Source organism: Flavobacterium sp. XS2P24 (assembly GCF_030010285.1).
Taxonomy (GTDB): Bacteria; Bacteroidota; Bacteroidia; order Flavobacteriales; family Flavobacteriaceae; genus Flavobacterium; species Flavobacterium algoritolerans.
Genome location: NZ_JASCRU010000011.1, coordinates 1 through 95693, shown reverse-complemented (window position 1 = coordinate 95693; position 95693 = coordinate 1). Strand labels below are relative to the sequence as shown.

Genomic DNA, 95693 nt, shown 5'->3' with positions numbered 1-95693 from the left:
CAGCAGAAGCGAATCAGGATGTAAATCTTGACGCCAATTGTGGCATCACCGTTCCAAATTTGGTTGACGGATCAAGTGCTACCGATAATTGTACCAACACCATTACACAACTTCCAGTTGCTGGAACAGTGTTAAGTTCAGCTCATAACGGAACAGTTGCTGTAGTTGTAACGGCAACCGATGCAGCAGGAAACACAGATTCAGAAACAGTTACCTTAACTGCCAAGGACATAACAAATCCAGTAGCAAAAACTCAATCAGTAACAATCTATCTGAATGCAAGTGGTGCTGCTTCTATAACAGCAGTCCAGGTGAATAATGCATCAACAGACAACTGTGCGGTGGTAAAATGGACACTCGATAAAACAGATTTTGTCTGTGCTGATACTGGATCAAACACTGTTGTTCTAACTGTTGAAGACGTCGCAGGCAACAGCAATACAGCAACCGCCACTGTAACGGTAAAAGACGAAGTTAAACCGGTAATAACTTGCAAACCATCAGCATCTAAATTTGTTGACCCTTATGCAACTTACTACACTGTTTCTGGAAATGAGTTCGACGCAACTGCAACAGATGCTTGTGGAGTGGCTTCACTGACTTACAAAATCAATGGTGGGTCTGCAAGTGCGAATGGTGCATCGCTTAATGGAGTTACATTAAATGTTGGTACACATACCATTGTTTGGACAGCAATTGATGTAAATAACAACAGTTCAACCTGCACAACAACAATCACTATTACAAAACGCACTACTACATTAACTTATAATGGTGATCTTTCAGAACAATACTCTGATGTTACAAATTTGAGTGCTATATTAACAGATAATGTTTCCGGAGCTCCAATTCAAGGTAAAACAATTACCTTTACTATTGGTTCGCAATCAGTAACAGGTGTTACTAATGGTAGTGGTGTAGCTACAGCAACCTTAAAAATAACTCAATCACCAATAAATACCTACAATGTAGTTTCAACCTTTGCAGGAGATGGTTCTTATGTGACTAGTAGTGATACTGATGGATTTGATATCCAACAAGAAAATGCTTTGGTTGAATATACTGGACCTGAATTCGTAGGAGAGCAAAATACATCTGCAAGCACAACACCTGTTTTATTAAGTGCTTCTATTAATGATATTGTAGATGGTCTTGGTCTTGAAGGAGATATTCGAAATGCAATAGTACAATTCTACGATATTAATGGTGGTGCAGCTATATCTGGTTGGTTAACTCCTGGGTTGGTTACTCCTGGAGATTTAACTAAAGGAATTGTTACCTATAATTGGAGTGCTTCAGTACCAACTTCCGGCTATAATTCAACAACTGTTGGAATAAGAGTAGGAACACAATCACCCGAAGATAATGGATACTATGTTGGTTATGGTCAAACAGTAATCAATGTGTATAGAATATCTTTAAACGAGTTTATTACTGGAGGTGGACATATTATTCCTGTAGATTCTAAAGGGCAATATGCTTCAGATTCAGGTAAAAAAGTTAATTTTGGATTTAATGTAAAATGGAACAAATCTGTTAAAAACCTTCAAGGTAACCTTAACCTCATTTTTAGAAAAGAAGGTAAGGTGTATCAAATTAAATCTACAGCAATGAACAGTTTGTCAATTATTTCCACAAATCCATGTTCGCAAAAAGCTACTTTTGTCAGCAAAGCTAATTTAACAGATGTAACCAATTCGGCTTTACCTATCAGTATCTATGGTGGTATAAGTTTGCAGGTAACGATGACAGATAATGGAGAGCCAGGAAAATCAGATATGATTGGATTTACGCTTATGGATGGTAATAACCTAGTTTATTCTTCAAGTTGGCCAGTGAATAAAACTCTGGAATCATTCTTAAACGGAGGAAATTTGGTAGTTCATAATGGAGTAACTTGTACAGCAGGAACATCTACAACATCTATAACATCTACTAAAAATCCATCTGTGGTAGGTGATTTGATTACCTTTAAAGCCACGGTTACTGGTGCTGTATATGTACCTAGTGGTACGGTTACATTTAATAATGGCACTACAGTTTTGGCAACTATAGCAATGAGTGGAGGTACAGCTTCCTATTCAACAAGTGCTTTGGTGGTAGCAGATCACGTAATTACAGCTTTGTATAATGGAGACGCAAAATTCAGTTCAAGTTCTAGTTCACTAACTCAAAAAGTTAATGCTGCTCCAACAGTCCGAACAAGCGCTCCAGTAATTGCAAAACAAGTGAAAGAAATACCAGTGGAAACCGTTCCTTTCAACGTAATTGCTTATCCAAACCCATCGACCCAATATTTTATTATTGACATAAAAGGCGGTACCAGTGAAAAAACAGAAGTGATTGTATATGATATATTAGGAAGAATGGTGAAACATATTCAAAATAGTGATAGCAAAGAAATCAAGTTTGGTGAAGAGCTTTCATCAGGTTCGTATATTGCGATTATCAATCAGGGCACTCAACAAAAAACAGTGAGACTGATAAAACAGTAAAGCTCATTTTAATTATAGGGTTTAAATTAACTCCATTTCAATATTAATTGGGATGGAGTTTTTTTATATACTGATTTATTGTTTTTGAATTTTAGTTTTTTTTTGAAAAAGGGAATTTATAAATATTTAATGGTTATGTGTAAGTTTCCAATGAAATGATTTCTATTCAATTTCTATTCAAGTAATTAGAACATTAAAAACCTAAATGACACTAGTTTGTAATGGAGTTTATGCTTTGAATACAGAGATTTTATTAATGCAAAATAAGAGAGTTGTTCCGTTTTATTAGGAAACCATTCATGTCTTACTAAATGGTAAAATAAAGTTTGAATATGGAAAAGAAATTCAATATGTTTCTTTGATTTTAAGCAAAAAAAAACACTCTGAATGCTCAGAGTGTTTTTTAGTTTATTGTATAAAAATCGATTTATAGAAACTCACCGTGTTGAGAAATATCTAAACCTAATTCTTCTTTTTCTTCACTTACTCTTAGTGGAGTTATTTTGTTTACAATAAAGAAAAGGAAATAAGATGCTGAAAATGCAAATACTGAAACTATAACTAAAGCAGTTAATTGATTTAAAAATAATGTGGCATCACCAAATATAAGCCCTTGGTTGTCTCCTACTACTGAGTTAACAGTTTTAGAAGCGAATACACCTGTTAATAGCATACCAACCATACCACCAACACCGTGACAAGCAAATACATCTAAAGCATCATCAATTTTACCTTTAGGGAATTTACTAACCACTAGATTACTAACAATACTGGCAAATATACCGATGAACATTGCATGAGGAATAGTTACAAAACCTGCAGCAGGCGTAATAGCTACTAAACCTACAACAGCTCCAATACAAGCTCCCATTGCAGAAAGTTTGTGTCCAAGAATTTTATCAAGAAATACCCAAGCCATTCCAGCAGCAGCAGCAGCTACAGTTGTTGTACCTAATGCTTGTACAGCTAAACCATTAGATCCTAATGCTGAACCTGCATTGAAACCAAACCATCCAAACCATAATAAACCAGTACCTAACAATACGTAAGTAATACGTGCAGGGTTAACTTTTTGTATTTTTCTTTTTCCTAAGAAAATTGCTCCAGCTAGTGCAGCCCATCCAGCGCTCATGTGAACTACAGTTCCTCCAGCGAAATCTAATACTCCCATTTTAAAGAAAACACCATCTGGATGCCAAGTCATGTGTGCTAATGGAGCATAAACAAGTAATATGAATAATACCATAAATAATAGGTAAGCCCAGAAACGAATTCTTTCTGCAAAAGCTCCTGTTATTAAGGCAGGTGTAATGATTGCAAATTTTGCTTGAAATAAAGCAAACAACATAAAAGGTATTGTTGGAGCAAGACTCCATGCGGTATTTGTATTAACACCTTGAAAAAACAAATTGGGTAACGGATTACCAATTACTCCTCCTATACTAGGTCCAAATGATAAACCAAAGGCGACAACTACCCATAAAACAGTAACAATTATCATAGCCATAAAACTTTGAAGCATAGTACTGATTACATTCTTTTTTCCTACCATTCCCCCGTAGAAAAAACCCAGACCTGGTGTCATTATCAATACAAGTGCTGTTGCAACAATCATCCAAGCTGTGTCGCCAGTATCAAATTTTACAGCTTCTGTTGGAGCTGGGCTGTCAATTATGAAATAATTTGAACAAAGGGTTAATACCAAAATCGTGATTAATATCACACTTAAAATAATTTTTCGCATTGTTTTTTAGTTTTAAATTTCGATAAAAATATAAAAATCATTAATAAGCCCCTTTAAAAATATGACTTAATGTTTTATTTTTGTCATTTTTTTAATCTAGACCCTATTTCATTATGGGTATATTATAATTTAAAGTTAAAATTTGCAATTTGTTAAAGTAAGGTTAAGAGAAATTATCTTTTTAGGAGATAATATAACAATTATTTTAAGAATTAGTAAGTCTATATCCTAACGCTTCTGTTTTTTATACTAAAAGTTGAATATCATTAAAAAAAATGCACCAATCGAAATGAATACAATTGATGCAATTTTTTAAAGTTAAAGTTAATGAATTATGTCTTTATTTTAAAAGATGTTGGCTTAGAATTTTATACACTTCATTGATGTTGTTTCCTCCTTTACCAAATTGTTTGACAATTGGTGTATTATCGTTGTTTAACCAAATTTTTAATTCCGCATCCAAATCCATTATACCGGCACTTTCTTTAGAGAATTTCTTGATGCTGGAATAGGGGATTGATACATAATCAGCTTTGGTTCCAACCAATTGTTTTTCGACTAAAATCAGCCTTTTATTAGTAAAAACAAACATGTCACGGATGAGTTTGAATGCTTTCTCAATTATTTCTCCATCAATTAAGATTGGCTCAAATTCTTTTGAAACATTTTCAATGTTTACTTCAGATGCATTGCCTAAGATGGCATTAAATAGTCCCATTATTTTAATTTATTTTTGATTGTATTTTGTTTTATATCTTTCGTTCAGCTTAGTTTGATGCGTTTCCAGACTAATCGTTCTTCCTTGAATAAAAGCATTGGTCAATTTATTGGTTCTCATGTCTAAAGCATCACCTTCGGAAATAAATAAAGTAGCATCTTTTCCTTGTTCTAAGGTTCCACATTGAGCATCAATTCCCAATATTTTGGCAGTATTAGATGTTATTAATTGTAAAGCTTGCTCTTTGTCTAGACCATATGCAGCACATGTTCCAGCTAAAAACGGTAAGTTTCTAGTGTTCATTCTTTCATGTGCACCACTATTTTCTAAGCCTACCACAACACCTTTGTCTGTCAGTAATTTAGCTGATTTGTATGGTAAGTCAATATCATCATCATCATTTTCTGGCATTTCATGAACTCGTTTAAGTAATACGCCAATATTATTTTTTTGCAATAATTCGGCTGTTTTGTAGGCTTCGTATCCACCAACAATCACCATTTTCTTAACTCCATTTTCTTTTGCAAATTGTACTGCATCGATAATTTGTTTTTCTTCATCGGCATGAATAAACAATGTTTGGCTTCCATCAAACAATCCTTTAGTAGATTCTAAAACCAAATTTCGATCTTTTGAACTATCACCTAAATAGGCTTTGGCATTAGCTAAAAAAGCAGACAGTTCTAAAACTTGTTTTGCATAATCCTTATTGGTTTCAATGCCTCCTGGTTCAAATCGGGAACCTGATCTTCTAAAAGTAGTAGGGAAGTTAACATGAATTCCATCATTTTCTTTTATAAGTGCATCTTTCCAGTTCCAAGCATCCAGTTGAACAATTGATGAAGAACCAGATATTGTTCCGCCACGTGGTGTGATTTGAGCCATCAAAATACCATTTGGTCTAACAGTTTCTATTACTTTAGAATCAGCTGTATAGGCAATAATACTTCTAACATTAGGATTCATAGTTCCAATCTCATCTTCATCATCAGAAGATTTTACGGCGTCAATTTCTACTAAGCCCAGGGTTGAATTTGGGGCAATAAAGCCCGGATAAACATGTTTTCCAGCTGCGTCAATAGTGAGATCATACGCGCCTTCTGCAAGCCGAATCACTCTGGCATCTGCTACTAAATTAATTTTTCCGTCAACGAATCCTATTGCGCTGTTCTCGATTATTTCTCCATTTCCTAAATGTGCCGTAGCATTAAGAATCAAAATAGATTTTGATTGCTTAACGGCTGGTGTTTGTTGTGCTCTTGCAAGCATTGAGATGCTACAGACTAACACTAAAAGATATATTTTTTTACTAATCATATTTATATATTTTTAAAAATTGCTTTGCTTTTTTGTAAAAGCTCGGTTTTTTGAAATCCAAATTATTCCGCTATTCTTCCATAGTATCACAGTGGTATTCTTTTTTCTCTGTTTTTTTAGGTTCTTGAGTGATCATCCCTTTATTTTTCTCTTGCAATAATTGACCAATCAACTCATTTCGTTCTTTAGCAATAGCTACTCTTTGTTCTGCATCTTTTTGAGCATCATAATACACTACACCTTCGATTAACGTTTTTTCAGCTTTTGCATAAATAGATAACGGATTGGCATTCCACAACACAATATCGGCATCTTTACCTACTTTTATACTTCCTACTTTATCATCGATATGTAATAATTTAGCAGGATTCAGGGTTACAAATTTCCATGCGTCTTCTTCTGAAATATTACCATATTTTACTGCTTTTGCTGCTTCTTGATTCAATCTTCTGGACATTTCAGCATCATCAGAGTTGTAGGCTACCACAAGTCCTGCATTGTGCATAATAGGTCCATTGAAAGGAATGGCATCATTTACCTCAAATTTATAAGCCCACCAATCTGAGAAAGTTGAGGCTCCTACACCGTGCTCTTTCATTTTATCAGCAACTTTATATCCTTCAAGAATATGGGTATACGTATTTACTTTAAAATTAAATTTATCAGCTACATTCATTAACATCAAAATTTCCGATTGTACATAAGAGTGACAAGTAATGAAACGCTCTTTATTTAATATTTCAGCTAATGTTTGTAGTTCTAAATCCACTCTTGGAGCTTTCGCTTTTGCTTTTTTACCAGTTGCATTGTAATTTTTCCAAGCGGTATCGTATTCTTTAGCACGTTGAAAGTAATCTGTAAAAACTTGTTCCACACCCATTCTGGTTTGAGGAAAACGGGTAGGATTAGTGATTCCCCAGTTTGCTTGTTTTACATTTTCTCCCAAAGCAAACTTGATAAAACCAGGTTGATCTTTGTAAAGCATCTCTTCTGCAGAAGCGCCCCATTTCCATTTTACAATTGCAGAACGTCCACCTATTGGATTTGCTGAACCGTGTAATAGTTGAGAAATGGTAACTCCACCGGCTAAATCTCTGTATATATTAATGTCTTCAGAATTTACTACATCTTGAATGGTTACTTCGGCACTGGAATTGTGCCCCCCTTCATTTACACCATTAGAAATTGCAATATGAGAATGCTCATCAATAATTCCGCTGGTTAAATGTTTGCCTTTTGCATCAATAATTGTTGCTGAAGCATCAGCAATATTTTTTCCAATAGAGGCAATTTTTCCGTTTTTGACCAATACGTCAGTTTCTACTAAAATACCGTCTTTTTCATTGGTCCAAACGGTAGCATTTTTAAATAAAAGTGTTTGTGTAGTTGGTTTTTTCAAATTACCATATGCAACATTAGGGAATGTTGTAGGCATAATTGCATTGTTCTTTTCAATTTTTGAGGAATCGATAGCTTTTACAAAAGGCGCTGTTTTTATTGCTGACCATTTCACTTCATTTCCATTGAATAAAACCGCTTTTCCCGAAAGAGTCTGATTGTCTTCAACATATCCGATTAATCTTGTGAAGCTGGTTTTAGTAGAATCGATAGGTTTGATTACCGTTGAAATCCAGTTATTGGTAAAAGTAAGTTTCGATTTTATTTTTTTGTTGTCAAAGGTTGTTATTTCAGATTTTGGTGCTGAAACTTCGCCATCAATCTTCCATTTGTATTTTTCAGTGTTAATGGTTAAATCATAATTTCCACGAATATCTTTAATTGTTATATCGTTAATTACAAATTTGTTCCCTTGAACCCAGTTTTCATATAATATTGTTTTCTCATTGAAAATCTCACCGGATGCAATTATAAAATTGGCTAAACTTCCTGTTTTCAGACTTCCTATTTCATTGCTTTTTCCTAAAATTGAAGCAGGAATAGTTGTCAAAGCTTCTAATGCTTTCGTTTTATCAAATCCGTATTTAATGGCTCTTAATAGGTTCGGTCTAAAATCTTCCAGCTTTTTTAATTTGTCGGTAGTCAAAGCGAAAACAATTCCATTATCAGATAAAACTTTAAGATTGGTTGGCGCTTGATTCCAAAAACGCAAGTCTTTCAATTCCATTTGATTGGCTTGGTTTGGGTCAGAAACATCATAAGCTTCCGGGAAATTGATTGGAATAATAAATTTCGAATTTGTTTTTTTGATTTCTTCAATTCGTTCAAATTCATTTCCGTTTCCTTTCAAGATGTAATTTAAACCAAATTCTTTCGCTATTTTGGAAGCTCTCAAACTGTTTAATTTGTCTTCAGAAGCAAATATTTGAACTAGTTTTTCATTATTGGATAAGGCTTCCAAGGATAAATCTTTGGTTGTGGCGTTTCCTTTTTTGTACCAATCCAAATCTAAATACATTTGACGAAGTAATGCCATCATTCCCATCAAAGAACTTGGATAGGCTTGATTTGTTGTGGCACTTTTAGTAAATGCAAAATGATTGGTTACTTTATCAGATAATAATTGGTTGCTTTTGTCAAAATTATTCAAGGCAATCAGTGTTCCTGATCCGCGAGCAATTCCGTCCTGAACGTGAGTTCCTACGATACCAAATCCAGCTTTTAATAATTCTTCGGCTTTCGTTTGGTCGTATTTAAAGCTTTCATATCCATTTACTTCTGAACGAATACTTTCGTTCCAGTAATGTCCTGTTTTTTTGGTGTCATACAAAGGATTTCTTTCAGTACTGCTGATTCCTTTTGGTTTTTCGATTCCAAAACTGGTATACATATCAATAAAGGAAGGGTAAATTGATTTTCCTTCTAAGTTAATTGTCATGCAGTTTTTAGGAATAGCGATGTTATTCCCTGCGCCAATAACTTTTCCGTTTTGGATTAATAAAGTCCCTTTTTCAATAATTTGTGTTGGTGTAACATAAATTTTTGCATTTGTAAAAGCGGTAAAATTGGTGTTTTTGTTTTGAACACTTTCATTATTGGGAAAGTATTCTTGTGCGTAGGTTTTTGGTAATAAAACACTGAAATACAGTAGAAGTAAGATTTTTTTCATAGTATAGTTTCTAATTATTCTCTAAAAGTAAAAAAAGGAATATGTTAAGCATTATTTTTTTTGATTTTAACATTTGTTTTTTTGAAGAAAAAAAACAAATCGAGCGACTCCGTAATATTATTCTAATTATTTTGACATAATTTTCTACTATTCTGTATCATTTTTAAATTTTGTAGGAATAATTATAATAATTAAAAAATGTTTAGCTAATTTTAGAATCAAATAAGTAAATATGCTAGTTAAAGTTTTTGGTAGTGCTGTTTTTGGAGTGGAAGCCACTACAATTACCGTAGAAGTAAATATTGATAAAGGTATTGGATATCATTTAGTTGGATTGCCAGACAATGCTATCAAAGAAAGCAGTTATCGTATTGCGGCGGCACTCAAAAATAATGGATACGCCATGCCGGGAAAAAAAATCACCATCAATATGGCGCCTGCTGATTTGCGCAAGGAAGGTTCTGCGTATGATTTGACTTTGACAATTGGAATTTTGGTTGCATCCGGTCAAATCAAAGCTGAGGATGTTGATAAATACATCATTATGGGAGAACTTTCCCTTGATGGCAGCCTTCAGCCGATACGTGGTGCTTTGCCAATTGCCATAAAAGCCAAAGAAGAAGGTTTTAAAGGTTTTTTTCTTCCAAAGCAAAATGCAAAAGAAGCCGCAATTGTTGCCGGATTAGATGTGTATGGAATCGAAAATGTTCAAGAAGTGATTGATTTCCTCGAAGGAAAAGGAACGCTGGAACCAACAACAATTGACACCAGAGCCGAATTTTATAAAACCTTAGACTTTCCAGAATTCGATTTTAGTGATGTCAAAGGACAAGAAAGTATCAAGCGTTGCATGGAAATTGCAGCAGCCGGTGGACATAATATTATTTTGATTGGCCCGCCGGGTGCAGGAAAAACGATGTTAGCCAAACGATTACCTAGTATTTTACCGCCCATGACGTTGCGTGAAGCGTTAGAAACAACTAAAATCCATAGTGTTGCAGGAAAACTTAAGGAAGTTGGTTTGATGAATCAACGTCCGTTTCGTAGTCCGCACCATACTATTTCGAATGTGGCGCTTGTCGGAGGAGGAAGTTATCCACAGCCCGGAGAAATTTCTATGGCGCACAACGGCGTTTTGTTTCTGGATGAATTACCAGAATTTAAACGTGATGTTTTGGAAGTAATGCGTCAACCTTTGGAAGATAGAGAAGTGACAATTTCCAGAGCTAAGTTTACGGTTACGTATCCTTCCTCGTTTATGTTGGTGGCGAGTATGAATCCGAGTCCAAGTGGTTTCTTCAATGATCCGGATTCTCCACAAACTTCATCGCCTCACGAAATGCAACGGTATCTGAGTAAGATTTCAGGACCTTTATTGGATAGAATTGATATTCATATCGAAGTAACTCCAGTTCCTTTTGAAAAATTATCTGATGACCAAAAAGCAGAGAGCAGTGTTGATATCAGGAAAAGGGTGACTTCAGCTCGTGAAATTCAAACCGAACGCTTTGAGCAAATGGAAAACATCCATTACAATGCGCAAATGAATACGAAACACATTCGCGAATATTGTGCCTTGGACGATGTTTCCAAGCAATTATTGAAAACGGCGATGGAACGATTGAATCTTTCCGCTAGGGCCTACGACAGGATTTTGAAAGTAGCGAGAACAATCGCCGACTTGGAAGCAGCTCCAACAGTAATTTCGAGCCATATTGCTGAGGCAATTCAATATCGCAGCTTGGATAGAGATGGTTGGTTGGGCTAAAATAGATTTCAGATTTTTGATTAACGATTTTTGATTTTAGATGTTTCACGGCTGTAAAATTGAGAATACGATTGCGCTAGCTGGGAAAAAAAGAAAAGTATAGAAATAAATAAGTCAAAAAAGAGATTTCAATAGAAATCTCTTTTATTTTTGCCAAATGTTAGAAATTCTTTACCAAGACGAATATATTATAGCAATTAATAAACCAAGTGGATTGTTGGTTCACAAATCATTTTACGCGCGCGATGCAAAAGTGTTTGCTATTCAAGAATTGAGAAATCAAATAGGAGGGCGACACGTTTATCCTATTCATCGGTTAGATCGCAAAACATCTGGTGTCTTGTTATTTGCGTTGGATGCAGCCGTTTTAAAAATTATGAATGATCGTTTTGCCACACGCGAAGTCGAAAAAAAGTATTTAACAATTTTACGTGGCTGGTCACCCGAAGAACTAACGATTGATTATGATTTAACCAATGATGATGGCATTATACAAAATGCAATAACCTACTTTCATCGATTGCAAACTACCGAAATTGAGTTAGAATTTAACAATAAGCCTACGTCACGATATTGTTTGGTAGAAGCGATTCCTGAAACGGGACGCATGCATCAATTACGAAAACATTTCAAACATATTTTTCATCCCATTTTAGGAAGTCGGCCACATGGTTGTAACAAACAAAATAAATTATGGTTGGAGAATTTTGAACTGAAAGGAATGATGCTTCATGCACATCAGTTAATTTTTAATCATCCAATAACAAATGAGCAACTAATCTTGAATGCAAAGATTAATGAAGAGTTTAGCAGAGTAGGTACTATTCTTAATCTGGATTTGAATACGTATGAATAGAATACTAACTTGTAAATTAATGCTTTACATTATTGTTGTATTTGGAAACAACAGTTTTCAGTGTAAAGAGGAACAGATTTCTGATTTTTGATCAACGATTTTTGATTGCAGATATTTAACCTCTGTAAAATCGATGATGCGATTGCTAGCGCAATCATTCCGCTCGTGCCTATTACAAATTTATAATGATTTACTTTTGCTAGCGTTCACGAGCGGGACGCTCGCGTTAGTAATCGGGTGACGTTTTTTTTCGGATGTTATTTTTTCAATTATATTCTGAATATATTTTTTCTTTTTGAAAAAAGAGGCGTAAAATTGAGGATTACAGATAATACGCTCAATTGCTTTGTTTTCTTTCCCGTTTAGATAATAATATATTTCTATTAAACGCATTTTTTGATAGTGACCTAAGTCGTTATTCTTGATTGAAATTTCTACAAAGTTTTGAAATTCTGTTTTCTCTAATACTTCAATACTTTTTAACAAATCTAATCGGTATAAAATTTTGACAACTTTTATCACATAACTTTTAGAAGGTAATTCATAATTAATTTTTTCTCTGTAATTTCTTTTTACAACTCTTAACTCGCTTAGAATTTCTATTTCGTTATCGGTAATTAAATTATCATTTTTAAGTTCTTCTAAAAGTGTCAAATATGAGAAATTAAAGCTTTCTTTTTCGGCACTTTTTAATATTAAATAGTTTCTAAAACCAATATATAAGCAATCACAAAACCAACCGAATCCTTTTTTAGAGTTTGGAACAAATTCTAAAATTTTAAAATAATTTTTGTTGTCTTGAAAATCTTTAAAACTTGGTTTTTTTGAAATATGATTCTTAAGAATTAAATTTAATTTTTGGTTGTAATCAATTAATATTTGTGATTCCTTAACCAAATGGTCTAAAAATAAACTGCCGTTTTCAGACATAAATTTTAGCTTTGAATAAGTATAGACAGAAACTGAAAAGCCTTTTTTTTCATATTCTGTTTTTAAGTTTTTTAACTCATTATAATAATCCGCAACAATAAGAATATCTTTATCGCTGTATTTATCGAAATTTTCTCTTGTTGATGAGCCGTAAATTGCTACACTATAATTTTTCATTTTACAAATCGATTTATTAAAACTGTTATCAGAAAACTAAATAAAACAAAACCCGTTATCCCTTGTAAAGTTAACATTGTCATACCATAATCAGAGCTTGGTTGAAACTGTGAATCTACTAATTGTGTCATTACATCCAAAGTATAATATAGGTTGGCTTTAAAATCAAATGTAATAGGGCAGAAGGAGTCTATTGCAAAGTCCTTTTGATGCATTCCATAATCTTTCCAATTAATCCAATTTGTTATGAAACTTATGCAGAAAAAGACAGCAAATGTGTAAGTGAAATTTCTTAACCTTAATCCATAACCAAAAACTTTTCGATTTAAGTAATTAGGGAGAAATTCCATATAAAACTCTGTTCGAGTTATTGGGTAGGGTTTTTTGTGATGGAATTTACTGCGAGATAGTCTTCCTTGCCAAGTTTTAAAATAATAATTTGAAATTCTTGCAAAATCCGATTGTTCTTCATCTCTAGAATTATTTAACAGTTGTTGAAATAGATGTACAGCAATATTTGACTTTTTTATATCTGATTTTTCAAAATTATTTATAAAACTTTCGGGGTTAATGTAAGTATTTTTGATATTGATTTCGTGTGTATTTACATTTTGAAAAGTACATTGTCTAAATTTACAATTATCAAATTTTGTTCCGATAAATAGACAATCTTCAAAATGACAGGAAGTGAAATCAATATTTTTTAAAATTGTTTTAGAGAAACTTACATTGGTAAATGACTTTCTCTCTATCTTAATCCGTGGATGGTCTTTTTTAGGTTTTAATATGTCAGGACGATATATAATATTTATAATTTCATCTTCAGCCATAACAATATTAATAAAATCAGTTTTATTACTGACCTCACTTGGTATTCCGTTTAAGCTAAAAAAATTAGTGAGCATATTTTATAAATATTTGTTATTCTTATCCTTGCGCTAAAATGTCACACAACTAGTATCTGTCTGACAAAATCATACAAAGCCATCCAATTTAGGATAGATATGTATCATAACGGTCATATTATTTTATTCCAAATATATTGTTTTTTTTCTTACAAGTCGTCTGGCTATTTTAGATTTGTGAGATGAATTTGCAAAATGGTATTTTGAAAGTAAAAACGCTCTAAATAGCCCCGATAGAAACGAAAAACCTTGTGAGGGCTGGCGTTTAGCCCTCACAAGGTTGTAGTGTATAGCGGGAGGTGACTTCCTTAAAAAACGAAATCATGCTGCTCCTAAAAAAAGAAAATGTATTTTCTTAGTTGTTATCTATTAGAACGTCGGTCATTATTTTGACTTGGACGTCTTGGGCCAAAACTATTGTTGCTGCTTCGGTTTGAGGTGTCTGTTTTTGGTTTTCGCGGAGTTGAATCGCGCTGTTGTCTTCCTTGCCCTTGTTTAATTGGTTCTTTGGAAGCGTTAGGGTCTGGCTCAAAACCTTTGATATTTTCTACTGGCAATTTCAAGCCTACTAATTTTTCTATATCACGTAAAAAAACCGTTTCGTCTGGACTGAATAACGAAATAGCTTCTCCGCTTGCTCCAGCTCTACCTGTTCTACCAATTCGGTGAACGTAATCTTCAGGAATATTAGGCAATTCAAAATTAACCACATGCGGTAACAATGGAATATCCAGACCTCTGGCAGCAATATCGGTAGCGACTAAAGCGGTCAGGCTTCCGTCTTTGAAACCCGCCAAGGCTTTGGTTCGTGCTCCCTGACCTTTATTTCCGTGAATGGCTGCTGCTTTGATTCCTGCACTAATCATGCTTTCTGTCAGTTTATTGGCGCCTTGTTTGGTACGGGTAAAAACCAAAATCTGTTTCCAGTTTCCTTCCGTAATCAATTTAATGATCAGTTCTGTTTTTTTCTCTTTGGCAACAGGATATACTTTTTGAATAATAGCATCCACGGTTGTATTTTCCGGAGTTGCTTCAACATGAACTGGGTTGTGCAAAATGCCCATTGCCAATTTCTTGATGTCTTTTGAAAAGGTTGCCGAAAACAGTAAGTTTTGTCTTTTAGCAGGCAATACTTTCAAGATTCGTTCTATATCTCGTAAGAAACCCATGTCCAGCATACGGTCTGCTTCATCTAAAACTAAGATTTCCACTTTGGCAAGTGATATTAATCCTTGGTTTTGCAAATCGATTAATCGACCTGGAGTGGCAACTAAAATATCGACACCCTGACGCAGTTGTGTTACTTGTGGATTTTGGTTAACGCCTCCAAAAATAACGGTGCTGCGTAAATCTAAAAATTCACTGTATTCTTTTATATTGGCCAATATTTGTGCGGCTAATTCTCTGGTTGGTGTCAATATTAAGGCACGAATAGGTCTGCGACTTAAGTGTTGCCCTTGTGATAATATTTGTAAAATAGGTAGTGTAAAACCGGCAGTTTTTCCAGTTCCTGTTTGTGCAGATGCTAATACATCTTTACCTTCTAAAATGGGTGGAATTGCTTTTTGTTGTATTGGAGAAAGAGTTGTATATCCTTTTTTGCTGATGGCTTTTAGTAAAGCATCAGATAAACCTAATGAGTTAAATGACATAAATGGTGTTTATAAAGTAAACACTATTATTTAGGTTACTTTTTTAATTGGGGGCAAAGGTACTGCTAATTTTTTGATGTGCTTTTGATTGCTTGATTTTGTTTAGATAAAATCAAAGTTCTTCGTTTTAATCTCTTACAAACAAAAAAAATAGGACTATTTGTCCTATTTTTTATCTGAATATTTTTTGAAATAAATTTTTATTCTAAATCTGCAAAAGTATTTCCTTGATTGATGTCACCGGATTTATAACCTTTCATAAACCAAGCTTTACGTTGTGCTGAAGTTCCATGAGTAAAGGATTCCGGAACAATATGTCCTTGAATTTTTGATTGAATGGCATCATCCCCAACCGCATGTGCCGCACTTAATGCTTCGTCAATATCGCCTTCCTCCAAGAAATTGTTCATTTTTTGATTGTAATGCGTCCAAACTCCCGCATAAAAATCAGCTTGCAATTCCAGAGCAACTGATAATTTATTGGCTTCGGCTTCACTTTTTCCTTCTTGCATTTGTCTCATTTTTGCAGATGTTCCTAACAAGGTTTGTACATGATGGCCTATTTCGTGTGCAATTACATAAGCGGTCGCAAAATCACCTCCTTGGGCTCCAAATCTTGTTTTCAGTTCTTCAAAGAAAGCCAAGTCAATATACACTTTTTGATCACCGGGACAATAAAAAGGTCCCGAAGCTGAGGTCGCATTACCACAAGCGGTTTCTACACCACCAGTAAATAGCACTAATTTAGGATTTTTATATTGCATATTGTTTTCCTCAAATATTTTTGACCACACATCTTCTGTATCTACTAATATGGATTCTATAAATTTGCCTTCTTCAATTTCCTGTGCAGTTAATGCTCTTTGTTCAGTAGGAGTACCATTTCCTTGATTCATTTGTTCAAGAATTGGAGTCAGCATTTGGGCATTTTCTCCACCAAAAACATTCAATAACAAAATAATAATACCAATAATTCCACCTCCTAAATTGTTTTTCCTCCAGAAGACATTCCTCTTCGGTCTTCAAAATTTTCACTTGAACGTCTACCACTCCATTTCATATTGTGTTATTTTAGTTGTTGTTAAAAAATGAATATACATAAAAGTATAAAATTTTAAACGATAAACATTCTTTTTTAGAAGATGTTAACTAGTCCATTTAGAAATTGTTTCTTCAATGATACCTTTTATAATTGGTTTTGGGATGTAATCATTCATTCCCGCTTTGAGGCATTTTTCTTTTTCTTCTTTTTCGGTACCCGCAGTTATAGCAATAATAGGCACATTTTGTCCTGATTTTAAAGTTCTGATTAATTGGGTAGCTTCATATCCATTCATGATGGGCATTTGGATATCCATAAAAATAATATCTGGATTTAATGCTTCAAATTGATCTACAGCATCTTTGCCATTTGTAATTTCAGAAATGACAGGATTTACATATAAGTTTTTAATAATTGTTTTTAGTAATAACATATTTACTTTGTTATCTTCAACAATCATGATTTTGATTTTTTTGATACTAATGTTTCTTTTAACGACTATATCTTTAATAGAATTAAAATCAGTTTCAAATAAGCTGCCTTTTTCTATTGGTTCGTTGCTGGTTTTTAAATCCAAATCAAAATAAAACGTACTGCCTAAATCAATTTCGCTTTTCAGTTGTAAACGGCTGTTCATTAAACCCAATAATTGGTTCGAAATGGTCAATCCTAGTCCGGTACCGCCAAATTTTCTGGTCGTTGAGCTGTCTTCTTGGGAAAATGCCTGAAATATTTTCTTTTTATTTTGTTCTAAAATCCCGATTCCGGTATCAATTACTGCAAAGCGAATTTTAGCATTGGAATCGTCTATTTTTTCAATAACGGTTACATCTAGTTGTATCGAACCTTTTTCAGTAAATTTTACTGCATTGGCAAGCAAATTAATCAATATTTGTTTTAAACGTACGCTGTCTACCCAAAAATATTTAGGAATATCTGAGGCTATATTGAGTTTTAATTTTAATTTTTTTTGATTGGATTCATATAATATTAAATCAATAATTTGACCTAACATTTCTCCAATATCATATTTCTCTATAAATAAATCCAGTTTTCCAGCTTCAATTTTTGAGAAATCAAGAATGTCATTTATGATATCTAATAAGGAATGTGCCGATTGATTTACCGTGGTGATATATTTTCCTTGGGTTACTCCCAGATTGGTATTCATCAATAAATCAGTAAAACCAATAATTCCGTTCAAAGGCGTTCTAATTTCGTGGCTCATATTTGCCAAAAATTCTGATTTTGCCCTGTTAGCAGCTTCAGCTAATTCTTTTTGCTGTACAACGGTTTCTGTTTGTTTTCTCTCCGTAATATCAATGAAAATACCTTCAATAAATGCGATTTTTCCATCTTTGTAAATTGCATCTCCAAACTCTTCCACCCAAACAATATGCTTGTCTTTATGTATAATTCGGTACGTTAGGTGAATGGCTCTTTTGTTTTCTATGGCATTTTTTTGTGCGGCAATTGTAATTGCTTTATCCTCTGGATGAATTAAGTCAATGAAGGATAATTGATCATTCAGGAAATTTGATTTTGCATATCCTGTTAGTTTTTCAATTTCATCATTAATGTAAATTTTAGTGTTATTTTCATCATAATTAGATAAATAAACGGTTCCGGGAATATTATTGGCTAATAATCGGAACTTTTCTTCACTTTCATTTATAGCGGTCTCATTAGCAAGACGCTCAATAGAAGAGGCTATGTTACTGGCCAATGTTTGTAAAATATTAACTTCATCCTCTGACCATATTCGTTCATTTTGAGTGTCATCAAATCCTAAAAACCCATGGAATTTGTTTCTCACAAAAATTGGAAAAAGTATCAATGAAACCACATCTACATTCGCTAATTTATTCCTCAAAGAAATATTTTCAATTTTAGGAATTATAGCTCTGTATATCTTATTGTTTAAAAGTGGTGTTATTAGCTCTTCAAAGTACTCGTATGGTAAATTTTGAAGTTTTACATTATTCTCAGTTAGTTTTATATTGTGTATTATCCATCGGTATTTTTGACTTATTAATCCAGTATTTTGATCATTTTCATAGTAATACGCTCGATGGGCTTTTGTTGCTTTTCCCATAATAATGAGTACGTCCGAGAAAATATCATTTATATCTTTACTGTTTAAAAACTTCTCTGTACAAAGTGCCATTGCTGATAAAAGGTCGCTCTTGTATTCTAATTTTTTCTCAGTTTCATATCTACTGTGTGAAATTATGGTCAATGATATAATGTCAGAAATTGTTCTGGCGAAAATAATATCGTCATTATCCCAATTTCTTTTGTTTTTTGAAGTTTCAAAACTGATGGTTCCCATTAATTCCCCATTGATGAAAATGGGAATATCGAGCTGTGATTTGATATCGTATTTTAGAAAATAATTTTCTGTAAATTCAGATAATTCCCATTTGTCTAAAACATCTGGCGCACAAATTTGCTTTTTACTTTTTATAGATTCAAAGTAAATAGGATACTTTTCTTTTTCTAAAACATATCCTTTGCTGTAGCGATTGGTTTCTAAATCATATAAATTTTCACAAGTAATTACATCTTCGGTATAATTCCAATAACTAACGCGAGAGCATTTCGTGACTTTTGCAGCAGATTCAATGATTTGCATTATACCATGATCCAGATTTTTATAATTACTGAAGTTAGTAGTCGATAGTTTTTTAATCGTTTTATTGTATAGTTCTACTTTTTTCTGACGAATTTTATTCTCAAATTCAATATTCTTTAATTTAGTGACATCCCTTGCAATTCCTGAGTATCCTATTATTTTTCCAGTGTCATTTCGATTAATGATTACTTTTTGGGAAACCCATATTTCCTCTCCGTTTTTCTTTAATAATGGAAATTCAATCGTAGGGAAGTTTTGCTCATTTTCTAACAAGTTCTGGTAAAAATCCATGATGCTGCTGCAATAATCCTCTCGTATAAATTCTAAATAATGTCTCGCTAGCATTTCGTTTTCCTTGAAGCCTAGGGTTTTTATCGTAAATTCATTGACAAATGTAAAATTGCCATAGTCGTCTACCTCAAAAATAAGATCAATAGCATTTTGAATTAAATTTTTATACTGATTCTGTAAATGGATTTCATTGGTTACATCCTGACCAATACCTATAATTAAATCGTCTGAAAATTTTTTGTCATTCCATTGTATGTGCTTGTATTCGCCATTTTTACACTTAACTCTACGAATAAACATTCTGTCAACCTTAAATTTAGTGTGGTAATCTTCCCCATAAAATTCAGGATCTTCAGTTACTTTCCAGTAACCCAATCCCATAACCTGATCAACGGTATATCCTAAAATAGTTTTCACATTTTCGCTGCAAAAAACAATTTCTCCTTTTTTATTTGTTGCCAGAATAAGTGAATTTCCTTTATTAATAATTTGATTATTAAAACGAAATTCAACATCAATATTTAATAATGATACGTGATGAATGTAGTTTATTATCAGAATTATAGAAGAATAAATAAATAGTGCAATGTTAGTTTTTAATGGTATTATTTCTAAAACATAAGTAATACCTAAAAACATAAAAACAGATATAACAAAATACCAATATACTTTTATGGGGTTTAATACATTATAAGCGAAGAAAAAATAAACCACAAAAGCAGTTATAGGTATAAAATCAGTTGGAGAATAAATTAGATTTCGGGCTATAAAACAAAAATAGATTAAGAATAGCGAAATAAAAATTTGTTTGATATATCTAAATACAATAGTAGATCTGGTACTTACAAAATACAATAAAATTAAAGAAAAGCCAATAGTGCAATTTGGTATTAATAAGCTTACAGGTCTAATTTTAAAAATTTCAAAAATCACTTCTATCGAAGGAAGGATAATGCCCAAAAAGAGTAAATAGAGTTGGTATTCTTTACTTTTTGTAACCGTTTCTACTCCTTTTTTTAAAAGTCTGCTTCTTAAAGTAGATTTGATGGTATAAATTTTATATGCCAGAAAGATAAATAAAGTAACAATTATGACCCATAAAAGAGTATTCATCGTTAAAAGATTAGAAGCCCAAAATAAAACTAATTTTGAGTTGAAAATAGTCAATAGGCTACAGTATAGCACCATAGAAGTATTTTGATTAGATTTGAATGACTAGGTTTGGGGTTCTACCTTGATATTGATTTCAATGTAAGGATTAATTTCAAATAAAAACCAAAATTCAGTAAAATTAAATTTTGGTTTTTAGTTATAAAAAAGGTTTTTAGTTTCTATTTTCAATCTCAGTTTCAGAATTAAATCCTACTATTTCGCTGTAAAGGGCATAATACAATGAGTACATAAATGGAATTGTAAAAACGATTACAATGCAGCATCCTATAAATCCTACCAAAGATGCTATAACTCCAATGACAAGTAGTCCCAATATAACTAATGGTTGTTTAGAAACAATTACAATACTGGCTTGGATTGCTTCAACAGCTTTCAGCTTTCCAAAAATGATTAGTGGAATCATTAAAATGGTAAATAAACCTATCGTTACTGAAAAAACAACTTCAAGAACTGGTATTTGTATATAATTTAGAATACCTGATAGTATGGAGTTAACGATAGTAATCAAAAATGTTGCTATAAACAGTTCCTTGAAATAAGGTGCTTTGTAATACTCAAACATTGTTGATACATGAAATTCATCATCTCTTTCGGCACAATATGCCATTTTTATTAAACCAGCAGAAAATGGGCTAAGCAAACACGTTATTAAAAGAGATACTCCTGAGAAAATTAACATGGAGTCTAAACTTAAATTTTCCGGTTTTAATTTTTCTAAAACCGTTTCTGCATCAAAAATGGAGAAGAGTACAACAAGAGCAAAAAGACTCATAAGTATTGCAAAAACAAAAAATATTAAACCGCCGTACAATGCAATTTTTTTATAATTTTCGAATGCATGGTTGAAAACATTTCCAAAATCTAAGGTGTACCCATTCTTTTTTATTTCTTCAATACGGTCTTGTGTAGTTTTAATCATTTGGTTTTGGTATTATTTAGTTTGTTAGTTTTTTATCTTTTAAAATAGACTTCTTCAAAAGGAACTCTGAATCGTTCTCCGTAAATGCCTTGTTCTTCTCTAATTCCACAACCTAAAATCATGTTTATTTCTGAACGAGCCGGTAAATGTAATATTTTTTTAATTCTCAGCGAATCAAAACCTTCCATTGGACAAGTATCATAATTTATGGCTGCCATACTTATCATAAAATTCTGTGCGGCAAGTCCCGCACTTTTTTGTGCTACAATGCGCATGTCGCTTTGTCTGGCTTGTCTGTAGATGGGTTTGAAGATTCCAATAACTTGAAAAACAAGAAATTTTATCATGCCGATAATTCCTAAAATATCAAAATAAAGGGTAGGAATAATTTTCTGATAATAATTCAAAGCAAATTTTTCTCTTTTCGAATAATCTACTTCAGGCTTATTACCATATTGAGTTTTTAGATACTCAATATTCGACTCTACTCTTTTGCGCCATAAATCTTTTCTCGCCACAACAACTACTATTTGTTGTGCTGTTTTTGCCGCATTCTGATTAAAACTGGCTTTTGCTATTTCTTGTATTATTTCTGTAGAAACAACATGGTAGAATTCCCAAAGTTGCATATTACTGCTTGTGGGTGCCAGAGTTGCTAATTGAATACATTCTTTTACTTTTTGTACATCAATAGCTTCGTTTTTAAAAACCCGAACGGATCGCCGGTATTTTATGGCTTCGCTTACTAATTTTTCATTGGCTACATCCATTTTAAGAGTTTTTGAATGGTTTTTAATTTGTCTTTATAAGGCGCATAACGCATTTGTAAATCCAGCCAAGTTCCTTTTTTTACAATCGCTTTTTTATGGGAAAAAATATCAAAACTTAATTTTCCATGATACGCTCCCATTCCGGAATTTCCAACACCACCAAAAGGCAGGCGATTGTTAGCCAAATGAATTACCGTATCATTGATGCATCCGCCACCAAAAGAATATTTTTGCAGTACTTCATCGATAAAGGATTTATTTTGGGAAAATAAATACAGTGACAATGGTTTTTCGAAGCTCGAAATTATTTTTTCAATATCTGATTTTGATTCATAAGAAAGTATAGGAAGTATTGGGCCAAAAATTTCTTCTTTCATCACTAAACTATCCATTTTTGGTTCGTCAAGTAAAGTAGGAGCAAGGTACAATGTCTCTTTGTTAGATTGTCCTCCAAAAAGTATTTCTTGATTTTCCAATAAACGTAATTGACGTTCCCAATTTTTCAAGTTGATGATTCTGGCAAAATCAGATGATTCTTCCGGGTTTGTTCCAAGTGCTTTTTCAATTTCTTGAATCAGTAATTTAACGAAAGTAGCTTTCATTTTATGGTGTACCAAAATATAATCAGGAGCTACACACGTTTGTCCGGCGTTTATTATTTTCCCCCACACAATGCGTCTGGCACTTAATTCTAAATTAGCGGTTTCATCAACGATACAAGGACTTTTTCCGCCTAATTCTAGCGTAACAGGCGTTAGGTTTTCTGCAGCAGCTTTCGCCACTATTTTACCAACAGCAACACTTCCCGTAAAAAAAATATAGTCCCAGCGTTGATTTAATAGTTCCTGTGCAATTGTTGCATCTCCCGTGATAACCACAACATCTTTTACTGCAAAAGTTTCAGTGATAATTTTAGAAATGATATTCGAAGTATTTGGAGTGAGTTCAGATGGCTTTAAAGTTACTTTATTCCCTGCTGCGACAGCAGCAACCAGCGGACATAAAGCCAATTGAAACGGATAATTCCAAGGAGAAAGAATCAATACATTCCCGTAAGGTTCACTGTAAATAAAATCCGATGAAGGGAAATTCAAAAGAGAAGCAAAAACTTTCTTGGGCTTTGCCCAAGAATCGATATTTTTTATGGTTTCTTTCAAGTCACTAATCACATAATTAGTTTCTGTTAAAACGGCTTCAAAAGCAGGTTTTTTAAAATCATCATACAAAGCCTTAATAATTGCCTCTTCATTTTCTATAATGTTATGCAATAATTTTTTAAGGGATTCTTTTCGGAAAGCAATTTCTGTATGATACTTCATTGGATGATTTTAATTTAAAATTACATAATTATTATTTTAATCCAGCTGTATATCCTAAAATAAAAAAATAAAAAAAACAGGAATAATTATTCCTGTTTTATAATGTATAAGTCTGTAAAGTATTGTTTTTGTTACATTTTTAATTGAAACCTAATAATCAAATTAAACTGCATTCCAAATCACATCATCTGGAGTTGGTGCGATGATTTCTATATTTTCTTTGGTAACAGGATGAGTGAAAACTAATTTTCGGGCATGTAAGTGAATGCCACCATCGGGATTGCTTCGGTCAAAACCATATTTCAAATCGCCTTTTATCGGTGAACCAATAGCCGTAAGCTGTGCCCTGATTTGATGGTGTCTCCCCGTGTGAAGATTAATTTCCAGAGCAAAATAATTATTGAGTTCCTTTATGATTTTATAATCTAAACTGGCTAGTTTACTTTCGGGAACTTCTTTTAAATGCGCTTTTGAAGTGTTGTTTTTCTCGTTTCTTTTTAGAAAATGAACCAATTTATCCTCAGGCTTTGAAGGTTTATTTTTGACAATACACCAATACGTTTTTTGAGTTTCACGGTTACTGAACAACTCATTCATTCTCGTCAACGCTTTACTAGTTCGGGCAAAAACGACTATTCCAGTTGTCGGTCTATCCAAACGATGCACCACTCCCAGAAATACTTCTCCAGGTTTGTTGTACTTATCTTTGATGTATTCTTTCACAACATCAGATAATGGTTTATCGCCGGTTTTATCGCCCTGTACAATATCGCCTACACGCTTGTTTACCACAATGAGGTGGTTGTCTTCGTGTAGCACTTGAAGGTTGTTTTTATTGGAAACTATTTTCATTTGGATTTTTAGATTTTTAGACTTCTTAGATTTTTAGACAAGTTAGACTTTTTAGATAGTTAGATTCTTAAACAAGTCTTGCAGTCTGAAAATCTAAGAAAGCCTATAATAAAGTTGCTCTAAATCTTGAAGTCATTTTAATAATTTCGTTTAGCATATTTGATAATTCTATTAAATCTTCGGGAGTGATAAAACCTAAATCGGATGAAATAAGAATTTGTGTTTCAACTTCATAAGCTGAACCGATGGCAATTTCTAAAAATCGTGCAAAGTCCTTATTAGATTGTCTTGATGATCCTTCAGCAATATTAGACGGAATAGAAACAGAAGCTCTTCTTAATTGATTTGTTAGTCCAAATTTTTCATCGTTAGGAAAAGATAAAGTCACTTTATAAATTTCAGAACAAAAAAATCTACTTTTTTTCCAAATCTCTAAATCCTTAAATCGATGCATTTCTACTTTTTTTAGTCTAACAATCCAATAATCTAAGAAGTCTAATTTTAATATTGTTCGCTGGAATTAGGAAAATCACTGGATTTCACATCGGCAACATACTGACCAATGGCAGTTGTCATTCCTTCGTATAAATTCATGTATCTTCTTAAGAAACGCGGGCTAAATTCATTGTTCATTCCTAACATGTCGTGAATCACCAAAACTTGTCCGTCAACTCCACCACCTGCACCAATACCAATTACTGGAATCGAAATACTTTGCGCAACTTTTTCGGCTAAATGAGCAGGGATTTTTTCTAATACTAGTCCAAAACAACCTAATCTTTCCAGCAATTTTGCATCTTCTATTAGTTTATCTGCTTCTTCCTCTTCTTTGGCACGAACCGTATAGGTTCCAAATTTATAAATAGATTGTGGGGTTAAACCCAAATGTCCCATAACTGGAATTCCTGCGTTTAATATTTTCTTGATAGAATCTTTAATTTCTTTACCACCTTCCAGTTTTACGGCATGACCACCACTTTCTTTCATGATTCGGATGGCAGAACGCAATGCTTCTTTAGGATCTGATTGGTAACTTCCAAAAGGTAAATCCACAACAACCAATGCTCTTTCTATAGCTCTCACTACAGATGACGCGTGATAAATCATTTGGTCCAAAGTAATAGGCAAAGTCGTTTCGTGACCGGCCATTACATTCGAAGCAGAGTCACCCACTAAAATGACATCAATTCCGGCGGTATCAACGATTTTTGCCATAGTATAATCATAAGCGGTAAGCATGGAGATTTTCTCTCCATTGGCTTTCATCTCAATCAGTGATTTTGTAGTAATCCTTTTATAATCTTTTTTTGCGACAGACATATTTGTTGTTTTAAGATTGTAAAGGTAATAAAATGTATATTTTTAACTCAAAAATGTAACAGTAATGTTATTTGTAGAACCAATTAATTAAACTAAGAAACGATGAAGAAATTTTTATTGATTTTTGTGTTATTTATATCCGCTAATTCTCAGGCTCAAAATCAAGAAATTCAAAAAGTGGTTGATACTTTTTTTGAGGCTTTTCATGCCAAAGATACTCTGAAATTACAGGCTCTTTGTGAGGACACAATGATTTTACAATCTATTAGTGAGAATGCTAAAGGCACAAAATTATCCAATGAAAAGCCACAAGTGTTTTTTAAATCGATAGCTTCTATTCCTGCCGAATTAAAGTTTCAGGAAAAAATTCTGAGTTATTCCATTCAAGTGGATGGAAGCATGGCGTACGCTTGGACGCCTTATGAGTTTTATATGAATGGTAAATTAAGTCATAAAGGGGTGAATGCTTTTACGCTTTTCAAAAAAAATAACATTTGGAAAATCGTTCATCTTATTGATACGAGAAGAAAGTAGTTTTGGTAAGTTATTTTTAAGAAGACGTACCAGATTGTTTCATCCAATGTATTTATGATATAGAAAAACGTAGAAAATTGCTATCATAACCGAAATAAAATTCCCCACCAAATAGAAATCGTTGTAGAGAGATTGCTTAACTTTATCTTGTTCATCGTCCCTTTTTAATCTTGTTGCCAATTTTAAAGCACCAAATAAAGCAAGTGCATGTGGATAATCATTAATCATTGAAACTAGTAAAAATATTCTTTCAACGATTCCTTTAAGAAGAGATTTATAGTCTATAAGTTTATTTTTTCGAATTGTTTTTGGCGTTATAACATAATAAAATATGCCTAAAAGTATTTCTGTAGTAAGAATGAAAACCATAAATCGAAATATAGCCATGCCTTTATTTTATAGAGGTAATTGTATGAATTATATTTTTTGTAGCATTATAAGATTCCATTTGTAATGTTTTTTCTCTTTTCCATATTAAAGAACGGGTTTTGATCATTTTTTCGGAAACGATTTTATAGTCTTTGAATTGTATGAAATTTGATGCCAAATCGTAGTCATTTTTAAATGACCATTTGTCTGTAATATTTTCAAAAATTATGAAAGTATCATTCAAAATACTTTGTTGTAAGAGATTATCTATCGAAATGTTAAATCTAAATTTTCTATATTTTGAATCATTCAGTTTTAATCTTGCTTCCGTCAAACCGCTTCCCAACATTTCATAAGCAATTTTTTTATTGACGGGCGTTTCTATTTCACCTTGATTCAAAACATAACGTAATTTAAAATTTAATTTTTTGTGAACACAATTTTCCTCTAAAGTAAGAATAATTTGTATCGATGCGGCTAAGTTTTTTATTATGCCTTGAAATTCATCACCTAAAGTAATAGTCAAGGGTGATAATATATCCGTTTTATAGATTTCATTTACCTCTTCTATTAGATTTTTGAAATCTTCCATTAGTGGTTTTTGCTCCTTTTTTCCACTATTAATAATATCCGCCATTAGGATAAAGTGTTTCATAAAAAATGAAATTATATATTTTATTTCAAAAATAGTGAAATAATTCACATAATTTCATTTTTAGTGAAATTAAAAGTAGGATTTAACGAAAGATAAAATCAATTTATAAAATTATACGAGAATTTAACAAGACTAATTAATACGTGTCGTCATTCAAATCTGATTCTTTTTCATCAGCTTTTTTGAAATCATTATTTAAAAAAGTGGTGTACTTTTTTTTATCTTTTTGATTTTTTCTAATAAGAAATACAATCAAAATAAGCACACAAATGATTATAATGCTGATTATTACCCAATTAATTTCCATTATTTCTGGTTTAAGAATAGGTATTAAATATACTGTAAATAGTTGAATTATAGATTATCAGTGTTTTAAATTTGTATTATTAAATTTAACAATCCGCCAAATTTACGGCAATGGCTAATCCTCCCTCGGAAGTTTCTTTGTACTTGTTATTCATGTCTTTGGCAGTTTGCCACATTGTGTCTACCACTTTGTCCAAAGGTACTTTTGCGTTTTTTGGGTCGGTTTCCAAGGCTAGTTCAGCAGCATTAATTGCTTTTATGGCACCCATTGTATTTCTTTCGATACACGGAATCTGAACCAAACCGCCAATAGGATCACAAGTCAATCCCAAATGATGTTCCATGGCTATTTCAGCAGCCATTAAAACCTGTTCGGGAGTTCCGCCCATCAATTCGCATAAAGCGGCTGCGGCCATCGAGGAAGAAACACCAATTTCGGCCTGACAACCACCCATTGCTGCGGATATTGTAGAACCTTTCTTGAAAATACTGCCTATTTCTCCGGCAACCATCAGGAATTGTTTGATTTCTTTTTCTCCGGCATTGTGGTTTTCAATCACTAAATAATACATCAAAACAGCTGGGATAACGCCTGCACTTCCATTCGTTGGAGCAGTAACCACACGCCCTAAAGCAGCGTTTACTTCATTTACCGCAAGGGCAAAACAAGAAACCCATTTCAGGATTTGGCGAAATTTTACTTCTGTTTTTCTGATTTCTTCGAGCCAGCTTTGTGGCGAATCATAATTGGCTAAACCGATGAGGTTTTGGTGCATATCAAAAGCACGGCGACGCACATTTAATCCTCCAGGAAGAATCCCTTCAGAATGGCAACCAATGTACATGCATTCGAGCATCGTTTTCCAAATACGCATCAATTCATGATCGATAACAGCTTCGGTACGCATCGATTTTTCATTTTCATAAACGATTTCCGATATGGATTTGTTTTCTTTTTTGCAATAATCCAATAGTTCGGATGCTTTGTCAATAGGATACGGAAAAGCACATTTTATCTGGATTTTCTTTTTGGCGTTGATGCGTTCTTCTTTGACCACAAATCCGCCACCAATAGAATAAAAGCTAGAAACGTATTCGCTATCATCCGTCATATAAGCCGTAAAAGTCATTCCATTGGCATGAAAAGGAAGGAAGTTTTTATTGAAAACGATGTCTTGGAGAAAATAAAAAGGAATTGGTTTTTCGTTTCCTAAATTGATTTCGTTTTTGGATTCAATGGATTTAATGATTGCATCAATATTTTCCACTGGAATGTATTCCGGATCTTGCCCTCTTAAACCCAGCATTACGGCTAAATCCGTGGCGTGTCCTTTTCCGGTTAACGAAAGGGAGCCGTATAAATCTATTTTTACCCGGTTTACAGTATGAAGTAAATTTTCGTTTCTCAATTCACTAAGAAAGCGTTCGGCAGCTCTCCAAGGTCCAAGTGTGTGCGAACTCGAAGGTCCAACACCAATTTTTAGCATGTCAAAAACTGAGATACATTCTTCCATCTGTAGTGTGAATTTTGTTGTCTGCAAATATAATAGAATGTAGCAATGATACTAATCTAAAATAGAATAATATTGTTTATTTAATAATGAATATTGCCGTATTGTTATTATTCTTCAAGAAAAAATGAATTAATAAAAACTTGAGGATTAGTAAAATCAATATTTCACTAATCCGAAATTTAGCTTGTGCAATACTTGTTAAATGGCTATTTTTGAAGCATAACTAACCCAAAAAAATATGAAAAAGACCGTTTTTTCTTTTTATCTAATGCTAACTTTGGTGCTAAGTGTTCATTCGCAAGTGCAAAGTCCTTCTCAATTTTTACCCAATTACGGAAAACAAATTACCTATTATCATCAGGCTGAAAATTATTTCAAGCATCTTACGGAAAAGTCTACTTTTATCAAACATCAGAAATATGGTGTAACACCGGAACAAAGGGATTTGAATGTGTATTTTATTTCCAGTCCGGAGAATTTGGCTAATTTGGAACAAATTCGAAATAACAATTTAGCCGCCATTGGTTTATCCGAGAATAAATCTCAAATGATTGGCGATAAGTTAATTGTATGGTTGAGTTTTAATGTTCACGGTAATGAATTTGCAGGAACCGAAAGCGCTATGACAGTGGCTTACGAATTAGTAAATCCTTCGAATGCAGAAACTAAAAAGTGGCTAGAGAATACGATTGTAATCCTTGATCCATGCATTAATCCTGATGGATATTCCAGATACGGAAATTGGTTAAGAGAGATTTCAGGCAAAAAAACGCATCCGGAACTGTCAGACAGAGAGCACATGGAAGTTTGGCCAGGTGGTAGATACAACCATTATATTTTTGATTTAAATAGAGACTGGGCTTGGCAAACACAACCGGAAACCCAACAGCGTATTGCATTATACAACCAATGGATGCCTCAAGTTCATACTGATGTGCACGAAATGGGATATAATTCTCCGTATTTCTTTCCTCCATCAGCAGAACCTTTGCACGAATACATTGAAAAGTACCAAAAAGATTTTCATTACACTTTGGGAAAAAATATTTCTAAGAAATTCGATGCACAAAACTGGATGTACAATACCGGGGAACGTTTTGATTTGTTTTATCCAAGTTATGGCGATACATATCCTACTTACAACGGAGCAGTCGGAATGACATTGGAGCAAGGAGGAATAGGAGCAGGGAGAGAAGTTGTGATGAGCAACGGAATCAATTTGACTATAAAAGACCGATTGACGCATCACGCAACGGCTGTTTTAACGGTTGTGGAATCGGCGGCATCACAAGCGGATGTTTTGTTGAAAGGATTCAGAGGTTTTATGAATAATTCTCGAAAAACAGTTAAGGGAAATTATAAAATGTATGTGATGAAAAACAATCCGAAATTAATTCAAATGGCGGATTTATTGAAAAAAAATAATGTAGAATTCAGTTATGCCGATGCCAGTCAAAAAGCGTCTGGATTCAATTACAACACCAAGTCAGAGAAAGGTTTTACGATTGAACCGAATGATTTGATTGTAAAAGTAGACCAACAAAAAGCCGTTTTTGCGCAAGTTCTTTTTGAACCGAACCAAAAATTGAATGACAGTTTATCGTATGACATTACCTCTTGGGCATTGCCTTTGGCGTATGGAGTTGAAGGATATGCGGTGAAAAATAGTTTAGCCATTAAAACAAAAGCGTCAATTGAAGCGCTGGAAAAAACGATTCCTAAAAATGTATATGCGTTTCATATTCCGTGGAATAACAGAATCTCAGCTCAGGTTTTGTCTTTGTTGCACCAAAATAATATCAAGGTGCGATCAGCGATGAAAAAAGCTATTTTTGGTGATACAACTGTTGAGCCGGGAGGCTTACTGGTTACCAAAACTGACAATCCTAATGTAGCTGACTTTGAAAAAACGATTACTGATCTCGTGAAAATAAAAACAGATTTTAATTATATTTTAACTGGTTTTTCTTCGAATTCTAAAGATGTTGGTGGTGAAAATTTCAATTTATTAAAAGCTCCAAAAATTGTTTTATTGTCAGGCAAAGGAGTTGGTTCTACTGAATTTGGTTCTGTTTGGTATTATCTGGAAGAAACAGTGGGTTATCCTGTAAGTGTTGTGGATGCGGATAATTTTAAAAGAATAAAATTATACAATTACAACACATTGATATTGCCTGATGGCTATTATAATTTCTCTGAAGAACAACAGAAACAAATTGCAGAATGGGTTAAAAATGGTGGAAAAGTGATTGCCATGAATAGCGCCCTTAGTTTATTTGAAGGAAAAGAAGGATATGCTTTGAGTCCTTTTGCTACGGATGAAGACAAACTTAGCTCTGAAAAAGAAGACTCTGAAAATGAATTAAAAGAACGATTCTTAGATTTCCAAGATACTGAACGCAGGTATATTTCTAAATCAATTCCTGGTGCTATCATTGAGAATCTTTTGAATAAAACACATCCAATGTCTTTTGGTTTAGGAGATAAATATTTCAGCTTAAAAACGGATGACAGGCATTATTCATTATTGAAAAAAGCAACAAATGTTGTTTACGTACCTAAAGATTATAAGAGTTACGGTTTTGTTGGTAATGAAATCAAAAAGAAATTGAATAATACCGTAAGCTTTGCTGTCGATAAGAAAGAAAATGGCGAAGTAATTTATATGGTTGATAATCCATTGTTTAGAGGTTTCTGGGAAAACGGAAATTTATTGTTCAGCAATGCATTATTCTTGGTGGACTAAAATTTGAATATTTATCATACAAAAAGAGCACGATAATTATCGTGCTCTTTTTTTTATCCAGATTGTATAGTTTTAAAAAGGGTAGCCAATAGCCAAGTTGAAAATTAAATTTTCTTTTCGCCAAGCGCCACTTCCAAAGTTAATTTGATCTAAAACCCAACGATCGCCATCAGGCAAATATGGTTTCCGAATAGGGAAGGCGAGGTCAGTTCTAAGAATCAGAAACGAGAAATCGAAACGCAATCCGGCTCCGGCTCCAACAGCTATTTCGTTCAGGAATTTCTTTGAAAATTTGGCTCCGGGTTTATCAGGATTTTCATTTAACAACCAGATGTTTCCGGCATCTAAGAACAAAGCACCTTTCACCAATCCGTAAATTTTAGCACGGTATTCGGTATTAAATTCCAATTTTATATCACCGGATTGATCGGGTAAAAAAGTATTGGTGTTGGTTGATGAGCCATCAAAACTTCCAGGACCAATGGAACGTGCTCTAAAGGCTCGTAGACTATTGGTTCCACCAATGAAAAACTGTTTGATAAAAGGCATTTCACGGGAGTTTCCGTAAGCAAATCCAGCACCTGCAATAATTCGGCTGGCTATTTGAGAATCTGGGCCTAATTTATAGTAATGTCTAAAATCATTTTCTATTTTGACAAATTGACTAAACGGAACATCAAATAATTTAATGGTATCGCCTTTTCGAACATTTGCTCCCGAAACTAATCCTGCCACATTTCCTGCTAAGTCGATACTCCCTTTGTAGTAAAAGGTGTTTTTCTTTCTTTTTTGAAGTGTATTGGTGTAGGTATAGGAATAAGTTGGTCCAAAAATCAATTGCTTTTCAATTACTTTTCCCAAAGATTCATTTTTCAGAATTTGTTCTTGGTATAAAGCAGTAACGTTTTCCGGACTGGCGTATGTAATCTCAGTAACATTGAATAAATGTTCTTTTCGTTCGTTTTCTTTCCATAAATAACCAAACGAACCTTTGAAGGTTTGCAGGGAATATAATTTGGTTCTGTTTTGGAATTCATATCCTAACGTTGCTTTTGTTTTTGGAACAAAACCACTTGGAGAATTTAGTTTAAATGGTGCGACTAATCGTGGCCAAACTAAATTAGCCTCTGTTCCAATACGATACACATTAAATCCATTGTTTTGCCCGGAAACTTGTACTTCAACACCTCCAAAAGCAGAGATGGTAAGCAATTCAGCACCTCTAAACGTATTTCGATTGCTCCAGTTTAAATTGAGTTCCGTTCCGGTATAATTAGCGGAGTTTGTTTTGGCTAATAATTCCAGTCGGATTGATTTTTTCGGTAATGGCGTCAGATAATAATACGCATCCAGATAATTTCCTGTTGTGTCAGAAACTCTGAATTGATTTTTTACAAATTTAAAAGTCCCCAGATTTACTAATCGATTCAAGGATAAATTATGGTCGGTACGGTTGTATAAATCATTTTTTTTGAAATACAATGCTCTGTCAAAAATGCGGGGTTTGAATAAATTCTCCGGATCAATAATGGTTAAATCATTGTATTTTTTGATGGAATCCATATTGTTTTTTACACTGTCAGAACCAATGGAATAGTTTGGATAAACAATAATTTTATTGATTTTGTATGGTGTCTCTGCTCGTTTTGGAGCTTCGTCTTTTACTTTTACAATAAGATCCACCTGATGGTCTGCAACAGTTGTATCTACTTGAACTTTGAGATAATCAGGATTAAAATAGAAGAATCCTTTTTCTTTTAGTCTGGCATCAATGCGAATTCTTTCTTCTTTGATGACGTCAAGACTGTAACCTTCTTCTTTTTTTAACAAACTTCTTCGTCTGGTATTGCGAACTGCAGTCGAAATTATGGAAGAATCCGTAGGGAATTTTACTTCTTTAATTTTATATTGTTTTCCGGGTTTTACAATGTATTCTGCGGTTGCTTTTTTACCATGTCGGGTTGAATCTGCCGATGTTCTTGTATTGAAATAGCCACTGTTTTCGGCAAAGTTTTGCAAAACACTTTTGTTGTATTCTAAATCTACTTGGCTGTATAGAACAGGAGCTTCGCCCACTTTGGTTCTCAGCCAGTAGCGCCATCCTTTTTCTTTCTTTGGTGTCCCAGCCAAATTGTAGATGTACAGTTTAGGTCTTAATCCCAAAATTGAGGAATTAGGCTTTGGTCTAACTACTTCTTTTAATGCCGTTTTTAATGCTTTTTTTTCTTTCTTAGAGGTTTCTTTTCCTTCCACAGTGACTTTTGCACCCGTATACAATAGTTCTCCTTCGGGCAAAAATCTAGTATTGCTGCAGGATGAAGCGAACAATACTAAAAAAAGAAAATATATTAAATGGCTCTTGTTCATATATTATTTGTTGTTATTATTGTTCCGTTAGGAACTAAATATTGGTAGTAAACGATATCAATTATTTCTATGTCCCGTAGGGACTATACTAATTCTAAATCAATTCTTTAAAAACAAATTTTTCATCATAATCAACTTCAAATTTTTTAAGAAAATCTAAATATTCTTCTTTGAAAGTTAACTTTTTGTGATGTAATTCTTGATTATCAATGTAATTTATTACTTTATTTATTTGTGATTTGCTATGAGAAAAAGCGCCATAGCCTTCCTGCCATTCAAAATGTCCTTTTACTAATTTATTTTCATTAATCCACTTTGAAGAACTTTGCTTCACATCTTTCATTAAATCTGAAATAGATTGTGAAGGTCTAAGTCCAATCAAAATATGAATATGATCTGAGGTTCCATTAATAGCCAATAACTTATGATTGTTGTTATGAATAGTTCCTGTGATATATTTATAAAGAGTGTCTTTCCATTGAGGACTTATAATACCATCTCTAAATTTTACTGCAAAGACAAAATGAATATGTATTTGTGTATAAGTATTTGCCATAATGGTATAGTCCCTACGGGACATTTTTGTTTAAAATTTATATTTTTCCTACCAATATTTAGTACCTAAAGGCACATTTTAAAATTATTTTATTTAATTTTTTTTCTGTTTTTGCTTTGCTTTTTTTGCCTCACTTTTGCGAAATAATTCACTGAATTTATTGTAATCCATAGTGATGATAAAAGCAATTCCGGTCTCCACAACTTCCCCTTGAAGCGCCACTTGGTATTTATTAATTCGGTACGCTCGTATTTTATATCTACCGTCTTTTGAAAGTTGATAATCAATCGATACATCGCCTGCAATATTATTCGCGTTTTGATTTACTTGTTGCGGACCTTCAATTCCAAAACTGCTTCCTACCGTAACTTTCAATCGGTCATTCAATAATTTCTTGGAAATTCCTACGCTCAAATCGGTTTTATTTTCTCGTTGACCCGTTGTATAATCATCGGAAGTATTTAAATCGAAATTAAGTTCTAGGCCTTCAATCAAATCGCCCGCCAAATTATTAAGTTGTTGCGACAAAATTTTACTGGCACTTTCTCTTGCTAGTGACGAAACGCTCGTGCCTCCAGTTTCACTGGCAAAAGGGTTTTCTCCAATAAAACGATTCAGCAGCAGTAAGGCAAAAACCTGTTTGTTTAATTCATCCGGTTGCTGACGCAGTTGCGTCAATTTAGCTTGTGTCGCATTGATAATTTCTGTTGAAACGCTATTGTTTCCATCAGGTAGAATGATGTCAAAAGAAATGTTTGGTTTCATCAATTCACCATTCATTTTCAATTCGGTTTCAAAAGGAATTTTTTGTTTGTAGGTGTTTCTCACTTCGGCGGTGACATCTCCTAATTGATCATTTATCAAATCAATTGGAGCAGCTTCAGTTTTATAAACCGCAGTGATATTGATGTCAGCCGTTGTAGGTTCACCAGTCCACAGGATATAACTTCCTTTTTTAATGTCGAATTTTCTTTTTATGGCATTAAAATTCATTTCATAACTACCTTCAGATAATTCATATCTTCCTGTCAAAGTCGTTTTTCCGGATGGATCAATTCCGCCGTTTAATTGCGCTTCTCCTTTTAATTTTAGGTAATCTCCGTTTGCTTTATCAATAACCAACGACAATTCAGCATCTTTATCAATTTCAATATTTACCGAAGCATTGATTCCTTTGATGTCCATTTCACTATTCAACTCGTCCATGACAATGGTCTCAACTAATTTTGGATTGTCTTGGTCAATGAATTCTATAATTCCTTCTCTGTCGGCAATTGACGGATCTGATTGTGGTAAAACAATAGTGAATTTAGTGTCTTTATTAATTTTGATATTTCCTTCTACAATAGGATTGTCTAAATTTCCGGATAGTTGCAAATGATTGTCCAAGTACAATTCACCATAATACATATCATTGTCTTTTGCCTTAGAATTGACGGCTTTGAAATTATCAGCATCGATGGCTAGATCAAAACCAAAATTGCTGAAATTTTCACTGTCAATCTTTCCGTTGATGGCTAAATCATTGTTCTTTTCATCCTTGATTATAAAATTGTCGAAAAGAATAGCATTAGGTGTAAAAACAATTTTATCGTTTAAAGACTTGAATTTTGCATTAAGCTGCTTCACTTTGAAACCAATTTCATTGAACTGTAATTCGCCAACTACTTTGGGTTGGGTAGTATTTCCTATTATTTTAAAATTCCCTGTCAAGAATCCTGTGCTTTCAGTAATATTATCCAAAGTGAAACCCTGAATACTTTTTAAATTCACTTTATCAATATCAAGATTCATGTCAAAACTGCTGTCACTCGTTTTGTAATTTCCTTCTAAATTGACTTGATTTCCCTGACCTGTAATGGCAATTGTAGCATCGTATTGGTTAGCAATTGCATTATTTACTTTGATACTGATGTTTCCGATTGTATCTTTTTTGAAAGTAAAATTTTCAATGTTTATGTCTGAAGTAAAAAGAGGAGTAGTACTTATATTTTTGACCAATGCATTTCCATTGATTTTCCCGCTCATTTGCAAATCATCTTTCTCAACGATACTGGTAATGGTTTTTATGTCAAAATCTTTAAAATCAATTGCGATTGGGGCATTTGCTTGCTGCGACTGTGATTGTATCAGGATTTTGCTTCCATCTTTACTCAATTCGAAATTATCGGCATAGATTCCTTTTTTGCCAAAGCGAATTAAATTGTCTTGCGTTATTTTCCAAGATTCATAGTTCAGCAATAAATTATTTGGATCAAGATTGATGTCATTATTGCCGTTCGCAGCTTTTAATGTACCTGCAATTAAGTATCTTTCTTTATCTTTTGAATCTTTTAATTGCACCGTATAATCCACAATATTGTTTTGCACTTTACCTGAAATACTGGTGTGTGGCAATTGAATTTGTTTGTTTTGAATGTCATCCACAATAAAGCCGTAAACAAGCGAATTATCTTTGGTATCTACTTTAAGGACAGCATTTGTAATGGTGTTTTCGCCATAAATTAATTTTGGAATAGTACCATTCAAAACAATAGAGTCGTTGACAGAGTTGTATCTCCCTTGTACATTAATAGGTTCCAGACTTTTCAATTCAGGAATAAGTTTTAATAGAATTGGACTGTCTTTTACGCCAATTTTAAAAACAAATTCTTGTTTTTCAACAGCTGTTTTTCTGGAACTGGGTTTGCTGTCATAATACTTTGCAATAGAATTTGATAAAGCATTCCCTATTTTTGACAACTTGTATTTTCCGTTGGCGTCCACATCCAAAAACGGTGATTTCAATACGAATGTATTTTTCTCTAAGGTAGATGTTGCCACTGCGCTAATGGAATCAATTACAAATTCTTCTTTGGCATTGACTATGGTAATGTTGTGCGCATGTACCGTTCCGTTGAGGTAATCAAGATTTACCGATTGAATATCAGCATCTACAACGCCTCTTATTTTCAATGGACCAGCGTGCAGATTCAGTTTTTCCAAATCAGCGATATCCACATTCAGTTTTAGTTTTCCGGTAGGATATTTGTCTTTAAAACTGCCGCTATTTACCAAATCAAAAGTTAGATTAGGATCTTTTGCGAAAGCAGTTGCATTGAAATTTCCGTTGCGAATATTTCCTTTTACGGCTACATTTTGGTACGTATATTTATTATAATACGCTTTTAGAACAGTTCCGTTTAAAGATGCAGTTGCTGTTTTTGGATCAAATCCTGTTCCTTTTATATTGGCTTTTAAAGTTACTTTTCCAATGGAGTCGTTTTTGATAAATTTCCCTAAATCAAAATTAGTAAGTTCGGTTTGGGCATCGTATTTCTCGTAATTTTTTCTGCTTTGATCGAATGCAGCTTTGATTTTTGCATTTCCAAAACTACTTACCATATTCATATTGGTATTGAAATTAGCAATGGTTCCCTTAAAAATTCCTTTGGCGCTGAATTTTGCCGGCAACTGAATCGAATTTGGAATGGTTCCTTTTGGCAAAAAGCCAACAAAATCTTTCGAACCGGATTGCAAGTCTTTAATATTCAAATCAAAATAGGCTTTGTTTACATCTGGTAAACCTATTATTCTGCCGCTTGCCGCAACTTTTGTAGTTCCAATGCCACTGATTTCTATACTTGGAAATTCAATGTTTTTTAGTTTTCCATTTACGGTTCCATTGATAAGCAATATCGCATTGGGATTGCTCATAAAAGGATTCGTATTATTCAAAGTTGGTGCAAAAAGCAAAATATCTTTAATCCCCAACTTGCTCTTTTTTAAATTGGCAATAAGACCTAATTCTCCCGGATTTTTAGCTAAAGATTCAATGGAAGGATAGCCAATTCTAATTTCATCTTTCAGTTCCGTTTGCGGAGTTTTTAAATATAATTTTTTAAAGAAAGCATTCTTTTTGCCATAGAAAAATTCCGCATTAAAGGATTGAATATTTAAACCGCTTTTGTCTTTAACAGTTAATGAATTGGCAAGTCCGGAAATATTTTCGGAATTGTAATTGAGTTCATCTACTTGTAAGTTTAGATTGGTAAGATTCAAATGGTTGTAATCAATTCCTTTTTGAACTGGAGTCTCATTATTACTGTCGTAACGGAAATTTACCCGTTTGAATTCCGTTTTCTTTATTTTGACGTCCCAATTGTTAGATTCGGTATTTGTAGCTTCGCTTTTAGGTTTGATTACATCTAATCTATCAAAAGCCAAAGCGCCTTCTACGCCAGTTAAATCAAGACTTTCTATAATTGCGAATTGATTGTTAAGGTCAATTTTGTCAATTTTAGCAAGTAGCTTTTTCAAATAAAAATTTGTGGATAACTTGGTTTCTTCGCTTTCATAATCAAAATCAATTTTTGCCAAATCAATTTCGCCTAACTTTAATTTTAAGATGGATTCCGATTCGTTTTTTATTGCAGCTGCTTTGGTCGCATTGGATATTTGAACCAAACCTTGCTTTAATTTAAATTGTAATCCATTGATTTTTGCTTTCGGAATTTCAAAGTTCATTTCGTTCAAATCGAAAGTTTTAATTCTCGTTTCAAAATGCTTTAGATTAGCGTAAAGATCATTTTTTGTGACGGCATCAGTATATTTAAACTTGATGCGGTCGAGCTTAATTTCTTCTACAGAAAACTGCATGGGTGGCGAATCACTCTTTTGTTTCTCTGGCGAAGCAAATGCTTTTATGATGTAATCAAAATTAAAAACAGCTTTAGAATCTCTATTTAAATGTGCCGAAATCCCTACTAATTCTAAGGAATTGATTTCGACTTTATTGTTTATCAATTGAAACAGACTGATATCGGCAGCTAACTTTTCTCCCGCAAAAAGAGTGTCTTTTTTTTGGTCTTCAAAATAAACGCCTTTAAGAATTACTTTTTTGGGGAATTCAACTTCAAGACTATCAACCCTTACTTTGGTTTTGATTTTTCCTTCCAGGTACGTTACTGCTTTATCTTTGGCATAATTCTGAACAGAAGGAATTTGAATAGCAACAAAAAGAATTAAGAACAACAGGATTATAATTCCTATTATCCAAAGGAAAATTTTTAAACTTTTCTTTACGTATGTTTTCAAATGAGGTGTATTTTTTGGTTAAAATTAACCAATTTAAATAAGAATTGCAATCTTGTCTGCAAATGGGATTACGTACAAAGATTAAAAAATGAAAACGAAATACATTATAAAATTCAAAAATAATGTTGCAAAATTACTACAATGCATCACAAGCTAATCAAGCGTTTTCTATGTTTTGTAGATGGGAATTTCATTAAAATTTTGAGCTTGTTTTTCATCTAATAAAATGTCTTTTACAGCCATTAGCATTGCCTTGTTTGAGGTAAAAAGTTCTCTGTTGAAGTTTATTACGGTTGTAATGTCAATATCTTCAATAGGTGCAAGTTGTGCCTCAGTATAAAACGTGTTGAGTGCTGAGGTGTAATTTTTTTGAATGGTGTCAAATTGAGTTTTCAGTTCTTCAAATCCCGACTTTTTATCCGTATTCAAAAATGTATTTAATTTCATGTAGAGTTCTTGAGTTTCTTTTTTATGATGCAGAAAAAATTGATATTTAATCTCTTTTGATGAGCTGCTGAGATTCGTAATGTTGCTTCCAATATCTTTTATACTTTTTACCGCATGCATGGAACTTCGCACTGCCGAAATTAATTGGTTCAATTCTGAATTTTCATCACTATTTAATTTGGCTCTTAATTTCAAATAGAAAGCCTGTAACTCGCCTTGCAACTGTTTTAGGAATTCATATTTTTCTTCAGTAGTTTTTGAATCAAAATTTCTTTTATCATTGATTTCCGTGTAATTAATTTCTTGGTCAAGTTCATGGGTTTGGATTTTAAATAATTCCAAATTGAAAAGCATCGAGTTATGAATGAAATATCGAGTCTCTCTTCGGAATAAATCCAAAGCAGTTTCTGGTTCTGCGATTGATGCGTGGTTTATAAATGCTGCTGTCGAACCATCGGTATTTTTGAAAAAACGTTCCAAAAATGAGGTGAATAAATCCAAAACAGGAAGAAATAATACAATAGCCAACAGATTTATTAAACTTGAAAAAGTAACCAACCCAATGAGTGGATCTTTGATTTTTATAATATCGGTTATCAGTAAAAGAATAGGTTTAAGCAATACAAAAGCAATGGCAGTAATGAAAATATTAAATAATAAATTACCCAATGCCACTCGTTTTTTGGAAGCATTTCCGCCAATAGCGCTCAACACTATTTTAATGATGGTGCCCGTTTCACTCCCCAGAACAATTGCGGCTGCCATGGGAAACCCTATTGCTCCTGCGTTGAGAGCACTCAATGTAAGCGCCATAGTTACAGAGCTAGATTGAACAACCAGCGTAATCAAAAAACCAATTATCAAAAAAATTACTAATGGCTTCGAGGCATATTGTGAAAAATCAAAATAGTGAACCTGCGTTTCCATAGCCGTTTTCATGAACGAAAGCCCGATAAACATTAAACCAAATCCCAGAAGAAAATAGGAAACATATTTTATGGTTTTACGATTTCCAAGGAGGATTAGGAGAAAACCTCCTAAACAAACTGCCGGATAAGCAATCACTTCTATATTAGTTTTAAAACCAAGTGTTGCCACTAGCCAACTGGCAAGTGTTGTTCCCAGATTTGCTCCCAAAATAATAGCCATTGCATTTTTCATGGTGAAAACTCCGGCACCCACAAATGCCAAAACCATCAATGAAACCATAGAACTGCTCTGTAGAATACCAGTTACTATTGTTCCACCTGCAACCGCACCAATATTGTTTTTTGTGATTCGCTGCAGAAACAGTTTGAAATTTCTCCCGGAAAGATTTTTTAAGGATTCCTCCACAAGATACATGGCGAAAAGGAACAGTCCCACGCCGGCGGAAAGTTTTAATATTATATTGAGGGTTTCCATAGTTAAAAATAGAACTAAAGATACTTAAAATTAATGATTTAATCTTTTCTTAATGAGGTATTTGTGCTTGTTTTGATTTAGGAAAAAAGTAAAAATTTTAGGTTTTAAATAAAAAAAACTACAACTTTTTAAGGGTTGTAGTTTAGGATTGAAATTATGATTTGTAAAACTAATAATCAGAATAATCAGTTGGGTATAAAAAAGTAATGTCTATATGGGAAATATTGTTTTTGTATTTTTCCATAGCTATTAATCCTTTCCATTCCGGCGAATCTACAAAGGCTTTCCAATGCGAATCTCTACTTTCCTGATCTGCAAAAGTGGTCATGTACATTAAGTTTGGCATTTTGGCTCCCGAAATAACTTCGCCATAAAAAACCGCATTAAAGGCAAGTCGGTCAAAGAGCTTTATTTCTCCGCCGGCATTAAACATATCGACTTTGTTTTTATAAATCGCTTCGGTTGCTGATTCGTAACTTCTCAATTCATACACCCTGTTTGCTCTTGGACTGTTCAAAACGGGAGTTGACAAAAATGGATGATCTGAAAAAGCTTTCAGTAAAATTGATTCAATACGCAAATATGGTGCTTGTTTATAGGAAGTATTTAAATAATCTGCTCCTGCAGCCAAATAGGTTTTGTCTTTAGCCAGTTTATCTTCTAATCCCAGAAATTGAGTCATGGATGAAAATGGAATCACTAACATCACTTTTTTTATCGTGTCGGTAGCGTTTGGTCTTGGTTTGAACACACCAATATTTTTTATTCCAAGTTTTTTTAAACCCGGAAGAAATGCTTCTTTCAAATACTTTTCGGTAGTTGCTAGTTGATCTTCCGTTTTGAAAATATAGGTTTTTATTTGGTAGAATTCTCTGGAAAGAACTTCTGGTTTTTCTATAGTTGTATAATCTGTAGTTGTTTTTTTAAAGCTGCTCATTGCTAAAGTAACAACTATTAGAAAAAGTAATTTGGTTAATTTCATTTTAGTTTTTTTTGATTAAAATTTGATTTTTTTTAGTAAAAATAGCGAATGGGAAAGATGTCTCAGCAGTTGCGGTAGCCAGTTACTTTGGGAATGTTACTTGTGTATTCATCAAAATAGAATGTAAGTTTGTTGCATTGGGTTTTATCCCTTTTAATGGAAATAATTTCATTTTTTTCTTACGGATATAATATTCGCTAAATGTATCATTCCTTTTCACAAATACAATGCGTTATCAATAATACATTTTTAGGTTTAATTGAACGAGCTTCTAAATTCTAAAGGCGAAACATTGGTTTTACTTTTGAATAATTTACTAAAAGACTGTGGGTATTCAAAACCCAATTGGTAGGCTATTTCACTAACGGATAAAGAAGTTGTGGTCAAAATTTCTTTGGCTTTTTCAATTAACTTATCGTGAATGTGCTGCTGCGTACTTTGTCCGGTGAGTGATCGTAGCATATCACTTAAATAATTTGGCGAGACATTCAATTGCTCTGAAATGTATAGAACAGTTGGAAGGCCAAATTCCTGAAATTTTGTACTATTAAAATAATCCAAAAGCAATTTTTCTAAATTACTCAACAAATCATTACTGGCATTTTTACGAGTAATAAACTGTCTGTTATAAAATCGGTTGGAATAATTGAGCAATAATTCAATGTGTGAGAGTATAACATCCTGACTAAAACCGTCTATTACAGAACAATATTCGGCATTAATATTTTGCATAATGTTTGTAATCATTGCTTCTTCTTTATCCGAAAGATGTAACGCTTCATTTACAGCATAGGAGAAAAAGCCATAGTCTTTGATGCTTTTTGCCAAAGCATAATTTTGGATAAAATCTGGGTGAACGACTAACCATATTCCTGAAAGCGCTATATCCTCATCAACAACAGTCGAGATTACCTGACCCGGCGAAAAAAAAGTCATTATACCTTCGTCAAAATCATAATAGTTTTGTCCATATTTCAATTTACCTTTAAAATCCTTTTTGGTGCAAATGGAATAAAAATTATAAACGAAACTTTTTATGCTTTCATCAAAATTACATTTTATTTCATTCAGATTAATGACACTAACCAATGGATGTTTTGGTTTAGGTAATTCCAATAAACGATGCAACTCAGAAATGGAATTGATGATATACGGAGAATGGGTCTTTTTTTTCATGATGCGAATTATAAATTCAGTAAGAAAAGCGAATTGTAAAGATAGCTTTTCCTACTGAATAATGTTGTTTTATTGATCGATGGCTACCATATTGACAACATCATAACGAGCACCTGTGATAGTTCCTAAAGGGATGATGGTTTCTAAACGGTTTAGGTCTTTAATGCTTAATTTAATCTCTGCAGCAGCATTATTTTCTTCGATATATTTCACTCTTTTTGTACCCGGAATTGGTAAAATACCTTTTGAAACAATCCAGGCAATGGCTAATTGTGAAGGTGTTATTTCTTTTTCGGTAGCCAATTTTTTTATTTCATCAACCAAGGCAATGTTTTTGTAAAATTGTTCGCCTTGAAAACGGGGTAAACTTTTTCTAAAATCAGTATCAGGAAAATCATCAGGGCTTTTGATATCGCCAGAAATGAATCCTCGACCTAATGGAGAATAAGCCACAAATCCGATTCCAAGATCTTGAAGTGTTTTTAAAATTCCTGTTTCTTCTACGCCACCTTCAAACAAAGAATATTCTGTTTGCACCGCAGTCAAAGGGTGAATAGTATGGGCTTTTTTTATGGTCTGCGATGAAACTTCTGAAAGTCCGATGTAACCAATTTTTCCTTCTTTTACCAATTCAGCCATAGCCGCAACAGTTTCTTCAATAGGCGTGTTTGGGTCTAAACGATGGAGGTAATACAAGTCAATATAATCAGTTCCCAAGTTTTTAAGCGAACGCTCCACTGCTTTTTTTACATAATCCTTTGTACCGTTGAATTGCCAAGTCAGTTGTTCCTTGTCATCAATTTCATAACCAAATTTTGTGGCAATGGTATATTGATTTCTGTTTCCTTTAATGGCTTTGGCGACAAGCCTTTCATTTAGTAAAGGGCCGTATAAATCTGCAGTGTCCAGGAAGTTGTATCCTAGTTCTAATGAACGGTGGATAGTAGCGATAGATTCGGTTTCATCTGCTTTTCCATAAACATCCATTCCTGCAATTTGGGTCATTCCCATACAACCCAATCCTACTTTTGGAACAAAAAGTCCTTGACTTCCCAGTTCGATTTTTTTATTAGTATTCATACTTTTTTATTTAATTGTGAATTTAAATTAACAATGCAAATGTCAGTATGATACTAAAATTAAAAGTAACCCAATCTCCTAAAATTGTATCCAAAATGAGGAAATTGGGTTTGTCTATTTAAATTCCTTTAAAGGTTTACAAAATCGTTGCTTTTAGGAAAAATACTCAGGGCTTCAATGGCAATTTCGGGAGTAGGAGAGGCTAGTTTTCTCAGTTTAAGATCCATCCAAGCGCCATCGACAGTAATGGTTGCACATAGTTTATTTTCTTCATTGATGAACTCATGTACAATCGACCAGCGGGATGCATCTGCATTTACTTTTGAAGTTTTGGTGTGCATGGAAATTTTATCCGAGAGTTTTATTTCTTTTCTAAACACACATTCTTCCCTAAAAAGGATAGGGCCAAAGCCTTGCGCTTGCATCACCTTCATCGTTAATCCAAGGCTTTCCAGAATTTCGATACGGTGTTGTGCGCCAAAATCATAATAGGCGCTGTGTCGAACATGAAAATTAGGGTCAAGATCAGACCAACGGAAGGATAATTCTTTGCTAAATGAAGTCATTGTTGTTTTATTTTTAAAATTAATTTAGGGGCGCTTTCAGGATTATTTTTAATGAAAGCAGGTAGGTTTTAGAAAATCGAAAATACAAATAAAAACGGAATTTGATTACGGTAAACATTGCTTTTTAAGGCTTTTTTATGATAATCACACAAAATTAGACAGTGTTTTTTTTAGTTATTCTACTCCAAAAAACATTGTGGCGTGTCTTTTGTATATCAAAAAAGGATTGTCTAATTCCGGATAACAGAAATAACCATGTGTATGAAAAAAATAATTGTATTGTTGTTGCTAACGAGTGGTCTGTATGCTCAAGAACAAGTGTTTAACGTGCAGCGGTATTGCATAGATGAGCAGCCTTTTAAGCAAGGCGAATGTAATATTACAGGAAATGAATACTCTTTTGTGTTCTTAGACACTCAAAAGCGTGATGTGGTTTTCTTCCTCACGGCTACGAAAATGAAATATAAAATTGTAGACTCCGGTATTTTTTCTCAGGATAGGAATTACACGTTTTATACTTTAGAAAATGAAAATGAACAAGTAGAAATGAGAGTAAACCAGCAGCATACAAAAATTGAGTTCCTGTATCCTAATAATCACATTTATTTGACGGTAGGGAAATCAACTAAGGCAGTAAATTAAAAAGGAATTCACAAGCAGGATTTTATTATCCGCACGGTCATGCTCAAAATGAAACAGGATCCGTGCGGTTTTTTATAAGTTTTATAATTTAAGACTTTGAAATTTCTTCCAATACTTTTTTCCCGTTTTCATTGTTTGGATCCAGTTCTACGGATTTTTTATAATTTAGAATAGCAAGCTTTTTATCTCCGTTTTTCAAATAAGCCTCTCCCAAACTGTCATAAGCATTTCCTGATTGCGGAAACGCTTCTACATTTAGTTTGAAAACTTCTATTGCTTCTTTTACTTTTCCAGTTTGTAATAATTGATATCCTGCGCTATTCATTTCATTTTCATTGATAGCATAGCTGTTTGAATTTTTATTTTCTTTAAAATAAGTTAATCCAGATGCGATTCCTTTTTCCAGAATAACATCTACGAAAGCAGTAGCCAATGATTTTTTAGGCAAACTGTACGGTTTATTATAAAGGATATTTCTAATCGCTTTATTCATCTCGTTTAAGTTGGTACCGCCCGTATTATTTAATAAAACCACCAGATTTTTGTCAGCTGGAATTTGAGAAAATAAAGTGTTAAATCCATTTATTCCACCACCATGTTCAATAACTGTTATGCCTTCATTTTTTTCTCCATTGAAAGCCTTGTTGATGAACCATCCGTAACCATAATGTCCCGGTCCTGCTGGGATATAGGAATTAAATAACAGCTCTTTATTTTTTGCCGAAAGTAACTGTTCGGTGTAAAGTGCTTGATCCCATAAATACAAATCATCTACAGTAGAGTACAAAGAGCCGGCTGCGTAGGGGATTGATAAATCAAGGTAACTGGCATTGATGAAGTTTTTACCGTTTTTCTCATAACCGGAAGCTCTGTTTTTTAGAATCGTTTCATGGTGATCGAATCCTGTATTATTCATTTTTAGTGGCGTAAGAATATTGTCTTGTAAACTCTGCTCATAGGTTTTGCCGGAAACTTTCTCTATAATGTATCCCAATAAAAAATAACCGGAATTGCTGTACGCAAATTTTTCACCTGGTGTAAACTCCAGTGGTAGGTCAGCGAATTTTTTCACAAAAGCTTCTGGACTATACGGATTGATGCTTAAATCTTTCACGAAATTAGGAAACGAAGTATAATTAGGAATTCCAGAGGTGTGCGTCAGTAAATGATGAATGGTAATTTTATCACCTGATGCTTTAGGATAATCAGGAAGATAGGTTGAGATAGGAGCATCCAACTTTAATTTTCCCTGCTCAACTAATTGAACAATTAATACAGCGGTAAACTGTTTGGTAACAGAACCCAAGCGGTGTTTGGTATCCGGTTGATTTGGAATATTCCATTCCATGTTTGCCATTCCAAATCCTTTTTTATAAATAACTTTTCCTGAATCAGCGACAAGAATGGAGCCGTTAAATTGCCCGTATTCTGAATATAGATTCATCAATTTATCGATCTGTTCTGTTTTGGTTTGCCCAATGGAAACCGTCAATGTAGTGAGTTGAATGAATAGACCAATTAAGATTGTCTTTACTGCAAAATGTTTTGAACCTTGTTTCATAATGATTGTTGATTTTAGTGATTGATGTTTTTTTTGTTCATTTTTATGTGTTGTTGCAAATTTTGTTTATCCGTTACAAGCTAGTGTTTATATTCCGAATAATTAATAAATGTTTTTCCATCGTAAAGGTAGAGACCTGTTTCTCTCGTACCTACCCAAAGATTTCCAGTTTTATCTTCCAAAATTGCCCAAATCCCCTGATTGATTAGTCCATTTTTTGTTGTAAAACAAGTGAAAGAATTTCCATCGTAACGGCAAATGCCACCACCGCCACCAAACCAAATATTGCCGTTTTTGTCTTCTATAATTCGCATAACCGAATCACTTAGCAAGCCATCATTTTTTGTAAAACTTGTAAATGATTTTCCATCATAACGGTAAGCTCCACTCCAATTGCTGAACCAAATATTTCCATTCTTGTCTTGCAATGCGGGCCAAGCCCAATTGTCACCATTTGGTTTAAGATTGGTTATAGATTTACCATCGTAACGAAACACACCCTTATTACCTCGTCCACCAAACCAAATGTTACCAGCTTTATCTTCTAAAATATATTCCACGTTATTGTTACTGCTCATATAGCCAACTCCACCCTCATTAATTATAAACGGAGTAAAGGATTTGCCATCGTAGATGTAAACACCATCAATTGTTGCGAACCATAGTTTTCCGCTTTTGTCCTGCATGATACTGAATACCTCCTGCGTTTTTTTAAACTTGTTGGGAGGTAGGTTTTTTCGTAAAGGAATCTGGATTTTAGCAAATGTTTTACCATCGTAAAGACAAACTCCCGCTGGAGTACCTATCCAAATTTTACCATCCTTATCTTCCAAAAGGGCATTAATATTATTACTGTTTAGACCATCAGAGACTAAAAATTGAGTGAAGGATTTTCCGTCATATTTATAAAGACCATTTTCTGTGGTGCCAAACCAAAGGTTACCGGCTTTGTCCTGCAGCGCAGATTGTACATTGCCATATTTAGGCGAGCCTATGGTTTTTATAAGTTTAGGATGTGCAACAGCTAGTATGTTTGATTCACTTCCCTTTTCTTTTGGTACGTCTTTTTTAGCGGGCCTGTTGCAGGAAGTGCCAAAAAGTAATAGTATCAGAAAAGTAAAAACTCGGGCTTGTGAGAAATATTTTTTCATTGTTCAAATTGGCATTAAGATTTTTATCTACTTGTTGGTTTGGGTGTCGATGTGTAATGGTTGCTAAACTGCTGTTATGCCTTCGTGCTTTTATTTTTTTATCATTTTTTTATAATGTGCTTCATAACCTGCAATCTTGAAAAGTTGAGAAAAAGCATCTTTAAAGTCTTGATAATTAAATTCTTTATAGTCAAAAATATTTTGTCCTAATGAATGTGATTCTCTGTTTATGTATCTGTAAAATGCCTGAAACCTATTATTGTTCAAAGGTTCTTGAAGGAAAAAGTTATTTAAGTCTTTCTTTTCGACAAAATTAAAGAAATATTCAATTATGTTTCTCATGCAGTTAGCTATCAATGCTGGATGTTGCGATTCATCTTTTATTATAAACCAATATGCTTGATAATCATTTTGAATCTCTTCGTAACTCATTGAAGAAAAGGAACTGCCATTTTCGTTTTTTGAAAGACGAAAAAGATTTTGTGTTTCTTTTCTTTCATCATGTTTTGTTTCGGTAATCTCATAAAAAAAATACAAACTGTGTGTTAAGATGAAAACCTGTTCATATTTATATTTCCACTCTACAATTTTCTCTCCCGTTTCTTTATCTTTTTTATTTTCCTTTTTTCCGAAAAATTCATTTTTGATAAGTCTTCCAATATTAAAAACGTAAATGTGAGATAAACTTGAAATTGGGTCGTCAATTACGATGATTTTCTTTTTCCCAGTTTCTGTTGCTTCTTTCTTTTCTCTACATAACTCTATAAAGTAAAGGAAGCTAATAATCATTTTTTCTCCTTCACTTAATGAACGAAAAACTTTGTCTTCATTTTCTCCACGTACTATTTTATAGTGGTTTTCAGAATGTTTTTTGATTTCAAAATCTGTAATACCTAAATCAATCAAACCACTTTTTATATTAGCAACAGCTTCTTCGATATTTATAGTTTGTTTTTGCTGTTCAGCAATAATTGCGTTTTGAGCAATAATTTTTGTTGAAATTTCTTTTAACGAAACTACTAAAGAATCTGTTTTACTTTTTGAGGTCAATTTTTCTGTAGCAATAGAACTAATTTTATGGTCATAATCCCAACGCATTATTTCCCAAAAAGTTTTTTTAATAGTTTTTTTTACTGTTTCTTTTTGGTCAATATTATTATTGTGTTCAGCAATAAGCAAGTTGATTTTTGTAATAATATCGTTTAGTTCCTGCAATGATTCAGAGGAATTATTAAGAGTAATAGAAACGCTTGGCGTTTTTATTTTATCTTCAATAAGTTTTTTATTGTCTTCAACAACTTTTAAAAACGCATTGTATTTAATTTCAAAGTCCTTTTTGTAATTTTCAAACTTGGGATTTGCTTCAAAATTTGATTTACTTGGGATTTCTTGAATAGATTTTGAATATTCCTCTAAAAAAGATTTCAATGAATTTACGTCTGTTTCGTATGCTACATCAAAATAATTTTTTATGCTTTCAATTAGTTCATTTGAAATAGTTCTTTGTTGGCAAAAAGGGCAGATTGTATTTTCTTGAGTTTGTATTTCTGGTAAAAAAAGTAAACCTGTTTTTACCCAATCTGAATTACCAAGTACTTTGATTAATCGTGAAACAGAACTATTTTCATTACCTACAATTTGGTCGTTAAACAAACTTTCGTTTTCTACCCCTTGTGATGAAAAAGTAATTTGTGATAAAATAGCAAATTTTTGAGCGTTGTCGCCTGAAATTGATTGTAAATCACTTTTTAAATCGTCTATATTTTTTGTGGGTTTTACAGTTGGTTTGCTTAAACCAATAATTTGATTGAATAAACTATCTTTTGAACCTTTGTATCCTTCTAAACAAAATTCGAGAACTCTGTCGCCTCCACTATAATCTGTCTTAATTTTCCAAACAGAATCTTTTGCAGTATTTTCTTTTTGGTTAATTGACGACTTTTCAGTTTCAAGTTCTTTACTTTTTGCTTCTTCTTCAATTTTTAGCGTTGAAATTTCCTTTAATGCATTGGTAATGTTCGTTTCTGCAACTTTATTTTCTTTTGAAAGTGTAAAAATTCCTTTTAGATTTTCAGGTTCAAAAAAATTTTCTAAAATAAATTTTTGATTGTAAACAAGTATTTCGTGGCTTTCGTCTAATCCTTCAATTGAACAATTTTTATATTTTTCGTCAGAGCTTTGATGTAAATAATTTGATAAGGTGCTTTTCCCTGTACCGTTTAAACCATAAATAAGATTTACATTTTTATCGGTTTCCAAAGCTGTAGAACTTTTGTAACTGGCTACATTATTTAGGTTTAATTTTGTAATCATTTCAAATTTGTATTTCGTTTAGCGGTGTCGTTTTTTAGCATGAGGCATAACTTGCATATAATAGCTACAAACTAGCTCATATCCATCCAAAATCAGGTTACTTTGCGCTACAAATAGTATTCTATATGTTCTGCTAATGTAGTTTATTTATTACGAATTATTGGTGTTGAAATTGGTAAAGTAATCGAATGAAAACAAATGAACTTAGGAATCAGATTTCCTAGCCCAGATAGTAGCGGCATCTTTTCTTCAGTTTTCCATAGCCTACTGTTTTACCCGTTTTTATTGCTTTTCAAAGTACTTGACTTTTCCAAATTTCAAAGTCGAAAAATATAAACAATTTTGTTTATATTTGTACTATGAAAACGATTGACATCATAAAAGGAATTCATCCCGGTAAAATTGTGGAGCGGGAATTGAAGAAAAGGAGCATCAACCAAAGGCAATTTGCGCTTTCTGTTGGTGAACATCCTCAAACTTTGGGTGCTATAATAAAGGGTAATAGGAGGATGAATGTTGATTTGTCTCTTAAAATGGAGGAAAAACTAGAATTAGAAGAAGGTTTCCTGATGACGCTTCAAGTTTTTTATGACATAAAGGAAGCAAAGAAAGATAGTACTTATAAACCGGATCTTTCAAAATTAAGAAAAGTTACCTTTTGGGATACTACTTTTGATAAGATTGATTGGAAACAAAATAGGGTGGCAGTCATTAAACGTGTTTTTTCTAGAGGAATAGAAATGGAGCAGGAGGAAATTATTCGTTTTTATGGAAAAGAAGTGGTTGATAAGGTTAAATTATTAAAACACCAGTTATAATATAGAATGGAAAAGCTTCATTGGAATACGGTTTCGCCTTTGCTCAAAGAGATTCTTATCGATTTGATGGATGAGCCTTTATTTTTTCCTTTCAGATTGGTTGGAGGAACTGCTTTAAGTTTACAAATTGGTCATAGAATGTCGATTGATATTGATTTGTTTACAGCGGCTGAATATGGTTCCATTGATTTTAAGGAAATTAGAAGTTTTCTGGAGAATAAATATCCCTTTTGTCTTTCCAGGAATCTTGATAATGTTGCGTTTGGGACTTATTTTGAGATAGGATATTCTGAAAGCGAGTTAGTTAAAGTAGATTTGTATTATACGGATGATTTTATTTTCGAAGAAATTAATAAGGATTCTATTCGTATGGCTTCTGAAAATGAAATTATTGCAATGAAATTAGATGTTGTTCTGAGAGGCGGTAGAAAAAAAGATTTTTGGGATTTACATTATTATCTTGATAAAGTACCTATTGATGAAATGATTTCGTTTTATGAACAGCGTTATCCTTATACTGATTGTTCGACTATTAAAAGCCAATTTGTAAATTTTGAATCAGCTGATTTGGATTTTGACCCATTGTGTTTACGGGTTAAATCTTGGGAGCTTATTAAATTGGATTTTTTTGAAAGTATAAATAGGAATTCCTAATTCCAAAAAGGGTATTAAAACCTAAATGCCTAGCCCTGATAGTAGCGGCATCCTTTATGTTCTTTCTTTAAGAACATAAAGATACAGCGGAGAGCGGGAGAGAGCTCCAGATTCCGACTTCCGCCAGAATGACAAACCCTCTGAAATGTCATCTTGTCAGATTTTTTTACGCCAATTTTAACATAAACTGACAATTTAATAGTTGGTTTTGTATTGGCACAAAGATTGACTTATCGACTTCGAGTCATTAAAACAAGTATACAATAAAATTAAATATATTAAAAATGGGTAAAATAATCGGAATTGATTTAGGTACGACCAACTCTTGTGTTTCTGTAATGGAAGGTAATGAAGCAGTTGTTATTCCTAATGCAGAAGGAAAAAGAACAACACCATCTATCATCGCTTTTGTTGAAGGTGGAGAAATTAAAGTAGGAGATCCTGCTAAAAGACAAGCGGTAACTAATCCAACTAAGACTATTGCTTCTATCAAACGTTTTATGGGTCACTCTTTTTCAGAAATTACAGCTGAAGCAAAAAGAGTTTCTTATTCAGTAGTAAAAGGGGACAACAATACGCCACGTGTGGATATTGATGGTCGTTTATACACTGCTCAAGAATTGTCAGCTATGACACTTCAAAAAATGAAAAAAACAGCTGAAGACTATTTAGGTCAAACTGTTACTGAAGCAGTTATCACTGTTCCAGCTTACTTTAATGATGCACAACGTCAAGCTACGAAAGAAGCGGGTGAAATTGCAGGTCTTAAAGTAATGCGTATTATCAACGAACCAACTGCAGCTGCACTTGCTTATGGTTTAGATAAAAAAGGTAAAGATCAAAAAATTGCTGTTTACGATTTAGGTGGAGGTACATTTGATATTTCTGTTCTTGAATTAGGAGACGGAGTTTTCGAAGTATTGTCTACTAACGGAGATACTCACTTAGGTGGAGATGATTTTGACCACGAAATTATTGACTGGTTAGCTGACGAATTTAAAGCTGAAGAAGGTATTGACTTACGTCTTGATCCAATGTCATTGCAACGTTTGAAAGAAGCTGCTGAGAAAGCAAAAATTGAATTGTCTTCTTCTGCTGAAACTGAAATCAACTTGCCATACGTAACTGCTACGGCTTCAGGACCAAAACACTTAGTTAAAAAATTAACTAGAGCTCAATTTGAAAAATTAACTGACGCTTTAGTAAAACGTTCTATGGCACCAGTTGCTAAAGCGTTGAAAGATGCAGGTTTATCTGTTTCTGATATTGACGAAGTTATCCTTGTTGGAGGTTCTACTCGTATGCCAAGAATTGCTGAAGAAGTTGAAAAATTCTTTGGTAAAAAAGCGTCTAAAGGAGTTAACCCTGATGAGGTTGTTGCAATTGGAGCAGCTATTCAAGGTGGAGTTCTTTCTGGAGATGTAAAAGATGTATTGTTACTTGACGTTACACCTTTATCTTTAGGTATCGAAACTATGGGTGGTGTTTTGACTAAATTAATTGAGTCTAACACAACTATTCCAACTAAAAAATCTCAAGTTTTCTCTACAGCTGCAGATTCTCAACCAACAGTTGAAATCCACGTTTTACAAGGAGACAGAGCTATGGCAGTTGACAACAAAACTATCGGCCGTTTCCATTTAGATGGTATTCCACCAGCTCCAAGAGGTGTTCCACAAATTGAAGTAACTTTTGATATTGATGCTAATGGTATCATCAAAGTTTCTGCAACTGACAAAGGAACTGGAAAATCTCACGATATTCGTATCGAAGCTTCTTCTGGATTAACAGCTGAAGAAATCGAAAGAATGAAAAAAGATGCAGAAGCTAATGCTGATTCTGACAAACTTTTAAGAGAAAGAGCAGAAAAATTGAACGAAGCTGACGGAATGATCTTCCAAACTGAAACTCAATTGAAAGAATTAGGTTCTAAATTATCTGATGAAAACAAAGTTGCTGTAGAATATGCATTAACTGAATTGAGAATGGCACACCAATCTCAAGACATTCCTGCAATTCAAACGGCTCTTGACAACATCAACGCTGCTTGGAAAAAAGCAACTGAAGCGATGTATGCTCAAGGAGAACAAGGTCAAGGTGAAGCACAACCTCAAGGGGATGCTGCTCAAGGAGACAATGTTGAAGACGTTGAATTCGAAGAAGTAAAATAATTATTTCCCGTAGAGATGCATTGCGGTGCATCTCTACTATTGATTTAGAAAACCGTTCGCCATTGGTGAACGGTTTTTTTTATGCGTTTCTATTTTTAGTTTGTTTTGTGCCAAACATATTAGTAATCACTACCGCATGGGGGAATGTTATGGCGGCCAAAAAGGAGAAAAATAATGCATTAAAAAGTTGTTCCTCTTTACATATATAGTAGATCAGTGTAATTCCTACTATAGATATCAACCAATAAATCCAGGCTGTCTTGCAGTAAGCAATAAAATATTTTATTGAAAAGGAACCATTTAAAAATTTAATCTGGTCAATTATAGAAGGAATACTGTGCCATAAAACAAAATAAATGGCAAATCCCCAAATCAGACTGGAAGACTTAAAAAGAATTGCAAAGAGAACCAAATAAAAGAACTCTAAAAGTAGTTTTTTTCTAATTTTTTCTGATTTCCAATACAAATAGGCGCTTAAACCAATAAAAGCGATTACTGAATATTGTAACAGTAAATTAAAGTATAAGCTTGGGATATTGATATTTGCGATGTTCAAAATAATACTTTGCACTTCACTGGAGTGAAAAACAAAAAGTAATAGTAATATAATGAATCCATAAAAAAATTGAAATAATATTAGGAACGATTTCGCAACGTGTTCTAGTAAATTTTGCCATTGCTGTTCTCCAAAATGATAGGCACTTATAAGTATGAATAAAAGTAGTGCTAGTTGAGGAATTGTATAAAACAGAAGGGCACCTATTAAAACCACCATTACGTAATATCCTAATATTTTAAACCATGAACTCGATTGCTTCTTGGCTTTCATATTTTTAATTAGTACTAAATCATTTGCTCCATGCAAAATTCCAAAAGTAAAAATCAAAAGAAAACCCAATATTATCTGGTATTTGTTAGATAGAAAGGAATCCATCCATAACCCGATAAAGCTTGCTACAATTGCGATATTCAAATATTTTTTCATGAAATTTAATTATTGTTTAAAAATAGTTAAAAAATATTAAACAAAAATAATTTTTATTGTTTAACTTTTATTATATTTGATTAAACAAAAAAACCATTTAAATTATTTATTTATGACAAATTTTATGTTTATTTCAGGGTTAGTCGGAAAATTATCCCCAACCGATTACGTAGGGTTTACTTTCTTTGTAGGCTGTATGGCTATGATGGCTGCTTCAGCATTTTTCTTTTTATCCTTAAGCCAGTTTGATAAAAAGTGGCGTACTTCAGTTCTTGTTTCCGGTTTAATTACCTTTATTGCTGCAGTGCATTATTTCTACATGAGAGATTATTGGGCATCATTTGGAGAATCGCCTACGTTCTTTCGTTATGTAGATTGGGTACTGACAGTGCCGTTGATGTGTTTAGAATTTTATCTGATACTTAAAGTAGCAGGAGCAAAGCAATCGTTATTATGGAAAATGATTATTTATTCTATAGTAATGTTAGTTACGGGTTACTTTGGAGAAGTTGTTTTTACTGATAGTGCTGCACTATGGGGATTCATTTCAGGAGTTGCTTACTTTGCCATAGTTTATGAAATTTGGTTGGGAGAAGCTTCAAAATTAGCTGCTGCAGCCGGTGGAGAAATTCAAAAAGCACACAAAATCTTGTGTTGGTTTGTACTTGTTGGATGGTCCATTTATCCATTAGGATACATGATGGGGACAACAGGATGGTATAACGGATTAATACCTGCCGGTAACATTGATGTAGCATATAATATTGCTGATGCTATTAATAAAATTGGATTTGGTTTGGTTATCTATAGTTTAGCAGTAAAATCTCAAAAAGATTAATTCATTTTTTTATTTTTTTAGTATTTGATTGGAAAACCGGACTAGTGATAGATCGGTTTTTTTTATCATTTAATAAAATAAAAAACCCGACCTGTTTTAGAAACGGGTCGGGTTTTGTTATTCTATTATTATTATTATTATTATTATTATTATTATAGCGTAGAGACGCACTGCAGTGCGTCTCTACTACAATGCGTCTCTACGGTGTAATAACACCAAATACAGCATAAAAAAAAGGGAAAATGTTGTTGAACATTTTCCCTTTTTTAATTCATTATTTAGGATCTAAAGCTTGTCCTATTCTAGAAATTAAATCTTGTAAGTGATATCTACTCATTCGATCAGTCATTCTTGATGAGGCTAACTTCATCTCGTTTTTCAAACTATTCAATTGACCTCTTGCAATAGAAGGTAAATCAGTTTGAGCAAGATTTACTCTTCTTGTCGTGAAACCGTAAGTAACACCTACAGGAACCGATCTAACCATGGCTGTACCTGGTTTAAGTAATTCGATCATTTTGTCAACATATAATTTTTGAATGTTTCTGCGATACACATCAATGGAACCGCTTCCTTTCAATTCAGAGAAGATTCCATTTTTTAAGTCGCTTACTAATTCATCAGCGGTATAGTTGTTTTTACTCATAGAAGAAGTTTCTATAAGGCGAACAATTCTATCTCCAGCCAATAAACTTGATAAGGTAGCATCTTGCATTCCTTTGATTGCTTCAACACCGCTTTCTGGGTTTATTTTCGAAAGGATATTTTGATCCAATAACCATTTTGGAGTGGTGAACAATTGAGTGTTCAAGAATAATACAGCATCTTTTTGGATAGCTCTTGGAACTACTTCAAATTGATTTCCTGTCATGTCATACGTTTTTGGAGAATCATAGATTCCACCTACGTTTTTAGTAACATGGCCCATATATCTTCTGAATTGTCCTGTAAGTGCACCGTAAAGTTCATCTAGTTCAGCGTAGCTTTCTCCGTTTTCTTTAGTCCACTCTAATAAATTAGGCAAAATTCTTTTTAGGTTTTTGATTCCGTACTCAGAAGCTCTCATTGCATTATCTCCAATATCCTCTGTTTGATATCTTGGGTCATAAGGGCTACTTTCTGTACAAAACCATAAACGGTTATTTTTGTAAGCTTCCTTAGTCATTTCATTCAACTTCGCTTTTTCCTCAGTTTCAGTTTTAGCTCCGTCAAAATAAGAATAACCCCATTTAATAGCCCATTTGTCATAATCCCCAATTCTTGGGAATAAGGCAGTAACACCATCTTCTGGTTGTGCCACATAATTAAAACGAGCATAATCCATGATAGAAGAAGTATGTCCGTTTTTATCTTGGTACGCTTTATCTCTTAGTTTTTCAACCGGAGTGGCAGAACTTGCTCCCATGTTATGACGCAATCCTAAAGTGTGTCCTACTTCATGAGAAGAAACGAAACGGATCAATTCTCCCATTAATTTATCATCAAACTTTTTTGTTCTTGCTGCAGGATCTACAGCCGCAGTTTGAATCAAGTACCAGTTTCTTAAAAGACTCATGATATTATGGTACCAACCAATGTGGCTTTCCAAAATTTCACCGCTTCTAGGATCATGAACATTAGGTCCGTATGCATTTTGAATTTCAGCAGCAAAATATCTCAATACTGAAAAACGGGCATCTTCCAAACTCATTGTTGGATCGTTTTCTGGCCAATATTCGCCACGAATAGCATTTTTCCATCCTGCAGCTTCAAATGCTACTTGCCAATCATCAATACCTTGTTTAATGAATTTTTTCCATTTGTCAGGTGTAGCTGGATCAATGTAGTATACAATTGGTTTTAGTGGCTCAATTAATTCCCCTTTTTTTTGCTTTGCAGCATCTTCGGCAGATTTTGGCTCTAAGCGCCATCTTACAGCAAAAGTTTTAGTGTCTGATTTTTGAGATTCTTCTTCAAAAACTCCGTATTCGTTTGCAAAATATCCTACACGTGCGTCAAATTCTCTTTTGCGCATAGGTGTTTTTGGCAATAAAATCATCGAAGTATTCATCTCAACCGTTACTACTCCTGCATCTAAAGCAGAAGGTAAATTAACTCCAATTTGTGGTGTTGGAGTAATTGAAATACGCGGTGGAGTAGTTGTAAATGTTTTTACAGTTCTAATCTCAGTATTTATTGGATAACTACTTATTTTTGAGATGAATGATTTATCCTTTTGAAAAGCTACAATGTTTAACAATTGTTTTTTAATTGGATCTAATGAAAAAGTCTGAATATCACCATCGAAAGTGCTCGTTAAATCGATCACATATCCAGCATTATTTTTTCCAGTTGAATCTTTTTTGAATGCCAAGATATCATAGTTTCCAATAATTGGATCTGAAGTTGAATTCTTAACCGCTTGTGCCATTGGTTTGTCACCGTCCGGAGACATAATAACGTAAGTAACTGATCTAAGAAGAATGTTGTTGTTTAGTCCTTTTTCCCAACGAACGACTTGTCTGTTGATTTCTTCTCCACCAAAAATTCCTCCTCCGGCTGGAGTTTTAGAATATCGGGTTATTGTCATTATTTCACTTCCTAAAAGGGAGTCTGGAATTTCAAAAAGATATTTGTCATTAATTTTATGAATGTCAATTAATCCTTTTTGTGTTACTGCGGTTGAGTCAATAACTTTTTTGTACGGTTTAGGTTCTTTTTTACCGTCTTTAGATTCGGGTGCTTTAGCTTCTACTTTAGCTGGGGCGTTTTTGTCTGCTCTTTTCTTTTTTTTGCTTTGTGCAAATGTGGCTTGCGCAAAACAAAATAACAGACAGGTAATAATTAGGGTTAGTTTTTTTTTTACCATTTAGTTAATTTATTAATAAAGTTTATAATTGGATATAGTCGGTAAGTCGCTTTTTGTTGAATTTTGTTACGACTTACGTCCAAATTTATTGATATATTTTTATAAAAAGACCATTTTGAGGTTCGATTTTAAATAATTAACAATAATTAACAATCGTTTATTAATTGCTTTTTCCATGTCACAACATGATTTTTCTCATGTAAGGAATTATTATTTCGAGGTATCTTTACTTTTTTAAATATTAAATTAAACCTGTTTTTTTCATTTTTAGGAATGTCAAAAGTGCCAAAAAACGATTTTTTTGTAAAAGTTTTTTGTAATATTACTACTTAAATCAGCTGGAATGAGAAAAATTAAGTACAAGAGAGGAAAGAAAACACAACCTTATAATTTAGAATATACTGGTATTCATAAAAGTAAGGAATCAGAGCTGCAGTTGTTTGTTTATGATGATTTGGATCTTACAGAGTATGAGGATTTTAAGGTTTCGGATTTAGATAAATATATTGAGGGACAAAAAACAAACTGGATTAATATTCACGGTTTAAATAATGTGGAGTGGCTAAAATCGATTGGGAATTATTTTAAAATCGATAATTTTATGTTGGCTGATATTTTAAATACCACCCGAAGAACAAAACTGGAAGAGTCTCATGATTATTTATTTTTCAACATAAAATCATTGTTACCAGCGGAACACTCTGATAACATAAGTGTCGAACAAATTAGTTTTTTGTTAAAAGATGGGGTTTTAATTTCTTTTCAGGAAAAGCGAAGTGATTTTTTTACCCATATTCGAGAACGCATTAGAACGCATTCCGGAATCGTAAGAACAAAGAAAGCGGATTATTTGTTGTACATCCTTCTGGATGCCATCATGGAAAATTTCTACATCACTTTAGAAAGCGAGGAAGATAAAATAGAGGAATTGATCAATCTTACCAAGGAAAGTGTAGATCCTATAATTTTAGAAAAAATAGAGAAACACAGGGATAATTTAAATTTTTTGAAACGTTCTATCATTCCGCTTCGGGATTCATTGTATGATATAAAAAGCATAAAAGACGATACCATATTTAATGTTATGGAAGCAGATACTTTTAGCTTTTTTGCCCGATTGCATCAAAAGAGTTTAGAACTTTTGGAACAAATTGAATCTGATATGAGTTCTTTGGAAAGTGCGTCTAATTTCTTTTTTTCGGCACAAACGCATAAGATGAATGAGATTATGAAAACCCTGACCATTGTATCTGCGATATTTATTCCGCTGACTTTTATTGTGGGAGTTTACGGAATGAATTTTGATTATATGCCGGAACTCAAGCGTCATTATGGCTATCATACCGTTATGGGAGCTATGTCTTTAATAGTGGTTGGAATGATTGTTTATTTTAAAAAACGCCGTTGGTTTTAGTGATAGAAAAGGATTATATCCAATTCATTTGAAATTAAATTTAAAAAATAAAAAAATGAACAAGGCCATATATATTGCAACAAGCGAACAAAATAGTGGGAAGTCAATTATTACGTTGGGATTGATGAGTATGCTTATTGGTAAGATGGCCAAAGTAGGTTATTTTAGACCCATTGTAGAAGATTTTGAAGAAGGAGGATTTGATAATCATATTGAAACTGTGATTGGTCATTTTGGGATGGATATTGAATTTGAAGATGCGTATGCCATTACAAAAAGTAAGTTAATCAAAAAGAAGAACAAGGGAAAAATAGGAGAGGTTCTCGATTTGATTATTGAAAAATACAAGAAATTAGAGGAACGTTTCGATTTTGTCTTGGTTGAAGGAACCAGTTTTACAGGGGAAGGAACTGTTATCGAATTGGACATGAATGTTCTGATTGCTAAAAATCTTGGTATTCCAACAATTATCGTGGGTTCCGGAGTGGGAAAAACATTAGAGGAATTAATTGATAGTCTTTACTTAGCTTACGACTCATTCAAGGTTAAAGATGTTGAGGTTTTGGCTGTAATCGCCAATAAAGTGCAGCCAGAGAATATTGAATTGGTTACTAACGGTCTAAAGAAAAGTTTGCCCGAAAGTATATTAGTGAATTCTATTCCTTTGATTCATAAATTGAATAATCCAACCGTACAGGAAATTGTAAATGAGTTGGATGCCAAAGTTTTATTTGGCTCGGCACACTTGAACAATCAAACCGGAAATTTTAGTGTAGGCGCCATGCAATTGTGCAATTATTTGTTGCATTTAAAAGAGAATAGTCTGGTGATTACTCCCGGAGACCGAGCAGACATTATTCTTGGCGCTTTACAGGCCAATGAATCCGTAAATTATCCAACCATTTCCGGAATTGTTTTGACAGGAAATATTTTGCCTGAAATCAGTATTTTGAAATTGATAGAAGGACTTTCTACCATTGTTCCAATTATTGCGGTGGAAGAAGGAACGTATTATATTACGAATAAAATAGGTTCCATTAAGTCCAAAATTTACGCAAACAACAAGCAGAAGATTGAAATTTCTATTACTACTTTCGAAAAATATGTCGACTTAGATAACTTGGCTGAAAAGCTAATCACTTTTGAAGCGGAAGGAATGACACCAAAAATGTTTCAATATAATTTAGTAAAAAGAGCCAGACAACATAGAAAACACATTGTTTTACCGGAAGGAAATGACGAACGAATCATTATTGCAGCCTCACAATTATTGACGATGGATGTGGTTGATATTTCGATTATTGGCAACAAAAAACAAATTGAAAATAAAGTAGCGGAGTTGGGACTTCCGTTTGATTTTTCTAAAGTACAAATCATAAATCCGATAGAATCGGAACATTATGATGATTATGTAAATACGTATTATGAGTTGCGTAAAGCAAAAAATGTAACCATAGGAATGGCTAAGGATTTAATGGAAGATGTCTCGTATTTTGGAACCATGATGGTGTATAAAGGGCACGCGGACGGAATGGTTTCCGGAGCGGCACATACTACACAGCATACTATTTTGCCTGCTTTGCAATTCATTAAAACCAAACCCAATTCATCTGTAGTTTCCTCTATATTTTTCATGTGTTTAGAAGATAGGGTTTCTGTTTTTGGAGATTGTGCCATTAATCCAAATCCTACTGCGGAACAATTGGCAGAAATTGCCATTTCCTCTGCCGATTCCAGTTTGGCTTTTGGTATTGAACCAAAAATTGCCATGCTTTCGTATTCATCTGGTTCATCAGGAAAAGGAGATGAAGTAGATAAAGTAAGAGCGGCAACTGAAATAGTGAGAAGAAAACGTCCCGATTTAAAAATTGAAGGTCCTATTCAATACGATGCAGCCGTTGATATGGCTGTTGGAAAAAGTAAAATGCCAAATTCAGAAGTGGCAGGGCAAGCCAGCGTTCTAATTTTTCCGGATTTGAATACAGGAAATAATACCTATAAAGCGGTTCAAAGAGAAACAGGCGCATTAGCAATTGGTCCAATGTTACAAGGGTTGAATAAACCGGTTAATGATTTAAGCCGTGGTTGTACGGTAGATGATATTATAAATACAGTCGTGATTACGGCGATTCAAGCACAAGGATTATAAAATGAAAATAGTAATTATAAACTCAGGAAGTTCCTCCATAAAATACCAATTGATTAGCATGCCGGCAAATGAAGTTATTTGTTCGGGGATGATCGACAGAATAGGACTGGAAACTTCAAACCTAACGTATGTAACGGATACGACTAAAATAGAAGAAACGTTGCCTATTGCAAACCATAAAATTGGGTTGGAAAAAATTGCCAAATTACTGATGGATGAAAAAGTAGGGGTGATTAAAAGTACGGATGAAATAGAAGCTGTTGGGCATCGTGTGGTGCATGGCGGAAGCGCTTTTTCGAATACGGTAGTTATTACCAATGAAGTAAAAGATAAAATCAGACAGCTTTTTGATTTAGCACCTTTGCATAATCCTGCAAATTTAGAAGGAATAAATGTTGCCGAGGAAATTTTTAATTCAGCACAACAAGTGGCTGTTTTTGACACGGCATTCCATCAAACGATTCCTGTTGTGGCGCACAAATATGCGGTACCAAATTACCTTTTGACGGAAAATAAAATACGCGTTTACGGTTTTCACGGAACGAGTCACAAATACGTTTCGGAAAATGCGATTCATTATTTGAAGCAAAATTCTCAGAATACAGGTTCTAAAATTATCACGATACATTTAGGAAACGGTTGCAGTATGACCGCTATAAAAGACGGGAAAAGTATTGATCATACATTGGGTTTTGGTCCAATGAACGGATTAATTATGGGAACCCGAAGTGGAGATGTGGATCAATCTGTGATTTTTTATCTGGTAAATTCGTTGGGTTATTCGCTTGAAGCGGTGAATACGATGTTACAAAAACAAAGCGGAATGCTGGGGCTTACCGGGTACAGCGATTTAAGAGACATAGAAGCCAATGCGGAGAACGGAAATGCGGATTGTCAATTGGCTTTAGCGATGAATGCGTATCGAATAAAGAAATATATTGGTTCGTATACGGCTGTTTTAAATGGGCTCGATGCCATTATTTTTACGGCTGGGATTGGAGAAAATTCTTCGTACATCCGAAAATTAGTGTGCACCGATATGGATTATTTCGGAATAGCATTGGATGCATCCAAAAATGAAATTCGTTCGAAAGAAATTAGAGAAATAAACACACCAGATTCAAAGACTAAAATATTAGTCATTCCTACCAATGAAGAAATTGAAATTGCCAATCAGGTATTTGAATTACTGACGAATTAAGAAAATAACCAACTCAAAAAAAGCTTCTGTAAACAGAGGCTTTTTTTATGCCTTTTATTTGATAAATCTAATTATATTTGGATATAAAATACCACATTTTGAAAGCAAGAATTACATCAATAATCCTACTCTATTTTATCTCATTCCAACTTTATTCACAGGAATTACTCCCTTTTGTAGAGAATTACAGCAAATCAAATTATCAAGGAGATAATCAGATTTGGAGTGTTGCACAAGGAAATGATAACGCCATGTATTTTGCCAATAATTATTATTTATTGCGGTATGACGGTGTAAAGTGGGAGAAAAATAGCTTGCCAAACAAAACAATTATTCGCTCCGTAATGGTTGATGGTGACCGCATTTATACCGGTTCTTATAAAGAATTTGGGTATTGGTTCCGAAAAGAAGGAAAGATGCATTACGTTTCTATTTCTAACTCCAATAAAACTAAAGTTTTTGACGACAGTGATAATGAAGAAATTTGGAAGATATTTAAATTTAATAATAAAATCTACTTTCAGTCTTTTAATGGGCTTTTCCAGTTTGACGGAAAAGTAATTAAAGAAAGTAAATTTGATTTTCTGGTTTCCTATTGCTTTCCGGTTGGTAATGAATTATTGGTTGCTTCGGTAGAAAAAGGAATTTATAAAATGAAGAATTCCAAGTTTGAAAAGATAGAAGGATGGTCCGTTTTAGAGAACAACGTCATCCATGCTATTGAAAAAAACAAAAACAAAACGTATTTTTTTACTAAAAAAAATGGGGTTTATGTGGAAGAAAATGGTATTCTGAGTGCTTGGAAAAGTGCATTAAATGATATCTTGAAAGCAGCAAATATCAACGTCGCCAAATTCATTAAAAACAATAAATTAATCATAGGAACGGCTAATAAAGGGGTTTATATTTTTGATTTGAATTCTGGTTCGTATAAAAACATCAATCGAAATAATGTGTTGATGAACAATTCTATTTTGAGTATTGGCCTGGACAAAGAAAATGATTTGTGGTTGGGGTTAGACAACGGAATTGCTCATATCGAGGTTAATTCCCCTATTTCTATTTTTTATGATAATTCAGGGATTTTAGGTTCCGTTTATTCCGTGGCAAGTACTCCAAAAGGCTATTTGATGGCTTCTAATCATGGCGTTTTTAAATATGAAGACAAAGTGCTTTCGTTAATTCCTAATACGCAAGGGCAAGCTTGGAACATCAGTAAAATAAATAATAAATACCTCATAGGCCATAACGAAGGCACTTTTATATACGAGAGTGGGTTGTTTTCTAAATTAAGTACTATAAACGGAGGTTGGAATTTAGTCAAAAGCAGCATTAATAATTCCTATTTGCAATCAACATACAGCGGCGTAATCATTTATAATGACAGTAATGATTTGAATCAAAACATAGTTATAAAAGGAATATTGAAGCCTATCAAATATGTTGCGCAAAACCGAAAAAACGAAATTTGGGCAGCCGATAACAATAGAGGTTTGTATCGAATTCTGTATAATGATGCATACGAAACAACTGATATTAAAAATGTCACCCAGCACAGCAAAATAAGCAATGATTTTGGAGTGAAAATATTTGAGTTCAGAAATGAAATCTTGTTTTTAATCAATAAATCGTGGTACACCTATAATTCAATTACCAATCAATTAGAAGAAAATGAATTGTTTAATACGAATTTTAAAAATGTATCAAACATCGTTTCTATTGATGAAAATCACTTTCTGATACTGCAAGAAGGACTTTTATATCATATTTATGCGTATGACAATAAATTTATCCGCACTATTATTCAAGAGAAATATTACAAGGGAAAAATCATTAATGACAATGTAAAAGTTTTCAAAAACAAAGACAATTATCTATTGAATCTGGATGATGGTTTTATCTCGTTGCAATTAAAATATGCAAACAAGAAAGCATCAAATATAAGTGTTGAAGCCTTTGTAAATAATGATTTGGTTAAAAACTACTCAAAGATTCCATACAATTCGGAGCTTCGCATACATGTAATATCAGGTGTTTTTGGAGCAACAAGACCTAATTTATTTTATAAAATAAATGGTACCAAAGAATTTATTCCTGTAAATGAAGGTTTGATTGTTTTGAATAATTTAAATAGCGGTTCCAATGAGATTACGGTTTACCTTCACGACGGATTGAATTATGATAAAATTTCCAACTTTCAATTTATTGTGGCCAAACCATGGTATTTTTCTCTTTGGATGATTTTATTATATCTGATAGTGATTGGTGGTATATTGTATCTGTATTACAAATGGAATAAAATGCGATACATTCAGAAACTGGAGTTGCGTGATGAAGAATTAAAACATCAAAAGAAAATTCTGGAGATGGAATTAAAGGCCGAAAACGAATTGAATATTCAAGAATATGAAAAACATATTTTAGAACTGGAATTGCAATCGAAGTCCTCAGAGGTTGCCGGAAAATCACTTTCGATTGCGAAACAAAGTGAAATGATTGAAAATATTCAAAGTATTCTGGATTCTGATATGGATTTTAATAAACTAAAAAGTGAAATCAAAAAAGCCATAAAAATCAATGCTGTTAACAAACATGAATGGGAAACATTTGAAACAAATTTGAATCAAATTCACAACGAATTTATAATTAACCTTTCAAAAAAATATCCAAACCTAACTTCGAAGGATATTAAGCTCTGTATTTACTTAAAAATGAATCTTTCGTCTAAGGAAATTGCACCCATGATGAATATTTCTTTCAGAGGTGTAGAACTCCACCGCTACCGCTTAAGAAAGAAATTAAACCTTGTTCAGGACGAAAATCTCTCTAAATTTTTATTAACTGTATAAATAAGCTTTATTTTTTATAGATAATATATTATTTCAGTGTATTTATTACGGAATCACAACACATCATTACTACATCATATAGATGTAGTGTAGTATCTCATAACCGCTCTTACAGGCAGTAATACATAGATTTATGATCTTGTTTTGCTGTTTTGATGTATTCGTGTAGTATCGCCGTTTTGCTTACTATAACGTTGTAATTATTTACTTTGGCTCCACTAACTTTAACAAATCATTATTATATGAGAAATATTATTTTTAGCTTTTTAGCACTCATTTTACTACCGGCATACATGTCTGGACAAGTAATTAAGGGAAAAGTATTAGATAAGGATGGAATTGGGATTCCGGGAGCCATGATAGTCGCGGCTGATTCTAAAACTTCAACCGATACCGATTTTGACGGTAATTTTAATATCAATGCCAAAGTAGGAGAGGTATTAAAAATTAGCATGGTAGGTTTTGATGCTGTATCTGTTTCTGCAACAGCAGCACCCATGAGTATACAATTGCAAGAATCCAAAGACACGGAATTAAAAGAAGTGGTTATTATTGGGTACGGAACCAGAAAAAAAATTGATAATACTACGGCAATTACTTCATTAAAAGCAGAGGAAATATCTAAAACCAAAGTATTGAATGCTTCGCAAGCCATACAAGGTAAAGCGGCGGGTGTTCAGGTAATTTCTTCAGACTTACCAGGAAGTACTCCTTCAGTAATTATTAGAGGTTTAGGTACCGCTTTAGGTGGACGAACTCCTTTATATATTGTGGATGGTATGCCTACGGAGAATATCAATAACGTTAATACGAATGATATTACTTCGTACGAAATTTTGAAGGATGCATCTGCATTAGCAATTTATGGAACCAGAGCTGCCAATGGTGTAATTATTATTACGACTAAAAAAGGTAAAGGAGATAAGGTTTCTGTAGAATTTGAAAGTTTTGCAGGTTTTAGAGCGCCTTTGAAAAAAGTAAAAATGGCGGGAAGTAATAAGTACTCACATTATTCGAATTCTGCTTTACAAACCACAACTTTTTCACAGGATCAACCTGTTAACACAGATTGGTTTGATGCCATTACCAGAACAGGTTCATATACTCAAAATAACGTTTCGGTTTCTGGAGCATCGGAGAATATTAAATACTTCTTCAGTTTAGGAAATTATCAAGAGAAAGCAATTCTTAACGGATTGGATTACAGTCGTACTACTTTTAGAAGTAATAACGAATTCAAAATTTCTAAAAAACTGACTTTAAATCAAAATTTCAGTTTTGGTTCAGCAAATTCAACACCAAAACCATTAAGCGCTTTTACTAACGCTTACAAACAATCTCCAATTGTTCCTGTTCGTTTTTCAAATGGACAATACGGTGTTTCTTACGTTGGTGCTGACGGTTTTGCTGGCACTTCAGGTTCTTCTTTTAACAATGTTGGAAATCCTGTAGCACAATTGGATTATTTTGATGAAGAGCAAAGAAGCATAACCCTGCAAGGTGGTTTGAAATTAGATTATGATATTTTAAAATCATTAAAATTCACCTCACAGTTTAACGGGGAATATTATTCTTGGAAAAATTACAATTTCGAAGACACAAAAACAATTTGGCAGTCAAATAATAATCCTGGTCAGTTAAGCAGTATTATTTATCCAGCGGATAAAAATATTAATTTATTGACAAAAGGCAGAAATCAATATTTCAATTGGAACCTATCTAATTACTTGACGTACAATAAAGTTTTTGCTGATATTCATGATATTGAATTAACAGCAGGGATCGAAACTTCAGTTAGAGGAGCTAGAGAACAATTGACCGTTGCCAGAAAAAATGTAAATGCAGATTCAAATTACTGGTCATTAGCAGGTGTTGATTATGTAGGAACGGTTGTTAATTACAGAGATGAGGTTTTTAATGAAAATAAAATAGCTTCTTATTTTGGTCGTTTCCAATATAAATTAATGGACCGATACTTATTTACAGGTACAATCAGACGTGATGGTTCATCAAATTTTGGTAAAGATTATCGTTGGGGAACTTTTCCGGCCTTTGGTTTAGGATGGGTTATCACCAAAGAAGAGTTTATGGCTAATGCAAAAGGAATAGACTTATTGAAATTAAGAGGTGGCTGGGGTAAATTAGGAAACCAAAATGTACCTCTTAATAACCAAGCATATAGTTCTGGTCTTACGTATTATTTAGGAGGTTCTATATTGAATGAAGGAACTACAATCAATTCTCAAGTAGATCCAAGTTTATCATGGGAAATTACTGAAGAAACGTCTGCAGGTTTAGATTTTGAATTATTGAACAACAGATTGAAAGGATCATTTGATGTGTATGATAAAACAACAACAAATGTTATTTTAAACACAAGACCATACATAACTTCTGGTATAAGCAATTCTTCACCGGCACATGTTGGAGAAGTGTCTAATAAAGGATATGAGATTGCTTTGCGTTGGGACGATAAATTAACCGATAATTTAAGTTACTGGGTTGGAGGGAATTTCTCTAACAACAAAAATGAATTGACAGGTTTGAAAGATGCTACTCTTGCGCCAATTACAGGTGGAGATTTAGGAAATGGACAATGGACAAAATTATTAGATAATACTTCTGTTGGGAAACCATTAGGTAGTTTCTATATGTATGAGTATGCTGGTTTTGATGCTACAAATGGGAAAATGTTGTACTATACTGCAACAGGAGCCAAAGTGACTCAAGATGCTTTAGATGCGAATGCTGATAAAAAATACGTTGGTTCTATTTTACCAAATTCAACGTATGGTGTTACTTTAGGAATGAACTATAAAAACTTTGATTTCTCAGTAGATGGATACGGTACTTCTGGTGCTAAAGTGTACAATGGTAAAAAAGCACAACGTTTTACAGGAGAAAATATTGAAGATTCATTAGCAACAGATTTTTGGACAGTAAACAATACAACTGCTTCAAAACCTGGTCCGTTCAACCAAGTTCCTGTAGCATCTACTTACTATTTAGAATCTGGGGATTTCTTTAGAATCAACAATATTACTTTAGGATATAAAATTCCTTTGAAAGGAGAATTTTTAAATTCTTGCAGAATATATGTAAATGCTATAAATCCATTTATCACTCAAAAATTCTCAGGTTTCTCTCCGGAACTAAATGGTAATGGAGATCCTTATGGAACACAAGGTATTGAGTTGGATGCATACCCAACATTAAGATCAGTTGTTATTGGTGCTAATTTAAAATTTTAATACAATGAAAAAGATATATATATCAATTTTTGCGCTATCCGCATACTTTTTCTCGGGATGTTCAAACGACTATTTAGATGTGGATCAAACAGAATCTATTTCTACAAAAGACATTGAATTATTCAATAATGATGCAGGAGCAGCCACTTTTGTAACAGCAATCTACAGTAAGTTTTTAGATTGGAACATGACTTCATTTTCTTGGATTGGGTTGTCAAGTATTGCTTCTGATGATGCTGACAAAGGATCGTCTCCAGGAGATACAGGTTCTGATAAAGATTTAATGGACGCCTTAACCTATAACGCTTCAACACCATCTACAAGTGAGATTTTTGCAGCTAATTACGAAGGAATTAACAGATGCAATCAAGCATTAAGTATTATCCCGCAATTAGATAAAGCAGATCCTGCTTTACGAGCAAGATTATTGGGAGAAGCTAAGTTTTTGAGAGCTTTTATGTATTTCACTTTGGTGAAAACCTATGGTGGTGTTCCAATTATCGATCATTTACCAAATCCTTCTTCAGAAGAAGATAGAGTTATGCAATTAACGCGTAAATCAAGTGCCGAAGTATATGCTTATATCGAAAGTGATTTGAATGATGCTATTGCGGTATTGCCAAACAAATCAGAATATGCGGCTTCTGAAAAAGGAAGAGCTTCAAAAGGAGCTGCCTACGCTTTATTGGCAAAAATAAATTTATACCAAAAAAACTGGCAGAAAGTAGTGGACAACTGTAACTTGGTTACAGGATATGCTATTGTTTCAGATTATGCTTCTATGTATAAATTGGCAGGAGAGAATGATGCCGAATCTATTTTTGAAATTCAAGGAACAGGTTCTGTGCCAGCCAAAGGAATTTCTGGATATTCTAATACACAAGGTGCTCGTGGTGCCGGTGGTTGGGGTTGGGGGTTCAACACACCATCTCAAAGTTTAGTAAATGCTTATGAAGCTGGTGATGTCAGAAAAAATGCAACAATCATTTTTGCAGGAACTACATTATACGATGGTAGAGTTGTACCATTGACTGTTGAAAATCCAAGATACAACTATAAAGCGTATTCATCTGCTTTCACAGATGGTTGGGAAACCGATGTGAATATCAAATATTTGAGATATGCTGAGGTGTTATTAATGAAAGCCGAAGCGCTTAATGAATTGAATCAAACTCCTGCTGCGATTCTTTTGTTGAACCAAATCAGAACAAGAGCTGGATTAGGGAACACAACTGCTGTTTCTCAAGGCGATGTAAAAACTGCAATTTGGAAAGAAAGAAGAGTTGAAATGGCATTTGAGCATGATAGATTCTTTGATTTAGTTCGTACAGGACAAGCTGTAGCTGCTTTTGCGATTGATGGAAAAACATTTGTTGCAGGCAAACATGAATTGTTTCCATTGCCACAAGCTTTCATTACACAAGCAGGTGGATTGTCAACACAAAATCCTGGTTATTAATTTAAAAAAACAGTAAAATGAAAAAAAATAAATATATTTTCTTATTTGCTTCTGTTTTAGCTTCACCATTTTTTGTGAGCTGTAACGAGGATAGTATAGATAAAGTTAATGCCCCAATTGCTTATGAAGCAATTGGTGGGTATGAAAGTTCAGATGATGTTGCTGCCGCTAATTTGGTTACTAAATTTAGTTTTGAGAACAGTATTGCAGATTCAAAAAATGGAATAACTGGTGGAGTAGGTACAAATGTAACTTATGGAAACGGAATCAAAGGAATGGCTTATAAAGGATCTTCAAGTTCTTTTATTGCTTACAATGCAGTGGCGAGTTCTTTGGTCGATGTAAAAAGCATTACCGTTTCTATGTGGATCAATACAAATCCACACACAGGAGGAGCACAGTCATTATTTATGTTGCCAAAAACAACTGATTTCTGGGGGAATATTTTCTCATTAATTGAAGGTACAGGTCCAGCAACAACAATGTTAGTGAAAAATCACGTTCAAAAAGATGTAATGCCAAGTATTGCATGGTCTGGTCAGTTTATTGAGCATGGTGGTACAAATGTTTTAACGAATATGTTTGGAAAATGGAAACATGTTGTGTGGACTTATAGTGGAGCTAGTTCTACTTATAGCATGTACATTGATGGACAAAAGCTTGATTTACCCGCTTCAATCTCTAAGAGATATGCAAGTGATCCTCTTACCGGAGGTGTTGGTTATGGAGATCTTGCCAATTCGAATGTTTCAAAATTCATTATTGGAGGATTTCAACAACATTTAGGTACTCCATGGGGTGCTCCGGATGGTTGGATGTTGAATTATACCGGTATGATGGATGAATTCAGAATATACAATGCAGCTCTTTCTGATAATGAAGTTGTCGCTTTATTTAAATTAGAAAAAGACAACAGATAAAAAGCACTCTTACACACCTAGTTTTCCATAAACTAGGTGTTTTTTCAATTATTAATACTTTTATTTTATAAAAATGAAAAAGTACTTATACGGACTAATTTTTTTAAATCTTTTTATTTCTTGTTCATCATCATCTCCTGAAGGGAAGGGTGGCGGAACTCCATTGCCAACGAGTCCGACAGTGCCCACAGTTCCTTTAACTGATACGGAAGCTATGGATCAAGTCCAAAAAGATGCTATCAAATATTTTTGGGAATATGCCGAAACCAATTCAAAATTGGCACGGGAACGTTACCTTACTGAAGATCCTAGTTTTGAAGCTAATATTATTACAACTGGAGGTTCAGGATTTGGTTTAATGACACTTATTGTAGGTGTGGAACGAGGTTTTGTACCAAGAGCCGAAGCCGTTTCCCGACTTACAACAGCTATGACTTTTTTGGAAAATGCAGAACGTTTTCATGGTGCATGGCCGCATTGGATAAACGGAACAACAGGAAAAGTAATCCCTTTTGGAACAAAAGATAATGGTGGGGATATTGTTGAAACTTCTTTTTTATGCCAAGGATTGTTAACCGTTAGAGAATATTTTAAAAACGGAAATACCGCAGAAAAAGCGCTTGCTGCCAAAGCAGATAATTTGTGGAAAGGCGTAGAGTGGGATTGGTACACAAAAGGTGAAAATGCCATGTATTGGCACTGGTCTCCTAACTATGGTTGGGAAATGAATTTCAAATTAGAAGGTTACAACGAGTGTTTGATTACTTATGTTATGGGCGCAGCTTCTCCAACACATCCAATTCCAGCAGCAGCGTATCATCAAGCTTGGGCTCGTAACGGTGCAATTGCAAACGGAAGTTCTCAATATGGAATACCGGTAATTTTTAATTATAACGGGGCTACAGGAAATGTTGGGCCTTTGTTTTGGGCACAATATTCTTACTTGGGAATGGATCCTCGAGGATTGACAGATGCGTATGCAAATTATTGGACAGTAACACAGAACCATTCTAAAATCATCAATCAATATTGTATTGCTAATCCAAAACAATGGGCGGGTTATTCCGATAAATGTTGGGGATTAACAGCTAGTTACACCAGAAATTCCGATGGTACTACAGGATATACGGCACATCAACCGTTGAATGATACGGGAGTAATTTCGCCTACAGCAGCTTTGTCTTCATTCCCCTTTACACCAGCGGAAAGCATGAAATTTTTGCATTATTTGTATGATGAAAAAAAGAGCTCTTTAGTTGGAGTTGCAGGACCTTATGATGCCTTTTCGCCTCATTACAATTGGGTGACTCCACGTTATTTAGCCATTGATCAAGGTACAATTGTTCCCATGATTGAAAATCATCGTACGGGATTGATTTGGAAATTATTTATGCAGGCACCTGAGGTAAAAGTGGGGTTGAAAACATTAGGTTTTTCATCCACTCAATATGGATTTTAAAATAAATTTTTAGATGAAATGTAAATTAGCAATAGTCACGTTATTATTTTCCATTGTTTCTCTTGCTCAAAAGGATGAAATTGGTACAATAAAAACCGAAATCGTGCAAAAACGCGAATTAACTTTTGCTTTGCATATTCCAAAGAATACTAAAGAAAAAAAGCCGCTGATTGTTTTTCTTCATGGTTCTGGTGAAAAAGGAACCGATATCGAAAAAGTAAAAGCACATGGGCCATTCAAGTATTTGAAAAGTCACGACTTAGATGCGTATGTTGTAGCACCGCAATGTCCTGAGAATGAATATTGGAATGAAGAAGTGCTCTATCGTTTGATTTTAAAAATTCAAAAAGAGAACAATATCGATAGCAACAGAATTTATCTTACAGGTCTTAGTATGGGGGCTTGGGTCGCTTGGAATCTTGTTTTTGCACATCCTGAAACCTTTGCTGCATTAGTTCCTATTGCCGGATATGTGGATAGAATTCCGATGATAGAGAATTGTAAAATCGCAACCATTCCAACTCGGATTTTCCATGGTTTACTGGATGATGTCGTGAATGTAGAGTATTCGATTGCGATGTATAAAAAATTGAAAACCTGTAATACGAATGTGGCACTAACGATTTTTGATGATGCAAATCACGATAGTTGGACAAGAGTATATGACAACCAAGAAATTTATGATTGGATGTTCAAACAAACAAAAAACAGACAAAATGAAAATTAAACTTATTATATTCCTTATAGGCTTTTCACTTTTTGGCTACAGCCAAAAAAAGACAACTAAAAAGGCAGTTACAATCAAACCCAAAACAGAATTCGTAGCTGAATTACTTTCGAAAATGACTTTGGAAGAGAAAATTGGACAATTGAATTTACCAACTTCTGGTGATATTACAACTGGTGCTGCCAGTAGTTCTAATGTGGCGAAGAATATCGAAGATGGTAAAGTTGGCGGATTATTCAACATCAAATCAGTTCAGAAAATAAAAGAAGTACAGAAAATTGCTGTCGAAAAAAGCCGATTGAAGATTCCGTTGCTTTTTGGAATGGATGTGATTCACGGGTATGAAACAACCTTTCCAATTCCGCTTGGATTATCTTGTACTTGGGATATGAAATTAATTGAAAGAAGTGCTCAAATTGCAGCACAGGAAGCCAGTGCCGATGGAATCAACTGGACTTTTTCGCCTATGGTTGATATTTCTCGTGATCCACGCTGGGGAAGAGTTTCAGAAGGTTCGGGTGAAGATCCATTTTTGGGAAGCCAAATTGCAAAAGCAATGGTCAATGGGTATCAACAAAATGATTTGTCGAAGAACAATACCATTTTATCGTGTGTGAAACATTTTGCTTTGTACGGCGCGCCAGATGCAGGACGTGATTACAACACGGTTGATATGAGCCGAATAAAAATGTACAATGATTATTTTCCTCCTTACAAAGCCGCTATTGATGCCGGAGTTGGTTCGGTTATGGCGTCTTTCAATGAAATTGATGGAATTCCTGCTACCGGAAACAAATGGTTAATGACGGATGTATTGAGAAAACAATGGGGTTTCAATGGTTTTGTAGTGACTGATTTTACAGGAATTCCTGAAATGATAGAGCACGGAATGGGGGATTTACAAACGGTATCAGCTTTGGCATTAAATGCCGGAATTGAAATGGATATGGTGGGTGAAGGTTTCCTTACTACTTTGAAGAAATCATTGGATGAAGGAAAAGTGAGCATCGAACAAATAGATAATGCGGCTCGTCTTATTTTGAATGCCAAATATGATTTGGGATTGTTTCATGATCCGTATAAATATTGTGATGAAAAAAGAGCTAAAACGGAGGTTTTTACAAAAAACCATAGAGCAGAAGCTAGAGCTATTTCAGCGCAATCTTTGGTTTTATTGAAAAACAACAATCAATTGCTTCCTTTGAAGAAATCAGGAACAGTTGCTGTTATTGGACCATTGGCTGATGCCAAAGAAAATATGGCGGGTACTTGGAGTGTGGCTACTAATATGGATAAATCCATTTCATTAATAGCAGGAATCAAAGAAGTTGCCGGTGACGCTACAAAAGTGCTTTACGCCAAAGGAAGCAATCTGGATTATGATGCTGCTTTCGAGGAAAAAGCGACTATGTTCGGAAAAACACTGCACCGTGATAGCAGAACTACCGAAGAATTATTGGCGGAAGCCTTGAAAATAGCCAATCAATCGGATGTAATTGTTGCGGCTTTAGGGGAATCAGCAGAAATGTCAGGAGAAAGCAGCAGCAGAACTAATTTGGAGATTCCACAAGCTCAAAAAGACTTATTACAAGCATTATTGAAAACAGGAAAACCAGTTATTTTGGTTTTGTTTACAGGCCGTCCATTGGTATTGGTTCAGGAACATGAAACTGTTCCGGCAATATTGAATACTTGGTTTGCAGGAAGCGAAGCTGGAGCTTCTATCGCTGACGTTTTGTTTGGAAATGAAAATCCTTCCGGAAAATTAACTGCGACGTTCCCAAGAAGTGTGGGACAAGTGCCTATTTATTACAATCAAAAAAATACAGGAAGACCTCTTGCGAACAAGGAAGGGAAATTTGAAAAATTCAGATCGAATTATATTGACGAAAGAAATGAACCTTTATATCCTTTTGGTTTTGGATTGAGTTATACCACTTTTGGCTATTCAAACTTGAAAATTTCATCCAATAAAATGAACTTCAACGGGAAATTAAATGTTACTGTAGATGTGACAAATACTGGAAATTTTGATGGGAAAGAAGTAGTTCAATTGTACATAAGAGATTTAGTAGGATCGGTTACAAGACCTTTAAAAGAATTGAAAGGATTCCAAAAAGTATCTATTAAAAAAGGAGAAAAACGAACAGTAACTTTCGAAATTTCTGTTGAAGAATTAAAATTCTATAATTCTGATTTACAATTTATTGCTGAACCGGGTGCTTTTCAAGTTTTTGTAGGCACGGATTCCAGCACTGACAATAAAGTTGATTTTGTGTTGATTAAGTAAATGTTTGGTTTGTTTATTTATGATCAGCCCTTCGGTATTTATATCGAAGGGTTTTTTTATAAAAAAGTGTGTTTATAAAAATGTCACGAAGATTAATGGCTTTATTTGTTTTTTATAAATTCAGACAAAATAATTTGCAAGATTTTTTTTGAATGTGGTATCAAATATTCGTTAAGAATCACGAAATTGCCGTTCCTATTGAAACCGAAAAATTCAAACCATCACCGAATTAAATTATGAGAAAATCAATTTTATGTGTTGCACTATTCCTTAACGGAATTGTTCTTTTTGCACAAACCAAAGAAGAACAAACCTTGAAGGAAATTTATAAATCATCCTTAACGAATGCCAAATGTTATCCTTGGCTAGAACATTTATCCAATAAAATTGGCTCTCGATTATCGGGTACAACCGGAGCCGAAAAAGCAGTTTTGTATACCAAAGCGCAATTAGAAACACTTGGATTAGATAAAGTATATCTTCAGGAAGTGATGGTGCCAAAATGGGTTAGAGGCGAAAAAGAAATCGCGTATTTACAATTTGGAAATCAAAAAATCAGTTTTCCAATATGTGCGCTCGGCGGCTCTGTTGCCACTCCCAAAAAAGGAGTACAAGCGACTGTAATTGAAGTAAAAAGTATAGAGGAATTAACAGCATTAGGGGAAGAAAAAGTAAAAGGGAAAATAATCTTTTTTAACAGACCTATGAACCCTGAATTTATTGAAACTTTCAAAGCATACGGCAGTTGTGTAGACCAAAGATCATCAGGAGCAAGAGAAGCGGGGAAACTGGGTGCGTTAGCCGTAATTGTGAGATCAATGAATTTACGATTGGATGATTTGCCACATACCGGAGGAACCAATTATGGAGAAATTTCAAAAGAACAACGAATTCCGGCTGCTGCTATTAGTACAAATGGGGCTGAACTTTTAAGTAAAAGTTTAAAAGAAAAACCAAACGCTCCATTCTATTTAAAACAATCGTGTCAGACATTTGATGATGTTTTGTCTTATAATGTTGTGGGAGAAATAACGGGTTCTGAACATCCAGATAGAATAATGGTCGTTGGAGGACATCTTGATTCCTGGGATTTAGGGGACGGATCTCATGACGATGGCGCTGGATGTGTGCAAAGTATGGAAGTATTGAATATCTTTAAAAATATAGGATATAAACCTAAAAATACGCTTCGTGTGGTATTGTTCATGAATGAAGAAAACGGTGTTCGTGGCGGAAAAGAGTACGAAGATCAATCCAACAAAAACAAAGAGAACCATATTTTTGCTTTAGAAAGTGATTCAGGAGGATTTTCACCAAGAGGTTTTTCAATTGATGCTGATGAAGCAAATTTCAATAAAATCAGTAGTTGGGCAACTTTATTCGAACCGTATTTAGTTCATAAATTTGTAAAAGGACATTCTGGTGTTGACATTGGTCCATTGAAATCAAATCATATCGTAAAAGCTGGATTACAACCAGATTCACAACGTTATTTTGATTACCATCATGCTGCAAATGACACTTTTGACGCTATCAATAAAAGAGAATTAGAATTAGGAGCGGCAACTATGGCTTCACTAATGTATTTGATAGATCAGAATGGAATTGTAAAATAAAAACACCCTAATTTGTGAAGGTGCTACATGCTATTTTTTCAATATTTGAAGGAAATAGTGAATGTAGCACCTTCATTTATTTTGCTCTCTACCGCTATTCGGCCACCTAAACTTGTGATGTGATTGTAAACTAGATACAATCCTATACCGTTACTGTCAACGTTACTGTGAAATTTTTCATATAAACCAAAAATCTTATCTTTCACTTTATCCATATCAAAACCTAACCCATTATCAGAAAAAATTAATTGGTTCACGCCATTATTTTTTCTAGATTGAATAGTAATTACTGGTACTTGATGTGGTTTTGAATATTTAATTGAATTGGTTAGTAAATTCAGAAAAATACTTTTAATGTAGGCCTTGTTGAAAGTAACATTCTCAAAAGCTGAAAAGTCAACATTAATAATTGCTTTTGAATCGCTTACCAAGGAATTTATGGATGCAAGGACTTCAGCAAGTGATTCGGTTAAATTTATTTCTTCAATTTGAGTATTTATATTCTCATTTTCTACCAATTCATCGATAGATTCGTTTAGTGTTTCTTTTAAATTTTCACTGGTTAATTTAAGAATATTAATCAATTCCAGTGTTTCCGGATCATTGATTTTAGAAACATCAATAAGACTAAAAACCGAAAGCATATTATTGATAGGTGACTTTAAATCATGGGAAGTTTTGTGTGATAAAACGGTAAGTTCCTTGTTGATTTGTGTAAGATTTGCAAGAAGTAAATTGCGCTCTTCTTCTACTTTCTTTTTGTGAGTGATGTTCTTGGCAATCGCATAGACTAATTTTTCGGATTCAACAGGCATAGATGTCCAAGATAGCCAAACAATTTCTCCGCTTTTCGTTAAATACCGATTTTCGAAATTTAAAAGGGGCTTGTTTTTATATACTTGCTCTCTGGTTTCGATTGTAATTTTAAGGTCTGGAGTATAAACAAAACTACTTATGGGTCTAGCATATAATTCTTCTTCTGAAAAGCCTAATAATTTTGAAACAGCGGGATTTATTCTCTTGAAAAAGCCATCAAATCCTGCAATACAAATAAAATCAGCGGAGATATTAAAAAAATTATCAAAGTGATAGATCCCTTCTGAATCAGGATTACTTTTTTTTACAGTCATTGATTTTAGAGGTTACTTATCATTCGGATTTTGGGCAAATACAAATTTTATGAATTCTTTACTTTTGTTCTTTTGGAAAAAACTTAATATTCAAATTTAGCTAATAAATACTTATAATAAAAGCGATCCAAGAAACAAATTTATAATTAAAATTGAGGCATCTAATTCATTAAAATAAAAAATTAGATTAAACAAAACGAGGCTGTCTATTTACAGGCAGCCTCGTTTTTTATTATTTGTGTGCTATTATATTTTGAATATTCCTCCCACAGCAATAATTCTCTGAAAGAAGAAAAAGTCCTGTGAAGCAGTATCTTCTGAGCTTGTTGTAGTTCGTATATCCTGCATATTGATATAACCGCCTTTAAGTTCTCCTTGAAGGTAAAAATGTTTGAAAAAAGTGATGTTCAAACCTGCTTTCAAAGAAGTTCCATAACCCGAAACATGAAAATCATCATGACGTTCTTTACCCAATAATTTTGTGTTTGTTTTTGGATATAAAAGACCAAAACCAACTCCTTCCGTTAAATTAACTTGGATTTTGTCTGTATTTCCAATTTTAAAAATAGAGGAAATATCATCGTGTCTTGAAAATTCAGTGTGTACATAATTTAAACCATCGGTATGCTCAAAAGTTAAAAATTCTTCTGTCAAAAGCACCTGATCGTTAGGTAACAACTCATCATATGATCCCGGATTAGGATAATAACCATCAATATTTACGGCCTTATCTTGTGTCATCACATATTTCATGTGGTCAACGCCTATTGCTACACTATAATGATCATTTATAAAATACCCCAATTTTAAATTAGTCTGAGGAATAGTCATCCTGGCTGGATTGAGATAATCAACATGCCATCCTTTTGGTTTGTCATGCGCTTGTACATTATCCAGAGTAAAGTTATAGTATTTTCCACGAAAAGTGATGTCAGATTTAGTATAACTATCTCTGTTTCCTCCCCATGAAATAAAAAATTTCCCTTTGTTATGACTGGTGTATCGATCTTGTATTACTGTTTTTTCCTGTGCAATTGTAGTATTAGTAAATAGTATAATTAGGAATGCTGAAAATAAAAAAAAATGTTTCAATGAATTTGGGGCCTAAATTTAAAATGTATTTATTGTTTTTCTGATGGCAACTAACTTGGTAATTAATGATTCAAAGTAATCTAAATGCAACATATTTGCTCCATCGCTTTTTGCATTAGCAGGATCAAAATGTGTTTCTATAAAAATTCCATCCACACCTACAGCAATACCAGCTTTGGCAATGGTTTCAATCATATCTGGTCTTCCTCCAGTTACACCAGCGGTTTGGTTGGGTTGTTGCAGTGAGTGCGTAACATCAAGAACAGTTGTAGCGTATTGTTGCATAGTAGGAATTCCTCTAAAATCAACAATCATGTCTTGGTAGCCAAACATCGTTCCTCTATCCGTAACCATTACTTTTTCATTATTACAATCCAATACTTTTTGAACCGCATGTTTCATGCTTTCTGGACTCATAAATTGTCCTTTTTTCAAGTTTACCACTTTTCCGGTATTGGCAGCAGCCACTACTAAATCAGTTTGGCGTACTAAAAAAGCAGGGATTTGCAGCACATCTACATATTGAGCAGCCATATCCGCATCTTCATTCGTATGAATATCAGTAACAGTAGGAACTTTAAATGTTTCAGAAACTTTTCTAAGGATTTTTAATGCTTTTTCGTCACCAATTCCTGAAAAACTGTCAATTCTAGAACGGTTAGCTTTCTTGAATGATCCCTTAAAAACGAAAGGAATTTGTAAATTATCAGTAATACCAACTAGTTTTTCGGCAATTCGCATTGCCATTTCTTCACCTTCAATGGCACAAGGACCAGCTAGCAGAAAGAAATTACCACTGTCAGTATATTTAATTTGTGGAATATGTTGTAGGTTCATAATATGAATTTTTTAAAGGTGCAAAGGTAGTTATGATTTGCGATTTACTATTTATGATTTGCAAATAATTTCTTGGATTAACGTTTTATTAGGAGCTTTTTCCCGCTGTACGTTGTAATCTCCAGAAAAAACGGTAGGATTTCTCCCGACGCTTCGGTACCATCAGGGCTAGGGGATTGGTTTGTAAGGATATTTTGGGATTCTAAAGCTATTATTTTTTCAATGACAGTCCCACAGGAACCATCAATATTCCTTTTTCGTAAATGTTCACGTATAGCGTAACGGGTTTTTTCTGACCTTCCCACTTTACTTCATAAACATCTAAAAATCCGGCACCTAATTCGCTTCTTTTTGTTGGAAACGGACAACAGTTTTCTAATTTCGTATAGGTTATTGCTTCGCCATTTGGTCCGGCAAGAGCATTAAAAAAACGTTGCTGGTTGATGGTTTCATTTTTGGTGTTGTTAAAGAAAATATTGATGGGATAATCTTTGTCATAGCCATATTTTTTGTCTTTACTGTACTCCGTAATCACAAAAGTATTGTCTTTTGAAAGGGTAAGGTTTGGCGCATTATCATCGGTGTTTTTCAAAGTAGATTGTGTACTTGAGCAGGAAGCCATACCGATTAGTAAAGCAATAAAAAAGATTGATTTGTTCATGTTCAGTGTAAATTTATCAGGTGAAATTTATATAGCAATTACAATACCATGTAATTTAAATAATACAAATATAAACAGAACTTTAGACCTTAATGCGAGTTCCCGTAATAATTTGGATTAGCACTTTTTAACCGAATGTCGCATTTCTTCCAAAATCTCATCAAATGCTTCTTATCTTTGCACAAAAAAACAATATGGATATTATTTTTCAAACATGGTCCTGGTATATTTCTGGGTTTTTGATTGGTATGATTATGCTTTCTTTGATTTATTTCGGGAAGTCTTTCGGGATGTCTTCTAATTTACGTTCATTGTGTTCTATGGCTGGTTTAGGAAAACGAGTAGCCTTTTTTGATTTTGATTGGAAAGCACAACGCTGGAATTTAGTAGTCGTTCTTGGAGCTATGTTAGGTGGTTTTGTTGCCGTTCATTTTATGGGAGATACTTCAAATGTGGCTATTAATCCTAAAACAATTGCGCAATTAACACAACTTGGTATTGAAGCTCCAAACGGAAAACTAATGCCAGATGCTCTTTTTGGGATATCCATTTTAGAATCTCCAAAAAGTATTTTTATACTGCTTATTGGTGGCGTTTTGATAGGTTTTGGTTCTCGTTATGCTGGTGGTTGCACATCAGGACATGCTATTTCAGGTTTGAGTAATTTACAAATTCCTTCTTTGAAAGCGGTTATCGGGTTTTTCATTGGTGGATTGATAATGACGCATTTTTTATTGCCATTAATTGTAAAATAAAATTGTAAGGCAACCAGAATAAACTTAACATTAAAAGCAAAAGCATGAAAAATATAATAAAATATCTGTTGGTTGGATTTGTTTTCGGAATTGTACTGACTAAATCTGAAGCAGTTTCTTGGTATCGCATTTATGAAATGTTCCAATTTCAGTCATTTCACATGTATGGAATTATTACTGTGGCTATCTTGACAGGAATTATTGGCATTCAAATCATAAAAAGAAACAATATAAAAGACATTAAAGGAGAATCGATTGAAATTCCGGATAAAGAAAAAGGATCTGCTCGCTACTGGATTGGCGGTTTATTTTTTGGATTGGGTTGGGCATTGGTAGGTTCTTGCCCAGGTCCTATATTTATTTTGCTTGGAGCCGGTTTTTGGACCGTTCTGATAGTGCTTTTCGGAGCTCTCTTGGGAACTTATTTATATGGATTATTAAAAAATAAATTACCTCATTAATCGAAATACATCGGTTATCAAAGTAGCATTCTCTTATGAAAATGCTACTTTTTTTTGTTTAATTTTAAAATACCGCTAACAATCAAGTATTGTGCGGATAAGTAAGTTGCCATAATCAGGAATGAGCTGTATTGCAATGGAGTATAGAATTTGTCAAATGCCAAAATACTATCTGAAGCTACAAAAATAATAGCGCCAATTAAAATATAGATGCTGGCAGGTTTTTGCCAGTTTAAAAAGCCTTTCAATGCAAATAACAGCATAATTGAAATAGTCAAGGCATAAACAAAAACAGGAATTTTTAAGTCTCCCAGACTTGGCAGTAAAATCAACATCATTACTATTAAATAAAAGGCAATTCCTGTAACTCCTACCCAGAAGATGATTTTACTTTTCTTTAAATAAATCTTTAATTGTTTGCTGAACAGTATGATATAGGAAATATGTGATAGAAGAAAAGCAATCAATCCTGCTATAAAATATAATTCTCCTTTGTCAGCAAACATCAAAATAATATCGCCTATCCATGATAAAGTCAAAGCTGTTAAAAGAATTTTTTTGGTAACAAACCTTTCATGAAAATAAACAGCGAGAATTAAAAATGGCAATAAGTAGGGTTTCAAAAACCAAACTGTATTTTCATTCCCAAATAATAGAAACGAAAGATAAAAAAGACTAAATCCAATAAAACTCTTTAATATTATATCACTTTTCATACGTTGTTTTTAAGATTGAGCTATAATCATTGTTTCTTTTTCAAAATTACTGCTGACAAAATAAATGGTTACTACTAGTGACAAAATAAGATAAATTGCAACAACATAACTCGCAAAAGGAAATAGCTGATTCATGCCAAACCAATCGCCAAAATAGAAAATTAGTCCAATTCCAAATGCAAAACGCATGCTTTCCCAGAATATAGAACTTTTACGGGTATCCATTAATTCCGTGTAACTGTAAACGGTCAGGAAGATGAATGCACCGTAAATAAATACATATGGTAAACCTATCAGAGCAATAGAATTATAGAGGTAACTAATGAGTAGTAAGGTAATAATAGCTTGAAAAATGGACCAATACATCAATTTTTTAGAATGTTGAACGCCGTATTTTTCAAAATCATAGACATTAGTGATTTTGGTTACGGGATATTTTTCTTCAAAATTTTCTGGACGCCAGCCTGTTGGTTTAAACCAAATTGTGAATTTGTCTTTCCAGTTTTCGGCGCGCCAAGCATCTGTAATCAATAACCATAAATGCTGAAAATTAATTCGAATGGGATTCCAGGTTCTTGCTGGTCGTGTGATTCCAAAAACGGGTGGGACAGTTTCTAATTCTGCTTGAAAAGTACCAAATAATTTATCCCAAATGATGAATATTTGAGAATGGTTTTTGTCCATGTATTCTGGGTTGATGGCATGATGCACTCTATGATGTGATGGCGAAACCAGTATGTTTTCCAGAAAACCAATTTTCTTAATATGCTTCGTATGATACCAAAATTGAAGAAATAAATGAATAGGAAGCGTTATTGCAATCACTTTGGAGGGAACTCCTAAAAGAGCGGCCGGTATCAATAAAAAGGTAAACAGATTCACAAAACTAGATATCGGTTGGCGAAGTGCGCAGGCCAAATTAAATTCTTCACTACTGTGATGAATGGCATGTTTGTTCCATAAAAAATTAATTTGATGAGACAAACGATGACTCCAATAGCCATAAAAATCAATAGCTATAAATCCAATAAAATAAGTTAGAAAGCTTGCTTGAAGATCAAATAAAGCTATTTTAGAGACAATCCAGTCGTAAGAAGCTAGTGTTATGCTGAGTCCTAAAACATCTTTTAAGGAATTAACCATTCCAGAACTTACGCTCGAAACAGAATCCATGTTTGGTGCAGTGTCTTCCCCTTTGTAATGCCCGTATATTTTTTCGATAATAATTAATATCAAAAAAATAGGCATTACAAAAACTAAAATTTTACCATATTCTTCCATAAAAACACTTTTTTTTATTCAAATATAGAATAAAAGAGAATGTTTTTGAATTATTCATAGTAATTTATTTATTACAGGGAAATTTTATTAATCTTAAATTATCTCTGCATTTAATCCTGCTTCTAATAATTGGGTACATTGTGGTTTTAATTTTTCGTAAGGACCTGTTTTTACGGTACACTTCCCATTATAATGTACAATTAATGAACATTGTTCTGCTTGTTCCGGAGTATGATTACAAACGCGAATCAAAGTTTCTATGACATGGTCAAAAGTATTTACATCATCGTTGTAAACCACTATTTCATTGTCTAAACTTATAGCTTCCTTAACACTAACTCTTTCTCTTACTTTTTCTTTAGTACTCATTTTGTAGGTTTTTGTACTTTCGTAATTAATAAAAAAATAGTACCACTAATTTACATATTTTAAAGATACCCAATTGTTTCTTTCAAATTTTTTAACATACGTTAATCCTTTTTCAGTACAAGAAGCATCTATAAATGGGATATCTTCCTGATAGAAACCACTTAAAAGCAGTGTTCCATTAGGATTCAAACTGTTTACATAACTTTGCATATCGTTCAACAAAATATTCCTGTTGATATTGGCAATAATCAAATCGTATTTTTTGCCTTCCAGTAATGCAGCCTCACCTTCATAAACTGTAATGTGTTTACAATTATTGCGTTGTGCATTTTCTATAGAATTTAAATAACACCAGTTATCAATATCAATTGCGTCAATTGGTTGCGCACCTTTCATCTCGGCAAGTATTGCTAAAATTGCAGTTCCGCATCCCATATCAAGGGTTTTCATTCCGGTAACATCTATTTCTAATAAATGCTGAATCATCATGTGTGTCGTTTCATGGTGACCAGTTCCAAAACTCATTTTTGGTTCGATTACAATATCAAATTCGGCATCTGTTTTTGGGTGAAAAGGCGCACGTACATGACAATTTCCATCAACATCTATTGCTTCAAAATTCTTTTCCCATTCCTCATTCCAGTTTACTTGCTCGATTTCTTCAAATGTATAATCGATTGTAAACTCCTCAGATTGTAAAATATGAATGTCATCAAGAATCATTTCATCCCATAAATCCTTTTGTACAAAAGCAGAAATACCCGTTTCAGTTTCTGTAAAACTCTCAAATGCTCTTTCTCCTAATTCTGCGATTAATATTTCAGAACCTAATTGCTTAGCCTGTTCGCTACTGCTCGAGTCTTTAGGCTCAATAGTAAAATGATACCCAATATAAATGTTTGACATGCTTATTTTTTTTGCAAAGGTAGTAATCACTATTTAAACTGCATTTGTAAATCAAATTTTATTTTACATTTGCACAACAAACCCATAACAACTACATCAAAAAGATTATTTTATTTTTTGTTATTCTTTCTGGTATTTTAGGGAATGCTCAAGAGAATATTAAACAAAGTAAACAGGATAATGACCTGAAATTATCAGCTCTTCCATATTATAGTTTTGGTAAAGGAATTGGAATTACTTCTCCAGATAGTTTATATCAGTTGAATATTCGTTTTCGAATGCAAAACAGGGTTACGTATACCGAAAATGAAGGTGAAGATGGTGTTTATGACGGACAAATCAGACCTTTGCGCTTGCGATTTGATGGATATGTTGGAAGTCCAAAGTTTTTATACGCAGTTCAATTGTCATTTGCCCCGGGCGATGTGGGCGAAATTCAAGAAGGAGAAAATATCAATATTATTCGTGATGCGGTAGTTTTTTACAGACCTAATAAACATTGGAATATCAGTTTTGGACAAACTAAATTGCCAGGAAATCGTCAGTGTGTGAATTCATCCGGAGGATTGCAGTTAACTGATAGATCCATCAAGAATGCCAGATTTACAATCGATAGGGATTTTGGTTTTCAAGTTCATAATATGAATGAATTCAAAGATAAATTTTCTTATAATTTAAAAACAGCTATTTCCACAGGTAAAGGACGTAATATTACAGGAAATGCTGATGCTTGAGTTGCTGTAACCGGAAAAGTGGAGTTGTTGCCTTTTGGTTCATTTTCAAAAGATGGAACTTATTTTGAAGGAGATATTGTAAGAGAGAAAAAGCCAAAATTGATGCTTTCTGGAGCTTTTCAGCAAAATAATCATGCCAAAAGAGTGCAAGGGCAATTAGGAAACGATTTGTTTGAAGAACGTACTATGAAATCAGTTATGCTGGATGCTATGTTGAAATATAATGGCTGGGCCGCGATGTCAAGTTACTTGTCTAGAACGACTTCCAGAAATGCTGTTACTGTAAATCCGGATGATATTACACAATCTAATTATGCTTATGTAGGGTACGGATTTGATCATCAGTTGAGTTATAATTTCCCTTCAAACTATGAAATTATTGGGCGATATTCCACTCAAAAAGCAGGAGAGGATATTAGGACTTTGGCTCCAAATTCTAAACAATATACTGTTGGTGTAACCAAGTATATTTGGGAACATACTTTTAAATTGCAAAGCGAATTGACTTTTGATACTTTAAATTATTTTGACAGCAGAACCAAGAATAATTGGTATTTGCGTTTTCAGGTAGAAATAGGAATTTAAAAAAAAGCGGTGAAATAAATCACCGCTTTTTTTTATGAAGTTTAATTATAAAATTTAGATAGCATTTACAATTGCTAGAAAATCATCTGCTTTTAGGGCAGCACCACCAATAAGACCACCGTCTACATCTGGTTTTGAGAATATTTCTTTAGCGTTTTCAGGTTTTACACTTCCGCCATAAAGGATAGATACGTTTTCAGCGATTTCACTTCCAAAAGCTTTACGAACTGTTTCTCTGATAAATTCATGCATTTCTTGTGCTTGTTCCGGTGAAGCTGTTTCTCCAGTTCCAATAGCCCAAACTGGCTCGTAGGCCAAAACAATACTGTCCCAGTCTTTTGATTCAATATGAAATAAACCATCTCGCAATTGGTTTTCTACCACATTAAAATGATTTTTTGATTGACGGTCTTTTAATTCTTCTCCGAAGCAAAAAATAACCATCATATCGTGTTCTAAAGCTGTATTTACTTTATTAGCAATCAAAGCATCCGATTCATGAAAAATAGCTCTGCGTTCTGAGTGTCCCAGAATTACAATATCAACACCAACACTTTTTAACATATCAGCTGAAATTTCGCCTGTAAAAGCACCGCTTTCCGCTTGATGTACGTTTTGTGCAGCAACATCGATATTAGTAAACTCCAAATGATCTACAGCAGAAGCCAAGTTTACAAATGTTGGAGCAACAATTACTTGTGCTTTTGCGTCAGTTGGTATTTTTGCTATTAATTCATTCAATAAATCTTCAGTTTGCTCTGCATTTTTATGCATTTTCCAGTTTCCGGCAACAATCTTCTTTCTCATTTTAGTCGTATTATATTTAGTTTTTGGTTATGTTTTTCAATCTTGCAATGAATTATTTTAAATTTTTAAGCGTTTCATTGATTTTATCAAAATCAGTTTCTATGGCGCGGTATAAAACAATTTTTCCGTTTTTGTCAACAACGATGTATCTTGGAATCCAATCCACATCAACGGCTTTTGCAAATACCCCTTTCATTTGGTCATTTGCCATGAAATGATCCCCTTTCAATTCGTGTTTTTCGATTCCGGCTTTCCATTTATCGGCAGTTTTATCCATTGAAATAAATAAGTAACCAACATCAGGATTATTAGCTTGTAATTCTTTTAGTTTTGGCATTGCTTTCACGCAATCTCCACACCAGGAAGCCCAAACTTCTATTACCAGGGTTTTTCCTTTGTGTTTTTGTAAAATGTCCTTAAAAGCAACTTGACCTCCATCAGTGGCTAAAAGGGTTTCAGATAAAGCTTCTTTGGAGAATTTAGTTTTTTGCGCATTTGATGTGCAAGACAATGTTACAACCGCAATAAGTAATACTATTATTTTTTTCATTAAAGAAATGTTTTTAAACAAAGTTAAACAAACAATTTGAATGCGTTATACGGATTAAGAAATTTTGAAAGCATTATTCGAAAATGACAAAGCAATATCGTTATAGTTTAAAAATAATGGAATGATTTTGATTCACTGATTTATTTAGAAAGCATTTATCATTCTTTTAAAGTAAAAAGTCGTAAAGATTCCTGTTTCGGACTTTACGACTTTAAAATTTTATAGTTTATTTAGAATTTTAAATCTGCAATATCATTGTGATGAACCTTTTGTTTTATTGTTCCTTTTTCAATTAGAACAATACTTGGATTGGCTCTTTCGATAGTTTTTACAGTTATAGCATCACAAAAATAGAAGTCAAATGTCAATCCGAATTGTTTTTTTGCAGCAGCTATTTCTTCTGGTGAAGAAGCTGTCATTGCAACTACTTTATATCCTTTTGCTTTAGCATCCTGACTCAATTTTTCCAATTTTGCCATTCCACTGTGATCCGCTTTAACTAAATCGTAAGCTGTAATCAACATCAATTTTGGTTCTTCTAAAAATTCATCTTTGTAATCTGAACCGTCTTTTTCCATCGTAAAATCATGAATAGGAGGAACGTAACCTTCTGTGATAACTTTGTCTTTTCGGTCTACAAATACCGCGCCTTCAGGAATCGACATCAAATCTTTTTCGGTAAATTCTTTATCGATACCACCAACTTTGTAAATAAAGACCATTTCTACCACTGACTTTTCTGCTCCATCAGGGATTCGCATTCCTTTTTGAATATTATTACCTACTTTATAAGGTCTGAAATCGATTAATGGCAAATGGTTTAAAACCCAAACTCCCATAAGTGAAGATAAAACGATACTGGCGTAAATAACTATGTTTTGTACGTTATTGCTAAACAACGGTTTTACCAATTTTTGATTAAAAAATAATATCAGAATAAAGAAAAGTAAAACAATATCCTTTGTGAAAGATTGCCAAGGTGTCAGTTTTAAAGCGTCTCCAAAACAACCACAGTCTTTTACCACATTAAAATAAGCGGAATAAAAAGTCAGGAAAGTAAACAGTACAATCAAGATTAATAAACTCCAGATAGTGAATTTGGTTTTGTAACCAATGAGCAACATAATACCTAAAACCACTTCAAGAATTACTAAAAACAAAGCAATTCCTAGTGCAAACGGAACGAAAAAGGGCATGTTGAAAACCGGCTCACTGAAATATTCAGCCAGTTTGTATGAAAACCCGATTGGGTCATTCAGTTTAATTAATCCGGAGATAATAAATAGGATTCCAACGAAAATTCTAGAAAATTGAGTAATTATATTTTTCATATGAAGATAATATTTGTTTTTTAGTGGAATATGATATCGCCATTCTTGATTCCAGTTTGTGATTTTGGAATCCTGGCGATTTCATTTTTAGTTATTACTTTTTATTATTTATTTCCAAAACCCATTAGAATCAAGGCAAAAATCGAATAATTAATCATATCCTGATAATTCGCATCGATTCCTTCAGAAACTAATGTTTTTCCTTTGTTGTCTTCAATTTGTTTGACACGAAGTAGTTTTTGTAAAATCAAATCTGTTAGTGAACTCACACGCATGTCGCGCCAAGCTTCACCGTAATCATGATTTTTATCTTCCATTAAATCTTTGGTCAGTTTAACTTTGGCATCGTATAATTCAGTTGCTTTTGCAACTTCTAAATCGGGTTGGTCAGCAACGCCTAATTCCAATTGAATCAACGCCATGATAGAATAATTGATAATTCCGATGAATTCACCTGTTTCATCTTCATCAATTTTGCGGACTTCATTTTCTTGTAAGCTTCTAATTCTTTGGGCTTTTATATAGATTTGATCGGTCAACGAAGGCAGTCTTAAAATTCGCCAAGCACATCCGTAATCTTTCATTTTATTGATAAACAGCGTACGACAAGTCGCAATCACAGTATCGTATTCTTTTGAAGTATTCTTCATTATTGGTGTATATTTGTATTCAAATTTTTTCAAAAATAAGATAATTTTTTTGAATGTAGAATTTTGAAGTCTTTAAAACTGTAAACGAATGGCTATTAACTGCAAAGGAATACTTGTTGACTTATCAACTCCCAAAGTTATGGGGATTTTGAATGTGACACCCAACTCTTTTTTTGATGGTGGAAAGTATAAGAATGAAACCGAAATACTTTCGCAAGTAGAAAAAATGGTACTTGAAGGAGCCACTTTTATAGATATTGGCGCTTATTCCAGTAAACCAAGTGCAGAATTTGTCTCGGAACATGAAGAGATTGCGAGAATTGTTCCTGTTGTAGATTTGATTTTAAAACATTTTCCAGAAACGATAATTTCGATTGACACCTTTAGAAGTGAAGTGGCAAAAGCTTCCATAGAAAGTGGTGCAGCAATCATCAACGATATTGCAGCAGGAAATCTGGACGAAAAAATGTTTGAGATAATTGCAAAATACAATGTTCCTTATATTATGATGCACATGCGAGGAAATCCTCAAACGATGCAAACACTCACAGATTACGATGATATTGTAAAAGAAATGTTGTTCTATTTTTCTGAAAAAGTTGCCAAGGCCAGAAGTTTTGGCATCAATGATTTGATTATCGATCCGGGCTTTGGCTTTGCCAAAACAACAGATCAAAATTATGAAGTTTTCCAGAAAATGGAATTGTTTAATATATTGGAACTGCCACTTCTTGTTGGGATTTCCAGAAAATCAATGATTTATAAAACGCTGAATGCTACTATAGAAAATGCGTTAAACGGAACGACGGTTTTGAATACTTTGGCATTGACCAAAGGAGCAAAAATCCTTCGTGCCCACGATGTAAAAGAAGCGATGGAATGCGTTACCTTGTTTAATAAAATCAATTTATAAACAAGCAACATTTTAATCTGGCGTCCTATATTTATCTGGAAAAGTAAATCGTGAAAAACGCAAAAGACTACCTTTCTTTTCAAACAAAGAAAGGTAGTCTGGTATATGATAAAAGAAAAAGGATGTTGTTTTTTGTTTAATAAGATCCTCCTCCAATACCTTCTTTAAAAAGTTGGCCTCTTATTTCTCCTCCGGGAAATGCGGCACTATGTATGTTTACGTAGTAAAGCTCCGCTCTGAGGTCTGCTTCTTCCGCCGCAGTCAAAGCAATACTTGTGTAAGATATAGGTGAGGTTAATGTTGTAAACGGAAAAACGGGAGACCCGTTGACCCCCACAGCACCCTTGTGTATATGACCCGCTGTGGGTGCTGCAATAGAATGGGTCACCGTTATTGTGAATGTTTTTGTGGTATTGTTGAATGTAAGCGTGGCATCTCCCGTTGCTGTCGAAGCATTGGCGGGTACTTCCCTTATTCCGCTTAAGACCGCTTTAAAAGTGATTAAGTTGGAGGTTGGGTTTGGACTAGTGTAGTTGTTATCGCTGCACGAAAACAATCCTGATAAAATAATAAAAACAACTAAAAATTGAATGGAACGGTTCATAATAAAATAATTTAACGGTTAGGAAATGGAAATAAATACTATTAAAAAACGGTATATAATTTTATTGAAGTCTTATTTCAGTAAGGGTTTAGGGCTAAACCTTTCAATAATTAGTCTAAAATTATATTATTAATTATGTAATTTTAATAATTATATGTTAAAACATTGATTTTTAGCATATTGCCGACATGTCGTGAAGATTTACACTCCCGTTTCATCCCCGGAAGTTTTAGGGTGGGATGACGGGACAATTTTAAGGCAGAAAAATAAAATACAAAAAACGGGCTCTTTAAGGGGAAATGCTGTACTGACCACGGGACTGGACACTGCAAATTAATTATTGGTGATGATACGGTTCATTTCTTAAAATCGTGAAACCACGATACAATTGTTCTATAAAAAATAAACGTACCATTTGATGTGAAAAAGTCATTAAAGACAGCGATATTTTTCCTTGCGCTTTGGCATAAACCGTTTCTGAAAAACCATAAGGACCACCAATTACGAAAACCAAAGTTTTTACTCCAGAGTTCATTTTCTTTTGTAATTCTTCTGAAAAACCTACGCTGGAAAAATTTTTTCCGTTTTCGTCCAATAAAATAAGTTGGTCTGTCGGTGTAATTTTTGCCAAAATTAATTCGCCTTCTTTCTCTTTTTGTTGACTTTCGGATAAATTTTTTACGTTCTTGATATCAGGAATAATATCTAAGTCAAACTTGATATAAAAAGACAAACGTTTGGTGTAATCGTCTATTAAAGATTGTAAAGCTTTGTTATCAGTTTTACCGATAGCAATCAATTTGATGTTCATTTTTGTTTGATTTCAGAGGCGTAAAGATAGAAAAATTAACAGTTTTAAAACGCATTCTCTTTAATGGAAATTAATATTCTGGCTTTAAATTCATAAAATTACCAAAGCTAAGATGATATTTATTTTATCTCAATGCCATCAATTAGCAATTGAAATGACTCTTCTTTTTTATTATCTATCAGGAAAGTGATTTCTTCTAAATTAGAACCGTCATAATTAGGTAAATTTAATTTTTGCCCTCTGAATGCAGGATACAGTTCCGTGATTGGAATTTCAATCCTTTGCCAATCTGTGGAAGTTTGAAAAGGAAATACATACGAATGTGAATCAGTTCGATTGGTCTTTACTCTAAATTGATATTGTTTGCCGTCTCCTTTAAGCCGAATACAAAAATGTGTAGTGCTTTTTAAAAGCAATGGCCCAAAAACATATTTTACAGCACAAAATCCGCCATTATTTTCTAAAGAAACTTTACCTTTAAAAGTCCCAATTCCATTTGTATTCAGATAGAATTTACTTTCTGATTCTCCACCCATTACAGCGTCATTTACAACTTTCCAATTTTCAAGGTCGCTTTCTAAATTAAAATCAAAAACTTTTATGACATTCATTTTGTTTGGGTTAGTAAACTATTTTTTTTATAAAAGTTCTTGTTTTATTTTTTACAATGGATTAATTCAAAAAACTAAAACTGGCGTAAACTCTTAAGAATTTTACGCCAGTTTTAGTTTGATAATTAGTTCAATTATGATTTAGGCAGCGGCGCACCCACAGTAATGTCACATCGGTGATTGGCTTGACCATGTGGTGGATTCATTCCTTCTGGAGTTGGTGTCGTAGCAACTGGTGTTGCAGTAGTTACAGTAGATGCAGGAACGGGTTGATTCTGTTGCTGGACAGCTGTTTTGTTTGTAGTTGCGGCTGGCGGAGAATTCAATGGAGCGCCTACTGGAATATCACAACGGTGCGATGGCTGACCGTGCGCAGGATTCATTCCGGCAGCTACAGGACCGGAAGTTGTGACTACATTATTTGGATTTATAGTATTTGTAGTTTGTTGAACCTGAGTTGCCGTCGAAGTTTCGCTCTTCATTTGTTTACCAACTTCAGTAAAGGGAACTACATTTGTAGGAGTTGCGGTATTTTGTGGTTCAACTTCTTTTTTGCAAGAAGTCAATAGTATCGAGGATACAAAAAGAAGGCTTAAAAAAGATTTCATAATCAGCGTTTTAGTTACTAGTTCAAATATAAGATTTTAAATAATACACCACAGTATAAAAGAATTGATTTTATTGGATATAAATAGTTGAATAGGTGTTAAATTATTAGTATCAATATTCTTTTTTTTGATTGTCCGCAATTACCCATAATTAAATAAAAGGCTTATATTTGATAAAAAAAGAGCGATGAATCTATTCAATTTTACAGCAAATTTTGGGAGTGAAGAGTCTTGTAG

Annotated in this window: 72 protein-coding genes and 1 pseudogene; 26 read left to right on the top strand and 47 right to left on the bottom strand. The window is 33.6% G+C overall.

Annotation, left to right across the window (positions count from 1 at the left end):
• A partial coding sequence (locus QLS31_RS09495; RefSeq protein WP_282743659.1) for an Ig-like domain repeat protein occupies positions 1-2495 on the top strand: 2495 nt, incomplete at its 5' end.
• Positions 2496-2922: 427 nt separating this feature from the next.
• Here the strand turns inward: QLS31_RS09495 and QLS31_RS09490 are convergent.
• From QLS31_RS09490 to QLS31_RS09475, 4 genes are all read right to left on the bottom strand, one after another.
• Entirely contained in the window at positions 2923-4239 is a 1317-nt protein-coding gene (locus tag QLS31_RS09490; RefSeq protein WP_282743658.1) for an ammonium transporter, read from the bottom strand.
• 340 nt (positions 4240-4579) lie between these two features.
• Positions 4580-4957: a PH domain-containing protein gene (locus QLS31_RS09485; RefSeq protein ID WP_099714982.1), complete on the bottom strand. Its 378-nt coding sequence runs from the start codon at positions 4955-4957 to the stop codon at positions 4580-4582.
• A gap of 9 nt (positions 4958-4966) precedes the next feature.
• Positions 4967-6274, bottom strand: coding sequence for an amidohydrolase family protein (locus QLS31_RS09480; protein ID WP_282743657.1), 1308 nt, complete (start codon positions 6272-6274; stop codon positions 4967-4969).
• 70 nt (positions 6275-6344) lie between these two features.
• A complete protein-coding gene (locus QLS31_RS09475; protein WP_282743656.1) occupies positions 6345-9341 on the bottom strand; it encodes an amidohydrolase family protein in 2997 nt (998 codons plus the stop codon).
• Between the two features lie 232 nt (positions 9342-9573).
• On the opposite strand from QLS31_RS09475, the gene QLS31_RS09470 reads away from it, so the two are divergent.
• Together QLS31_RS09470 and QLS31_RS09465 are read left to right on the top strand one after the other, a co-directional pair.
• Positions 9574-11109 carry a YifB family Mg chelatase-like AAA ATPase gene (locus QLS31_RS09470; RefSeq protein WP_282743655.1) on the top strand — a complete coding sequence of 512 codons (1536 nt, stop codon included), beginning with the start codon at positions 9574-9576 and terminating at the stop codon, positions 11107-11109.
• Between the two features lie 157 nt (positions 11110-11266).
• The gene (locus QLS31_RS09465; RefSeq protein ID WP_282743654.1) at positions 11267-11965 is read left to right on the top strand and encodes a pseudouridine synthase; all 699 of its coding nucleotides are present in this window, start codon (positions 11267-11269) and stop codon (positions 11963-11965) included.
• Positions 11966-12145: 180 nt separating this feature from the next.
• Here the strand turns inward: QLS31_RS09465 and QLS31_RS09460 are convergent, their stop codons facing one another.
• The 11 genes and pseudogenes from QLS31_RS09460 to panB all read right to left on the bottom strand — a co-directional run bounded on the left by QLS31_RS09460 (position 12146) and on the right by panB (position 25950).
• On the bottom strand, positions 12146-13072 hold the full coding sequence (locus tag QLS31_RS09460) for a nucleotidyltransferase domain-containing protein (RefSeq protein ID WP_282743653.1): 927 nt from the start codon (positions 13070-13072) through the stop codon (positions 12146-12148).
• Positions 13069-13977 (bottom strand): pentapeptide repeat-containing protein, encoded by a 909-nt coding sequence (locus tag QLS31_RS09455; protein ID WP_282743652.1) that lies wholly within the window; start codon positions 13975-13977, stop codon positions 13069-13071. The genes QLS31_RS09460 and QLS31_RS09455 overlap by 4 nt, the downstream gene beginning before the upstream one ends.
• Before the next feature lie 362 nt (positions 13978-14339).
• A complete protein-coding gene (locus QLS31_RS09450) occupies positions 14340-15629 on the bottom strand; it encodes a DEAD/DEAH box helicase (RefSeq protein ID WP_282743651.1) in 1290 nt (429 codons plus the stop codon).
• A gap of 200 nt (positions 15630-15829) precedes the next feature.
• A pseudogene (locus tag QLS31_RS09445) lies at positions 15830-16689 on the bottom strand (neutral zinc metallopeptidase).
• An 85-nt stretch (positions 16690-16774) separates the two neighbouring features.
• On the bottom strand, positions 16775-20710 hold the full coding sequence (locus tag QLS31_RS09440; RefSeq protein ID WP_282743650.1) for a PAS domain S-box protein: 3936 nt from the start codon (positions 20708-20710) through the stop codon (positions 16775-16777).
• 211 nt (positions 20711-20921) lie between these two features.
• Positions 20922-21689 (bottom strand): hypothetical protein, encoded by a 768-nt coding sequence (locus tag QLS31_RS09435; protein WP_282743649.1) that lies wholly within the window; start codon positions 21687-21689, stop codon positions 20922-20924.
• Positions 21690-21721: 32 nt separating this feature from the next.
• Positions 21722-22459 carry a nitroreductase family protein gene (locus QLS31_RS09430; protein ID WP_282743648.1) on the bottom strand — a complete coding sequence of 246 codons (738 nt, stop codon included), beginning with the start codon at positions 22457-22459 and terminating at the stop codon, positions 21722-21724.
• Positions 22450-23778: an aldehyde dehydrogenase gene (locus tag QLS31_RS09425; protein ID WP_282743647.1), complete on the bottom strand. Its 1329-nt coding sequence runs from the start codon at positions 23776-23778 to the stop codon at positions 22450-22452. The genes QLS31_RS09430 and QLS31_RS09425 overlap by 10 nt, the downstream gene beginning before the upstream one ends.
• Positions 23779-23940: 162 nt before the next feature.
• On the bottom strand, positions 23941-24630 hold the full coding sequence (locus tag QLS31_RS09420) for an RluA family pseudouridine synthase (protein ID WP_282743646.1): 690 nt from the start codon (positions 24628-24630) through the stop codon (positions 23941-23943).
• A gap of 103 nt (positions 24631-24733) precedes the next feature.
• Positions 24734-25084, bottom strand: a complete 351-nt coding sequence (locus tag QLS31_RS09415) for a four helix bundle protein (protein ID WP_282743645.1) — start codon at positions 25082-25084, stop codon at positions 24734-24736.
• Positions 25085-25131: 47 nt separating this feature from the next.
• Complete coding sequence (gene panB, locus QLS31_RS09410; protein WP_099715002.1) at positions 25132-25950, bottom strand: 3-methyl-2-oxobutanoate hydroxymethyltransferase; 819 nt, start codon at positions 25948-25950, stop codon at positions 25132-25134.
• A gap of 102 nt (positions 25951-26052) precedes the next feature.
• Here panB and QLS31_RS09405 point away from each other — a divergent pair, with 102 nt between their 5' ends.
• Positions 26053-26484 (top strand): nuclear transport factor 2 family protein, encoded by a 432-nt coding sequence (locus tag QLS31_RS09405; RefSeq protein WP_282743644.1) that lies wholly within the window; start codon positions 26053-26055, stop codon positions 26482-26484.
• 391 nt (positions 26485-26875) lie between these two features.
• On the opposite strand, the gene QLS31_RS09400 is transcribed toward QLS31_RS09405, so the two are convergent.
• From QLS31_RS09400 to QLS31_RS09390, 3 genes are all read right to left on the bottom strand, one after another.
• Positions 26876-27508: a SatD family protein gene (locus QLS31_RS09400; RefSeq protein WP_282743642.1), complete on the bottom strand. Its 633-nt coding sequence runs from the start codon at positions 27506-27508 to the stop codon at positions 26876-26878.
• 136 nt (positions 27509-27644) lie between these two features.
• On the bottom strand, positions 27645-27815 hold the full coding sequence (locus QLS31_RS09395) for a hypothetical protein (RefSeq protein ID WP_282743639.1): 171 nt from the start codon (positions 27813-27815) through the stop codon (positions 27645-27647).
• Between the two features lie 85 nt (positions 27816-27900).
• Positions 27901-29328 (bottom strand): L-serine ammonia-lyase, encoded by a 1428-nt coding sequence (locus tag QLS31_RS09390; RefSeq protein WP_282743638.1) that lies wholly within the window; start codon positions 29326-29328, stop codon positions 27901-27903.
• A 238-nt stretch (positions 29329-29566) separates the two neighbouring features.
• On the opposite strand from QLS31_RS09390, the gene QLS31_RS09385 reads away from it, so the two are divergent.
• On the top strand, positions 29567-32074 hold the full coding sequence (locus QLS31_RS09385; RefSeq protein WP_282712527.1) for a M14 family zinc carboxypeptidase: 2508 nt from the start codon (positions 29567-29569) through the stop codon (positions 32072-32074).
• Positions 32075-32146: 72 nt separating this feature from the next.
• Here the strand turns inward: QLS31_RS09385 and QLS31_RS09380 are convergent, their stop codons facing one another.
• The 8 genes from QLS31_RS09380 to QLS31_RS09345 all read right to left on the bottom strand — a co-directional run bounded on the left by QLS31_RS09380 (position 32147) and on the right by QLS31_RS09345 (position 45728).
• Complete coding sequence (locus QLS31_RS09380; RefSeq protein WP_282743637.1) at positions 32147-34441, bottom strand: BamA/TamA family outer membrane protein; 2295 nt, start codon at positions 34439-34441, stop codon at positions 32147-32149.
• Positions 34442-34535: 94 nt separating this feature from the next.
• Positions 34536-34997 (bottom strand): IS200/IS605 family transposase, encoded by a 462-nt coding sequence (gene tnpA / locus QLS31_RS09375; RefSeq protein ID WP_282743661.1) that lies wholly within the window; start codon positions 34995-34997, stop codon positions 34536-34538.
• 93 nt (positions 34998-35090) lie between these two features.
• On the bottom strand, positions 35091-40073 hold the full coding sequence (locus QLS31_RS09370; protein ID WP_282743636.1) for a translocation/assembly module TamB: 4983 nt from the start codon (positions 40071-40073) through the stop codon (positions 35091-35093).
• A gap of 168 nt (positions 40074-40241) precedes the next feature.
• On the bottom strand, positions 40242-41924 hold the full coding sequence (locus QLS31_RS09365; protein ID WP_282743635.1) for a Na/Pi symporter: 1683 nt from the start codon (positions 41922-41924) through the stop codon (positions 40242-40244).
• Between the two features lie 169 nt (positions 41925-42093).
• On the bottom strand, positions 42094-42906 hold the full coding sequence (locus tag QLS31_RS09360) for an NIPSNAP family protein (protein ID WP_282743633.1): 813 nt from the start codon (positions 42904-42906) through the stop codon (positions 42094-42096).
• Positions 42907-43161: 255 nt separating this feature from the next.
• Positions 43162-44082 (bottom strand): helix-turn-helix transcriptional regulator, encoded by a 921-nt coding sequence (locus tag QLS31_RS09355; protein ID WP_282743632.1) that lies wholly within the window; start codon positions 44080-44082, stop codon positions 43162-43164.
• A gap of 69 nt (positions 44083-44151) precedes the next feature.
• On the bottom strand, positions 44152-45162 hold the full coding sequence (locus QLS31_RS09350) for an aldo/keto reductase (RefSeq protein WP_282743631.1): 1011 nt from the start codon (positions 45160-45162) through the stop codon (positions 44152-44154).
• 128 nt (positions 45163-45290) lie between these two features.
• Positions 45291-45728, bottom strand: a complete 438-nt coding sequence (locus QLS31_RS09345; protein WP_282712533.1) for an acyl-CoA thioesterase — start codon at positions 45726-45728, stop codon at positions 45291-45293.
• A gap of 255 nt (positions 45729-45983) precedes the next feature.
• Between QLS31_RS09345 and QLS31_RS09340 the strand changes: the two genes are divergently transcribed.
• Positions 45984-46370, top strand: coding sequence for a hypothetical protein (locus QLS31_RS09340; RefSeq protein ID WP_282743630.1), 387 nt, complete (start codon positions 45984-45986; stop codon positions 46368-46370).
• Between the two features lie 88 nt (positions 46371-46458).
• Here the strand turns inward: QLS31_RS09340 and QLS31_RS09335 are convergent, their stop codons facing one another.
• The 3 genes from QLS31_RS09335 to QLS31_RS09325 form a co-directional block, all read right to left on the bottom strand.
• Entirely contained in the window at positions 46459-47931 is a 1473-nt protein-coding gene (locus QLS31_RS09335; protein ID WP_282743629.1) for a serine hydrolase, read from the bottom strand.
• An 80-nt stretch (positions 47932-48011) separates the two neighbouring features.
• Positions 48012-49082: a two-component regulator propeller domain-containing protein gene (locus QLS31_RS09330; protein ID WP_282743628.1), complete on the bottom strand. Its 1071-nt coding sequence runs from the start codon at positions 49080-49082 to the stop codon at positions 48012-48014.
• A gap of 90 nt (positions 49083-49172) precedes the next feature.
• Positions 49173-51395 carry an AAA family ATPase gene (locus QLS31_RS09325; protein WP_282743627.1) on the bottom strand — a complete coding sequence of 741 codons (2223 nt, stop codon included), beginning with the start codon at positions 51393-51395 and terminating at the stop codon, positions 49173-49175.
• A 359-nt stretch (positions 51396-51754) separates the two neighbouring features.
• Between QLS31_RS09325 and QLS31_RS09320 the strand changes: the two genes are divergently transcribed.
• The 3 genes from QLS31_RS09320 (at position 51755) to dnaK (ending at position 55038) form a co-directional block, all read left to right on the top strand.
• Complete coding sequence (locus QLS31_RS09320; RefSeq protein ID WP_282743625.1) at positions 51755-52213, top strand: plasmid maintenance system antidote protein; 459 nt, start codon at positions 51755-51757, stop codon at positions 52211-52213.
• 6 nt (positions 52214-52219) lie between these two features.
• Entirely contained in the window at positions 52220-52867 is a 648-nt protein-coding gene (locus QLS31_RS09315) for a nucleotidyl transferase AbiEii/AbiGii toxin family protein (RefSeq protein ID WP_282712541.1), read from the top strand.
• 284 nt (positions 52868-53151) lie between these two features.
• Positions 53152-55038, top strand: coding sequence for a molecular chaperone DnaK (gene dnaK / locus QLS31_RS09310; protein ID WP_099715044.1), 1887 nt, complete (start codon positions 53152-53154; stop codon positions 55036-55038).
• 79 nt (positions 55039-55117) lie between these two features.
• On the opposite strand, the gene QLS31_RS09305 is transcribed toward dnaK, so the two are convergent.
• Positions 55118-56023, bottom strand: a complete 906-nt coding sequence (locus QLS31_RS09305) for a Brp/Blh family beta-carotene 15,15'-dioxygenase (RefSeq protein WP_282743624.1) — start codon at positions 56021-56023, stop codon at positions 55118-55120.
• Between the two features lie 112 nt (positions 56024-56135).
• Between QLS31_RS09305 and QLS31_RS09300 the strand changes: the two genes are divergently transcribed.
• Complete coding sequence (locus tag QLS31_RS09300; protein ID WP_282743623.1) at positions 56136-56861, top strand: bacteriorhodopsin-like; 726 nt, start codon at positions 56136-56138, stop codon at positions 56859-56861.
• A 274-nt stretch (positions 56862-57135) separates the two neighbouring features.
• On the opposite strand, the gene QLS31_RS09295 is transcribed toward QLS31_RS09300, so the two are convergent.
• Complete coding sequence (locus QLS31_RS09295; RefSeq protein ID WP_282743622.1) at positions 57136-59709, bottom strand: zinc-dependent metalloprotease; 2574 nt, start codon at positions 59707-59709, stop codon at positions 57136-57138.
• Between the two features lie 343 nt (positions 59710-60052).
• Here QLS31_RS09295 and corA point away from each other — a divergent pair, with 343 nt between their 5' ends.
• The 11 genes from corA (at position 60053) to QLS31_RS09240 (ending at position 79044) form a co-directional block, all read left to right on the top strand.
• The gene (corA, locus tag QLS31_RS09290; protein WP_282712546.1) at positions 60053-61123 is read left to right on the top strand and encodes a magnesium/cobalt transporter CorA; all 1071 of its coding nucleotides are present in this window, start codon (positions 60053-60055) and stop codon (positions 61121-61123) included.
• 55 nt (positions 61124-61178) lie between these two features.
• Entirely contained in the window at positions 61179-63272 is a 2094-nt protein-coding gene (pta, locus tag QLS31_RS09285; protein WP_282716180.1) for a phosphate acetyltransferase, read from the top strand.
• Position 63273: 1 nt separating this feature from the next.
• Positions 63274-64473: an acetate kinase gene (locus QLS31_RS09280; protein WP_282716182.1), complete on the top strand. Its 1200-nt coding sequence runs from the start codon at positions 63274-63276 to the stop codon at positions 64471-64473.
• 98 nt (positions 64474-64571) lie between these two features.
• A complete protein-coding gene (locus QLS31_RS09275) occupies positions 64572-67322 on the top strand; it encodes a histidine kinase (protein WP_282743621.1) in 2751 nt (916 codons plus the stop codon).
• 242 nt (positions 67323-67564) lie between these two features.
• Complete coding sequence (locus tag QLS31_RS09270; protein WP_282716186.1) at positions 67565-70573, top strand: SusC/RagA family TonB-linked outer membrane protein; 3009 nt, start codon at positions 67565-67567, stop codon at positions 70571-70573.
• Between the two features lie 4 nt (positions 70574-70577).
• Complete coding sequence (locus QLS31_RS09265; protein WP_282743620.1) at positions 70578-72032, top strand: RagB/SusD family nutrient uptake outer membrane protein; 1455 nt, start codon at positions 70578-70580, stop codon at positions 72030-72032.
• A 17-nt stretch (positions 72033-72049) separates the two neighbouring features.
• Positions 72050-72952 (top strand): LamG-like jellyroll fold domain-containing protein, encoded by a 903-nt coding sequence (locus QLS31_RS09260; protein ID WP_099715052.1) that lies wholly within the window; start codon positions 72050-72052, stop codon positions 72950-72952.
• Positions 72953-73025: 73 nt separating this feature from the next.
• Positions 73026-74411 carry a glucoamylase family protein gene (locus QLS31_RS09255; RefSeq protein ID WP_282743619.1) on the top strand — a complete coding sequence of 462 codons (1386 nt, stop codon included), beginning with the start codon at positions 73026-73028 and terminating at the stop codon, positions 74409-74411.
• 13 nt (positions 74412-74424) lie between these two features.
• Positions 74425-75138 carry a prolyl oligopeptidase family serine peptidase gene (locus QLS31_RS09250; RefSeq protein WP_282743618.1) on the top strand — a complete coding sequence of 238 codons (714 nt, stop codon included), beginning with the start codon at positions 74425-74427 and terminating at the stop codon, positions 75136-75138.
• A complete protein-coding gene (gene bglX, locus QLS31_RS09245) occupies positions 75128-77428 on the top strand; it encodes a beta-glucosidase BglX (RefSeq protein WP_282743617.1) in 2301 nt (766 codons plus the stop codon). Before QLS31_RS09250 ends, bglX begins: the two co-directional genes overlap by 11 nt.
• Positions 77429-77664: 236 nt before the next feature.
• On the top strand, positions 77665-79044 hold the full coding sequence (locus QLS31_RS09240) for a M28 family peptidase (protein ID WP_121342377.1): 1380 nt from the start codon (positions 77665-77667) through the stop codon (positions 79042-79044).
• 38 nt (positions 79045-79082) lie between these two features.
• Here QLS31_RS09240 and QLS31_RS09235 read toward each other — a convergent pair whose 3' ends face one another.
• From QLS31_RS09235 to QLS31_RS09220, 4 genes are all read right to left on the bottom strand, one after another.
• Positions 79083-80174 carry a PAS domain-containing sensor histidine kinase gene (locus tag QLS31_RS09235; RefSeq protein ID WP_099715056.1) on the bottom strand — a complete coding sequence of 364 codons (1092 nt, stop codon included), beginning with the start codon at positions 80172-80174 and terminating at the stop codon, positions 79083-79085.
• 246 nt (positions 80175-80420) lie between these two features.
• Positions 80421-81266, bottom strand: coding sequence for a hypothetical protein (locus QLS31_RS09230; RefSeq protein WP_282743615.1), 846 nt, complete (start codon positions 81264-81266; stop codon positions 80421-80423).
• A gap of 18 nt (positions 81267-81284) precedes the next feature.
• Complete coding sequence (kdsA, locus tag QLS31_RS09225) at positions 81285-82103, bottom strand: 3-deoxy-8-phosphooctulonate synthase (RefSeq protein ID WP_282743614.1); 819 nt, start codon at positions 82101-82103, stop codon at positions 81285-81287.
• A 211-nt stretch (positions 82104-82314) separates the two neighbouring features.
• Positions 82315-82764 (bottom strand): 2-dehydro-3-deoxyphosphooctonate aldolase, encoded by a 450-nt coding sequence (locus QLS31_RS09220; protein ID WP_282712558.1) that lies wholly within the window; start codon positions 82762-82764, stop codon positions 82315-82317.
• 194 nt (positions 82765-82958) lie between these two features.
• Here QLS31_RS09220 and QLS31_RS09215 point away from each other — a divergent pair, with 194 nt between their 5' ends.
• Together QLS31_RS09215 and QLS31_RS09210 are read left to right on the top strand one after the other, a co-directional pair.
• Entirely contained in the window at positions 82959-83519 is a 561-nt protein-coding gene (locus tag QLS31_RS09215; RefSeq protein ID WP_282743660.1) for a YeeE/YedE thiosulfate transporter family protein, read from the top strand.
• Between the two features lie 44 nt (positions 83520-83563).
• Positions 83564-83980 (top strand): DUF6691 family protein, encoded by a 417-nt coding sequence (locus QLS31_RS09210; protein WP_099715066.1) that lies wholly within the window; start codon positions 83564-83566, stop codon positions 83978-83980.
• A gap of 44 nt (positions 83981-84024) precedes the next feature.
• Here the strand turns inward: QLS31_RS09210 and QLS31_RS09205 are convergent, their stop codons facing one another.
• From QLS31_RS09205 to prmA, 4 genes are all read right to left on the bottom strand, one after another.
• Entirely contained in the window at positions 84025-84696 is a 672-nt protein-coding gene (locus QLS31_RS09205; protein WP_282743613.1) for a lysoplasmalogenase, read from the bottom strand.
• Positions 84697-84705: 9 nt separating this feature from the next.
• Complete coding sequence (locus QLS31_RS09200; protein ID WP_282743612.1) at positions 84706-85977, bottom strand: sterol desaturase family protein; 1272 nt, start codon at positions 85975-85977, stop codon at positions 84706-84708.
• A gap of 93 nt (positions 85978-86070) precedes the next feature.
• Entirely contained in the window at positions 86071-86346 is a 276-nt protein-coding gene (locus QLS31_RS09195) for an ATP-dependent Clp protease adaptor ClpS (RefSeq protein ID WP_282716208.1), read from the bottom strand.
• Positions 86347-86391: 45 nt separating this feature from the next.
• A complete protein-coding gene (gene prmA / locus QLS31_RS09190; RefSeq protein ID WP_121342371.1) occupies positions 86392-87252 on the bottom strand; it encodes a 50S ribosomal protein L11 methyltransferase in 861 nt (286 codons plus the stop codon).
• Positions 87253-87530: 278 nt separating this feature from the next.
• Here prmA and QLS31_RS16370 point away from each other — a divergent pair, with 278 nt between their 5' ends.
• Both QLS31_RS16370 and QLS31_RS16365 read left to right on the top strand, forming a co-directional pair.
• On the top strand, positions 87531-87986 hold the full coding sequence (locus QLS31_RS16370; protein WP_349238936.1) for a porin: 456 nt from the start codon (positions 87531-87533) through the stop codon (positions 87984-87986).
• Positions 87987-88004: 18 nt separating this feature from the next.
• On the top strand, positions 88005-88571 hold the full coding sequence (locus QLS31_RS16365) for a hypothetical protein (protein WP_349238935.1): 567 nt from the start codon (positions 88005-88007) through the stop codon (positions 88569-88571).
• A 54-nt stretch (positions 88572-88625) separates the two neighbouring features.
• Here QLS31_RS16365 and tpiA read toward each other — a convergent pair whose 3' ends face one another.
• The 4 genes from tpiA to QLS31_RS09165 all read right to left on the bottom strand — a co-directional run bounded on the left by tpiA (position 88626) and on the right by QLS31_RS09165 (position 91909).
• The gene (gene tpiA, locus QLS31_RS09180; RefSeq protein ID WP_099715077.1) at positions 88626-89378 is read right to left on the bottom strand and encodes a triose-phosphate isomerase; all 753 of its coding nucleotides are present in this window, start codon (positions 89376-89378) and stop codon (positions 88626-88628) included.
• Positions 89379-89430: 52 nt separating this feature from the next.
• Positions 89431-89928: a TlpA disulfide reductase family protein gene (locus QLS31_RS09175; RefSeq protein ID WP_282743610.1), complete on the bottom strand. Its 498-nt coding sequence runs from the start codon at positions 89926-89928 to the stop codon at positions 89431-89433.
• Positions 89929-90158: 230 nt separating this feature from the next.
• Positions 90159-91259 carry a BT_3928 family protein gene (locus QLS31_RS09170; RefSeq protein WP_282743609.1) on the bottom strand — a complete coding sequence of 367 codons (1101 nt, stop codon included), beginning with the start codon at positions 91257-91259 and terminating at the stop codon, positions 90159-90161.
• A gap of 104 nt (positions 91260-91363) precedes the next feature.
• Positions 91364-91909 carry a DUF1599 domain-containing protein gene (locus QLS31_RS09165; protein WP_099715080.1) on the bottom strand — a complete coding sequence of 182 codons (546 nt, stop codon included), beginning with the start codon at positions 91907-91909 and terminating at the stop codon, positions 91364-91366.
• 88 nt (positions 91910-91997) lie between these two features.
• Here QLS31_RS09165 and folP point away from each other — a divergent pair, with 88 nt between their 5' ends.
• Positions 91998-92822, top strand: a complete 825-nt coding sequence (gene folP / locus QLS31_RS09160) for a dihydropteroate synthase (protein ID WP_282743607.1) — start codon at positions 91998-92000, stop codon at positions 92820-92822.
• 136 nt (positions 92823-92958) lie between these two features.
• Here the strand turns inward: folP and QLS31_RS09155 are convergent, their stop codons facing one another.
• From QLS31_RS09155 to QLS31_RS09140, 4 genes are all read right to left on the bottom strand, one after another.
• Positions 92959-93426 (bottom strand): CHRD domain-containing protein, encoded by a 468-nt coding sequence (locus QLS31_RS09155; RefSeq protein WP_282743606.1) that lies wholly within the window; start codon positions 93424-93426, stop codon positions 92959-92961.
• A gap of 337 nt (positions 93427-93763) precedes the next feature.
• Entirely contained in the window at positions 93764-94237 is a 474-nt protein-coding gene (gene rlmH, locus QLS31_RS09150) for a 23S rRNA (pseudouridine(1915)-N(3))-methyltransferase RlmH (RefSeq protein WP_039109797.1), read from the bottom strand.
• A 119-nt stretch (positions 94238-94356) separates the two neighbouring features.
• Positions 94357-94848 carry a CIA30 family protein gene (locus tag QLS31_RS09145; protein WP_282743605.1) on the bottom strand — a complete coding sequence of 164 codons (492 nt, stop codon included), beginning with the start codon at positions 94846-94848 and terminating at the stop codon, positions 94357-94359.
• Between the two features lie 134 nt (positions 94849-94982).
• Positions 94983-95456 (bottom strand): hypothetical protein, encoded by a 474-nt coding sequence (locus QLS31_RS09140; protein WP_282743604.1) that lies wholly within the window; start codon positions 95454-95456, stop codon positions 94983-94985.
• Between the last annotated feature and the right edge of the window lie 237 nt (positions 95457-95693).

What these genes read in the sequence shown, in the direction of transcription:
- QLS31_RS09490 (WP_282743658.1), bottom strand. Translation starts at nt 4,239, where the DNA reads ATGCGAAAAATTATTTTAAGTGTGATATTAATCACGATTTTGGTATTA.
- QLS31_RS09485 (WP_099714982.1), bottom strand. Translation starts at nt 4,957, where the DNA reads ATGGGACTATTTAATGCCATCTTAGGCAATGCATCTGAAGTAAACATT.
- QLS31_RS09480 (WP_282743657.1), bottom strand. Translation starts at nt 6,274, where the DNA reads ATGATTAGTAAAAAAATATATCTTTTAGTGTTAGTCTGTAGCATCTCA.
- QLS31_RS09475 (WP_282743656.1), bottom strand. Translation starts at nt 9,341, where the DNA reads ATGAAAAAAATCTTACTTCTACTGTATTTCAGTGTTTTATTACCAAAA.
- QLS31_RS09470 (WP_282743655.1), top strand. Translation starts at nt 9,574, where the DNA reads ATGCTAGTTAAAGTTTTTGGTAGTGCTGTTTTTGGAGTGGAAGCCACT.
- QLS31_RS09465 (WP_282743654.1), top strand. Translation starts at nt 11,267, where the DNA reads ATGTTAGAAATTCTTTACCAAGACGAATATATTATAGCAATTAATAAA.
- QLS31_RS09460 (WP_282743653.1), bottom strand. Translation starts at nt 13,072, where the DNA reads ATGAAAAATTATAGTGTAGCAATTTACGGCTCATCAACAAGAGAAAAT.
- QLS31_RS09455 (WP_282743652.1), bottom strand. Translation starts at nt 13,977, where the DNA reads ATGCTCACTAATTTTTTTAGCTTAAACGGAATACCAAGTGAGGTCAGT.
- QLS31_RS09450 (WP_282743651.1), bottom strand. Translation starts at nt 15,629, where the DNA reads ATGTCATTTAACTCATTAGGTTTATCTGATGCTTTACTAAAAGCCATC.
- QLS31_RS09440 (WP_282743650.1), bottom strand. Translation starts at nt 20,710, where the DNA reads ATGAATACTCTTTTATGGGTCATAATTGTTACTTTATTTATCTTTCTG.
- QLS31_RS09435 (WP_282743649.1), bottom strand. Translation starts at nt 21,689, where the DNA reads ATGATTAAAACTACACAAGACCGTATTGAAGAAATAAAAAAGAATGGG.
- QLS31_RS09430 (WP_282743648.1), bottom strand. Translation starts at nt 22,459, where the DNA reads ATGGATGTAGCCAATGAAAAATTAGTAAGCGAAGCCATAAAATACCGG.
- QLS31_RS09425 (WP_282743647.1), bottom strand. Translation starts at nt 23,778, where the DNA reads ATGAAGTATCATACAGAAATTGCTTTCCGAAAAGAATCCCTTAAAAAA.
- QLS31_RS09420 (WP_282743646.1), bottom strand. Translation starts at nt 24,630, where the DNA reads ATGAAAATAGTTTCCAATAAAAACAACCTTCAAGTGCTACACGAAGAC.
- QLS31_RS09415 (WP_282743645.1), bottom strand. Translation starts at nt 25,084, where the DNA reads ATGCATCGATTTAAGGATTTAGAGATTTGGAAAAAAAGTAGATTTTTT.
- panB (WP_099715002.1), bottom strand. Translation starts at nt 25,950, where the DNA reads ATGTCTGTCGCAAAAAAAGATTATAAAAGGATTACTACAAAATCACTG.
- QLS31_RS09405 (WP_282743644.1), top strand. Translation starts at nt 26,053, where the DNA reads ATGAAGAAATTTTTATTGATTTTTGTGTTATTTATATCCGCTAATTCT.
- QLS31_RS09400 (WP_282743642.1), bottom strand. Translation starts at nt 27,508, where the DNA reads ATGAAACACTTTATCCTAATGGCGGATATTATTAATAGTGGAAAAAAG.
- QLS31_RS09395 (WP_282743639.1), bottom strand. Translation starts at nt 27,815, where the DNA reads ATGGAAATTAATTGGGTAATAATCAGCATTATAATCATTTGTGTGCTT.
- QLS31_RS09390 (WP_282743638.1), bottom strand. Translation starts at nt 29,328, where the DNA reads ATGGAAGAATGTATCTCAGTTTTTGACATGCTAAAAATTGGTGTTGGA.
- QLS31_RS09385 (WP_282712527.1), top strand. Translation starts at nt 29,567, where the DNA reads ATGAAAAAGACCGTTTTTTCTTTTTATCTAATGCTAACTTTGGTGCTA.
- QLS31_RS09380 (WP_282743637.1), bottom strand. Translation starts at nt 34,441, where the DNA reads ATGAACAAGAGCCATTTAATATATTTTCTTTTTTTAGTATTGTTCGCT.
- tnpA (WP_282743661.1), bottom strand. Translation starts at nt 34,997, where the DNA reads ATGGCAAATACTTATACACAAATACATATTCATTTTGTCTTTGCAGTA.
- QLS31_RS09365 (WP_282743635.1), bottom strand. Translation starts at nt 41,924, where the DNA reads ATGGAAACCCTCAATATAATATTAAAACTTTCCGCCGGCGTGGGACTG.
- QLS31_RS09360 (WP_282743633.1), bottom strand. Translation starts at nt 42,906, where the DNA reads ATGAAATTAACCAAATTACTTTTTCTAATAGTTGTTACTTTAGCAATG.
- QLS31_RS09355 (WP_282743632.1), bottom strand. Translation starts at nt 44,082, where the DNA reads ATGAAAAAAAAGACCCATTCTCCGTATATCATCAATTCCATTTCTGAG.
- QLS31_RS09350 (WP_282743631.1), bottom strand. Translation starts at nt 45,162, where the DNA reads ATGAATACTAATAAAAAAATCGAACTGGGAAGTCAAGGACTTTTTGTT.
- QLS31_RS09345 (WP_282712533.1), bottom strand. Translation starts at nt 45,728, where the DNA reads ATGACTTCATTTAGCAAAGAATTATCCTTCCGTTGGTCTGATCTTGAC.
- QLS31_RS09340 (WP_282743630.1), top strand. Translation starts at nt 45,984, where the DNA reads ATGTGTATGAAAAAAATAATTGTATTGTTGTTGCTAACGAGTGGTCTG.
- QLS31_RS09335 (WP_282743629.1), bottom strand. Translation starts at nt 47,931, where the DNA reads ATGAAACAAGGTTCAAAACATTTTGCAGTAAAGACAATCTTAATTGGT.
- QLS31_RS09330 (WP_282743628.1), bottom strand. Translation starts at nt 49,082, where the DNA reads ATGAAAAAATATTTCTCACAAGCCCGAGTTTTTACTTTTCTGATACTA.
- QLS31_RS09325 (WP_282743627.1), bottom strand. Translation starts at nt 51,395, where the DNA reads ATGATTACAAAATTAAACCTAAATAATGTAGCCAGTTACAAAAGTTCT.
- QLS31_RS09320 (WP_282743625.1), top strand. Translation starts at nt 51,755, where the DNA reads ATGAAAACGATTGACATCATAAAAGGAATTCATCCCGGTAAAATTGTG.
- QLS31_RS09315 (WP_282712541.1), top strand. Translation starts at nt 52,220, where the DNA reads ATGGAAAAGCTTCATTGGAATACGGTTTCGCCTTTGCTCAAAGAGATT.
- dnaK (WP_099715044.1), top strand. Translation starts at nt 53,152, where the DNA reads ATGGGTAAAATAATCGGAATTGATTTAGGTACGACCAACTCTTGTGTT.
- QLS31_RS09305 (WP_282743624.1), bottom strand. Translation starts at nt 56,023, where the DNA reads ATGAAAAAATATTTGAATATCGCAATTGTAGCAAGCTTTATCGGGTTA.
- QLS31_RS09300 (WP_282743623.1), top strand. Translation starts at nt 56,136, where the DNA reads ATGACAAATTTTATGTTTATTTCAGGGTTAGTCGGAAAATTATCCCCA.
- QLS31_RS09295 (WP_282743622.1), bottom strand. Translation starts at nt 59,709, where the DNA reads ATGGTAAAAAAAAAACTAACCCTAATTATTACCTGTCTGTTATTTTGT.
- corA (WP_282712546.1), top strand. Translation starts at nt 60,053, where the DNA reads ATGAGAAAAATTAAGTACAAGAGAGGAAAGAAAACACAACCTTATAAT.
- pta (WP_282716180.1), top strand. Translation starts at nt 61,179, where the DNA reads ATGAACAAGGCCATATATATTGCAACAAGCGAACAAAATAGTGGGAAG.
- QLS31_RS09280 (WP_282716182.1), top strand. Translation starts at nt 63,274, where the DNA reads ATGAAAATAGTAATTATAAACTCAGGAAGTTCCTCCATAAAATACCAA.
- QLS31_RS09270 (WP_282716186.1), top strand. Translation starts at nt 67,565, where the DNA reads ATGAGAAATATTATTTTTAGCTTTTTAGCACTCATTTTACTACCGGCA.
- QLS31_RS09265 (WP_282743620.1), top strand. Translation starts at nt 70,578, where the DNA reads ATGAAAAAGATATATATATCAATTTTTGCGCTATCCGCATACTTTTTC.
- QLS31_RS09260 (WP_099715052.1), top strand. Translation starts at nt 72,050, where the DNA reads ATGAAAAAAAATAAATATATTTTCTTATTTGCTTCTGTTTTAGCTTCA.
- QLS31_RS09255 (WP_282743619.1), top strand. Translation starts at nt 73,026, where the DNA reads ATGAAAAAGTACTTATACGGACTAATTTTTTTAAATCTTTTTATTTCT.
- QLS31_RS09250 (WP_282743618.1), top strand. Translation starts at nt 74,425, where the DNA reads ATGAAATGTAAATTAGCAATAGTCACGTTATTATTTTCCATTGTTTCT.
- bglX (WP_282743617.1), top strand. Translation starts at nt 75,128, where the DNA reads ATGAAAATTAAACTTATTATATTCCTTATAGGCTTTTCACTTTTTGGC.
- QLS31_RS09240 (WP_121342377.1), top strand. Translation starts at nt 77,665, where the DNA reads ATGAGAAAATCAATTTTATGTGTTGCACTATTCCTTAACGGAATTGTT.
- QLS31_RS09235 (WP_099715056.1), bottom strand. Translation starts at nt 80,174, where the DNA reads ATGACTGTAAAAAAAAGTAATCCTGATTCAGAAGGGATCTATCACTTT.
- kdsA (WP_282743614.1), bottom strand. Translation starts at nt 82,103, where the DNA reads ATGAACCTACAACATATTCCACAAATTAAATATACTGACAGTGGTAAT.
- QLS31_RS09220 (WP_282712558.1), bottom strand. Translation starts at nt 82,764, where the DNA reads ATGAACAAATCAATCTTTTTTATTGCTTTACTAATCGGTATGGCTTCC.
- QLS31_RS09215 (WP_282743660.1), top strand. Translation starts at nt 82,959, where the DNA reads ATGGATATTATTTTTCAAACATGGTCCTGGTATATTTCTGGGTTTTTG.
- QLS31_RS09210 (WP_099715066.1), top strand. Translation starts at nt 83,564, where the DNA reads ATGAAAAATATAATAAAATATCTGTTGGTTGGATTTGTTTTCGGAATT.
- QLS31_RS09205 (WP_282743613.1), bottom strand. Translation starts at nt 84,696, where the DNA reads ATGAAAAGTGATATAATATTAAAGAGTTTTATTGGATTTAGTCTTTTT.
- QLS31_RS09200 (WP_282743612.1), bottom strand. Translation starts at nt 85,977, where the DNA reads ATGGAAGAATATGGTAAAATTTTAGTTTTTGTAATGCCTATTTTTTTG.
- QLS31_RS09195 (WP_282716208.1), bottom strand. Translation starts at nt 86,346, where the DNA reads ATGAGTACTAAAGAAAAAGTAAGAGAAAGAGTTAGTGTTAAGGAAGCT.
- prmA (WP_121342371.1), bottom strand. Translation starts at nt 87,252, where the DNA reads ATGTCAAACATTTATATTGGGTATCATTTTACTATTGAGCCTAAAGAC.
- QLS31_RS16370 (WP_349238936.1), top strand. Translation starts at nt 87,531, where the DNA reads ATGCAAAACAGGGTTACGTATACCGAAAATGAAGGTGAAGATGGTGTT.
- tpiA (WP_099715077.1), bottom strand. Translation starts at nt 89,378, where the DNA reads ATGAGAAAGAAGATTGTTGCCGGAAACTGGAAAATGCATAAAAATGCA.
- QLS31_RS09175 (WP_282743610.1), bottom strand. Translation starts at nt 89,928, where the DNA reads ATGAAAAAAATAATAGTATTACTTATTGCGGTTGTAACATTGTCTTGC.
- QLS31_RS09170 (WP_282743609.1), bottom strand. Translation starts at nt 91,259, where the DNA reads ATGAAAAATATAATTACTCAATTTTCTAGAATTTTCGTTGGAATCCTA.
- QLS31_RS09165 (WP_099715080.1), bottom strand. Translation starts at nt 91,909, where the DNA reads ATGAAGAATACTTCAAAAGAATACGATACTGTGATTGCGACTTGTCGT.
- folP (WP_282743607.1), top strand. Translation starts at nt 91,998, where the DNA reads ATGGCTATTAACTGCAAAGGAATACTTGTTGACTTATCAACTCCCAAA.
- QLS31_RS09155 (WP_282743606.1), bottom strand. Translation starts at nt 93,426, where the DNA reads ATGAACCGTTCCATTCAATTTTTAGTTGTTTTTATTATTTTATCAGGA.
- rlmH (WP_039109797.1), bottom strand. Translation starts at nt 94,237, where the DNA reads ATGAACATCAAATTGATTGCTATCGGTAAAACTGATAACAAAGCTTTA.
- QLS31_RS09145 (WP_282743605.1), bottom strand. Translation starts at nt 94,848, where the DNA reads ATGAATGTCATAAAAGTTTTTGATTTTAATTTAGAAAGCGACCTTGAA.
- QLS31_RS09140 (WP_282743604.1), bottom strand. Translation starts at nt 95,456, where the DNA reads ATGAAATCTTTTTTAAGCCTTCTTTTTGTATCCTCGATACTATTGACT.